The sequence below is a fragment of the Mesorhizobium sp. M0152 genome, from assembly GCF_040322415.1.
Classification (GTDB): Bacteria; Pseudomonadota; Alphaproteobacteria; order Rhizobiales; family Rhizobiaceae; genus Mesorhizobium.
This window is the reverse complement of record NZ_JAMYTH010000014.1, coordinates 1-113,933: the sequence shown is the minus strand read 5'-3', so window position 1 is coordinate 113,933 and position 113,933 is coordinate 1. Positions and strand designations below refer to the sequence as shown.

The following is a 113,933-nucleotide window of genomic DNA, read 5'->3' as shown; positions in this document are numbered from 1 at the left end:
CGAGATCCACGCCTCGGCCAAGGGCATGCTGCTCGAGGACAGCCGCTTCATCCGCGACGCCGCCACCAGCCGCATCAGCGCCGCGTTCGGCGATATCGGCACTGCCGCCTTGCCCGTCATGGCCTATGGCGAGGGCGGGCCGGAAATGGTCGCCGCCGATACCGATCGTTTCGCCGTCTGGGGCCAGGCTTTCGGCTCCTGGGGCAATACCGACAGCGACGGCAACGCCGCCGCCTTCGACCGCTCGACCGGCGGCCTGCTGGCCGGCGCCGACACGCTGGTCGGCGGCTGGCGCGTCGGCCTGATCGGCGGCTACAGCCGCTCGTCCTTCGACGCCGATGATCGCAATTCCTCGGGCAAGAGCGACAACTACCATCTCGGCCTCTATGGCGGCACCAATTGGGGCGCCATCGCCTTCCGCACCGGTGCGGCCTACAGCTGGAACAGCCTCTCGACCAAACGCGCCGTCGCTTTCGGCGGATTCACGGATGGGCTGTCGGCCGACTACGATGCCGGCACCGCGCAGGTCTTCGGCGAACTCGCCTACAAGGCCGATACCGGGCGTTTCAAGTTCGAACCCTTCGCCAATCTCGCCTATGTCAGCGTGCATACCGACGGCTTCAGCGAAACGGGTGGCGCCGCGGCGCTGACGAGTGCCGGCTCGACCACCGACGCCACCTTCACCACGCTCGGCCTGCGTGCTTCCACCGATTTGGGCCTCGGCGAGATCAGGGCGACGGCGCGCGGCATGCTCGGCTGGCGCCATGCCTTCGGCGATGCGACGCCGACCTCCACCTTCGCCTTTGCCGGCGGCGATCTCTTCACCATCGCCGGCGTGCCTGTCGCAAGGGACGCGGCTGTGGTCGAGGCCGGTCTCGACCTGAACATGTCGGCCAATGCCACGCTCGGCTTGTCCTATACCGGCCAGTTCGGCGGCGGCACGGTCGACCAGGGCGCGAAGGTCAATCTCGGCGTGAAGTTCTGACGACGAAACAGCGAACGGTCGGATCGCTCGCGGCCAGGGAGAACGCCGAACCGGCTTCGCGGCATGAGCCTGTCTACCGTCCCTACTCCGGCGACGGCACCGGCGGCTTCGATGTCAGCGCCGCGCCGAAGGCGGCGGTAATCACTGCGGCGATGCCGGCCAGTTGCGGCATGGTCAGGCTTTCGTGCAGGAACAGGAAGCCGGCCAGCGCGCCCAGTCCGGGCTCAAGGCAGGTCAGAGTGCCATAGATGCGGGCCGGCATCCGGGTCAGCGCCACCATCTCCAGAAAGAACGGCAGCGCGCTCGAAAACAGTCCGACGAGGAGCGCGCTGACCAGGATCGACGGCGCGAGCAGCGCGGTTCCGGCTTGCGCCACGCCGAAGGGCAGCACCAGCACGGCGGCGATCGCCATGCCATAGGCCGTGGTGCGGGTGCCAAGCTCCGCGCCCGCCTTCTGGGCGAGCACGATATAGAGCGCCCAGAAGCCGCCCGCCGCCAGCGCCAGCATCACGCCCACCGGGTCGAGCGGCTGGAGAGAGCGGACGAAGGGCGACAACAAGACGATCCCGGCAACCGCAAGCGCGATCCAGGCAAAGTCGCTGGCACGCCGCGAGGTCAGCGTCGCCACCAGCAGCGGCCCGGAAAATTCCAGCGCCACCGCGATGCCGAGCGGGATGGTCGCAAGCGCGGCATAGAACAACAAGTTCAACGCACATAGCGTCACCCCATAGGCGACCAGCCACGGCATGGTGGCGCGCGAGGGCCGCATTTGCCAGGGCCGCAGCACCGCGATCAGCATCAGCGCGCCGACCACTAGCCGCAGCGTTGTCGTCCCTTGCGCGCCGATCAGCGGGAACAGGCCCTTGGCAAAGGTGGCGCCAATCTGGATAGACACCATGGCGCCCATCAAGGCAGCGACGGGCAATGGCGCCGCTTCGCGACTGATAACCGGCGTCGATGTCACTTGGTTTCATCCTCCATGCCGCCCGGCGCGAACGCGCCTGGGAAGAGGAAATAAGGGCAACCTGCCTGCCCGTCGTGAGGCAGCGCCGACGGCTTGATGGGGCACGGCCTGCTTTGCGGTATCGACTATGCCGCTCGTCCCGATAAAGCAGATCGACAGGTTGCGATCCCGGACGCCGCCTCATTCCCTGAAGGCGCGGCTGATCTGGTCCTCCAGCGGCTTGAGGAGATAGGAGATCACCGTCCGGTCGGCGGTCTTGATGAAGGATTCGACCGGCATGCCTGGAACCAGCTTGAGCTCGCCAAGGCGCGCGACTTCGGCGCTCGTCGTCGAGATGCGTACGGTGTAATAGCTGATGCCCGTGCGCTGGTCGGTGGTCGTATCCGGCGAGGTCCGTTCGACGGTGCCGTTGATCTGCGGCGTGGTGCGTTGGTTGAAGGCCGAGAAGCGCAGCGCCGCCGGCTGGCCGACCCAGAGTTGGTCGATATCGCTCGGCGCGATCTTGGCTTCGACCGCCAGGCTGTCGCTGTCGGGCACGATCTGCATGATCGTCTGGCCGGGAGTGATGACGCCGCCCATCGTATGGGCGATGGACTGCTGTACGACACCGTCCTGCGGCGCGCGGATGTCGATGCGCTTGAGCTGGTCCTCGGCGGCGATCTTGCGTTCCGTCAGTTCGCCGACCTTGGCGTCGATCTCGCGCAGATCCTTGTTGACGTCGGTGCTGAGTTCGAGGTCGATCTGGATGATCTGCAAGTTGATTTCGGCGATCTTGCCCTGAGCCTGCGCCAAAGCCGCCGTCAACTGGCCGCGCTCGCCGTCGAGCCGCGCCGACTCCCGCTCCATCGCCGTCAGGCGGTCGATGGAGATCAGCCGTTTCGTCCACAGCGCGCGTATGCTGGCCAGTTCGTCCTCGACGAGCGCGATTTCGTGCGACTTGGCATCCGCCTGCGCCGTGTCGCCGCCGATCTCCTTCTGCAATTGGAGGATGCGCTCCCGCAACTGGCTCTTCTGGCCGGAACGAACCGCCCGCCGGGTGGCGAAGACCTGTTCCTCGCCGGCAATGATCTCGGCGATCGCCGGATCGCCGCGACGATCGAGAATATCCTTGGCGAAAACGATGGCGTCGGCGCCCTGGCGTTCGGCCTCGAGGCGCGCCTGGCGCGCCGACAACTGATCGAGGGCCTTGGTGACGACGGCGAGATTGGCCGCCGGCATGGTGGAATCGAGCCGAACGAGCAGCGCGCCGCGTTCGACACGGTCGCCGTCGCGCACGGCGATCTCGCCGACGATACCGCCGGTCGAATGCTGGACGTCCTTGACGTGGGAATCGACCACGAGAACCCCCGACGAGATGACCGCTCCCGAAATCCGGGTCAGCGAAGCCCAGCCGCCAACGCCGCCGACCAGCAGCGCGACCGCGACGAGGCCCAGGCGCATGTAGCGCTGGATGGATTGATGGGAAGAACCGGACATCGTTCCTCCTTTCACTCGCCCGCCTGCGCGCCAGGCGCCGCCGGCTCTTCGCCGGCGAGCCTGAGCCGGGGCACGGAGGCCACCGCCGGTTGCGGCCGCGGAAACAGCTTGGCCAGGATCTCGTCCTTGGGGCCGAACGCCTGAACGCGGCCCTGGCTCATGGCGAGGATGAAATCGACCGTGCCGAGCGCGCTTGGCCGATGCGCCACCAGCACGACGATGCCGCCGCGCTGCCGCACCGAGAAAATCGCCTGGAACAGCGCCTGCTCGCCTTCGGCGTCGAGGTTGGAATTCGGCTCGTCGAGCACCACCAGGAACGGGTCGCGATAGAGCGCGCGCGCCAGCGCGACGCGCTGGCGCTGGCCGGCGGAGACGGCCTCGCCAAGTTCACCGATCTGGGTTTCGTAGCCGTCGCGGAAGCCGACGATGAGCTCATGCGCGCCGGCCGCCCTGGCCGCTGCAATGATCAAGGCGGGATCGGCGTGGGGCTCGAAACGCGCGATGTTCTCGGCGACCGTGCCTGCGAACAGCTCGACGTCCTGCGGCAGATAGCCGATGAAGCGGCCGCGATCCTCCGGCGACCATTGATCGAGGTCGGCACCGTCGAGCCGGATCCTGCCGGCGGCGGGCTGCCAGGCTCCGACAAGCGTCCTCACCAGCGTCGACTTGCCGGAACCGCTCTGGCCGATAATGCCGACGGCGTGCCCCGCCTCAAGGGCAAAACCGGCGTCTTGGATCAGCAGCCGCTGCGTGCCGGGTGCCGCGACACTGACGGCCTGCATCGACACGTGGCTGCTCGGCGCCGGCATCGCCATCGGCGCGGCGTCCGGCGGCAACGCCGCGAGAATCCGGGTCAGCCGCTGCCAACCTTGCCGCGCCGTCAGGAAACCTTTCCAGTTGGCGATGACCAGGTCGACGGGGGCCAGTGCGCGGCCGCTCAGGATCGATGCGGTGATGATGACGCCGGCGGTCGCCTGCTGTTCGATCACCAGCCAGGCGCCGACACCGAGCATGGCCGACTGCAACAGCATGCGCAGCACTTTGGACACAGCGCCGAAGCCGCCGGCGATGTCGCTGACACTGCGCTGCTCGGCGAGATAGTCGCGGTTGGCGTCCTCCCATCGCCTGGCCATCCTGCCGCCCATACCGAGAGCCGCGATCACTTCCGCGTTGCGGTTGCCGGTCGTGGTCAGGCCGTTGCGGATGATGCCGGTCTGGGTGCCTGACGTAACCGGCTTGCGCGTCAGCCGCTCGGCGAAGACGGTCAAAAGCACCAGCACGATCGCCCCGGCCAGGGCGGTCAGGCCGAGAACCATGTGGAACATGAAGATGATGGCCAGATAAAGCGGCAGCCACGGCAGGTCGAACAACGCGGTCGGACCGGTGCCCGACAGGAAGGTGCGCACGCTATCGAGGTCGCGCACCGGCTGCATGCTGTCGCCATTGCGTCCGATCTTGAGCGGCAGCCTGAGAACGCTGGAATAGACACGGGCGCCGAGCGCCTCGTCGAGGGCGCCGCCGACGCGCACCAGGATGCGGCCGCGAATGAAATCCAGCACGCCCTGCCCGGCATAGAGGATGGCGACGAGCAGGCTGAGGCCAATGAGCGTCGGCATGCTGCGGCTCGGCAGCACGCGATCGTAGATCTCGAGCATGTAGATCGAGCTGGACAGCATCAGCACGTTGAGGACGCCGCTGAACAGGGCGATGGCGAGGAATGCCGAGCGGCAGGACTTGATCGCCGCCGTGAGCTCCGAACCCTGCTGCCGGGCACCGGAGTTGGCGGCCCCGCGCGCCGTCGTCGCGGCGCCGGCACCCCGGCCGGTTTCTTCGGTAGTGCGGCTGCGTGCACGAAACAGCAGAAGGCCGCCGAACCCCGCGAGCGCCAGGCAGAGCAGCCAGACACCCGGCGATGCCGGCAGCACCCCGCCCAGTCCAGGAAAAACGGCGCAGGCAATCAAGACCAGACCCAAGGACCTGGCCCTTGCCTGCTTCGAGCTGAAGATGAAGCCACTTCCCATGCCAGTTCGCGCAGGCAGCGCTGCGGCAAGCACCCGGCTGGAAGGCCGGAAGCCTGCCTCAGGCGATGCCTGTCAGGCCTCCCACTTCATGCAACGTCAGCCAGAATTGATCGAGCGTGTTGAGATGCTCGTCGATGATGTTGGTTCCATCGAACCACGCGACATGGCCGCCTGGTCCGGACGTCACCAGCTGATCCTGGTTGAACCACATCAATGCGTTCTTCAGGCCCTCGCCGTCGGCTTCCTTGCCGTTGCTCCAGTCGGTGATGCCGGAGCTCGGATCGGTGACGTCGACATATTTGATCCAGGCATTCGTGGTCGTCTTGACGGCACTGCCCGCCAGCGCGGTGCCGGCGGCGTTGGTATCGATGAAGCCGTCGTTGTTGGCGTCGACATTGACGCCAAGCCCGGCCCATGCGCCCTGCCCTTTAAGCCACATCACGGCCTCGTCGATCAGGTCGTTGGGCTGCGTTGCGCCATTGTCGATGTTAAGCTGGGTGGCGATTGCCTGCTGCAACATGATCAGGCGCGCATCGCCGCCGGTCGAACTCGATTCGATGGATTTCGCCAACGCGATCGAGATCCATAGATCATGGGCGTCGTCGACCAGCCCATTGTGGTTCGAATCCCCGAGCAACAGATACTTGCTCTCGTCGACACCGGCAGTGGCTGGATTGTCCACGCTCGGGTTGACGTCGAGACCGGACAGCACGCCGCTGGCGACCGTGCTCTTGGTTGGATTGCCTTCGTTGCCGGCGATATTGTCCCAGGCATCCGCATGGCTGCCCCAGAAACCTTGGGTCAGAGCCTTGTTGGAGAAACCCTCATAGTCGCTGCTATCGGTGCTGGTCGGCGTGCGTGGATGTCCGGCCGTGTCGACATAAGGATCGGTGACGGCCGTGGCATTGTTGACGTAGCTGCCGAGCTGCGCGATGCCCGTCGCCTGGTAATGCCAGGTTTCGCCGATGTCGAACACGCCGTCCATGTCGGTGTCGCCGCTGTTGAAGCCGCCGCTGAGGATCGCCAGCGGATGGATGTCGTCGCCGGTGCCCGCGGTGCCGTTGTCGTCGGTCACGACGATATTGTTGAGCGCGACATTGCCGTCGTTATTGACATCATAGGTCCAGGTCACGGGCTGGCCCTGGAAGAGGTTGAGGTCGTGATCGGCGCCGTTGGTCTTCTTGTCGAGCGTGATATGCGGATCGGCGCCGAAATAGCTGGAGCCGTCGTCGTCGGTAACGCTAACCGCCCCGGCCGAACCGGAAACGTGGCCGATATTGGCGTAGTTGCCAGCAATGGCCGTGCCGCTGCCCGTGAACGTCCAGGTCTCGGTGGTGTCGAGCTTGCCGTCATTGTTGACGTCGCCGATATTGTGCTGGTGGTCGACCCCCAGCACGGCGGAGACAAGCACACCCTGGTCGTCGGTTACCAAGATGTTCGACAGGGCGACATTGCCGGTGTTGCTCACCGTATATTGCCAGCTGATCGCCTCGCCGGCGAGCACCGTCAGGTCGTCGCCAATTGCCGAGTCGTCGATCGTGACCTTGTCGATGCCGATTCCAGGAGTATCGGGAACGGAACCAGGCGCCGTCGTGGTGCGCCACTCCTCGAAGCCGCCATTGGAACCGGAGAAGCTGGAAAACAGCGTCACATAGGATCCGGCTGTGGCGCCGGCTGCCGTAAAGACGCTGACCGGGATGAGCACTCGATAGTCGTCCGTTCCCGATCCATGGTTGGCATCGATCAGCAACTGGTCGGCGCTCAGATGAAAGACGGAGGTAAATCCTGCAAAGTCCGCAGTGTAGTCGGCAAGGGTCGCCCCAGCGCCGGAAAGGTAGATGTCCAGCCCGGTTAGACTGATGTCGCCGTTTGCCTGATTGTTGCTTTCGTTGAGGTCCAGCCGAAACTCGATATAGTCGACGCCGCCGATATTGATCGATTGAATATCGCCGTATTGCAGGTCGTTCGTGAAGGACGATTTGTTGTCGAGAATGTTGCCGTTCTCATCGGTATTGAAGCCCTCCTCGATACCCGTCGCCTGCAGCCGTAGGAAGGAATCGTAATTGCCGGTTCCCGACCCAATGGTCGTTGCCTCGAGAATGACGCCATCGCCCAGATCTGCCACTGTCGTTTCCTCCACATTGTTGTCCGGTCAGCGGTCGAGCCGCCGCCGTCTACCCCGGTTGATCACAAGCTTCGAGCTGCGTCCGCGGACGCGACATGCCGACAAGCAAGCGCTTTGGTGAAAAGATGGCGGGGCGATTTTGGAAAAAAACCACGACACGGCGGCGAGGCCTGAACTCGCTTCGCCAATTATTGCCTGATGACAGACCACATGCCGTCGAACTGCCTGTCACGCTCACGCCCCACACCCCAGACTCGCGCGATCGTCACCGATCGCCAGAGCCTTAATAATCCCCTAACCATATTACGCAGGTTGCAAATCGTCCGTCCATATAACCGTGGTTATAGATCGAAGGACAAATTTAACGTCGTAAAAAGATATTATACTATAGTGAAAAATTACCGTTATATCGTAATTTTTGAAATATCTTTTAAGCTTTACTTTGGTGATGAGGATATTTCCATCATTTCCGTGATATCACAGAGCGACAGACTGGCAATGATGCCGCGGCATCGCGCCTGCTTTCAGTCCGGCGCCGATACCTCTGCTGCCGGCAAAGCGCCGGAATTCATTTAGTGTTTGCTAATATTTGTTGGAAGCGCGATGCTGCTGCCGGGATGTGCTCTCGCATGGGGAGGTGCGAGCCGCGTTCGAGGATCGTTGCCGGCCAGGAAGCGATCAGGGCGCAAGGCACTGCTGGGCCATGTCCGCTCCGGGGAGGAGGAAATTTGTTCAAGATCGAGCATAGGCGACCGTCGCCTCGACTGGATGAAAACGGCCCTGATCCGGCATCGCGTTTTGCTGTCCGGCGGCCGCTGCGGTTCAGACCCGGCCGTTCCATGCCTGGCTCGTACCTACCGCCCGGCGGCACTATCGCCTTCCCTGCCATTCAGAGCGATGGCGGCAGGCTTCCGCCCTCCCCGGCAACCGGGCTCCAGGAGAACTGACGATGGTCACCACTGTGTTCATCGTCGACGACCATCCGCTGGTCCTGCATGCCCTTGAGAACCTGATTGCCGGCGCCCCCGGCTATAGCGTCGTCGGATCGGCGCTGGATGGCAGGAGTGCGCTGACGATGATCCGGCAAGAGCCGCCCGATGTCGCGGTGATCGACCTGAACATGCCGGGGTTCAGCGGGCTCGACGTTGCCGTCGAACTCGGCAAGGAGGCGCTGGCCACGCGCTGCGTGCTGTTGACGGCCGGCGCATCGCAAGGTCAGCTCTACGATGCGGTCATGGCTGGCATCGCCGGCATCGTGTTGAAGGAGGCCCCGGTCGGGACGCTGCTGAACTGTATCCGCCTGGTCGCCGGCGGCGGCCACTGGTTGCCCGCTGAAATCGTCGGCGAGGCCCTCGAAGTCGAAGCGTCGCGCCGCATCAAATGGCAGAAGCTCTCGCAGCGGTTGACAAGGCGCGAGATGGAAATTGCCGTACTGGCCGCATCCGACAAGCCAGGCGGACAGATCGCGTTCGAAATCGGCATCTCGAACGGTACGCTGAAAATCCATATGAACAACATCTATCGCAAATTGCAGGTCTCCTCGCGGGCCCAGTTCGCGCAGCTCGCCGCAGGCCAGATCGGACTGAAGGCCCCGCATCGGGCGAGTGACAGCGCTGCCGTGTTCGCGAAACCGCTGGCGGCGCGCAATGCCGATGACGAAGGCCGCGCGGAGCCGCCGGCCCTGCATGACAGGCACGGGCTCGGTGCCAGGGGCTGATAAGCGATAACCCGCTAAAGCACGACGGGACAGCCGCTTCCGTGAGCCGAACACCGTTCAAGGCGCCACTTTCGAGGCCAGCCGTGGACCGGTCTTGACGTCGACGATCTCGGGTCTGGCGCTGTCGACCGCACCGTCCCAGCCGCCGCCGAGCGCCTTGTTCAGGGCGATGTAGTTGGTCGCCAAAAGGACGCGGCTTTGCAGCACCTTATTGCTGGTTGACCGCTGCCGGCGCCTCGCCCGCATCCCGTCCAGGATCCTGCCCGGAACCCTGCTTGATCGCCTTGCCCTTGAAGATGCGGCGCACCGTGACGAACAGCAGCGGCACCAGGAACACGCCGATCACCGTCGCCGCGATCATGCCGCCCATGACGCCGATGCCGACCGAGTTCTGCGCGCCCGACCCGGCGCCGCTGGCGATCGCGAGCGGCGTGACGCCGAGGATGAAGGCCAGCGACGTCATCAGGATCGGCCGCAACCGCTGTCGCGCTGCTTCCAGCGTCGCCTCGACCAGACCCATGCCGGCCGTCTGCCGCTCGATGGCGAATTCGACGATCAGGATGGCGTTCTTGGCGGCGAGGCCGATCGTGGTCAGCAGGCCGACCTTGAAGTAGACGTCGTTGGTCTGGCCGAACAGGCTTGCCGCCAATAGCGCGCCGAAGATGCCGATCGGCACCGAAAGCATGACTGCGAACGGGATCGACCAGCTCTCATAGAGCGCTGCCAGGCACAGGAACACGACCAGCGTCGAGATCGCATAGAGCGATAGCGCCTGATTGCCGGAAAGCCGCTCCTGGTGCGACAGCCCGGTCCATTCGTGGGAATAGCCGGCGGGCAGCTCGGCCATCAGCCTGTCGATCTCGTCCATGGCAGCGCCCGAACTCACGCCCGCGGCCGCCGCCCCCTGGATCTCGACCGCCGCCGAACCATTGTAGCGTTCGAGCCGCGGCGAGCCGAACGTCCAGTGGCTGGACGCGAAGGCCGAGAACGGCACCATGGCGCCGCTGGAGTTGCGCACCTGCCATTTGTCCAGGTCTTCCGGCTGCATGCGAAAATTCGGAGCCGCTTGCAGATAGACCGGCTTCACCCGTCCGCGATCGATGAAATCGTTGACGTAGTCGCTGCCCCAGGCGGTCGATAGCGTGTTGTTGATATCGGCGAGGCTGACGCCGAGCGCGCTGGCTTTTTCCTGGTCGATATCGACGGAGAATTGCGGCTGGTCCTCCTGGCCGTTGGGCCTTGTGTTGGCCAGCACCTTGCTCTGTCCGGCAAGGCCGAGAAGCTGGTTGCGCGCCTGGATCAGCGCGTCATGGCCGGTGCCGTTGACGTCCTGCAGGTAGAAATCGAAGCCGTTGGTGTTGCCGAACCCCTGGATGGCGGGCGGAGCAAGCGCGAACACCTGCGCATCCTTGATCCTGGTGAAGGCGCCCATGGCGCGGCCGGCGATCGCCTGCGCTGCCAAGGCCGGCGATTTGCGCAGGTCGAAATCCTTCAAACGCACGAAGGCGATGCCGACATTCTGACCGGCGCCGCCGAAGCCGAACCCGGAGGCGGTGAAGACCCCCTCGACCGCGTCCTTCTCTTCCTTGAGATAATGGTCGGTCACCTCGGTCAGCACGCGCTCGGTACGGTCCTGCGTCGCGCCGACCGGCAGCTGCACGCTGGTGATCAATATGCCCTGGTCCTCTTCCGGCAGGAACGAACTCGGCAGCCGCGCGAACATCCAGCCCATGGCGATGACGATGGCCAGGAACACGACGAGGAAGCGCTTGCCCCGGTTGATGATGCCATGCGAGCCGTCGCGGTAGGCTGTCGTGCCGCGGTCGAAGACACGGTTGAACCAGCCGAATGGACCCGTCTGCGTCGCATGGTCCTTGGGCCGCCGCAGGATGGTGGCGCAAAGCGCCGGCGTCAGCACCAGCGCGACCAGCACCGACAGCACCATCGCCGAGACGATGGTGACCGAAAACTGCCGGTAGATGATGCCGGTCGAGCCGCCGAAGAAGGCCATCGGCACGAACACCGCCGACAGCACGGTGGCGATGCCGATCAGCGCGCCGGTGATTTCGTTCATCGACTTGCGCGTCGCCTCTTTCGGCGGCAGGTCTTCCTCCTGCATGACGCGCTCGACATTCTCGACGACGACGATGGCGTCGTCGACCAGAAGGCCGATGGCGAGCACCATGGCGAACATGGTCAGCGTGTTGACGGAATAGCCGAACAGCGCCAGCACGCCGAACGTGCCGAGCAGCACCACCGGCACGGCAATCGTCGGGATGATGGTGGCGCGCAGGTTCTGCAGGAAGATGAACATCACCAGGAACACCAGCACGATCGCCTCGGCCAGCGTCTTGACCACCTCCTCGATCGACAGCCGCACGAAGGGCGAGGTGTCGTAGGGATAGACGACCTCGACGCCTTGTGGGAAAGTCGAGCTCAGGCGGTTGATCGTCGTGCGCACCGCTTCGGCCGTGCTGATGGCATTGGCGCCGGTCGCCAGGCTGACGGCGACGCCCGCCGCCGGCTTGCCGTTGTAGTTGGCCTGCGTCGTGTAGCTTTCGGCGCCGAGTTCGACGGTGGCGACGTCGTTGAGGCGAACCAGCGAGCCGTCCGTCTGGCTCTTCAGGATGATGTTGCGGAACTGTTCGGCGGTCTGCAGCCGGCTTTTGGCCGTTACCGTGGCGTTGAGCTGCTGGCCCTTGCGCGCCGGCAGACCGCCGAGCTGGCCGGCCGAAACCTGCGTATTCTGCGCCTCGATCGCGGTCGCGACGTCGTTCGGCATAAGCGCGTATTTGGCGAGCTGGTCCGGGTCGAGCCAGATGCGCATGGCATAGCCCGAACCGAAAAGCTGCGTCGAGCCGACACCCTCGACGCGCTTCAGCGTGTCGTTGATGGTGGCGTCGACATAGTCGGCGAGATCGGTCGAGTTCATCTTGCCGTCGCTGGAGACGAAGCCGATGACCATCAGGAAGCCGGTCGAGGATTTGGAGACGGTGATGCCGTTGCTCTGCACCACCTGTGGCAGCTGCGACTGCACCAATTGCAGCTTGTTCTGCGTCTGCACCTGTGCGGTGTCGGGATCGGCCGCACTGGTGAAGGTCAGCGTGATCGAGGCCGAACCGGTCGAGGTCGAGGTCGCCGTCATATAGTCGAGATTGTCGATGCCGGTCATGCCTTGCTCGATGACCTTGGTCACCGAATTCTCGACCGTCTGCGCATCGGCGCCCGGATAGGTCGCGCTGATGTTGACCGTGGTCGGCGCGATCTGCGGGTATTGCGAGATCGGCAGCGTGGTCAGCGCCAGCAGGCCGCCCAGCATGATCACGATGGCGATCACCCAGGCAAAGATCGGCCGGTTGATGAAGAATGCGGACATCGGCTCAGTTCCCGGTCGAGGCGCCAGGCGCCGGTTGCTGGCCGCCGGCGCCATTGGCGGGAGCGGGTACGGCCGACGTCTGCCCGCGGTCCTTGATCTCGCCCGTCGCCTCGTCGATCGTCACTTCGACCCCGGTCGCATCGCCGCCGGGGCGCACGAGCTGCATGCCTTCGACGATGACGCGGTCGCCGTCGCCGACGCCTGAATCGACCAGCCAGTTGTTGCCGACGCTATTGCGCACGGCGAGCACCCTCGTCTCGACCTTGCCTTGCGCGTTGATGACCATGGCCGTCGGCTCGCCCTTGGTGTTGCGGCTGACGCCGCGCTGCGGTACCAGGAAACTGTTCTGCGCGACGCCCTCCTCGACCAGCGCCCGCACATACATGCCCGGCAGCAGCAGCCGGTCGGGATTGGGGAACTCGGCCCTGAGCGCGAACGTGCCGGTGCTCTGGTCGACATTGGCGCCGGCGAATTCCAGCTTGCCGGTCTGCGCATAGATGCTGCCATTCTCGAGCTTCAGCTTGACGCTGACATTGGGGCCGCTGAACTTCAGCCGCCCTTCCGAGATCGCCTGGCGCAGATTGAGCAGGTTGGTGCTCGACTGCGTGACGTCGACATTGATCGGATCGAGCGAGCGGATGGTGGTCAACACCGTATCCTGGTTGGCGGTGACCAGCGCGCCGGGCGTCAGTGTCGACTTGTCGATGCGGCCGGCGATGGGAGCGGTGATCGAGGTGCGGTCGAGGCTGATGCGCGCGGTTTCCGCGCTGGCCCTGGCCGAGGCGACATCCGCCTGTGCCTGCGCCAGCGTGGCGGCGGCATCGTCATAATCCTGTTTGGAAACAACGTTCTGCTTCAAAAGGCCGGCGTAGCGGTCGAACTTGGCCTGCGCTGTAGGCACCGCCGCTTCCGCCTTCTGCCGGGCCGCGACCGCGCTGTCATAGGCGGCCTTATAGCTTGCCGGGTCGATGAGGTAGAGCGGCTGTCCCGCCGCCACCTCGCTGCCCTCCTTGAACAAGCGCTGCTGGATGATACCGTTCACCTGCGGGCGCACTTCGGCGATCAGCGAGGCGGCCGTGCGCCCCGACAATTCGGCCGTGATCGCGACCGATTGCGGATGCAGCGTTACGACGCCGACTTCCGGTTTGCCGACCCCGCCCATGCCCGCAGGAGGCTGGCCCTGCTCCTGCGAACAGGCCGCCAGAAGAATGATCGTGACGAGCATCGCGCCCCAGGGCGCGAGCCGGCGTGGCTTGGCCGGCAGAAGAGACTGGCAAGACTGGATGGGCATGACTTGAGTGAGCTTTCGGCTGGAGTTTCGGTCGCCGCCTGGCTCCCGGCATCGGATCGTTCCCCCAGGAACCGGCCGGGCAGCGCTGGGTATCGTTCATAAGATGTAGCCGACCGGGACTTGGACAAGGTTGCGTTGAGACAGCGGGCCGTCAGCCCGACATGCTTCGGATGGCCATGAGGATAGGAAGCGTCTTTGTCTGCTTCGCGTCGGCGTGTTGCCGAAGGTTTCCGCAAAAGGGCAATTTGTTTCCGAATGTTTCCGCGCCCGGCCGGAAACATTGCGTTGCAATTTTCCATGCCGCTCGGGCGCGGCTCTCTCTATAGTCGGCGCCAAGCAAGGTCACCCGCAATGCACTCACAACCCCATATCCTCGTCGTCGACGACGACCGCGAGATCAGGACGCTGCTCGGCCGCTATCTCGACGGCCAGGGCTTTCGTGTCTCGGTGGCGGCGGACCGGCGCGAGTGCGAGCAGAGGCTCGCCTCGGGCAACTTCGACCTGGTCGTGCTCGACGTCATGCTGCCGGACGGCTCGGGGCTCGACATCTGCCGCGCCTTGCGTGATCGCAAGCCGCACATTCCCGTCATCCTGCTGACGGCGCTGAAGGAGGATGTCGACCGCATCATCGGTCTGGAACTCGGCGCCGACGACTATCTCGGCAAGCCGTTCAATCCGCGCGAACTCACCGCCCGCATCCGCGCCGTGCTGAGGCGCTCGGCGCCCGAGGAAGCGCCCGCCCCGCCGCGCCCGCGCATCTACCGCTTCGCTGGTCACAGGCTGGAGCCGGACACCCGCAAGGTGATGGACGCGCAAGGCGCTGCGATCGACCTCACCGGCGCCGAGTTCGACCTTTTGCAGGTGTTCCTCGACCGCCCCGGCCGGCTTCTGTCGCGCGATCAGCTGCTCGATCTGACGCAAGGCCGCGAGCGCGACCCGCTCGAACGCTCGGTCGACGTGCTGATGAGCCGGCTGCGCCGCAAGTTCACCGACACCGGCGACGGTCCGCTTTTCAAGACCGTGCGCAATGGCGGCTACCAGTTCACCGCGCGCGTCGAGACGGTGGAGGGCCAGGCGTGAACTCGCTGCGCCGGCGCCTTATCCTCTTGCTGGTTGCCTCGATCGTCGGCGTCGTCGCCCTGGCGACCGCCGCCGTCATCAGCGTGCGCGGCGGCGGGCCGCCGCCGGAACTCACCATGCCCTGGGTCGCCCAGCAGATGGAACTCATGGTGCGGCTGCTGCCCGGCCCGCTTCCGGACGTCCTGCGGGTCGAGATGAGCGACCATCCGGCCGGCGGCAAGGTCGATCGCGAAGAGACGGCAATGCTCGGCGACTTGCTGCGCCGCCGCGGCCTCGACATTGCGGCCGTCGTCAGCGAGAAAGCCGGCGAGCCCCATCTCGCCTCGGTGCGCCTGCCCGACAATCGCTGGGCGATCATGGAGGTTCCCCACATCACCCCGCCGAGACGGGAGTGGCTGGTGCTGGCCGGGTGGATCTCGCTGATCGTGGCCGGCGCCACCGCCGTCTCGGTCTATTTCACCTCGGTATTGATCCGGCCGCTCGAAATGCTGGAGGCCGCCGTCTCCAAGATCGGCTCGGACGGCATGCTGGCGGCGGTTCCGGAAGTGGGATCGGCCGAGGTCAAGGCGACGGCGCATGCGCTGAACCAGCTCTCGTCCCGGCTGAAGACCGCTATGGAGAGCCGCATGCGCCTGGTCGCCGCCGCCGGCCACGACCTGCGCACGCCGATGACGCGCATGCGGCTGCGCGCCGAATTCCTCGATGAGGAGCGCGACAAATGGCTCCACGACCTCGACGAGCTCGACCGCATCGCCGACAGCGCCATAAGGCTGGTGCGCGAAGAGGTGAACCAGGATGCCGTCGAGCCGGTCGATCTGGAGAGGATGGTGCGCGACATCGAAGCCGAGATGGTGTCGCTCGGCCGTGCCGTGTCGGTCGGGCACCTCGACAAGGTTTCGGTGCGGGCCGGCGCGCTCGGCCTGCGCCGGGCGCTGCGCAACCTGATCGTCAACGCCGCCACCCACGGCAAGGCCTGCACCATCGCCCTTGCCGTGGCGAACAGGCGCGCCGTGCTCAGCATCTCCGACACCGGGCCCGGCATTCCGCCCGATCTCATCAACAAGGCGTTCGAGCCCTTCTTCCGCGTCGACCCCGGCCGCCAGCAATCCATCCCGGGCGCCGGCCTCGGCCTCGCCATCGCCAAGGAAATCATCGAGCGCTACGGGGGAACGGTGACGCTGGAGAACCGCCGGGGCGGCGGGCTGGCGCAGACTGTGGTGTTCGAGGCGGTGTGATTGGACGCGGGGGTGGTGAGATTGATACGCCAGCAGGACAGAGCGGGCGCGAAGGATCGCGGCTTCCCTTTCTCCCAGGCAAAGCGGGAGCGGAAGCACATCGCGCGAAGTGAGCTACGGTGTCGCGCGGAGGTTCCTGGGGATGCGCCGCCTGCCGGCTGCACGGGCTTTCTTCGCCACCGCGCCGGTAATCTCGACCACGGTCTCGTGCTGCCTGCCGTTGGTGGCCTTGTGGAGGCGCTCGTAGGGCAGCAACTCCTTGATCCGGGCGTTGAGTGACACGATCTCGGCTCTGAGATCCTCGCATTCCTGCTTCTGGACGTCGAACTGTATCTGTTCCGATGCCTGTTGCAGCGTGAGCTGCGAAAGATTGGCGTTCACTTTCGAAAGGCTCATCCTGTCGTTTTCGCTCTCACTGGTGAGCGCGGACAATCTTTCGTCGGCGACTTTCCTTTCGGTCAGGGCGTCGTTCAGGTTGCTCTTGAGCCTGGCGATTTCGGCGGCAGCGTCGCTGTTCTCGTTCGAGGCCTGCTCCAGTCGCGATTGCAGGTCCTGCATCTCGGAACGCAACCCGCGCATTTCCGCCTGGCTGCGAGCCAGCTCGGCTTCCCTGTCGCCGTCCATCATGCGGGCCTCTTCTGTCAGCTCCGACAGCTTCGCCTGTGCGGTCTCGAGCGACTTCTGGAGCCGCATCTCCTCTTTCTCGCTCTTGCCGAGCGCGGCCAGCAGTTCCGCAAGCCGCGCGGCTTCGCTGGCATGGATCGTCGAGAGCTCGTCGAGCCTATGGCGCGCCTGGGATTCCCGCTTCAGCGCCTTGTCGAGATCGATCGACAGGCTGACATGTTTTTCCCGCAGCATCTTGCTCTCGCGCAGGCGCCTGTTGGCCTCGACCGTCCTGGCGGTCAGCCGCTTGGCGATGTCGCCAAACTCCGCTTCGCGTTTTGCTTGCGCATTGGCTGTCTCCACGAGCTCCAGCCTTACCGCCGCAAGCGCTGAACGAAGCGCCTCCCTGTCCTGAACCAGGCTTGCCTCGCGCTGTTGCAGCACTTCGAAAGCGCCTTCGCGCTCGCGGAGCTTTCTCGTCGCGTCGTGCAGCTTTTCCGACAGCGTTCGTTGGTCCGCGGTCAGGCCGGCATTCGCCAGCTCCAGCTCGTTGGCGCGAAGAATGTCGCTGTGGAGGATGTTGAGGAATTCGCGTGTCAGATGGTGTGACGTCGCGATCTCCGACAACTTGCCGTTGATCTCCTCCAGATAGTCCCTGGCGTCGTGGAAGAGCCCTTCGAAGGCACTTAATGCAGCCAGCCGGGTCTGGGTATGGGACGTCAGTCTTGGAGCGGTTCCGGGACTGTCCGTATCATCCGCACTGTCCGAATCTGCCGCGTTCGCTTCGGGCGGCGCGTCGTAAAGACTTGCCGCCGGATCCGGGACGTCGTCGCCGGCTGGTGGCTCCCGGTCCTCGGCGCTCAGGCTGGAATCCAGCGCGTCGGCCACGTCGATCTGCAGTTCCTGGAATGCTTTGTCTACGTCCTCGGCACGCTTGATCAGGGCCTTGAAGTTCATGCCCGAACTCCTTACGCATATCCCAACTGGCACTTAACGAGTTGCTAACATATCCTTACATGCACCGATTGCGCAGGGGAAGCCCCCCTTTTGGGGGACGGCAGTTCGGGACAATGGAGGGGTTTTGGGCCGCGAGCAACCATTGCCGCGGCCTTGGAAAACCTGGATCTCGCCAGGCGGGGCGACGAACCCGTTCCTGGCAATGCTGGCGCAGCCGCAGCCGGTCCGCTTTGCGGATCGACCCTCCCCCAGCAGGGGGGAGATGAAGATCAGGCCGAGATCGCCATTGGCACGGCGCTCTTGTTCGGGATCTGGATGTCGATTTCCAGCGTCGACATGGTCTCGCCGCGGTCCATCGATACCTGCAGGTAATCCTGGTCGATCTGGACGTGCTTGGCGATGACGGCCATGATCTCCTCGCGCAGGATGGAGACGAGGTCGGGCTGGCTGCGGTTGCGGCGCTCGTAGGCGAGCAGCACTTGCAGCCGCTCGCGCGCCACGGGCGCGCTGGAGCGCCGCCGGAAGAGGTCGAACACGTTCATGCCGCCCTCCTTCCCAACAGACGGTCGAGAAAGCCCTTGCGCTCGAAGGGAACGACTACAGGCAAATCCTCGCCTTCCAGCCGCTTGGCGGCGTCCAGATAGGCGCGGGCGGCTGAGTTGAGCGGCTCCGACAGCGTCACCGGCGAACCGAGGTTGGAGGCACGCAGCACATCCTGGCTCTCGGGGATGATGCCGAGCAGCGGCACCGACAGGATTTCCAGCACGTCGTCGATGGAGAGCATTTCGCCGCGCGCCGCGCGCGCCGCGTCGTAGCGCGTGACCAGCACGTGCTTGGCGATCTGCTCGCCCTGCTCGGCGCGCATGGTGCGGGCGTCGAGCAGGCCGATGATGCGATCGGAATCGCGCACCGAGCTCACTTCCGGATTGGTGACGATGACCGCCTCGTCGGCAAAGCGCATGGCGAGCTGCGCGCCGCGCTCGATGCCGGCCGGGCTGTCGCAGAACACGTAGTCGAACACCGAGCGCAGCTTCTCGATGACCTGGCCGACGCCTTCCTCGGTCAGCGCGTCCTTGTCGCGCGTCTGCGAGGCCGGCAGCAGGAACAGCGTCTCCAGCCGCTTGTCGCGGATCAGCGCCTGAGACAGCTTGGCCGTGCCCTGGATGACGTTGACGAGGTCGAATACCACCCGCCGCTCGGCGCCCATGATCAGGTCGAGATTGCGCAGGCCGACGTCGAAATCGACGAGCGCCACCTTCTTGCCGGTCTTGGCCACGGCCGCACCGAGGGCCGCCGTCGAGGTGGTCTTGCCGACGCCCCCCTTGCCCGAGGTGACCACCACTACCTTGCCCATGAAAAATGCCTCCGTTGTTGTTGGTTTGTTGTTGTCCTGGCCGGCCGCCCGGCACTGAAATCCCGGCTGCTCACCGAAGCGGCTCGACGCGCAGCCCGTCGCCTTCGAGATAGGCCTGGACCGGCTTGCCGCGCGAAACGCCTTCCATCTCCTCGGCGGTGACGTACCAGCCGTCGACCGACAGAAGCTCGGCCTCGTTCTTGCGGCAGAAGATGCGCGCGCCGGTGTCGCCGAGCGCCCCCGCCGAAGCGCGCCCGCGCAGCGTGCCATAGACATGGATCGAGCCGGCGGCGACGATCTCCGAACCGGAAGCGACCGAGCCGAGCACGACGACATCGCCATGCGCATGCATGATCGTCTGGCCGGAACGGATCGGCGACTTGATCATCAGCGTCCCCGATTCGTATTGTGCGGCATGCGGCTCGCTTTCACCCGCCTTGCTTGCGCCAGCCTTGCCTTTGCCATCGCTGCCAGCATCCGCGCTCGCTTCCATGCCGTGGTCTGGCGCCCTGCCCTCGGCCTTGCCATCTGATCTGCCGGAATCCTCCTCCCGCGCCACCCCAGCCCCCTTGCGGCCGGGCAACAGCCCATCCGTCGTCGCCTCCTTGGCGCCGACGAGCAGCGGCGGCAGTTCGGCGCCGAGCGAAGCGCCTTCGAGTTCGATGGCATAGATGCGGATGCCGCGCGTCCCAAGCTCCGCCACCAGCGCAGCGATCTCGCTCGCCCCGGGTTTCAAAGCGTTGAGATCGAGCAGCACCGGGCGCCCGCTGAAATAACCCGGCGAGTTGCCGATCCAATGGTCCAACCCCTCCAGCCAAGCCGCCAAAGGCACTTCCGGGGTCAACGTGAAAGCGACGAAGGAACGGGCGCGAAAGCGAATGGATTTGGCCTCGAGGGGGGCGGCAAAGGTCACGGCTGGCGAATCCTTACTGAGAGGTAAACGCTAGCGAGGAAATGGTTAACGAATGGTTAATGAGGGAGATAACTACTTGGCAGCCCGCATGAAACAGGAGGGTCGGCTAACGCGGGCTGGGGATGCCAACTGGCGACACATTGTGCGTTTTGATAGGGGGCCGGAAGCCGAAGGTCTGGATTCGGGATGACTGGCCCAGAGAGCCGCCTGCGTATCCAACCTGCTTACCTGGGCGGCAGCAACTGCCATGAGCCACTTGTCAGCTTGACTGCGGGCGCATCACTTGTCGGCCTCCGATCTTTCACTCGGTGGGTAACGGCAGCAGATCAAGCCGCGGCACAAATTCCTCCAGCGAGTCGTCGAGCACCGGGGGTTCTTCCTCGGCCTCCTGCTTGGGCTCGACCATCAGGAGACCGATGACGACCAGTGCGAGAGAGGCCCAGGTCAGAGCTGGTATCGCCTCTCCAAGCAACAGCATACTCCAGCATATGCCGGCTGCTGTCCCTGCGTAGGCGTTCTGGCTGGCGAAGACAGCACCAGTGCTGGAGATCAGCAGAATGAAGAGCAGCATCGCCAAATTGCCTGCGGCAGCCATCAGCAAGACGATGACGCCAAGCCGACCGGCCAATAGATCAAACGGTATGAAGTCCTGATAAAAAGCGGCAAGTGGGATCAGCATCAGAACCGAGACAACGAGCGTGATGCCGAACAGGGCAACGTTATCGATGTTGGCGGGCTTGGACTCTGAGAGATAGATATCCTCGGCCGCATAAGTGACCGGGACTACAAGAGCAATGACAAGCCACACCCAACTGGTGGCCATTTCTCCGGGCTCTCCGTAGAGGAGAATGATGAAGATGCCGACGAGACCCAATCCAAGCCCTAAAAAGCGCTTCAAATTCGGAGCTTCGGTCCGCATCAGAGCGGCGAACAAGAAGACAGCAAATCCCTCGAGCACGATGACAATGGAGACGATAGAAGCTGGGAGCTTGCTTGCCACCCAATAGACCAGGACCTGGTTGATCACCGAGCTAATGAACGCAAAACCAAGGATGAACTTCCAATCCGCTCGCGTGAGATCCTTGAGGCTCGGCATTGTCTGTCGCTTCACACTAATCCCGATGCAGAATACAGCTCCGATGATATCAATGAAGATTGCCAATCCGACCGGATGAGCCTCAACGAGCGAAGCCATCTTAGAAAGTGGCACGACGATTCCCCATAACCCACCACATGCCAGCAGCAGTAGAGCGCCGCGAAACGTGCGAATATTCTGCCGCATCCTTCGCTCTCGCTCGTAGACCTTCTGGGCCATTGTTGCGAACACGGTGGCGAGCTTGCCGAGACCATCTGTACGGTTTGCCAAATCGCGGATGCCAAGCTTCGAAGGATTGAACCGCCCGGTCTCCAAGGTGGCGGCCGCCCTGGTCAGCTTGGCCACCTGCCGCAGATATTCCGTCTCAACGTCGCGGAGTCTTTTTTTCTCGATACAGGTGGCAACACGTGCCTTGAGTAGAGCGAGTTCAAAGTCCTTTGGCAGAAAGTCTTCCGCGCCAAGCTCGATGGCGCTTATCACGCTGCTCATTTCTTCATCGAGCGCCGAAATGACGATCACCGGCAGATCGCGAGTGGCTCGCGAAGACTTGAGGGCCTTGAGCACCTCGAAACCATCCATTTCGGGCATGACTATATCAAGGAGAACGAGGTCAAATGAATTCTGGGCAACCTGTTCGAGCGCCAGCTTGCCGCTCGCGACGGCTGTTGTTTCATGGCCGAGCGTTTGGATGGCTTTGCTGAGTTTCAGGCGCACAGTGCCTGAGTCATCGACTATGAGGACGCGCGCTCCCTCAGGTATGCGAGCCTCAGTTGCGCGAGCCTCAGGTGGTTGAGTCTCCGATACTATGCTCATTCTGATCCCCCTCTTTTCAAATCGGCAAGGCGCGAGCTGAGATCTTGTTTCGCCGTGTCGCACTCGCCCGCGATGAGTTCCACTTCCGTCGTGGCCCCGCTGGGCAGACCATCGCGGCAGGATTTTTCCATCGCCTCGCAAAGCGCGGAAAGCTGGTTCGCGCCGAAGTCCCGTGCGCTCGATTTCAGTGTATGGGCAGCCCGTCCAAGGCCTGAACGGTCGCCGGATTCTGCAGCGCGGCGCATCTGCTCGACGAGCAACGGGGATTCATTCAGAAAACTCTCAATGAGTTCGGCCAGAGAGTCTTGATCCCCACCTATGAGATCAAGGAGCTTGTCCAGAGCTTCCTGTGCAACAGCCATGACCAGACCTTTGTCGTCAGTTGTGCTTGGGCGCGCGTTTCAGCGAGGCGACCAACTCCTCCACTCGCAGCGGCTTGCTTAGGTAATCATCCATTCCAGCTTCCAGGTACCGCTCGCGGTCCCCGGCTATTGCATTGGCGGTAAGCGCCACGATGAAAGGCTGCAGCGAATCCCCGGAGCCTGATGAGCGGATCAACCTTGTGGCTTCGAGGCCGTCCATGTCCGGCATCTCGATATCCATCAGGATGACATCGTGTTGTCCCTTGGCGAATGACGAAATCGCCGTCTCTCCATCCACCGCCAAATCTACCTTGTAGCCAAGCCGTTCAAGCACCTTGGAGCCAATCTTCCGATTGGTGATGTTGTCATCAACCAGCAGGATCCGAAGCGGCAATTTTGTCGCCATTTCGCTATCGAGGAATGGCCCCTTGGGTTGATCAGGCTTGGTCGAACGCGTCGAAGCCTCGGCAAAGACCGACATGAAAGCATTGAGGAGTGGCGAGGGCTTGATCGGCTTAGGAAGCATGGCCGCAAATTTGATACTCTCAATATCCGCCCTGTTTCTCTCATCAAGGGGCACGAGGGAACTCAGCAATATCAGTGGAAGGTCACCGCTTTGACCAAGCCCACGTAATCGTTTGGCCAGTTCTATGCCGTCCATCTCGGGCATGTTCATGTCGAGCACGAGGGCGTCATAATTTTCGCCGCTCGAAATCCTCCTCAATGCGTCGAGGGGCGATTCAGTTGTGTGTGGTACCATTGCCCAGGATTGGGCCTGCAGAGACAAGATGCGCCGGTTGGTTGCGTTGTCGTCAACGATCAGCAACCGCTTACCCGCAAGTTCAACTTTGACCACAGACATTTGCGCTTGCCTGGGAGCGGGCGCAACGGCAGCGCGGATCGTGAAGAAGAATGTCGTACCCGACCCTTCAACACTTTCCACCCATACCTCCCCACCCATCAGTTCTGCCAGGCGTTTGCTAATCGCCAACCCTAGTCCGGTTCCGCCATAGCGCCGCGTCGTCGAGGCATCGACCTGGCTGAAGGACTTGAACAAGCGATCCAATCGGTCCTCGGGAATACCGATACCGGTATCGCGTACTGCAAACTGCAGGGTGCACAAGCCCTTTTCGCCTCCGCGGTGGGCTATCCCCGCGCCCTCAGCTGCGGGCAGAACTTTTGTCACCGATAGTACAATTTCACCCCGTTCGGTGAATTTCACAGCATTGTTGAGGAAATTGAGCAAAATCTGCCGCAGTCTGGTGCTGTCTGCGACAATCCCGTCAGGCGTACCGGGCTCCACCAGGTACGCTAGGTCGAGCCCCTTCTCCGCGGTCTTGGAGGCTACCAGGTCAATTGCGCTCTCAAGGCATTCCCGCAGTTCGAAGGGCCTTGGATCGAGCTCCAGCTTGCCGGCCTCAACTTTGGAGAAATCGAGTATGTCATTGATAATCGTTAGCAGTGCTTCGCCGCTGTGGCTGATGGTCTCGCTAATCTCCCGTTGTTCAGCGTCAAGGTTTGTACCAAGCAGCAAGTTGCTCATTCCGATCACGCCGTTCATTGGCGTGCGGATTTCGTGGCTCATCGTCGCCAGAAAAGAACTCTTCGCCTCATTTGCCGCCTCGGCCGCCTCCTTTGCCTGTTGCAGCGCAAGGGACAGCAGTTTGAGTTCGGTGAATAGCTGCGCGTTATGAAGGGCAGCGCCGGCGTTGGCTGCAATGGTAGAAAGCAAGCGGAGCGAGTCATCGGTAAAAATGCCCTCCCGCGTAGTACTCTGAACGCTGATAACTCCAAGCGTTCCTTGCGCCGTTTTGATCGGAACGCCGAGGTAGGACAAGGCATCCTTGCCGACGGGGGTCGCCCCGATCTGAGCGCCGCGTTCTGCCACATCCTGGTTGATGAGCAGCGGCTCGCCAGTCTCTATGATCTTGCTTGTCAGCCCTTCGCCAAGGGTGAGCGTGGTGAAGGCCTCGCCAAACTGATAGGGAAAATGGATTAGGTTGGTTTCCGGGTCAAGCAGAGCGACGTAGACAATATCGGCGTCGAAGATTTCCTGCATCTGGTTGCCGATCAACTGGATCGTGCTTTCGAGTTCCGACTCGGCGATGAGCGCTTGGCTGACCGTGCTGATGGCGCTCAGCTCGGCGGCGCGGGCTTCTGTCACCTTAAGGAGACGCTGAGTCTCGTCGAACAGGCGGGCATTGGCAATGGCAACGCCCATGTTGGAGGCGACCGTCTGCAGCAGGCGAACGTGGTTTTCGTCGAAGGCATTCTTCTGGTAGCTCTGTACACTGACGACACCCAGTGTTCTTTCACCGGAGTTGATCGGCACGCCTATGTAAGATGCGGTTCTATCCACTTCGTTGGGAAAATAAGCGCCAAGCTCTATTCCTTCCTCCTGAGTGCAAAAGACCAATGGCTTACCTGTTGCGATGATTTTCGACGACACTCCTATGCCTATTGGAAATGGCTCGATGACTCGGTACTTCCTAAAGTAGGCATAAGGGACATGGACCAGGCCGGACTCACTATCGTGTAACAGAATTTCACTGACCTCTGTGCCGAAGGCCTCTCGCACTTTGTCGCCCACGAGGCGAATAACCGTGTCCAGATTCAGCGACTTCGTCATCGCCTCGCCGACGCTGTTGAGAATGGCCAGTTCCTTTGCGCGGTCCTCTGTCACCTTCAGCAGTCGCTGGGTTTCGTCGAAAAGGTGGGCGTTGGCTATGGCGACGCCCATGCCCGATGAGAGTCCCTGCAACAGACGCACATGATCTTCATTGAAGACATTCTTCTCGTAGCTCTGTACGCTGACAACGCCCAGAATTTTGTCTCCGGCGATGATCGGCACAGCCAGGTAGGATTCGGTCCTGTCCTCCTCCGTAGGCATGAGAGCGCCCAACTCGATGTGTTGCTCGTTCGAGCCCAAAACCAGGGGTTTGCCAGACAGTATCACCTTGGAGGTCAGTCCTTCGCCCATCGCAAATGGTTCAGGGTCCTGATAATCCTTGTAGAACGCATAGGGCACGGAGATCAGATCAGATGATTCATCGCGCAACAGAATCTCAGTAACGTCTGTGCCAAATATTTCGCGCACCTTGTCACCGACGATGCGGGTCACTGTCTTGACATTCAGCGTTTTCGCCATCGCCTCGCCGACGCTATTGAGGATGGCCAGTTCCTTTGCGCGGTCCTCAGTCACTTTCAGCAGTCGCTGGGTTTCGTCGAAAAGGCGGGCGTTGGCGATTGCAACGCCCACGCTGGAGGAGAGCCCTTGCAGCAGACGCACATGATCTTCGCTGAATGCATTCTTCTGGTAACTCTGCACGCTCACGACGCCCAGAGTTCTGTCTCCGGCGATGATCGGCACCCCTATGTAGGATTCAGCTCGCTCATCTTCGGTGAGCGCAATGACACCCAACCCAAGGGCCTGCTCGAAAGTTCCGATGATCAACGGCTTTCCCGATAAGATGACCTTGGAGGTAAGGCCTCCACCCATGGTAAAAGGCTCCACCTCTACATAGTCCCGATAGAATGAATATGGGACAGTGATCTTGTCGGATATCCCATCACGCAACAGGATTTCAGTGATGTCCGCCCCGAACATTTCGCGCACTTTATCGCCGACGATGCGGGTCACTGTCTTGACATTCAGCGTCTTCGCCATCGCCTCGCCGACGCTGTTGAGTATGGCCAGTTCCTTTGTGCGTTCCTCCGCATGCATGAGCAGATGCTTGTTTTCAGCAGAAAGATGGTCAAGTTCAATTGACGCAGTCGCTTTGGCGATTTCCAGCTCGGCAATGTACCGGTTGGCGGATTCGAGTCGGCTAGTAAGGTCGATTTCCACTGAGTTCTGCATGTCGGTCTTTCCCCCGAAGGAACATTCCGCCAAAGGTTGAGCGGCATCCTTCCCCAACTGCCATCGTACATTAGCAAGCACTGTTACATGCCGAGCGCTTGATTGACAGTACCTGGCTCGCGTCTTTGCGCAGCCACTAGCCTGCGATGTCTGCTTCTGCCGCAAGTCGCGCCCTCACGGTCTTCACGAGCAATGTGCGCTTTCGCAGGCGGCCAAGCCTGCCGTAATGACCGAGATGGGCGCAAAGCTCCCATCCGAGAATGATGCAGAGAATGAGCCCTCCAAATGGATTTGCTGTTGTCTCTAGGTGGCGGCGATGCCGTGTCGTGTATCGCTATCGCTAACGCCAAGTACGGCAGGTTAGCCCATCACCGCCCCTTGAAATACTGCACCTCCCGCTCATGCTTCTCCGCCGCTTCGCGCGTGTCAAACGTGCCCAGGTTTCGCCGTTTGCCCGTCTTTTCGTCCTTCTTGCGCGAATAAAGGCGGTATTTTCCGTCCTTGAGTTTTCAGATCATTTTGCTTGTCCCTCATCGGGAGTTCGCCGCCTTTTGGTCGCGAGGTGGCGCGCGGCTTGCTCGATCGCGGCGCGGTCGTTGCCCAGTCGGTCGAGCAGTTCCTGCGCCTCGTCGCCCGATATGCCGGTGCGCACCGCCAGTTCCTCGACCGTCAGCACGTCGGAGCTGGCGATCTCGCGGGGCAGCGCATCGCCGGCCGTCAGCGGCAACGCCGCCTCGCGGTCGATCTCGGCCTCGGCCTGGTGCCAGTGCCGCTCGGGATCGCCGTGAATGCCGCCTTCGCGTTCCCAGATCTGGTATGCGCGCTCACGAATCTTGTCTTCCCTGTCGTTGTCCATCTTCATTCCTCCCTTGCGTCAGGAATGAACGCGCCGCCGATCCGAACGATCCAAACATTCTGCGTGATCGCTCGCCGGCCGCTGGAAAGAGCGCACGAGGCGCCATGCAAAGCCGGCCGTCTACTGGCGCTGGCGCCTACTGGCACTGGCGCCTGGGTCCGCCGGAATATGGCTGGTAGCTGTTGTCTTCCGGCCGGTAGGAGCGATAGCGGCTGAAGCAATAGTCGATGTGGTCGGCGGAAGCGCCGTCGTCTGTTGCGACATAGCTGCCCAAGCCCGGTGCGTTGTCCTCGACGTAGCTGGCGGCGGGCGGCTGCGCGACGCGGTCGGCGGCCTCGAAATAGGGCGAGATGCAGGGGCGCTGCTGCCCGCTGTAGGAAAGATAGCTGTTGTCGTCCGGGCGATAGGAGCGGTAGCGGTCGGCGCACCACCGGACATGGGAAGCCGGCAGCTCGGCCTGTTCGGCCGCTGAGGCCACCGAGCCGGTCACCGTGGGGTCAGGCGCCGCCGGCTGCGCCTTGGGGGCGATATCGGATGGCGCGGGCTGCTCGGCCGGCACCCGCTGCAGCTTCTGTGCCGCCTTGTCCACCGGCCGCGCTTTCTTGGTCCACAGTTCCGCCACGCTGACGGTTGGCCTTGCCTGGTGGGCGGGCTTGGCGGCAAGCAGCCAGGCCGCGAAGACCAGGCCGCTGCCGAAGACCGCAAGGGTCAGCACGAAGCCGCAGACCAGTCCCAAAATCGCTTTCACGCCACGCTCCTTGAGCCCTTGCTTATAGAATGCGGAGTATCAAGGCTGGTTCCGGGCAAGCGAGGGGCAAACGCGGCAAACTGACGGCAAAGCCGAGACCGCGAGGCGGAACGGCGCACTCCCGACGTTTCGGCGCCAAAGAAGAGGTAATACGCGCCGCGGCTCCCCCGAAAGGCCGGCAAACGGAGAGGCGAGAAGAGAGCCCAGACACATTCCAGAAACAAAATTCAACAGTTGGGAAAAACTGGCGAAAAGATGGGATGGCATAACCATCCCCGCGGCGGCGGGAAAAAACGGCCGCGGTACAGGCGAACGGGGTGGTGCCGGCAATGCAACGAGGTTCGAACGGTTGGATCGGCGCCCTGCTCGGCATGTCGCTCGCCGCCAGCAGCGCCGGATCGGTGCCCCTGCCCCGCGCCCATGCTCCCGAACAGGTGAACACGGAGCGGCCGATTTTGTAAAACCGGCGCCGCGCAAAGCCAGTCATCGCCGTCGGAACCCGGGTTCTTCCCTTTTGGAAGCGCCAGTCATTCCGCCTTCATCAACAACGGTCAAATCGTAGCGGCGGCGACAAGTGCCTGCCGGCGAGGCGGCATGATCGAAATGTGCCTGGCGCGGCCAGGATGAGAAAGTTTTGGACATGGATCACGGTGTCGATATCGCCGAACTGGACAGGGAAGTCGCAAGATCGGGCGGAGAGCCCGAGCGGGGCGGCCTGGACGGCGTCGATGCACTTGTAAAGATCGCGCCGAGGGCCGTTGCGCGCACCCAGATACTGACGGGGGCCGATTTCGCCGGGGAAGGTCAACCCGGCGAGCGCCTCGACATGGTCTTCGGGCAGCTCGCGCAGACATTTGCGTCCGCACCCGCGGTGATCTGCGAAGGACGCGTCTGGACCTATCGCGAACTGGACCGGCGGGCCAACCAGTTCGCCCGCCTGCTGGTCGAGCGCGGCGTGCGGCCTGGCGGCAGGGTGGCGCTGCTTCTGGACCGTTCCGCCGACACCTATGTCGCGCTGCTCGCGGTGATGAAGGCAGGAGCGGCCTTCGTGCCGCTCGCCACCGCGTTCCCCGCGGAGCGGATGACGCTCATCATCGAAGACGCCAATGTGGAGCTGGTCGTCACGCTCGCCGCCTATGCGTCCCGCGCCGAGGAACTGCCCGTTCCCCATGTGCTGATCGACACGGCCGCCGCCGAAATCTCGGCGCAGCCCGAGGCGCCGCTGCGCGAAAACGGGGGGCAGCCCGACGACACCTGCTACATCCTCTACACCTCTGGCACCACCGGCCGGCCGAAAGGCGTGGCTATCAGCCATCGGAGCTTTGTCAACTTCATACGCGTCGCCGCCGCGTCCTACGGATACCGGCCGGGCGATCGCGTCTATCAGGGCATGACCATCGCCTTCGACTTTTCCGCCGAGGAGATATGGGTGCCGTTCGCCGCCGGTGCGACCGTCGTGCCGGCGCCTGGCCCGCTGACCCTGGTTGGCGAGGAACTCGCCGATTTCCTGCGGCACAATGAAGTGACCTGCATGGCCTGCAGCCCGACCCTGCTGTCCTCAATCGAAAGCGACGTGCCGAGCCTGCGCATGCTGCTGGTGGGCGGCGAAGCCTGCCCGCACAATCTGGTGGTGCGCTGGTCGCGGCCGGGGCGGCGGATCCTCAATACCTATGGCCCTACCGAGGCGACCGTCACGGCCACCATGGGCATGCTCACGCCCGATATGCCGGTGACCATCGGCGCGCCGCTGCCCACCTATTCGATCGTCATTCTCGACCCTTCGGTCCCAGCGCTGGCCGAACCCGGCGAATTGGGCGAAATCGGCATCGCCGGCATCGGCTTGGCGGTGGGTTATCTCAACAGGCCCGACCTGACCGAACAGAAATTCATCGCCGATTTCCTCGACCTGCCGAACAATCCGTCGCGGCGCATTTACCGGACGGGCGACCTTGGCCTGATCAACGACGACGGCGAGATCGAGTATCGCGGGCGCATAGACACCCAGGTGAAGATCCGCGGATACCGCATCGAACTCGGCGAGATCGAGGCGGTGCTGATGGACCAGCCCGCGATCGCGCAGGCCGCCGTCACCACCTGGGAGATCGAGCCCGGCCGCGTGGAACTGGTCGCCTATTACGCGCCCAGGACCGGGCTGCCGCCGATCTCGCGCGCCGATCTCGCCCGCGAGCTGAAGCGCCGCCTGCCGGACTACATGGTGCCGTCCTACCTCGAGGAATTGCCGGCGATCCCGATGACGGTCTCCAACAAGGCCGACCTTCGCCGCCTTCCCAAGCCGACAAGCGTCCGGGTTTCGGCCGAGGGCACGATGGTGCGGCCCGGCAATGACGACGAGCGTTTCCTGGCGGACGCGCTGGCCACGGTGCTGAAATTCGACGCGGTGTCGGTCGAGGACAATTTCTTCGACGATCTCGGCGCCAATTCGCTGCTGATGGCCCATTTCTGCGCGCGCGTGCGCACCAGGAAGGAATGGGCGACCGCGTCGATGCGCGACATCTATCTCTACCCGACCGTGGCGCTTCTGGCCAAGCACCTGAGCGCTCCGGAAGAGATGACGACGGCCACCAACAAGCCTGTCCTCACCCGCCAGGCTTCGAACCTTGCCTACTGGACCTGCGGCGCCGCACAGCTCCTGTTCTACGGACTCTACAGCTATGGCTCGTTGTGGGCGATCAACGACGGCCTAAACTGGATGTATGAAGCGCTCGACGACCCGCTTCAGCTCTATCTGCGCTGCGTGGTGCTTTCGGCGGGCGTCTTCTTCGGCATGTCGGGCTTTGCCGTCCTTGCAAAATGGGTGCTGGTCGGCCGCTGGAAGGCCGAAGCGTTTCCCATCTGGGGCCTGCGTTACTATCGCTTCTGGGTCGTGAAAACCTTGATCCGCACCGCGCCGGTCGTGCTGTTCCGCGGCAGCCCGCTCTACAGTGTCTACCTGCAGCTTCTCGGCACCAGGATCGGGAAGAACGCCGTCATCGAATCCCGTTCCGTGCCGGTTTGCACCGATCTCATTTCGATCGGCGCCAACACGATCCTGCGCAAGGAATCGATGATCCTCGGCTACCGCGCCCAGTCCGGCTATATCCATACCGGGTCGCTGACCATCGGCCGCGATGCCTTCGTCGGCGTCGGCTGCACGCTTGATATCGACACCAGCATCGGCGACGGCGGCCAGCTCGGCCATTCGTCCTCGCTGCAGCGCGGGCAAAGCATCCCGGATGGCGAACACTGGCATGGATCGCCGGCCGTGCCGACCACGGCGGATTATTGCAAGGTGCGCAATGTAAACCCTTCCAATGTCCGGCGCTTCCTGTTCGAAGCCGTCCAGTTGGTGGGGTTGTTTGCCATCGTCACGCCGCTGCCGCTGCTGTTCCACAGCTATTGGGAAAATGTCGGCGACGACTATCAGGAGACGATCGGCGTTGTCGCGATCGGCACCACGGTCACCCTTTTCGGATATATCGCGGCGGCCTTCCTCGCCGCGACGGTGGTGCCGCGCTTGATTAGCCTGGTGCTGAAGCCAGGCCGCACCTATACGCTCTACGGCTTCCGCTACTGGCTGCAGACCGTCGCCGAATTCTCCAGCAATTCGCGGGTGCTCGGCCTGCTGTTCGGCGACAGCTCGGCCATCGTCCATTACATCAGGGCCATCGGCTGGAACCTCAACACGGTGGTGCAGACCGGCTCGAACTTCGGCAGCAACCAGCAGCACGAAAACCCGCTTCTGTGCGAGATCGGCACCGAAACCATGGTGTCGGACGGGCTGTTCATGATCAACATGCACAAATCCGCCACCGCGTTCCAGCTCGAGCGCACGAGGATCGGCGAGCGCAATTATCTCGGCAACAACATCTACTATCCGCCGGACGGGCGCACCGGCGACAACTGCCTGCTCGGCACCAAGGTGATGATCCCCATCGATGGCCCGCTGCGCGAGAATGTCGGGCTCCTCGGTTCGCCTGCTTTCGAGATCCCCCGCATGGTCAACCGCGACAAGGAGCTTATCGCCGGCGTCGGCGAGAACGACCGGCGCCAGCGCATCCCGCTCAAGAACCGCCACAATATGGTGACGGTGCTGCTGTTCGTGGCGACGCAATGGGCCATGCTGTTCGTCACGCTGGCTATCTGGGACCGGGCGCTGAACTACTATACCGAATGGGCGGAGGTAGCCCTCTTCGTCGCCGTGCTCCTGACCTCGGCAATCACCATTCCGTTCTACATACTGGTCGAGCGGGCAAGCCTTGGCTTCGGCAGGCTGAAGCCGCAGATGACGACGATCTACGACGTCGCGTTCTGGCGCCACGAACGCCACTGGAAGCTCGCGGATTCGCCCATCGTGCGCCTGTTCAGCGGTACGCCGTTCCGGCCGATGATCCTGCGCCTGCTGGGCGTCAAGGTGGGCAAGAGGGTCTATGACGGCGGCAGCAACCTGACCGAGCGTTCGCTGGTGGAGATTGGCGACGACGTCACCCTCAACGAGGGCTGCGTCATCCAGGCCCATTCGCTGGAAGAAGGCGCGTTCAAATCCGATTTCATCCGCATCGGCAAGGGCTGCACGCTCGGGCCTTCCGCTTTTGTCCATTACGGCGTCGTGATGGGCGAAGGCTCGGTGGCCGATGCCGATGCCTTCGTGATGAAAGGCGAGGAGCTGGAGCCCTACTCCATATGGCGGGGCAACCCGGCCAAGCTCCATCGCTTCGTCACTCCGGTCGCGGACGCCGGCTCCGGGACTGCGGCTTGAAGACCGCAGAAATCCGCCTCGTTGCCGTGACCGAGGCCAACCGGGCTTTGGTCGAGGCTCTGAAGCTTGCTCCAGGACAAATGGATTTCGTCGCCAGCAATGCGGACTCGCTCGCGGAAGCCGAAACCGACGAGGACGCCCGGCCGCGCGTTGTGATGGCCGGGGATCGGGTTGTCGGGTTCCTGATGTACGACGCATCGGAAGACGTGGCGCTGATCTACCGCTTCATGATCGACCGCGCCCACCAGGGCAAAGGCTACGGCAGGGCCGCGCTGCGCGAAGTGCTGGGTGAGATCGGAAATCTCGGCCATATCACGCAGGTTTCGATCGGTTACGAACCGGAGAATGAAGCGGCACGCCAGCTCTATGGTGCCGCCGGTTTCGTCGAACAGGGGCTGGACGAAGACGGGGAAATGATCGCTGTCCTGCCGGTGGGCGATCGTTGACGCCGCCAGGCTCCTCCACCGCGACATCGTGCGACGAAACAGCCCTGCTGCGGGCCATGGCCGCGATCGCGCCGAACGGTGTCCGCATCGGCTGCCGCTCGATCCGCGAGGGCGATGAAGCCCATCTGCTGCCTGGGGAAGCGCGTTCCATCCGCGCGCGTCAGCCGGCCATGCGGCGCGCCAGCGGTGCCGCGCGCTGGATCGCGCACGGGCTGCTGGCGGATATGGGCGTCAGCGATTTCGCCATCCTGCGCGCGCCGTCCGGCGCGCCGGTCTGGCCCGAGGGAATGACCGGTTCGCTGGCTCACGACAACGAGATGGCCGTGGCTGCGGTTGCGCCTCTTTCCAGCATCGGCTCGCTGGGGATCGACGTCGAGCCCGCCCAGCCCTTGCCCGACGACATATTAGCGCTCGTCGCAACCCCCGCGGACCGGGCGGAGGCGGCAGACCGGCATCTCGCCGGCCGCATCCTCTTCTCAGCCAAGGAAGCCGTCTACAAGGCTGTATTTCAGCTTGATCGCCAGGTCCTCGGCTATGAGGACATCACCGTGGACCTCGGCGCAGGCCGCGCAATGACTAGCGCGGGCCGCACGGCGCGCCTTGCATACTGCGTTGCTCCACATGTGGTCGTTTTGGCCTTTGTCGATGAAGGTGCGGATTAGGCTGGCGGCTCCATTATCCAGTAACAGCATCCTGACGTCACGACCGCCGACTGTCCTCCCCGACGATCTCCGCATAGGTCCGGACCTCGCCGTCCTGCCCGCGAATCCGCCATGCTTCGCCGTCGTGTCCCTCGACGTAACAAGGCCCGAGCGGCACCTTGCCGCCGCCTTCCGGCAGGTCGATGACATAGGTGGGATTGCAGATGCCCGACAGAAGCCGGCGCAGCGCACCGGCAAGCGCCCGGCCCTCGGCAATGGTGGTGCGCCGGTGCGCCATACCGCGCGCGAGGTCGCCATGATGCAGGTAATAGGGCTTGACGCCGAGCCGGTACATCAGCTCGCGGCAGAGCTCCTCGAGCACTTCGACGCTGTCGTTGACGCCCTTGAGCAGGACGCTCTGGTTGAGCAGCACGAAGCCCGCATGCCGCATGATGCGGCAGGCCGCTTCCGCTGCGTCGGTGATCTCGCGCGGATGGTTGAAATGCGTGACGACGGTGACCATCAGCCGGCCTTGCAGCGCCGCGACCAGCCCTGGCGTGATGCGCGAAGGCAATGCCACCGGCACGCGCGTGTGGATGCGTAGCAGCCGCACATGGGGGATCGCCTCGATGCCGGCGCGGATTTCCGCCAGCGCCTTGTCCGACAGCGAGAGCGGATCGCCGCCGGTCAGGATCACCTCGCGGATCTCGGGATGATCGGCGATATAGGCGAGCGCCAGCTTCAGCGCCTCGCGCGTATAGCCACGGCCGATCGAGGTCAGCGATTCCTTACGGAAGCAGAACCGGCAATAGACTGCGCATTGGTAGGTCGGGAACAACAGCACCCGGTCGGCATGGCGATGCGTCAGCCGAGGCACCGGGCTGAATTCATGATCGGCGATCGGATCGTCGAGCTCACCTTCCTGCTCGACCAGTTCATCCGTCGACGGGATGACCTGCGCCCGGATCGGATCGGCGGGGTCGTTCCAGTCGATCAGGTCGAGATAGGCTTTGGGAATGCGAACCTTGTGGTTCGCCGCCGCTCGTTGCGCGGCTTCACGCTCGGCCGGCGACAGCGGCAGCGAGGCGAGATCGCGGACCTGGCGGACGCCGGCGCGGACATCGTCCTGCCAGGTGGTATCATGGCTGCGCTCGATAGCGTCATAGAGGTTGGCGTCTGTAGTCATCAGGGTCTCGATGGTAGTTTCTGACGGAGCTATCAGCCGGATGGCCAGCGGGGTCAACCGTCCGCTTGCCGCGGACCCCTAGCATTCCGTCCCGCCGGGGTAGGACAAAATGCCAGCCGGCGGCGAAAACGGGTGATCGTCGATATCGAGTTCATGTCCTGCGAGCCCCATAGGTATTTGCGCAAAAAGGCCTTACCCTGCGCAGCCTGGGACTTCGGGGAAACGAAATGGATCTCAGCACAGGCCATGGCTACCTGCTCATCGGCGGCCTCATCCTGGTCGGAGCCGGGCTGCTGATCCTGTCGCTGATCGTCAATCTGCGCGTCGCCCGCAGTGTGCGCGACGACGTGCGCCATCGCGAAAAGCTCTTGGAATACTACCGCAACATCTTTTCGCAGCTGGGCGTGATCCTGATCGGCATCGGCGTGTCGCTGTTCATCTTCTTTTTCCAGCAGAACTATCAAGACCAGCGCAGGCGCGAGACGGAACTCCAGCAGGTCATGGCCAAGCTGGCTGCGCGCATCGCCCGCGGCACTCATGTTGTCGGGTCGCTTGGCGAATTCGACGCGCTCCTGGATAAGGGCGGGGCCTATGTCAGCCCCGAACTTGGCGGAACCAACGCCGCGATCAGCGCGCAGGGAACGGAGCTCGGCAAGCAGGTCGGCGAGATCCTGCTGGTCGAGCGCGACTCCGACGTCCGGGACTTCGACGTCCTCAACCTGTCGCGCGATCTGGAGTCGTCGTTCGTCGTCAACGAGCTCGATCCAACGCTGTGGTTCGACGTCGTGCGAGACGAGAGCGAGATCAAATATGCCACCACCCAACTCGCCCTCGACTACAAGGACCTGCACGATGCGATCGGCGACGAGCTGGTCGAGGTTGCGATCGCCAATCCTGAAACCGAGCGCAAGATCAAGCACGAGGTGCTCGACATCTTCTACGATGCCGACCTCCTGCGCCAGCGCAGCAGGCGATTTCTCGGCCGTGCGTGCTGGCTCTTCAGCCACGGGCGCAGCTTTGTCGGTCTTGCGGCGGTCGATGAGATCGAAGCCGATGCGAGGTCGCATCAGGAATGGATCGACCGCTCGAAATCCTTGCTGACGCAGGCGAAGTCGGGCAGCGGCGATTGCTTCAACCTGCTCCAGTACCGCCCGGCATCCTGAGCGCGAGCCGGCGGCGCCGTTCGATTTGAAAATCAATCACCCACGCGTTGCAGCGTGCCGAGATGATTGTCGTCGAGAAAACCTATGGTCATGGCCGCCGCCTTACCGTCAGGGCCAACGACGAAACTTACCCCCGAAGGCCTGTCCGGCGTCTCGGCATCGGGGAAGGTCACGAAAAGATCGCCGTCGAAATGAGTCAACGAATAGGACCGGGCGCCTGCCGGGCCCACCTTGAGCACAAGGTCGTCTCCCGCTTTCAACACGACCGCGTCGCCAATGAAGTCGTTGGCGTAGCGGCCGGCATAGGCACTGGCCGGGCCGGCCGGCCTCGCTGGAGACGGCGATACGGCATAGGTGGCCTTGGCTGCCGCGACCGCCGGGCCGAAGAGGCCTGCATAGGTATCATCCCACGCCTTGATCCAGTCCTTCTCCACCTTGCCGTCGAAGACGAGGTCGGAGAAGCTGTCGGACAATCCCTCCGGCAGGCCTGTAGGAAAGGCGTTGGCGACGATGACGATGCCCAGCTTCTCCTTTGGGAAGACTGTCACCAGTGTGCGCGCGCCGACGCTGAAGGCTCCGGCATGGCCCCAGCTCAGGCCGTGCCTGCCGAATTCGACATTCCACCCGAGGCCGTAGAACGATGCGCCGCCGGACACGGGATTGTTGCCGCGCGCCATCAGCGGAACGTGCGTCTGGCCCAGCGCATCGGCAGCAATCAGCGTCTTGCCGGCATAGGCGCCGTTGCCCAGGATAAGGCGCACCCATTGCGAGAGGTCACGTGCAGTGGAGCTAACGCCGCCGGCGGGCGCCTGCGCATCTGGATCGCGCTCAATCTTGGCGGCCCAGGCGCCATCGACCCTGACGTGGAGCGCGGCGCGGTTGGCGTGCTTGACGAAGTCCGAATGGCGGGAACTGGTCGAGGCCATGCCAAGCGGACGGTAGAGCTTCTCTTCGGCGACCTCCTCCCAGGGCTTGCCCGTCGGCGTCGCGGCCGCCACGGCACCCTCGGTTAATCCGAAATTACTGTAGGAGTATCCGGCGCGAAAGCTCGACGATGGCGGCACGAAGCGCAGGCGATGCAGGATCTGAGCGCGGTCGTAGCCAATGTCCTCGAGATCGTCTCCGGCGGTGCCCGGAAGCCCGCTGCGATGCGAAAACAGGTCGCGGACGGTGAGTTGGCCTGCCGGATAAGGATCGGCCAGCCGGAAGGCCGGATCGAGGTCGCGATCTTCGAATCCCAGGAGACGATTCCGTCGCTGACCAGAGCCGCCACGACGGTGGCGGAGACCGGTTTGGAAAGGGACGCGATCTGGAACACCGTGTCGGCGTCGACGGCTCCGGGCTTGCCGACCTGGCGATGCCCGAAACCTTTAAGGAAGATCACCTCGTCATCGTGCACCACGCCGATGGCGAGCCCGGGTACGGCACCATCGTCAACGGCGGCCTCGGCGAGCGCTTGGAGCTCCGACAGGGCAGCAGAGATCCGCTCGGCCGTGATGGTGTCGGCTGGCGCCGCATGCGGCCAAAGCACCATGGCGGCGATGAAGGCCCAAATCCTCCAATGCCAAATCGTCCAATGCCAAGCTCTCGAATAGCAGAGATTCCGATCTGGCCGCACGCGCCAACCTCCCCCAGGCATTCACCTGGCCATCATACAGGTCCGTCCGGGTGAGGCCAGCCTTCTCCGCGATCCGCCATCCGGCAGCCAGCATTGCCGACTGGGCCACGGATCGGTGGCGACGATTTCACGTACCCGCGAAATCCGGCGCGGCTTGCCGAAAGAGGGCCGAGCCGCGCCCGGAGACGAGGCGCCGAGCATTCCCCCTGTGGCAGCAGAGATTGGCAGCTTCAGCTCCGCCGCTCTCGGCCCGGCGCATCACGCCATCGCCACAAAGGCACTTTCAATCGTCTCGAAATTCAAATCCGGATAAAATGTCCCGGCTTCCGGGGTGGCCGTCTCCAGCGCGGTCTCGCCGCGGATCCAGAACGCCCGGAGCAAGCCGAGACCCGGGACCGCCGCGATCATCGCGTCCAGTTCGGCGGCGCTCTGGTGCATGATGCGCGGCGAGCGTCCGCTCACCTGGCGCCACAGGTCGATCATCGCGCCTTGGGTGATCCTGTTCTGGGCGATCCGGATTTCGCGGCGGACGGCACCGGGATCGTCCAGCGCGCGCATGGTCACAGCGGCGATATCCTTTTCGCTGACGAACGTAGCCGGCACATTGCCGTCGCCGTAGAGCGTCACCTCGTCAGGCGGCAGCACCGGCGAGCCGAAGCGCGTCAAGTCGCCCAGCGTCGCCACCCAGGTCGAAAAGAAGCCATTGGTGTAGATCACCGTATAGGGAAGATCGGCCGCCTTGACCGCGTCGAAGACGGCTCTCTTGATGTCGAGCGGCGCGATCGAGCCCGGTGCGGCGGCGGCAAAATCGAGGCCGAAGCCGGCGGAAGGCACAAAGCGGGAGACACCCGCGTCCTTGACCGCGCGCACCAGGGTCATCTCGCTGGCCGAGTCCACATGCACCGAGCTGATCACGCGGTCGACCTGGCCCACGGCACGCACAAGGCTGTCGTAGTCGTCCAGATCGCCGACATGCACCGTGGCGCCGAGCTCTCTCAGCGGACCCACCCGCTCTTCATTGCCTGCCGTCGCGGGCCGAACCAGGACATGCAGTCGATCGCCATGGCGCGCGCTGGCCTTCGCCATCTCGCTGCCCAGAAGTCCCGTCGCGCCGATGATCAGGGTGCTGGTCATATCGCCCTCCCGCCGCGCAGGATGGAACCGTCCCAGTCGCGTTCCAGGCCGATGTCTTGCAAACGGCGGTCGGAAAAGCGTGAAAGGCGGCTTAGTATGCGGCGGCGCTCGAACGCTGCCGAAGTTCGAATGGCAAGGCCGCTTACTGCGGCGCTGACGGTTGCAAGGGTGGGGGTCATTGTTCGTCTCCTGCGGCTAGGCGCAAGCGTGCCGACGCCGCCCCAACGGGACGAGCATGACGGTTGCTCACACTGTTTCTGGTCGTTCAGCGCATCGGTGAAAGAGAAACCACGATGTAAGTGCGCCGATGCAGCCAAATATCAGGCATTCCGGACTGGACGACAAACGACTCTTTGTGCAGGATTTGTGAGCAACACTCACAGGTAGTGACAATGCCGCGCAAATTGCCGCCCCTCACCGCTTTGCCCGCCTTCGACGCAGCCGCCAGGTATCTGAGTTTTTCCAAGGCGGCGAACGAGCTCAACGTCACCCATGGCGCGATCAGTCGGGCCATCCGCAACATCGAGGACAGGCTGGGCGTCCGGCTTTTCGATCGCGGGACGAGATCCGTGCGCCTGACCAGCGTGGGTGTGGCTTACGCGACGCAGGTCGGCAAGGCGCTGGACCAGATCGCCGCCGCCACGATCGCGGCTGCGCCCGACCGCTCGACGGGGATCCTGAATGTCAGCACATCCGACGGTTTCGCCGGCCGCTGGCTGGTGCCGAGGCTGCACCGCTTCCATCGCGCCAACACGGACATCGACGTGCGGCTCTCCACCTCCGGCGTGCTTGCCGACTTCGTCAGCGACGGCATCGACATCGCCATCCGCTACGGCAAGGGTGGCTATACCGGCGTGACGGCGGAATTTCTCGCCGACGAAGAGGTCTTCCCCGTCTGCAGCCCGGAACTTCTGCAGGGTGAACATCCGCTGCGCCGGCCCGAGGACCTGCGGCATCACAAGCTGATCCATGACGCCTTTCGCATCGACTGGGCGGCCTGGCTGGAGCACGCCGGCGTTAGCGATGTCGACCCCAAACGCGGTGTGCGCTTCGATTCCGCCACATTCGCGGTCGAGGCGGCGGTGCATGGCGAAGGCGTGCTGCTGGGCCGAAGCGCGCTTGTGTCGGCCGATCTCGCGGCAGGCAGGCTGGTTCGTCCCTTCGACGCCGCGCTGAAATCCGCCGCGCGCTACTACGTCGTCTATCCCGAAGGCGCACTGCGCCAGCGAAAGATCAGGGCGTTCCGCGACTGGCTGTTCGCCGAAGTGGCGGCCGACTGGATTGGCGAGAAGAAGGCCGATTGATGGGCGACGCAGACCCCCACCCCGCTGCTTCGCAGCGACCCTCCCCACAAGGGGGAGGGTGAGAAAGCAAAGCTCGGCCCATGCACTACTCTTTCGCGCGATAGGCTTCCGGCACGACAAACACTTCGTCGGCCCGGCCATAGCCGCCGTCGGCGACTTCCTCCACCAGCACCATCGTATAGGGCCGGACGGCTTCGCCGAAAAAATCGACGAACATCGCGGTCGTTCGATGGATGAGGTCTTCCTTTTGCGCCTTGGAGAGGGCCGCTTGCGGCATCTTGATGTTGGCGAATGGCATGATCGTTTCCTTGTTTCTTGCGGGTTTCTACATCTGGGATGAAACAGCCCGGCAGGGCCGATCCGTCATGGGTTGGCTGCCGCCTGCTCAGACCGCGCCGCCATTGGCGCGGATGACTTGGCCGTTGACCCAGCCACTGTCCGGCCCGGCCAGGAATGAGACCAGTCCGGCAATGTCGTCGGGCCGGCCGAGCCGGCCGAGCGGGATCAGTCTGCCGATCGCTTCGATCTGCGCCTCGTTCTTGCCGTTCAGGAACAGGGCGGTCTCGACCGGTCCGGGCGCCACCGCGTTGACGGTGACGCGGCGCGCGCCGAGTTCTTTGGCCAGGATATGGGTCATCGCCTCGACGCCCGCCTTGGTGGCGGCGTAGACGCCGTAACCCGGCTGATAGAAGCCGACGACGCTGCTGGAAAAATTGATGATGCGCCCGCCGTCGCGAAGCCGGCGCGCGCCTTCCCGCATGCCGCGAAACACGCCGCCGAGATTGACCGCGATTTGCATATCGAACGAAGCGTCATCGGTCTCGGCGATCGGCGACGTCTTGATGATCCCGGCATTGTTGACGAGGATGTCGATGCCGCCGAATGCCTTCTCGCCGGCATCGAAAAGCGCCGCGATGCCGGCCGGATAGGCGATATCGGCCTGAACGGCGATCGCCTTGCCGCCGTCGGCTTCGATCGAACGCACAAGCTCTTCAGCCTCCGCGCGTCCCCGTGCATAGTTGACGACGACGGCCACGCCGTCGCGGGCGAGCCGCTGTGCGATGGCCGCGCCGATGCCCTTGGAAGAGCCGGTCACGATCGCCGCTTTGGTTTGATCTGTCATGGACGTGTCTCCGCTTGGTTGGTGACGCGGATATAGGCGGAGCCGTGTTCCGGATAATCATTCGCCCATTGACATCACTATTCGGGAACTGCGAACAAATGCCATGGATCGGCTGGACACGATGCGGCTCTTCGTCCGCGTTCTGGAGCGGCGCAGCTTCACCGCTGCCGCAGCCGATCTCGGCCTGCCGCGTTCGACCGCAACGGAAGCGATCCGGCGGCTCGAAGCGCATCTCGGCGCGCGCCTGCTGGAGCGAACGACGCGGCAGGTGAACGCCACGCAGGACGGCGAAGCCTACTATCGGCGCTGCCTGTCGATTCTTGCCGAGATCGAGGATGCCGAGGCCGTTTTCCGCCATGCCGAACCGTTCGGCCTACTGCGCATCGACGCCAGCACGCTGCTCACCCGCACATTCCTGTTGCCTCGTCTGCCCGAGTTCCTCGCCCGCTATCCCCGCGTCGATCTGCAGATCGGCCAAAGCGACCGGCTGGTCGATCTCGTGCGCGAAGGTGTCGACTGCGTGATACGCGTCGGCGACCCGCCCGACAGCGGCATGATCATGCGCCGCTTGGCGATGATCCGCGAGATCACCTGCGCCAGTCCGGCCTATCTCGAACGGCACGGCACGCCCGCCTCCCCCGATGCGCTCGACGGCCATCAGGCGGTGGGGTTCGTCTCCTCGCGAACCGGCGAGGTGCTTGCTTTCGAATTTACGGTGGGCGGAAAAATTCTTGAGGTCCGGTTGCCAGCCCGCGTCGCCGCCAACAATTCCGACACCGCCGCCGACCTGGCGCGGCTTGGCCTCGGCCTCATCCAGGCGCCGCGCTATCGCTTCGAGAAGGACCTGGCCGATGGAACGCTCATCGAGGTGCTGGCCGACTATCCGCCTTCGCCGACGCTGCTGTCGGCGCTCTACCCGCAGAACAGGCAGCTCTCGCCGCGCCTTCGCGTCTTCCTCGACTGGGCATCGCGGATCTTCGCCGAAGCGAACCTGTAGGAGGAGGCAAATTGCACGGCACGTTGCCCGGCCGTCGCCGTACCCGTTGCAGATCGATCTCCACGAGGTTATGTAGGTCATGTCGGAAAAGGCAGACTTGGTTTGGTAAGCCCAAGTCCTTTCGGTAACGAAAGCTCTGGTCTTTGGCTTCGTGCACAAGATCCCCACGACGAACATCGGACGCTTCTCAAGCGTCCAATCGTTCGTCCGTGTGGTGTTCAAGCTCGAGGAACGCTCCGGTCGAACATCGACCAAGGAGTATTCCATGCACGAACGACAGTTCCCCTTTTACGACGTTGTAATCTCCGGTGCCGGTCCCGTCGGCCTGTTGCTCGCCTGTGAGCTGCGCCTCGCGGGCCTCTCGGTCCTGGTGCTGGAGCAGGCCGAGGACCCGCGCTCTCCCCTGAAGCGACTTCCATTCGGCATGCGTGGCCTTTCGGTGCCCACCGTCGAGGCCCTCTACCGTCGCGGATTGCTGGACGACGTCACGGCGCCGCAACGCGCAAACGACCACTCGGGCAGCAGTGCTTCGGCTACCGCGCATTGGATGCAGCAGCCGCGTCGCCCGGGCGGCCATTTCGCCGGCATCCAGTTTTATCACGACAGCATCGACACCTCGAAATGGCAGTATCGCCTGCCGAGCCCGGCCGGCGGCAGCATGGCGATCGAGATGGAGGATCTCGAATCGGCCTTGGTCAATCGCGCAAGCGCGATGGGTGTCGAGATCAGGCGCGGTCTCGGCGTCGAGGACTTCGACCAGTCGAACGAGGACGTGGCCATTCGCGCTGCTGGTGAGGCTTTTCGTGGACGCTGGCTCGTCGGATGCGACGGCGGCCGCAGCACGGTTCGCAAGGCCGGCGGCTTCGAGTTCGTCGGCACCGATCCCGAATTCACCGGCTATTCCGTTGAAGTCGAGATGGCCGATCCAGATGGGCTGCGCCTGGGCCGCCACTACACGCCGGCGGGCATGTATACGTATTCGCGGCCCGGGACGATCGCAATGGTCGAGTTCGACGGAGGCGCTTTCCACAGAACCCAGCCGATCACGCTTGAGCATGTGCAGGCGGTGTTGCGCCGCGTCTCCGGTGCCGAGATCACCGTGGCGGCCCTCCAGTCTGCCACGACCTGGACGGATCGCGCCTACCAGGCGACCGCATACCGCAGGGGCCGGGTGCTGCTCGCCGGCGACGCCGCGCACATCCATTCTCCCTTGGGTGGCCAGGGCCTCAATCTCGGGCTTGGCGACGCGATGAACCTAGGCTGGAAGCTTGCTGCCACCATCCGCGGCCGCGCGCCGGCCGGTCTGCTCGACAGCTACTGGAGCGAACGGCATCCGGTGGGAGCGCAGGTCCTTGACTGGTCACGTGCCCAGGTAGCGCTCATGCGGCCGAGCCGGAGTTCGCGCGCGCTCGAAGCCATCATCCGCGATCTCATCGACACGCGCGACGGCGCGACATATTTCGCCGAGCGCGTGTGGGGCGTTTCTCTCCATTACGATCCCGGCGGCAGCCACGAGCTGGTGGGCCGCAGCGCGCCCGATTTCGAGTTGGCCGACGGGACGAGGCTCGGCGAACGCCTCAAGAAGGGGCACGGCCTGCTTCTTGATTTCGACTCTCGCTCTCCCCTTCAGGCGCTTGCAAGCCGCTGGAGGGAGCGGATCACCTATGTCGCGGGCGACGCCAAGGATCGGTTGGGCCTGAGCGCCGTGCTCGTGCGCCCCGATGGCTTCGTCGCCTGGGCCGCCGACGCTGCCCCTGACCCCGAAGAAGCTGCTCAGGCTGCGTGGCGATGGTTTGGCGAACCCGAATAGCGGGAGCAGCCATGCAGGCACCTCCGCTTCGTCTCGGAGGCGGATCGTGGCTAGGGATATTTCGTCTGATTTGCACCCGCAGGGTTTAGATCGCCTTGTAACTCCTTCGGCAGCGGCAGGCTTGAGCACCGCAAGTGCACCTCGCGGGAAAACAATTTTCGTTGCTTCTGCTCATGCTCCTTGACGGCTGCCACGAGCCCTAATGAGTACGGGCCAAGCAAGACGCCGAAACCCCACCCTGGATGCTCTTTTTCGCGAGCGTCGTAGTCTGAAGCAGCCATGCGAGCTTGCTGGCATTCCGGCGACGCCCACTTCTGGTCTTGCTGCGAAAGCGACGACTCGTAGTCGACCGGAGACGTCACGCATCCAGCCAATGTCCCGGCTGATACGACCAACATTGCAATTCTCATCCCGACGCCTTTCCCAACCGTCCCCTAACTCCGTAGCCCCGGCGCTTCCTGCCCCGTGCGCTCGACATACTCCGTATAGCCGCCGCCATAGGTGTGGATGCCTTCCGGCGTCAGCTCCAGCACGCGGTTCGAGAGCGCCGCCAAAAAGTGCCGGTCGTGCGAGACGAACAGCATTGTGCCTTCATATTGCGACAGCGCCGCGATCAGCATCTCCTTGGTGGCGATGTCCAGATGGTTGGTCGGCTCGTCCAGCACCAGCAAATTAGGCGGATCGAACAGCATCAGCGCCATTACCAGCCGCGCCTTCTCGCCGCCTGACAGCACCCGGCACTTCTTCTCGATCTCGTCGCCGGAAAAGCCGAAGCAGCCGGCAAGCGCCCGCAACGGCGCCTGGCCGGCCTGCGGGAAATTGTCCTCCAGCGTCTGGAACACGGTGCGCTCGCCCTCCAGGAGTTCCATGGCGTGCTGGGCGAAATAGCCCATCTTGACGCTCGGCCCCCGCGCTACAGTGCCATTGTCGGGCTCGGAAGCGCCCGCCACCAGCTTCAGCAGCGTCGACTTGCCGGCACCGTTAACGCCCATGATGCACCAGCGCTCGCGGCGACGGACCTGGAAGTCCAGCCCCTCATAGATGGTGCGGCTGCCATAGCCCTTGTGGACGTTCTTCAGCGTCACGACATCCTCGCCGCAGCGCGGTGCGGGCTGGAACTCGAAATTGACGATCTGGCGGCGCTTGGGCGGTTCGACGCGGTCAATCTTGTCGAGCTTCTTCACCCGGCTCTGTACTTGTGCCGCATGCGAAGCGCGCGCCTTGAAGCGCTCGATGAAGGCGATTTCCTTGGCCAGCATCGCCTGCTGGCGTTCGAACTGCGCCTGCTGCTGCTTGTCGGCGATCGCGCGCTGCTGCTGGTAGAATTCGTAATTGCCGGAATAACCGGTCAGCGAACCGGCGTCGATTTCGACCACCTTGTTGACGATGCGGTTCATGAACTCGCGGTCGTGCGAGGTCATCAGCAGAGCGCCGTCATAGCCCTTCAGGAACTGCTCCAGCCAGATCAGGCTTTCGAGATCCAGATGGTTGCTCGGCTCGTCGAGCAGCATGACATCGGGGCGCATGAGAAGAATGCGGGCCAACGCCACGCGCATCTTCCAGCCGCCCGACAGCTTTCCGACATCGCCGTCCATCATTTCCTGGCTGAAGCCCAGACCGTCCAGCACTTCCCGCGCCCGGCCGTCGAGCGCGTAGCCGTCAAGCTCCTCGAAACGGTGCTGCGCCTCGCCGTATTTCTCGATGATCTCGTCCATCCGGTCGGCCTGCTCGGGATCGGCCATGGCAGCCTCGAGTTCCGCCATTTCGGCCGCCACGTCGCTCACCGGCCCGGCGCCGTTCATCACCTCGGCGACGGCGCTGTGGCCCGACATGTCGCCGACATCCTGGCTGAAATAGCCGATGGTGACGCCGCGATCGACCTGCACTTGGCCCTCGTCGGGCTGCTCCTGCCCGGTTATCATGCGAAACAGCGTCGTCTTGCCGGCGCCGTTGGGCCCGACCAGGCCGACCTTCTCGCCTTTCTGCAGCGCCGCCGACGCTTCGATGAAGACAAGCTGGCGGCCATTCTGCTTGCTGATGCTTTCAAGTCTGATCATGCGGTTTCCGGGTAATTGGAACTTGGGAGAATTTCCCCGGGCCATACGCGATGGCAGGCGCCAGAGGAAGAGGCGCAAGCGCCGCATGCGGCCGATCTTCCCCCTTGTGGAGGAGATGGCCGGCAGGGCAGAGGGGGCGTTCAAGCGCCGGCGCACCCAGCGACATCTCCGCTCGCACCGCGGGAAGCCGGCAGGCGCCACCTACTTCTTGCCCTGCGGATGGATCGTCTCGCCGCGCTTCAGCATGGCGACGAAGGTCTCGATCTTCTTCCTGCGGCCGGCCTCGGTCTTCATGTTGTGGGTGCGGAAGGCGAGCGCGAACCGGTTTTGCGCGCTAAGCTTGCCCAGCATCTCCTTCGCCGCCGGCTCAGTGTCGATCGCCGCCTGCAAATCGTCGGGGATTTTCATGACCTTGCCGCTGCCGTAGGCGCGCTCCCAGCGCCCGTCGGCCTTGGCCGCCTCGACCTGTTTCAGCCCATGCTCGGTCATGCGGCCCTCTTCGATCAGCCGCGCGACATTGTCGATGTTGATCTGGCTCCAGATGCTCTTCCTGCCGCGCGGCGTGTAGCGCTGCAGAAAGCTCCTGTCGTCCAGGCCCTTGCGCACCCCATCGATCCAGCCGAAGCACAGCACCACGTCGATGGCTTCCTTCGGCGTGATCGACATCAGTCCCGAGCCCACCTTGTGCACCTTGATCCAGACCTCGGTTTCCGTGCAGTGGTGCTTGTCGAGCCAGGAGTAGAAGCTGGCCGCGTCGGGGAATTCCCGAATCTTGTCGGGATCGACCTTGACCGGCGCCATCAGTCGGCCTGTCCGTCGAGTGCGGTCGTCGCTCGTGCCATCGTCGTCTTGCCTCCAGCATCATGGCCGTCGTCATCGGCCAGCCATCTTGGCATGATTTTCCGTCAATTTCCGCCAGCAGCGGAAATGCCCTCTGCCACAGAACTTGGCCCGGAGCGCTTAGCCGAGCTGAAAGCCCTGTTTTGGTGTGGGACAGTCCACTGGTACCGGCCACCAATCGGCATTGCCGATGGTGTCATCGGTTTCTTCCGTTTCCCTTTGCCGCGCCAAACCGCCAATCCCCTGCCCTTGTCCGAACAAACGAAGGCAGAGCGGGTATGAACATTTCAAACCAGAAAATCCTGATCGTCGGCGGCGGTTCCGGCATGGGCTTCACCCTGGCGCGGCGTTGCGTCGAGGCTGGCGCCAAGGTTGTCATCGCCGGGCGCAGCGAGGGCCGGCTACGGCAGGCGCGCGAGGCGTTGGGCAATCCGGCCGGCCTGGAGTTGGCCACTATCGACATCGCGCGGGAGGACGAGGTCGCGGCATTTTTTGCGCGGATCGGCGGGCTCGATCACATCGTCAGCACCGCGGCCGACATTGAAGGCGCCTATCGGCTGTTGCCGGAACTTGACCTCAAGGCAGCGCAACGGGTGGTGGAGAGCAAGCTCTACGGCCCGCTGCTGCTTGCAAAGCATGGCGCGCCCCGGCTTGGCGTCACCGGTTCGATAAGCCTCGTCTCCGGCATCGCCGCCTACAGGCCGGCCGCGCGCGGCTCCGTCGTCGCCGCTGTCAACGCGGCGATCGAGGGGCTGGTGCGGGCGCTGGCGGTGGAACTGGCGCCGCTCCGCGTCAACGCAGTGTCCCCCGGCTGGGTCGACACGGATATCTGGACGCAGGTCGCCGGCAACAGGAAGGACGAGACGCTTGGCGCGATGGCCGAGCGACTGCCGGTCGGGCGGATCGGTCAACCCGACGACATCGCCGACGCCATTTTCTTCCTGATCGGCAACGGTTTTACCACGGGAACGACGCTGCATGTCGAAGGCGGCCATCGCCTGGTTTAGGGGTCAGGACTCATTGTTTCAGAGGAAGAGCTGACTCCTGACGTGGACCACCTACAGGCCGGTGAGCAATTTCTTCAGCAGAGCGTTAAGAGCTTCCTGCTCCGCCGGCGTCAGCACGGAGATCAATTGCTCTTCTAGCGCCGCCATTGGACCGATCAAATCGTCTATCGCGCGCTTGCCGCCGGTCGTTAGCGCAATTTGCTTACCGCGCCGGTCGTTAGGATGGGGGCGTCGTTCAACCAGCCCTGCGCGCTCCAGGCGGTCCAGGCGACTCGTCATGCCGGCCGAGGAGATCATTGCCGATTCGTAAAGCTGAGTAGGAGAAAGCACATAGGGTTCACCGGCGCGCCTGAGCGGCGTGAGCACATCAAACTCACCTACATTCAGGCCTGCTTCTTTGAGCAGCGGGTTCATGTGATCGCGGATCACACGCGCTGCGGCATCAAGCAGACGACCGACCGTCTCAACGGGCAACAGTGGAAGATCGGGGCGCTCGCGGGCCCATTCCTTAGCTGCGGCCTCGGCACGATCCATGCAGATATTCCTCGACAAAATGTATCTTGCTATTAAGATATACGGCAGCTACTAACATTGCAGGAAGACAGTAGCGCAGCGCATATCCCTATATCCCTGGAGAAGGAAAAATAGATGTCCAAAATGATTTTCGTGAACCTGCCTGTTCGGAACCTGTCGGCGTCTACCAGGTTCTACGTGGCGCTAGGTGGCACCGTGAACCCGCAGTTTTCGGGCGAGAAATCCACCTCGCTCATGTTCTCGGACACGATCGGGGTGATGCTGCTGACCCATGACCACTACCGCGAATTCACGACGCGCCCCATCGGCGACGCGCGGCGCGACAGCCAGGCAATGATCGCTCTCACTGTCGACGACCGCGATGCCGTCGATGCAACACTGACGAGCGCGGTTGCGGCGGGCGGTCGCGCCGATCCCAACCCGGCACAGGACCTTGGCTTCATGTACAACCGCCACATTGAAGACCCGGATGGCTATGTTTGGGAAATCGTATGGATGAACCCAATGGCGAACGCCTGAACATAGAAGGCTACCCAATGAGCGCGACTAGTTAGAACAAGGCGTTGGATCGGGTCGCCGGTTCAAATCCTGAACCGGTTCGAGGGTCTCGCGAAGCCGGCGCCAGCGTGTCGCGCGCGGCGGAGAGCAATTGCCGGAGCGCCGGCAGCTGGACGCGCCGCCGCCGCCAGATCATCGCCAGCGGCGCCGTCTGCGACCGGCCGGGCCACGGCAACTCGATGAGTTCGCCACGTTCGAGCGCATCGCTGACGGCAAGGCGTGGAACGAGGCCGAGCCCGGCGCCGGCTGCGACCAGCCGGGCAATGGTGCCGATGCTGCCGACTTCGGCCGCAAGCCTGGGCGCCGCAATACCCGCTTCGGCAAAAGCGGTGTCAAACATGTGCCGGTAGATACATCCAGGCTCCGTCGCCACGAAGCGCAGCGCGGCAAGGGCTGCGAGGTCGCATGGCACGGTGCCCTGCCCCGGAGCCGCGACCAGCAGCAGCGGTTCGTCCAAGATCGTGCGCCTGGCCAGGCGTTCATCGGCGGCGCTTTTCGCGCCATCGCGATGTTCGAAGCAGAAGGCGACGTCTATATCGGCGTCTTCCAGCAGCCGCAGCAGCGTACCGCTGTCGGCCACCTTCATGTGTACGGCGATGTCGGGATGGCCGGCCTGGAACCCCGGCAGCCAAGGCGCCAGCCGGGCCGAGGCGATGGTTTCCAGAGCGCCGATGGTCAGCGTTCCGCTCGTCTGCCCGGCAGCCAGCAGCACCGCCGCGCGCGCCTCGCCATCGAGCCGCAATAACTCTTCGGCGATCGGCTTTAGTGCCATCCCCGCCGGGGTCAGCTCCAGCCCGGTCCTCAAGCGCATGAACAGGGCAGCACCGAGTTCGGCCTCGAGCGACTGGATCTGGTCGCTGACACTCGACTGGACAAGATGCACCGCCTCGGCGGCGCGCGTGATATTGCGGCTTCGCGCCACCGCGAGAAAGGTCTTGAGCAATCTGGGATGCATCCGCTGGCTGACCCGCTTATTGCAGCTGCGGCTTCTTGAGAAAACTGCCGCGGTCCGCCGACTTGACGCGCAGCCAGGTCTCGCGGCCGTCGCGCACCACGCGCATCGGGATTTCGGCGCCGGCCGAGCCGCTGTCCCACAGCTTGCGATAGAAGTCGGCGAGCCCGTCGACCGCGCCGTCGCGGACCTCGGAGATGACGTCGCCTTCGCGCAAGCCTGCCTTTGCCGCCGGACCGCCTTCGGTCACGCTCATCACCACCACCTTGCCATCGCTTTCGGCCGACAGGGCGCCGAGCCACGGACGCGGCGGCTTGGCCACCTGGCCGCGTGTCAGCAGGTCGTCGAGAATGGGCGGCAACAGATCGATCGGCACCACCATATTGATGTCGGCAACCTCGCCGGCGCGGCTCATCTGCAGGCGCAGCGAGCCGATGCCGAGCAACGCGCCATCGGCGCCGAACAGCGGCGCACCGCCCCAGGACGGGTGCGCGGGCGCGATGAAGATCGCTTCCTCGAGCAGATATTCCCAATAACCGGCGAATTCCTGCTTGGTGACGATCCGCGCCTGCACCGATTGGCCGATGCCGTCGGCAAGCACGACCGCGTCGCCGATCTTGGCCTTGCCGGCGTCGCCGAGCGCCACGGCCGGCAAGCCGAGCGGCGCCAGCGCCTGGACCAGGCCGAAGCCCGATTCCTGGTCATAGGCCAGCGCGTGCGCGGGGATGATGCGGCCGTCATGGCTGGTCAACCAGACCTCCTCAGCCTCGGTGATGAGATAGCCGATGGTCAAGACCAGCCCGTCGTCGCGGATGACGACACCGCTGCCTTCCCTGAGCGTGCCAAGCGCACCGGCGGTGAAGGCATCGTCGGGAACAGTGGCGCGCACGGCAACGACCGAACGTGGATTGGGATTGATCGCCATGCTTTCGTCCTGGGTGGGCTTGGGTGACATCTCTATAGGTATGCCACGAAGGGGCAGGCGCAAGGGTCGAGAACAAGTCCAATTGCCAATATCAGCCCAGCCCCCATTCCACCGTCACCACACGGCGAGAAATGCCAGGCAGGGCAAGCAGCCGCGCTTGCATTGATAATAGTTCAACGTAAGTTGAACTTTCTCCGTTGCAGCCCTAGCTGTAGCCGGAACCGCCTCAACCCCCGCCCAGAAGACGAGACCTTGAGATGACCCAATACACCCCGCCGAAAGTATGGACCTGGAACAAGGCGAATGGCGGCACCTTCGCCAGCATAAACCGGCCGATCGCCGGGCCGACGCATGACAAGGAATTGCCGGTCGGCAAGCACCCGCTGCAGCTCTATTCGCTGGCGACGCCGAACGGCGTCAAGGTGACCGTGATGCTGGAAGAGCTTCTGGCTCGTGGCCACCAGGACGCCGAATACGATGCCTGGCTGATCAGGATCAACGATGGCGACCAGTTCGGCAGCGGCTTCGTCGAGGTCAATCCCAACTCCAAGATTCCGGCCCTGATGGACCGCAGCGGCAAGACGCCCGTGCGTATCTTCGAATCCGGCTCGATCCTCGTCTACCTCGCCGAAAAATTCGGCGAATTCTTGCCGGCCGAACAGCCGGCGCGCGCGGAAGTCCTGTCCTGGCTGTTCTGGCAGATGGGCTCGGCGCCGTATCTGGGCGGCGGCTTCGGCCATTTCTACGCCTATGCGCCGGAAAAAATCGAATACGCCATCGACCGTTTCGCCATGGAGACCAAGCGCCAGCTGGACGTGCTCGACCGCAGGCTGGCCGAAACCGAATATCTCGGCGGCGCCGACTACAGCATCGCCGATATGGCTGTCTGGCCCTGGTATGGCGGCCTGGCGCTCGGCCGCATGTACAATGATTCCGCCACGTTCCTGTCGGTGCACGAATACGAACACGTGCAGCGCTGGGCGCAGGCGATCGACGCACGCCCGGCGGTCAAGCATGGCCGCATGGTCAACCGCGCCTTCGGCGAACCGGCCATGCAACTGCACGAGCGCCACGACGCCAGCGATTTCGACACGAAAACGCAGGACCGACTGGCGGCCGAATAACCGGCAGGCGCCAGAGCCCTCAGAATATGCGAAAGCCCGTCACGGCCACCAGGTCGTGACGGGCTTTTTCCAGACGCGGCCCGACATTGCGGTCCGCTGCCCGCCCGGATCAGTGCAGGACCTCGACAATCTGGCGGGTGTCGGGGTCGACCAGAACCGTCTGGTGGTTGATCACCGCGACGCGGTATCTGACGTCTGGCACCTCGCGCAATTCGACCGTGTCCGGTACAGAGGAGCCGAGCTTGAGTTCGACGCCCAGAAGGTTGACCGACGCCAGCGGCTCCCTTTCGACGTATTGGCGAACGACCGTCTCCTGTTCCGGCTGGACCACGACGACGTCTTCCGCCAGAGCCGCGCCAATGCCGCCCATAAGGACGACCACAGCCGCCGCACCCGAAAGATAATGTTTCACAACAACCTCCATTGTGGTTATCGACAATCCGCCCTCCATGGAAAACTCCATCGCCCGTCCGAGGTTCCACCGCAAATTTTGGAAAAATAAATCGTGAAATCAACCGATCGGTTTCTTTTTGTTATTCTGAATTTTGAAATGCCGTGACGTATATGCTCGGAAATCGCCGATATTTGGCGCGAGGCGTGGAGCTTAATCTAATCTCGGCGTAACGCTTATTTTCCAGTCTATCGCTGGATAATGGTCACAGGACACCACCGCCTCACAAAGGCGCTCGACCCCATTGCTTTAGGCAAAACTAACGTACGGCGCGCAACCTCGTTCCAGTTGCTCGCCAGGAGCCGCGAGAAGCCGCCGGGCCGTTTGCCGGATCTGGATTGGCCCCACCTCGCGGTCCGTAAATTCCGTCATGCCTGCCGCCGCTGGCCATCATGTTTTTGCCCGCTCCAGCAACCCGATGGCGCGCCCCGTCATATATGTTAATTGGCTAAAATAGCGGAACGTCCAAGGGACATTGCCGGAACCGAACGGGGCCCCTCGGACCTTTGCGCACGACACACAAGACCTTGGTCCAACAGGGGGAATGGACAAGGTCCTCTGCTGCGACCGCCGTTGACATCAAGCCTCATAGGGCTCGGTCCGTTTCGTTTCCTGCTCTTGCCCGGAACAACAAAGCGGATAGCTCGCAATCAATCGCCGCTAGCCTATCTCCACCCAGACCGGCGCATGGTCGCTGGCGCCGTCCTCACCACGCACGTCGCGGTCGATGCCGGCGGCGGTCAGGCGCCGCGCCAGCGCCTTCGACAGCAATATGTGGTCGAGCCGCAAGCCGGCATCGCGCGGCCAACGGTTCCGGCGGTAGTCCCAGAATGTGTAGAGCGTTTCCGTCGGATGTTTCTTGCGCAGCGCATCCGTCCAGCCCTGCTCGATCAGCCGGGCGAAGGAAGCCCGGCTTTCCGGCTGCACAAGCGCGTTGTCGTCATAGGACCGGGTGACATAGATGTCACGCGGCTCGGGCACGATGTTGTAGTCGCCGGCCAGCACCACTGGCAGGCCGGTGTCGAGCAGCTGCTCGGCATGCGCTTCCAGCCGCTCGTGCCAGGCCAGCTTGTAGGCGAATTTCGGCCCGGGCTGCGGATTGCCGTTCGGCGCATAGAGGCAAGCGATGACGATGCCGTTCACCGCTGCCTCGATATAGCGGCTCTGCTTGTCGGCCTCGTCGCCGGGCAGGACATCGCGGGTCGGCACCGGTTCCGAACCGCGCGCCAGGATGGCTACTCCGTTCCAGGTCGGCTCGCCCTTCCACACCGCGCCGTAGCCGGCTGCCGCCAGCGCCGAGCGCGGAAACTGCGTATCGCGCGCCTTCAGCTCCTGCAGGCAGACGACATCCGGTTTTGCCTCGGCCAGCCACGCCAGCAGGTTGTCCAGCCGGCTGTTGATGTTGTTGATGTTGAAGGAAGCGATCTTCATTGAGGAATATGAAGCAGGAAGGCGAAGCCCATCGCAAGTGGGGTTGAATGCGATGCCGGGCCAAAGGCCAATGTCGGCGCTGCCCCTCATCTGCCTGCCGGCATCTTCTCCCCGTATAGCGACGGGGAGAAGGGAGCTGGCCGCATCGCCGTGCCATTTCTGCACCTTTGGCGATTGGCGAAACCGGCGACGAGAGCGTCCTTCGCCCCGTTTACGGGGAGAAGATGGCGGCAGCCAGATGAGGGGCAGCGCCGACAGCCGAAAAGAATGCCGGGCGCACGCGCCCTAAACCCTCTCCACCCAAGCCTTCACCGTCTCCGCCAGCGTCTTCAGGTGATCGGCCGTCGAAAATCCCGAAATGCTCTTGCGCGGCTTGAGGTCGTGGTCGCCATCCTCCAACCAAATGATCTCGATCGCATCGGACAGCCCGTAACCCGCCACCTCATCCCTGGTGCCGAACTCGTCGCGCGTGCCTTGGAAGATCAGCGTTGGCGTTTTGAGACCCGCCAGATGCTTTGTCCGCAACTGCTCGGGCTTGCCGGGCGGATGGAAGGGATAGCCGAGGCAGACCAGCCCCGAAATCTCGCCCTTGGCGAACATCTCGTCCGCCACCATGGAAGCAACGCGCCCGCCCATCGACTTGCCGCCGATGATGAGCTTTCCGGTCACGCCCTTCGCCCTGAGGTCGGCGATCGCCTTGATGTATTCCGGGTTCACCGTTTCGGCCCGCGGCGGCGGCTTGCGGTGGCCGTAGCGGCGGGCCGCCATATAGTGGAATTCGAAGCGCGCGACCTGGAAGCCGGCGGCGGCAAGAGCCTTGGCGGTGGTGGTCATCGACGCCGAATCCATCGGCGCCCCCGCGCCATGCGCGAGCAGGATGGTGACGGGGGCGGTGTCGTCGCCGTCGAAGAGGAAGGTGGTCATGGGGCGGCCTTCCTACAAAGGCCGTGTTCAAGCGCGACCATTGCCCTCACCCCGCCGACTTCCGCGCTAGCTGCAAATCGACGAACTGTATCCCCTTGGCCGCGACCCCAGCCCATTCGGATTCCGCATCCAGCTCGAGATAGCGCGCCCACAGTCGCCGCGCCTCGGGCAAATTGCCGGCGTCGAATTCGAGCCTGGCGAGATTGAACACCGGGTCGGCATAGTTGCCGTCGAGGGCGATCGCCCTCTGCAAGTGCCTGCGTGCCGAGGCATCGCGGCCTTGCTCGCTCATCAGCCCGGCGAGGTTGAACCAGGCTTCGACGAAGGCCGGGTCGAGTTTTATGGCACTGATATAATCGTGCGCGGCATCAGCCGCGTGGCCGCCGGCGCGCAGGCAGTTGGCGCGGTTGAAGGCGGCGATGGCATCGCTTGGATCGATGGCGAGGCAGCGCTGGTAGAGCGCGGCGGCCGCGTCATGGTCGCCGCCCTCCTCCGCCGCTTCGGCCTCGGTGAACAATTCTTCCAGCGTTTCGTCGCCTGCTGCACCCGCCGCGCCCAAATCGAAAAGCAACTGCCCGTCCAGCTCGCTCTGGCCGCTTTCGAGATAGATCGCGTCGGGCCGCCCGTGTTGGGAGCCGACATTGAGCGACTTGGCTGTCAGCGAAGCCACAGGCCCGGAGCGGTGGACGGAACGCGCGATCGCGCCCCAGGTGGCGCCGCCGGCCAGCAGGCCCGCATATTTGCGCGCCAGGATCAGGTCGCGGAAGGAATAGGGTTCGCCGTCATGCTCGAAGGCGTCGAACAGCGACAACAGGTCGAGGTCGGCGCCGGATAGCCGCGATTGGTCGATCAGCGATTGCCGTGACAGCGAGGACGCCTCCGGCGTCTTCATCAGTCCGAGCAGGCGCAGAAAACCGTTCTCGCTGATCAGCTTGTGCCCGGCGGCGCGCGCGGCGGACACGCGGCGCTCGATCTCGACATCGCCGTTCTTGGTCAGGCCCGCCTTGGCGAGCCCGGCCTTGACCAGCAAACCGCGCCCGAACACGACATGCGTGGTGCGCCTGGTGACGCCGCGCCGCAATTGGCCGTGCTGGCGCTCGACCTCGCGCGCGGCAAGCCTGAGCGGAAACGCCGCCAGCGCGCCGATGGTGCCGAAGACAGCGCGGGCTTGTGCCGTCATTTCTTGCTCTTGCCGACCGCCTTGAGCAGATTGGCCTTCAGCGGATTTTCAGCCGCACCGCCCGCTGCCGCCTTCTTGGCGGCGGGTTTGGCGGCCTCGTCGGCCTTGCTCTTCGACTTGGCCGGCGGCTTCGACTGCGAAAGGCTCGCCTTCAGCGCATCCATCAGATTGATGACGTTGCCGCGCTCGGGCGCCGCCGCGATGATCGGCTTATGGCCCTTCAGCTTCTCGCGAATCATCCCCATCAGCGCGATCTCGTAGCGGTCCTCGTAGTTCTTCGGATCGAAGGTGGTTTCCTTCTGCTTGATCAGAGCTTCGGCTAATTCAAGCATTTCCGGGTCGGGATTGCCGGCGGGGATGTTGCCGAAATATTCAGCTGTGCTACGCACTTCGTTCGGATTCCTCAACGTGCACACGAACATACCGTTCTCGCGCGCGCCGATCGTCACCACCCGCTCGCGGCTGGACAGGACAAGCCGCGCGATCGCCAGCTTGCCGGACTTGCGCATCGCTTCGCGCAGCACGGCGAAGGTCTCCTCCGCCATGGCGCCATCCGGCGCCAGGTAATAGGGCGCGTCTTGGTAGATGACATCGACCTCGTCCTCGTCGACGAAGGCCTCGATATTCATCGTGTGGTTGGATTCGATACGCACCGCGTCGAGGTCGGCGTCATCGATGATGATGTACTGCTTGTCCTCGTATTCGTACCCCTTGACCAGATCCGCACGCTCGACCAGCCCGAGTTCGGGGTCGACCGGCTTCATGTTGATGCGGTTGTGGGTCTTCTTGTGCAGCTGGTTGAACGAGATGCGTTCGCTGGCGCTGGTGGCGGGATATAACCGCACCGGACAGCTCACCAGACTGAGTTTGAGGTAACCTTTCCAACTTGCCCTGGGCGCCATGATGAACTCCTACGCGGCCATGCACTGAACTATCGCAGCGCTTTCGTCCGAAGGACGAACAAGGCTGCGCAAATCCTACACCGACCCAGCACTTTACAGGCAAATCCCTGACGAAATGTTTTGGGCGCCGGAAGGGCCGCCCAAGGAGAATAATTCAAATTGTTGGAAGCGTCGATGGAGTTGGAATTTAGACGCAAGCGGGACAGCGGCGGTCCTCGTTCTCCGACTACCTCCGCGTTTCCGATACCACCGGCAAATCCCGCGCGAATTCTTCGATCTCCGCCCAGGGATCGCCCGAGGTCGCCAGCAATCCCGGCAGCGAGGAATAGTTCAAATCCTGCGGTACATCGATCAATTCCAGATCCGCCCAGCTCACTGGTGTCGAAGCCGGCAGATTGGTGCGGGCGCGCAAAGAGTATGGCGCTGCGGACGTGTGACCGCGCGCGTTGCGGTGATAATCGATGAAGATACGCCGCTTGCGGTTGTCCTTGCCCATGGTGGTGGTGAAGGTATCGGGCGCCGTCGCCGCCAGATGCGTTGAGATCGCGCTGGTCGCCTGGTGCAGCTTCTTCCAGTTCTGTTTGCGCATCACCGGCACCGTGATGTGGATGCCGTTGCCGCCCGAGGTCTTGGCGAACGGTACCAGCCCCAGCCCCTCCAGCTCGCTTTTGATATGAACCGCGGCCTCGACCACTTCGCGCCACGAAATGCCCTCGCCCGGATCGAGATCGAAGACGATCTGGTCCGGTCTGTCGAGATTGGTGCGATGGGTACCCCAGGTGTGGAACTCGACGACGCCGAACTGCGCCAGCGCCAGAAAACCCTTGGCGCCTTCGACCGAGAGGTAGGATTTGGTCTCGCCCTCGGAATTGGTCGCCTCGAAGGTCACCACCGAGGGCGGCATGCCGGTGAAGGCGTGGCGCTGGAAGAAACAGTCCTTCGGCAGGCCGGTCGGGCAGCGCACCAGCGACACCGGGCGGCCGAGAATGTGCGGCAGCATGAAGTCGCCGACCAGCGCGTAGTAGACGGCGATGTCGAGCTTGGTCGGTCCTGTCTTGCCGAACAGCCGCCGCGTCGGGTTGGTCACCCAGATGGTGGCGAGGTCCGCCTCCGAGATCAGCCGCTTGCGCTGGGGTGAGACCGGCGTCGACAGGCCGACATCGCGCAGGCCGCGAAACACTGCATGGCGCAGCGCATTATCCGCCGTCCGGTTGGCGTAGTGGATATGAGCCGAAAACAGCGGCTTGACCCAATTCATCTCGCGCATGATTTCGCGCGGCACGCCTTCGGGTGCCGTGGCGCCCGATGTGAGCGGCTCCAGCCGGGCCAGCAGTTCGGCGGCGGTCTCGGCGTCGAACCCGGTGCCGACCTTGCCGCGATAATGCAGCTCGCCGTCCTCGAACTCGGCAAGCCCAAGCGCGGCGAGCCCCTCGGCAGCGTCCGACGTGGTGTAGCCGGCAATGATGAAATCGCCGTTTTGCAGCGCCTTGGTCTTGGTCCAGCTTTTGCTGCGGCCGCTCTGGTAGATCGCGGTCGCCCGCTTGGAGACCACGCCTTCCAGGCCGAGTTCCGTCGCTTGCTCGTAAAGCCCCTGCCCCGAGCCTTCGACATGATCGGAAAACTGGATGGCGGAGTTCGCCCCGAGTCCGGCGAGCAACTCGGCAAGCAGCGCCTTGCGCCGGACGAGCGGCGTCCTGGTCAGGTCCCAGCCGTCGAGATGCAAGAGATCGAAGGCATAGAAATGCAGCTTGCTGCCGGCGCCCTCGGCCAGCGCATCCTGGAGGAGCGCGAAACGGGAAATGCCCTTGCCGTCGAGCACGACGATCTCGCCGTCGATGATGGCCTCTCGGCACGGCAGTTTGGCGAAGGCGTGCGGCAGGTCGCCATAGCGCTTCGTCCAATCGATGCCGCCGCGGGTGATCAGCCGCACCTCGCCGTCGGAGAGATGCGCCATGGTGCGGTAGCCGTCGAACTTTATTTCATGCAGCCAAGCCTCGCCCGTCCGGTCGCCCGGGTCCTCGCCACCCGGCGGTTTCGGCACCTGCGTCGCCAGTTGCGGCTCGATACGGCTGAGTGCCGGCGCCTTGACGGCGCCCGGCAGCGTACCGGGCTTCAGCGAACCCGGCTTCGGCGCGGTCCTGGCGACAGGCTTCGCGGCCGCAGCCAGTTCCTCGATTCGCAATCCGGATTTTACGCTTTCCGGCCGCGCTTCGAGGATGTTCAGCGACGTGTCGGCAGCAAGGTCGCGCTCCTTGAACAGCAGCCAGTTCTTCTTTTCCGCGTCCTCGCCGGGCTTCGGCTTCAGCCTGGTCAGCATCCAGCCGCCATTGAGCTTCTCGCCGGCCAGCCGGAATTTGAAGGCGCCGGTGCGCAGGCTCTTCTCGACATCGTCCATCGGCGCCCAGGTGCCGTTATCCCAGACGATCATCGGCCCGCCGCCATATTCACCTTCGGGGATGACCCCCTCGAAGTCGATATATTCGAGCGGATGATCCTCGGTCTCGACCGCCAGCCGCTTATCGGCCGGATTGAGCGAAGGCCCGCGCGGCACCGCCCAGCTCTTCAGGACATCGCCGACCTGCAGGCGCAGATCGTAGTGATCTGCCGTGGCGTGATGCTTGTGGACGACGAAGCGGTTGCCGCCGCCGGCGACCAGCCCGCCGGCGGGCTCCGGCGTCTTGGTGAATTTGCGCTTGGCGCGATAGGTTTTGAGCTTGGAAGGGGCTGGCATGTCAAGGATCGCAGCGCACGGCAGCAAGTAAGAAGCGCCTCGTTCCTCCGCACACGTTGTGGTTGGCCGTGCTCTTCCTGAATCTCAATCGTCGGTCGCGGGCGTCAGCTCGAGGTCGTCCGGCGACAGGCCCTGCTGTAGCTGGGCGAGCCGGAATTCGTCGACCCAATAGGCCTCGCCGTCGACCAGCACGCGGGCCCGGTAGGCGCCGTCCGAAAAACCCTGCGCGGTGATGTAGACCTTGTGGCGGTCGAGCGCCTTGCGCACCGCGGCGCGCTTGGAATTCTGGCCTATGACGGGACTGACCATGACGCTGCCCTCTGTCGCCCTGACACGCAACGCGGCCGTTCCCGCAGCCTGGCGACTGGGCTCAAGGATGACGGAGACGCGCTGTCCTGTCAATTTTCGCATCGCAAGCCACCCCTCACGACTTCAACCGCCGCAGGCGGCGCATGAAGCCTTGGCCGGCCTTGAGCAGCCGCGGCCTGGAGCGCACGAAAAGCTCGGTCCGGCCGCGTAGCGAAATACAGGCGTTGGCGCCCCTGCCCCGCAGCGTCATCGCCTCGCACAGCTCGGCCAGCACCGAACTCGCGGCTCCGATATGTTCCTTGTAGCCCTGGCTGCCGACCGACAGGTCGAAATAGTCGAACCCATGCCCGCGCCCCCATATCATCAGCTTGCCGAACGTCGTCAGGCCCGGTGAAGCGTTGTTGACCGCATTCTGGTCGATCCCGAGCAGGAGGCCATGAAGCGTGCCTTTCCTGACCAGCACGTAAATGACCGCGAGCCAGGCTTCGCCGACGCGCAGCCCGAACAGCCGCACCGACCCGTCGGACAGGCCCTGGAGCGCCGCGCCGCGATAGAAACCGACGACCGGCGCCCGCGTCAGCAGGTCGAAACGCCCAAGGTCCCGAAAGCGCTTCAGCCTGAGTTCGAGCAGCGTGTCGAAAAGTTCCTCCATCAGCGCCGACGTATCGGCCTCGACCAGATCGAGGCGGCCAATCTGCTGGAAACTGCGGCAGTGCCTGTGGAAGGCCTTGGCGAAGGACGGCTTGCAGATCCGCTTGATAAGCGTCTCGGGTTCGCCGTGCATGGCCAGACCGGAGGTGATCTGGTTGGAATTGCGCGCCGCCGAGAGCAAGGCAAGCGGATTGTCGATGCCGCATATCTGGCGTGGAATGCCGGTGATGTGGATGCGGTCGGCCGGCGGCAGCGCGGTGCGCACAGCCGCCCACGCAGCCTCAGCACTTTGCCTGGACCAATCGTGCCTGTCCGCCAGCAGCGGCGCCGAGTAATCGCAGACGCCGCAGCTCAGCCATTCGATGACCGTGTGGCCGAAAGCCCGGCGCCGCATCAGCGGCAGCAGCATGACGGGCTCGTCCGTGGCGGCGTCCCTCACCTCGACGACGAGCAGTTCGGCACCTTGGGGCATCAGCCGCTTTGCGATTCCCTCGACCCATTCATAGGCCTGGTGCGCGGTGCACACGCCTTCCGTCTGGCAGCGAAGCCAGAATGGCCTGGCGCTTTCAAGGCTTGTGTGCAATCGCGCCGTGTAAGCGCCGCTCGCGGCGACGCCGACAGAATGGGAGACCTGACCGCCGGGCAAACCGGTCACCGTGGCAACCCGTAACGCCTGGCCCGCGACATCCCGCACCTATCGTTTCGCCGCTGCGAACGGAACCGCCCGCCGCCACGAGCCCAACCAGCTGTCGCGCTGCTCGTCCGGGTGCTCGACGTTCCATATGCGGTGATGCGCGAAATACCACGAGGCCACGAGCACGAAGATCTCGGAGACCGCGGACCCCAGCAGCGACCACGGCGGAGACGCGATTGCCAGCAGGATCGCGATCAGCGCCAGCCCAACGACCGCGCCACCCATCGTGATGAACGCGACGGTCCGGAAATCGCCGAGGATCTCAAGGACGATGCGGGGCATGACATAAAGCATGACCGGGATAAAATTCGCCATCACGAAAAGCCCGATGAACCCGACCGAGGCATCCTGGAGAGCCTGGGATTTTATCATCGGCAAGACGAACAGGATGGCGCATCCATAGACGAGGCCGCCGAGCCCCATGACCAGCGACCAGATCTTCGCCTGCGCCCAGACACGGCTTGTTTCGTTGTTGCGCATCAGCTTCGCCAGTTCCGGCTGCGTCATGTTGAAGAGAGCAAGGGTGATGATGCGCAACGGGGCAAACAGCACGAGGACCGCCGCCAGCGGTGCGTAAGCAGCGGGTCCGGCAATGCCCGCGACCAGCAGGGCCAGGCATTGGCCCTGGATGTTGGTTGTGGTCGCGCTGAACGCCGACCAGCGCAGCTGCGGCCAGAGCCTGGTGTAGCGGCGGCGTGTCGGCAGGCGGAAGCTGATGCGAAGCGTGCGGCGCGCCAGCCGGGCCAGAACGGCAATGCCGAATAGATTGGCGGCGGCCAGTGCATAGAACACGGTCTGCAGCGCATCCTGGGTCAACCAGATCGCCAGCCCGGTCAGGACAGTGCCGACGATTGTAAAAGCGGCGTCGCTGATGGACACGACTACCTGCTGACGGCGAGCGAAGAATGCCGTGCGCATATGGCTGCGCAGCGACCATGCGCCGACGAAGCCGGCAGCGGCGATGCCGCTCGGATCGCCCAGCAGATGCATCAGGATCGCCGTGCCGACGGCCATCAGCAGCGCCACCACCAGCGCCGCCGACCCGAAGGCCACGTCATGGGCATCGACGCCGGCGCTGTTGGTGCTCTTGCCCATCCATATCGAGGCGGGCACGGCGGTGAGCGACCGGATGTAGGACAGGCCGACGCCGCCCATCACCATGCCGATTGCAAAGAGACCGTAGCCTTGTGCCGACAGCAGGTGCAGCAGCGCGATGTTGAGGGCAAAGTGAAAACCGCTCTGCATCGCCTCCCCGCCGATCATCAGCACGAGGCGCCGCATCAGATGGACCGGGAATTTCACGGCCGGGTCTCCGCCTGACGGGCGGTTGCCCGCCTGCCGGGCCTCGCCATGGTCGCTTTCAGCTTGTCGGCGGCGATCGCGGCGATCGCCGCCGCCGCAACCGGCTCGCTGAAGATCGCTTCGTAGCGCGTGCGCCCGGCGGCGGCAAAACCGCGCCAGCTGTCCGGCCGCAGCATGATCTCGCGCAATTTTTCGCTAAGGGCGGCGGGGTCGCCGGGCGGAACTTGCCACCCGGTCTCGCCGTCGCTCACCACCTCGACCAGCCCGCCGATCGCCGACACCAGCGGCGGGCGGCCATAGGCCATCGCCTCGATGGCGACGCGGCCAAGCGATTCTGGACGCCGCGACGGCACGGCGACGATGTCGGCCCAGCGGTAATGCGCCGAGGGATCCGGCACGAAGGGCAACACGCTGACTTGCGCGGCGAGGCCCATGCTCTCGACCAGTTCGGCCAGGGCGCGCTCGCGCTCGGGGCTTTCGAAGGCGCCGCCGACCAGCCGCACCTCGACCCTCGAGCGCAACTCCGCCGGCATCGCGGCGATCGCCTCCAGCAGCACCTCCTGGCCCTTGATCCTGTTGACGCGGCCAAGCAGCAGCACCCGCAGCGGACGCTTGCCGTCATACGTCATCGGTTCGGCCGCCGCCGGACCGGCAACGCCGTTATAGACGACATGGGAGCGCGCGGATTTGGGATCGCCGAACGCGGCACGCGTAGCGCGCGAGTTGAAGATGAGATCCGCATGGCTCCAGCGCATCAGGCCGACCAGCACCCTGCGCATCGCGCCCTCGGGAATTTCGTGGATGTGCAGCACGGCTTTATGCGGGAGAAGGCGCGCGGCCAGCGCGTAGTCGGCGACGATCGAGGTGTTGACATAGACGAGGTCGCGGTCGCGCAGGCGTCGCCATGCCCGCCACACCGCCACCGGCAGCCGCGCCATCTCGACGGTTGCGAGGCGCAGAATGGCCTGGCGGCGCAACACCCACAGCGGTTCGAAGACGATGCGGCTCGCATGCGGTTCGAGGATCTGCACGATCGGCCCGCCACGCGGCAAGACCACTTCGATGTCGGCGGACGGAAACGCGGCGCGCAATGCGGCGACGCTTTCCGCGAAGCTCCGATCGGAGCCATAGAGTTCGTAGCCCTGATGCACGCAAGCAATCCGCATCTTCACATGCATCTTTCTGCCAGGGCGGTTTGGCGATCCCGCTGCCTGACGGTATCAGCGATCGGTGGCATCAAGTCGCCCTGGACTTCATTAGTTTGCCGGTACGGTCATGAGATGGAAGTTGGAACCCGGGTCAACATCAATGCTGCACGCTATCCGCCAGTTCCGGCGCAAAGAAGCCATGAGCAAGGATCATGCCGGGCCTGATTTCTTCGTCTACCGGTCGCCAGACCCGGTCAATGCCTCTTTTCGATACACCTACGCTGGGATAGTTGACCGATGGTGAAACAGACCCGGCGTTTGGAAGAAATATTTTACATCCCGGTGCAATGGTGGCGGGGATCGAGCCTGACGTGCACGCAACGTTGCGGTTTTGAGATGAAGCAACCTCGCATTGCAGTCGAGCGGACCTGAAAGCGTCAACGGCCATGAAACCGGAAAGGCCTTCCATCCTGATCCTGGGAACGCGCGGCATCCCCGCGGCCCATGGCGGCTTCGAGACTTTTGCCGAGAAGCTGGCGCTTTTCCTCGTCGGGCGCGGCTGGAAAGTCGGCGTCTACTGCCAGGAGGAGGTCGCGCGGGTCGATCAGAGGGTGCGCAGCGACACCTGGCGCGGCATCGACCTCATTCACGTCCAGGTGGCCTCGAAAGGCCCGCGCGCGACACTGGAATTCGACTGGCAATGCGTGCGCGACGCCGCCCGGCGGCCGGGCCTCTGTCTCGTGCTTGGCTACAATGGCGCAGTGTTCCTGATCTGGCTCAGGTTGATGCGGCGCAAGGTCATTACCAATATGGACGGCATCGAGTGGCGCCGCCCGAAATGGGGCCTGGCGGCGCGCACATGGTTCTGGCTCAACGAATGGATCGGCGCCTGGGCCTCGCATCGCCTGGTCGCGGATCATCCCGTCATCGCGGATCATCTGGCGACGCGCCGGCCGCGCAGCGCCATCGCCACCATCGCCTATGGCGCCGATCCGGTGACGTCGGCGCCGGAAGGGCCGGTGCGGGCGCTCGGGTTGGAGCCCGGAAAATACCTGATCTCGATCGCCCGCATCGAGCCCGACAACAACATCCTGCCGATCGTCGAGGCCTTCTGCAGCCGCGAGCGCGACATGAAGCTGGTGGTGCTGGGCACGCTTTCCGATGAAATCCCCTACCACGTCGCCGTCCGCAAGGCAGCGAACGGATCGGTGGTGCTGCCGGGCGCTATTTACGATCAGGCGACCGTCAAAGCACTCCGGTATCATGCCCGGGCGTATCTGCATGGCCACACGGTCGGCGGCACCAATCCCTCGCTGGTCGAGGCGCTGGCCGCCGGCAACATGGTGATCGCGCACGACAATCCCTATAACAGGTGGACCGCGGGCGCCGCCGCCATCTATTTTTCCGACAGGCAGAGTTGCGCGGCGCGGATGCGGCAGGCGCTGGATGATGACGCGCTGGTCGAAGCCTGCGGCGATGCGGCCAGGACGCGGGCTCGCGAAGCCTTCCGTTGGGAAGACGTCCTGCTTGCCTACGAAAAGGAAGCCTATCGGCTTCTCGGTGTCACCGCCGCCGAGCCGGCAGCGATCGACCACCCGTCGCCCGGTTCCGTATGACCGGCTGGTCCCGACGGCGGCTTCTCAAGGCAGCGCTGTCGACAGCCGCGGTGCCCACCGCGACAATGCTTGGCTCCCTTCCGGCCGTATCGCCCGCCTTTTCCGCTAATGGCGGATGGCGCTTCCACCGCGGTGTCAATGCCTGGCCTTGGTTCTCGCTGACGCGCGAATTCCCGGCACCGCGCACTGATTATGATTGGCCGCCATTCCAGTCCGATCGGCCGGTGCCGACATTGGAGGACCTCCGTCGGCTACGCTCCACTGGGCTCGATTTCATCCGGCTGCCAGTCGATCCCGGGCCTTTCCTTGCCGCCGATGCCGCCACGCGCGGCCAATTGCTGGACATGCTCGACGCTGCCGTCGCGGCAGCCCTCGACGCGGATCTAGCCATCATCGTCAACGTGCAGGCCAATGCAGCAACCCATTACTGGAATCCCGACCGCATGATCTCCAGCACCGCCGCACCGGCCTTCGACCTCTATTGCGGACTGGTCGGCGAACTCGCAGGCAGGCTGGAGCGATTTACATCAGGCATGGTGGCACTGGAGCCGGTTAACGAGCCATCGCAGGCCTGCGGTTCAGAAGTCTGGTCGCAGGTCCAGGCAGCGCTTCTGACCGCGGCCAGGAGATCGAACGCAACCTTGCCGCTGGTCGTGACCGGCGGCTGCGGCTCGATGGTGAGCGGACTCGCCGCGCTCGATCCGGCGCCGCTTTCGCGCTTCGCGCCGATCCTATTCACCTTCCACTTCTACGAGCCTTATTTGTTCAGCCATCAAGGTGCCCCCTGGATGCACGAACCCGTCTATCGCTCGCTCAACAATGTGCCATGGCCGGCTTCCGCCGGTTCCCTCGATGCGACGCTGGCGTCCGTCAGGGCACGTATGGCTGAGGACACCGAAATCTCCAAAGCGACCAAGAAAGCCGCCTACGCGGAAACCGAGCGCGTGCTGAAGGTCTATTTCGACGCCCAGCCCGACCGCTGGTTCGTCGACAAATACATTCGCCAGGTTCGCGACTGGGGGGATGCGCATGGCATCGCGCCGGAACGCATTATGTTGGGCGAGTTCGGTGCGCTGCGCACCGACGCCCGCTACGTCGCCGCGCCCAATCCGGACCGCGCCCGCTACATCGCCGACGTCAGGCAGAGCGCCGAGGCCTCCGGCTTTCCCTGGGCGTTCTGGAATCTGTTCGACGGCATGGGCATGATGGACGACACCACGCATGCGCTGGACCCCGCGATCGTCGACGCGCTTGGGCTGGAGATGCCGGAATAGACGCCTTCGGCCGGCGGTCCCTCTGGATCAGTGCTATGCGCGCGCCACTTGCATCCGTTGCCGCGACACTGCCCGCGCCGGCCGGTACAGCACCAGTGCCAGCACCACGAATTTGGTCAGCAGCGTCGTCTTGGAGGCGAGGCTTTCGGAGGTGTTGAGCAGGATCAGCCAGCCCAGCATGGGCAGCCAGATGCCGGGATGGCAGCGGCGTGCCACCTCGTGCATGAATAGTGCGAAGCCGAACAGCATCAGCAGGGTAAAGAAGGCGCCCTGATAGAGCACCATGCGGATGATCGGGTTCTCGATGCCTTGTTCCAGGCCGTTGATGCGGCGCAGGGTTTCGATCAGATCGATATCGGGCCCCACGATCAGGTCGGGCAATCCCAGATTCTTGAAGAGTTCGAACATTTCGACGCGGGCATTGGCGCTGCCGCTGTCGGACACGAAGCGTTCCAGCAGCGCGTCGAAGAAGCCGTAGGAAAAGAGAGCGGCGACCGCCACCGGCAGCAGCGTGGCGAGCAAGACCGCAAGGGCCGCACCCAGCACGCTGACGCGTCCATGCCGCAGATAGGCCACGCCGCTGAAAAGCAGATAGACGCCGCCGAGCACGAGCGTCGTCACCATGGCCGAGCGTCCGCCGAAGGACACCAGTGCCGCGGTTTGCAGGCCGATCAGCCCAAGCCGCAGCGGCATCGACAGCGACCGTGAGCCGGAGAGCAGCGCCAGCACATAGACCGCAGTGATCGTGGCATTGGCCAGCGGATGGCCCTGAAGGGCGGTGGAGCGCAGGTCGGTGAAAACCTCGCCGTCGAGCCGGTAGGGAAACACCAGCGTCTTGGTCGCGAACTCGAACAGCGCCAGCAGCGCATTCGCCGACATCACCGCGTGAACGACCGTCTGCAGCCGCGCGAAGGTCCGTTCGTCGTCCTCGGCCAGCATCAGCACCAGCAGCGCCGCCGCCACGAACGTATCGACCATGCCCGCCATGCCTGGGCGTTGCCTGACGACGACCACCACCAGGAGCACGATCGAGATGGCCGCCATCAGCGCGCTGGCAGGCCGCCGGTCGGCGACCGCCACCATATAGCCGACGGGATTGCCGAACGTGCATGAGCGCCAGGCAAACACCAGCACCAGGAGATAGGTCGACGGATGGATCTTGGTGGCCGGACTGCCGAGCAGGCCGTCGTAATTGTAGCCCACCAGCCACAGCATGCCGCCGGAAACAGCGAACAGCACCGCCACCATGATGACCAGCCCGAAGCGGGTCACCCAATCGACGGAACCGCCGGCGCGGGATGCGGCGGCTTGACCCGGCGCGGCCCAGCCGGCTGCCGGATTGACGGGCCGGACGGCGGCCATGTCAGGCCGCCTCGTCGACCAGCAAGGCGCCGGTCGGCAACCGCCCCATGACCGAGATGGCCTGCGAGGTGGCCGCGACATCACGCATCGGCGTCGAGTTCAACGTGGCGACCAGCACGATCTCGTCCGCCATGGCGACCAACGGCGAGGCGTTGAGATTGTCGACCAGCGCGCCGCCGTCAACGATGACGAGGTCGAAATTGCGGCTCGCCTGGGCCAGCATATGCTGCGCGAAATAGACGCCCTGCGCCTCCGGGAAGACCGCCTTTGGCCGGCCGCTGCCCAGAAGCGCGACATTGCTGCCGGCCGTGTAGTGGCTGAGCGCCTCGAATGTGTATTCGCCGCGCAGCACGTCGAGCAGGCCGGGCTGCGGCTCCTTCTGGCCGCTGCCGGCATTGGTGTCGACGAACAGGACGCGGCTGCCTCTGGCGGCTGCGGCATTGGCAAGTAGCCTTGCCACCTTGCCGCGCTGTACCGCGTCGTCGGGCGGCGACGTCACCAGGATCGACGGCACCAACGGCCAGTTCGGCGGACGCCGGCTGGAGGAGGATATGCGCCTGAGCGCCAGCCCGGCGACGGCATCCATCTTCTGGGTGGTAGGAACGGCCGCGCGGGCGAAAGGCCACCAGCGCCGGCGGCTGCCCGCTTGCGCCGGCAGCACGCCCAGCACCGGCGCGTCGATCGCCGACTGCATCTGCGTGCTGGAAAGCACCGTCGGGGACAAATATTCGGCGATCAGCGCCAGCCCGGTGCCGAGCCCCAGCCCGCCGAAAATCGCGCCGAACAGGAGCAGCGACAGTGGCGGCCAGCTTTTCTTCAAGGCGGGCATGGCATTGGAGATGACACGGGCATTGGTGCTGTCGACATTGATCTGCTCGCGCGTCTCCTGAGCCCTTTGCAGATAGGTGGCGTAGACGGAGCGGACCGCCTCGAGATCACGTTGCAATTCGCGCAGTCGTACCGAGGCCTGGTCTGTGTCGAGCGACTTGCTCTTCATGCCCGCGACCTTGGCCTCCAGTGCCTGCTGGTTGGCCAGGGCCCGTTCGTAGTCGGTCTCGGCGGCGGTGGCGATGCGGCCGAGTTCACGCGCGATGAGCTGGCGCGTGTCACGCAGTTGCTGCTGCGCGGCGATCATCGAGGGGTGGCGCGGCCCCATTTCCGTGCCGAGTTGCGAGACGTGGTCGACAAGCGTCGCCTCCTGCGCCCGCAGGCTCGATATCACCGACGAGCGCATCGCTTCCGAGGTCGCGTCCGGCGCGCCGCCCGACCTGCGCAGCTGGTCGACCTGTGCCTTCAGCGCCGCGGTACGGCTCTGCGCCGCGGACAATTGCGTGTTGATCTCGGTGAGTTCCTGGTCGCTGACCAGATTGCCCGCAGTCATCACCATGTTGTTGGCGGACTTGTAGGCTTCGACGGCGTTTTCGGCCTGCTGGACGCGCTTGCGCTGTTCGTCCAGCCGCGCGGTGATCGACTTCGAGGCGTCGGTAGCGGCTTGCGCGCGCGCGCTCGCCTGGTCGGCCAGATAGGCTTGCGCGATCGCATTGGCCAGCATCGCCGCCTTGGCGGCGCTCTTGGCGGTGATGATCACGTCGATGACCAGCACCTTGTCGGCCCGCTTTACCGCCAGGCGCCCGCGCAACGCATCGAGCGTCTTGGCGGTCTTGTCGGTTTCGCTCGATCCTGAGCCCAGCATTCCGCCGAGCAGACGCCCCAGCAGGCCCTGCCCGTTGAATTCCGGATCCTCGGTCAGGTTGGTCGAAGCGATGGCCCTGAGCAGCACGCCCGTGGACTGGACGACGCTGACTTGGCTCTCCACCTGGGTGATGCCGCCGTCAGGCGGGACGCGGCTCGGATTGACGTCGTTGCTGACGACCTGCAGGTCCTGCGGATCGATGATGATTTCCGCCACCGAGCTGTAGAGTGCCGGCGTAAGCAGCCCATAGAGCAGCGCCGCAAGCGCCAGCACCCCGGTGGTGGCGAAGATCAGGAAACGACGGCGCACCAGTATACGCTTCAGGTCGCCCAGCTCGACTGTCGAGGGCGCATAGGACGCCGTCGGCACCACTTCCGGGGCGTATTGCGCCACCTCCGGAGCGTGTTGTTGCGGCAACGAGAGCAGGGATGATTGCAAAGGCCGCTCCGACAACACTGCCCGCAAGATGAAAATCGCAGTTTTGACCTAGCTATTCTTCAACTGTTAAAACACTGTTAATTATGTTGAGAGCTCTTTCCATTTTTGGCACGGAGTTTGCCTGGAAATGCGCCTGGGCGATGGCGGCGCGCCCGCGCGTTTTGCGGTAGCCGGGCAATTGCATGCTCGTAGGCAGGAAGGCTGAATCATGTCGCACGTCGAGTGGGTTATCCCTTCCACTTCCATCACAACCTCATGCCGCCAAATCGCGGCGGCCCGGCGGTGGGCGCCGGCGCGGCGGCACATGCAACGATGGACAAGGACGGCGCCCGAAACGGGCGAAAACGAACGATGACTGGCCTGTCGTCCCTCAAGGCCTGGGCTCGCGGCATCAAGCGGGACGTGGTGGCACTCTGGATAGCGGCACGTGACCCGCGCGTCCCTTGGTATGCCAAAGCCGCCGCGGGCATGGTCGCCGCCTATGCCCTTAGTCCGATCGACCTGATACCGGACTTCATCCCGGTACTCGGATATCTCGACGACATCGTCATCGTGCCGCTTGGCATCCTGCTTGCCGTGAAGCTCATTCCCGCACCGCTGATGGAGGAGTTTCGGCAAGAAGCGATCCGCCGCGAAGGCAAGCCGACGAGCCGCTGGGGCATGGCGGCGATAGCCGCAATCTGGCTGGCCGCCGCCGTTTGGCTGGTATGGCTGTTCTGGCCCGTTCGGACGATGTGACCCTGTGAGCACATTATCAAGCATCTGCCAGCTAGAACCGCGGCGAGCAGGAGGCACTGACGCCCATGAGGCAACAGTTTGAGGACGCCGGGGACCAACCGACAGGGACCGCAACATGCAGCTGAACCTGCGCCTGGACGGCGAGTGCCTGCGCGCTTTTCACCTTGTGCTGCTGCAACGCCTTGCCGAGCTTGCGCATGTCGAGATCTCGGTCGACGCCCGGCCGGCGCAAGGCGGCATCCCGCGTGGCGCCGAGGCGCTGTTCCAGCTTGAAAGGGCCATACATGGCCTGCCCGCCAAAGGGCTGGCCGAGCGCGTGCCGCTTTCGGCTCTCGCCCCCTACCGCACGCAGCCGCCTGCCTCAGCCGATCTGGTGCTCGACCTCTGCGGCGACGTGCAACGGGAAGGAGCGCGCGTCTGGCGCATCGCCTATGGCGGCGCCGCCGGCGAAGCGGCCCTGCTGGCGCTGGTCCTAGACGGCCAGACGCCGCTTGCCCGCATCGAGGAGAATGGGTCCGTTATCGCCGAGGGACGGTTGGGAACCGAATATGGCGGCGTAGCCGTCGCTTCGTTCCAGGACATGCTGGCGCGCACGGCGAGCCTGATCGTGGCGGCGGTGGCGGGTACCGCGCCCGCCGCCTTGCCCGCTTTGCCGGAACCGGCGCAAGCCAACGTCCAGCCGCCGATGCCCTCGACCGCCAGCCTTGGCGTCAGGGGAGCCAAGGCGCTCGCGCGGCGCATCGTCCAGAAGATTTATCATCTCTGCTACAATGCCCCGCACTGGCAGGTCGGCTGGCGCGAAACCAAGGGCCGCGATCTGTTCGAGCTGCGCGCGCATCCGGCCGAGGGCTGGAAGCTGCTGCCGGACGACGGCAGCCGCTTCTACGCCGATCCGTTCCCGATCCTGTACCAAGGCCAGGTGACGCTGTTCGTCGAGGATTATATCCACCGGCTCGGCAGGGCCATCATCTCGGCCGTGCCGTTCGGTCCGGCCGGGCCGCTCGGGCGCCCGGAGCCGGTGCTGGACCTGCCCTACCATCTCTCCTACCCCTTCGTCTTCGAGCGAGACGGCGAAGTCTGGATGGTGCCGGAAAGCTGCGCCAACGGGACGGTGGATCTCTACCGCGCCACCGCGTTCCCCGGCGGGTGGGTCAAGGAAGCCACGCTTCTTTCCGATATCGTCGCCAGCGACGCCACCTTGGTCGAGCATGGCGGCCGCTGGTGGATGTTCGCCACCGTGCGTGACGGTGGCGGCGCCTTTTCCGACGCGCTGCATCTGTGGTCGGCGCCGGATTTTCGCGGCCCCTGGACGCCGCATCCCAAGAATCCCGTGCTGGTCGACATCGCCTCGGCGCGGCCGGCGGGGCGCGTGGTGAAACGCGGCGACGCATTGCTGCGCCCCGTGCAGGACTGCCGCAGGAGCTATGGCGCGGCGCTCGGCATCGCACGCATTGCCCACCTTGATTTGAACGGCATGGAGCAGGTCGTCGAAAGCATTTTGACGCCGGGCACGCTATGGGGCGGCCGCAAGCTGCATACGCTCAACGAGGCCGGCGGCCTCGAATTCATCGACGGCTCGGCGATCGCACCGCGCTGGAAACAAAAGCGGCCTCTCCACGCGTAAGTCGATTTTCGCGGTTAAAAATCGCTCGATACGGGGTACATTGCTCCGATTCCGCGATGAGATCGCGCCGGGAGGAATCCGCCATGTCAAACAGCGTCTTGCCGCTGGTCATCAGCGCGCCGCAACCACGCACGCTCGACCTCATCTTCACGCCGCCCCAGCTGGCGCGCTTCAGGGCGAAGTATCGCATCGTCGAGACGACGCCCGAGGGCGTCGCCGAACTGCCGGCCGATGTGCTGGCGCAGGCCCGCTACATCGTCGGCCAGCCGCCGATCACGCCGGAAACGCTGGAGACGATGAAAGCGCTGCGCTGCGTCTTCAACGTCGAGACCAATTTGCTCAACAACATGCCGTACGAAACGCTGTTTTCGCGTGGCATCCATGTCGTCACCACCGGGCTGGTGTTCGCCGAGCCGGTGGCCGAGCTCGGTCTTGCCATGGCGCTCAACCTCGCCCGCGACATCGTCGATGCCGACCTCGCCTTCCGAAGGGGTGAGGAACTGTGGGGCGGCGACGGCAACCAGACGGCGCGGCTGCTTTCGGGTGCCGATGTCGGTATCGTCGGCTTCGGGGATCTCGGCCGCGCGCTGAACCGGCTGCTGACGGGCTTCCGTACCCGCACCAGGGTCTTCGATCCATGGCTGCCGCCGTCGATCCTCGTCGACAACGGCGTCGAGCCGGCCTCGCTGGACGAAGTGCTGTCGGCCAGCGACTTCGTCTTCGTCGTTGCCTCGGTGACCAGCGAGAACCAGGGGTTTCTCGGTGCCGATGCCTTCGCCAAAATGCGCAAGGGCGCCGCCTTCATCCTGCTCAGCCGCGCCGGCGTCGTCGATTTCCCCGCCCTGATGGCGGCGGTGAAGAGCGGCCACATCGTCGCCGCCAGCGACGTCTTCCCGGAAGAGCCGCTGGCGCAGGACCACCCGGTTCGCGTCTTGCCCGGCTTCCTGCGCTCCGCCCACCGCGCCGGCGCACTCGACATCGCCTTCAAACGCATGGGCGACATAGTGCTGGAGGATATGGACCTGGTCGACCGGGGCCTGCCACCGCTCCGCTCCAAGCGCGCCGAACGCGAGACCGTCGCGCGCATGCGTTCGAAGCCGGTAGACAAGAACTGACGGGACCGGCGGCGGTCGGCCCGCTGCCACGGCGCGGCCGACCCGGCGTGGCCCAGGCTTTGCGTCATAATGGAACGATCGCGCCGCGGCGAAGTTTTACAAGCGGTCGGGCGACGGCAAACCCGGCTTACTCCAGGGAGGCCCGTCACGGCTCGCGTCGGTGGCGGGCCTTGCTGCGTTCCACCCGATCAGCTTGTGGCCAGCCTTACGCACAGGGGTTAGAGTGCGGCCGCAGGCAAAGGAACGCCTCCCCAGGCCAACAATTGGCTTGGGCACAGCAAGGTTCGCGATGCTCAACACGTTCGACTATGGCGGCAAGGAAGCCGATACCGTGCATGCGCTGGAAGAGGACATCATCTTCGGCCGGCTGGCGCCCGGCACACGGCTGGTCGAGGACGTGCTGCTGGCCCGTTTTCCGGTCTCGCGCCACGTCATCCGCCAGGCGCTCTACCAGTTGGAGAAACTCGGCATCGTCACGCGCGAGCGCAACAAGGGCGCCACCGTGCGCCGGCTCTCGTCCGAGGAAGTGCGCCAGATCTACGAGGTGCGCGAAATGTTGCAACGACAGGCGGCGCTGATGATCCGCCTGCCGGCCAGCGACGCGCTGATCGCGGAGTTGACGGAGATCCACCGCATCTACAGCGGCCATGTCGACAGCGGCTATCTGCGCGGCATCCACGAGGCCAATGACCGCTTCCACCTCACCATGTTCTCGGCTTGCGGCAATGCCCATCTGGTGTCCTCGATCGAACACTACATGCGCCTTAGCCTGCCGGTACGGGCCAATTCGCTCGCTGACAGGGAAAAGCTCGACGTCTCGCGGCAGCATCACTGGATGATGATCGAGGCGTTGAAGCGCAGCGACAACTGGGTGCTGGCGCAGCTTTGCGTCGACCATCTGCAGCCGAGCAAGGCGTTTTATCTCCAGGAGATCGGGACGACACTCACGGCCGGCGAGACCGGCTGAGCGAACTCGGCACAAAAACCGGCGGCCCGCGCCCATGCAGGCTTCACAAGCAAACGAAGAAACCCGTAGAAAGTTTCTGGTCTCCAACCGATTATTTTCTGCCGCCTCCACATGACCGGCATGGTGAGGCGGAACTTCCCCCGTCTTGATCCCGTTCAAATGGCTGATCGTTTCTTCGACGGTCATAAACGATAGGGAAGGATACCGTCATGAATATCAAGATGACCTGTTTAGCCGCCATGGCACTTTCCATGGCTGCCGGGTCGGCACTCGCCGCCGCGACGTCGACCTCGGGAACATCGGCTCTCGACGACCCGGCCAAGATGCAGCCCTTCTACACCGACTCCAGCATGAAGACGCTGCGCGGCAGTGACGAATTCACGAAGGCGTGGAAGGCGCTCACTCCGGAAGACCAGAAGATGATGATGACGGCTTGCGTGGACGAGGCCAAGAACGCCAACGCCGCGAACAGCCACCCGGAATTCTGCAGCAACGTGAAGGCGAATGGCGGCAGCAAGTAACGCGCCCTCGCCCGGACCAGGAGACAGCCCCGTTCGCGGGGCTGTTGTTTTGACGGCTCTTGCGTGTCGCGCGGTTGGATATGCCCTGCCTGGCGCTCCCTTATCAGCCGGCCTAGCATCCAACTCGGCCCAGTCGACCAATTTCCCGTCGCCTTTTTCCAGCCATGTTGCACTGCGAAAATTTTATTGCATTGCGATATCGGCCGGCTCGGCCGACACTGGCGGCGGGCTGGCTTGCACGAAGGAGTTGTCGTGTCAGCATCATTCCGGCCGGACATACAAGGGTTGCGCGCGCTGGCGGTCGGCGGCGTTGTCGCCTATCATTTCGGCCTCACCGCTCTGCCCGGCGGCTTTGCCGGCGTCGACATCTTCTTCGTCATCTCGGGCTGGCTGATCACCACCCACCTCATGCGCGAGATAGGCGACACCGGCCGGCTCGACCTCTGGCGCTTCTATGCCCGGCGCGCCCGGCGCCTTTTGCCTGCCGCGCTTTTCGTCATTCTGGCCACGCTGGCCGCCGGCTACTTCATCTTGGCGCCGCAGGAGCAGGCGCTCTATTCCCGCGGCGCCATGTATGCCAGCGCCTACGCCATCAATCTGTGGCTGCTGCGCTGGTCGTTCGACTATTTCGCCGCCGACGCCGCCAGCAATCCGTTCATCCATTTCTGGTCGCTTTCTGTCGAGGAGCAGTTCTATCTCGCCTGGCCGGCGTTGCTTCTGCTCGCCGCCTGGCTGCGCCCGGGCCGGCACATGGCCGTGGCGGTGATCGGCGTGGCCGGGCTCGCCTCCTTCGCCACCTGCTTGTGGCTGACCAGCCTCTCGCCGGCCTGGGCCTTCTACTTCTCGCCGTTGCGCGCCTGGGAGTTCGCCGCCGGCGGCCTGGCGACGCTGGTGCCGGCGGCCTTCCCGGGCCAGCGTCCATGGCTGCGCGCGGCGCAGGGCTGGCTCGGCCTGGCGCTGATCGCGGCGGCCTATCTCTGGCTCAGCGAAGACCTGCCCTTCCCCGGCTGGTATGCGCTGCTGCCGGTTGCTGGCACGGTGCTGGTGCTGCTCGGCGGCGCGGGCGAGCAGACCGATGGCCAAGCAGACGAACACACCGGCGGGCCGGCCCGCTGGCAGGCTTTTGGCCCCGGCGCGATGCTCTCGTTGCCGCCCTTGCAATGGGTCGGCGCGCTTTCCTATTCGCTCTATCTCTGGCACTGGCCGGTCATCGTTTATGCCGGGATGCTGGTGCCGGACCTCAGCGTCCCGCAGCGCCTTGGCTGCGCCGCTCTGGCGCTGGCGTTGTCGGTGCTGACCTATCACCTCGTCGAGAACCCGGCGCGGCGCGGCGCATGGCTGACGGCGGGCGCCAGGGCGCTGGCCCCCGCGCTGGCGCTGACAGGCGCGGGCGTGGCCGTCGCCTATGCCAATGCGCATCTCGCCACGCGCAACATCGATCCCGAGCAGCGCGGCATCGAGGAGGCGGCCGAACAACCCTCCATCGCCCGCGCCACCGACAAGAACTGCCTGCTTGATTTCCACACGGTGAAGCCCAAGCCCTGCGTGTTCGGCCCGGCGGATGCCGCCCACACCGTCGTGCTGTTCGGCGATTCGCACGCCGACCACTGGTCGACGCCGCTGGTCGAAGCCGCCCGGCGCAACGACGCCAAGGTGGTCACCTATCTCAAATCCTCGTGCCGCGCCTCGCGGCTCTCCACCTTCAACACGGTGCTGAAGCGCGACTACACCGAATGCGACGCCTGGCGCGAGCAGGCGATATCGGACATCATCGCCCGCAAGCCGCGCCTTGTGGTGATATCGGAATTCTCGATCGGCAACCTGACCCGCGACTTGCCCGCCGCCAGCCGCAGGGCCGAGACCGCGCGCTGGCAGGCCGGCCTGCGCTCGACCTTGCAGGCCTTCAGCCGGGCCGGGGTCGAGACGGCTGTCATCCGCGACACGCCGATCAACGACAGCTTCGCCGATTCCTGCGTTGCCCGCGCGCTGTGGTGGCGCGAGGCGCCCTCGCTCTGCGACACGCCAAGGGCGCAGGCCGCCAACGACGGCGCGGCCGCCGCCGAGCGCGCCGTGGTGACCAGCGTGCCTGATACCCGCTATGTCGACCTCACCGACCGCTTCTGCGGTCCCACCGCCTGCCACGTCTTCATCGGCGGCAAACTGGCCTTCCGCGACCGCCACCATCTGGCGACGGCGTTCGCCGAAACGCTTGAGGGACCGCTGGAAAAGGCGCTGTTTTAGGGGTCTAGCCGTTCACGGGGAGAAGATGATTGGAGCGATAGAGGGCTCCCTGCCGCGTCCACGGGACGTCGCACGCGGCAGCCCGGCTGCGCCGCAATACCCAGCGCGGCATATCGGGACCAGGTTTCGCAGCGTAGACGGCATCGATATTTAGCTCGGCCCAGCGGGCACGATCTCGTCGATTTGCCGTTGCGATATCGAATCCGCGGAACGTAGCCGCCTCTCGGGGGTTATATTAGCCTAACCTTGAAGAGGAGGTAGCCATGAAAAAGCTCCTGCTTGCCTCGGTGATAGCCATTGCTTCGGCGGCGGCCGTGACCGCCCCCGCGGATGCCCGCAGTGGTATCACCATCGGCATCGGCGGCTATGCTGACGACTATTACGGCAACGACTATTACAATGGTTATGGCGACTATGGCGATGATTACGTCTATCGCCCGCATTACCGGTACAACATCTATGACAACGGCTACAGGCCGCGCTATTACCACCGGTACCACCGTTGCCACATCGAAGTGATCAGGCACTGGCGCCATCACCACAGAATCGTTGAGGAAATCCGCGTCTGCCGATGACGTGATTCTGTAAAACGGACCCGGCCGGTATCGCCGGCCGGCCCGCTGCCCGCCTCACCTCGGTCGCTTCCCCAGCATCATCCCATAATGCACGGCCAGAAGATCCAGCCCGACCTTCAACAGCTTCGTGACGACATCCCTGTCCTCTCCCGTCTCCTTGGCCAGGCTTTTGATCGACCCGTCCGCGCAGCAGACTTTCTGGACCACGGCGGCCACCTCCCAGTGTCCGAGCGCCTTGGTGGCGGCGGCGTGCGCGCGGCCGGCGTCGAGTACGTTGTCGGCGACACCGCCGCCCAAGCGGCCATCGTCGACGCGCTCGCTCCAGCGCATCGGCTTGGCGCTCGCCTGCTGGCTGGACTGGAAATCCAGGCGGTAGCGCAGGCCGGCCTCGCGCTGCTGGCGCGACAGCGAGGTGATGCCGAGAAGCGCGTCGATCGCGCGCAACCGCACTATGCCGCCGGTGGACGTGTGGCCGTCATTCGACACCTCGTAGACGCGCCGTGCCTCCAGCGTACCGGAGACCAGGCGCTTGCGGCCGAATTCGTCGTCCTTCAGCGCGAAATCATGGCCGACTTCCCTGCGGATACGCACCTGCTCGGCCTCGCCTTTCGGCAGTTTCGGCGCCTGAGGCCTGGCGGCTTTGCTTTTGCTGGGCAAGGGATGGCTCCTCTGTTGAGTGTTTTGGATTGAGAAGGGGGCGCTGTTCCGCCGACCCATCGAGATCGTCACAGCGTCACCAGCTTCGCCGCCCCCCTCCGATGGAACCAGCGGCGGGTTCCGGCGTTGTGTCGCGTCCATGACAAGAGGAGGTTGCCGTGACGGCCTTCTTGCCGGTGACCCTGCGTTTTTGCGACAACAGGACCATGCTGGTCGGCTCGGTGGCCGAGGCGGCGACCGCCCTTGCCCAGCAATGGCCCGACAAGACCGCGCCCGCCTATCTCGGCGCTGCACGGCTGGTCCGGCTCGCGGTCGACGGCAGCTGCTGCCCGCGCATCGCCTTCGAAGCCTTCACCAAGGCGGCAAGGCAACAAGGCATATTGATTGCCAAGCCGAGAAGCCGCGCGCATGATTGGCTCGACGCCGCCGCCGGGCCGTGACCCGGATGCGGTGCAACCGGCTGGCCACCTTGCGCGTTTCTGAATCCCTGGTCTCGAGCCGCGTGCAATGCCGCAATCGAGGTGAACGCCATGGGTACCATGAAAACAGGAGTGCCTCTGAAAGTGCGTCTGGACGGCCATGTCGAAGAGATCGCCAGCGTCAGCGATGCGGCCGATTTCCTGCAGCGCTGGCCGGTCGAACGGCGCGGTCACGTCTACCGCAGCGCACTCAACGCCTGCAGCGCTGCCATCGCGGCGCAGATTTCGGAATCCGACGCCATAAAGGTCTTCACCGGCTTCGCCCGGGTATGCGGCATCCTGGTTGCCGAGGGCGGCCCGGCGATGATGCTCGAGACGAGAACGGTGCAAAGCCGCATGCCCAAACAAGGCCGGCAAGTGCCGAAATAGCGATCGGGTGATTTCGTCTCGGGGATGGTTCATCGCTTATCCCTGTTGTCTCATTCAGCTTTGCCTGCCATGCCGGCGCCCCCTCATCCGCCCTCCGGCACCTTCTCCCGTGGGGATAAGGGAGGCTCACCCCGGCTGCGGAAACGGGCGTTGTGGTAGGCGCAGTAGCTTTTCGGGGCGCTGGTGCGCATGCCGCAGCACAGCATCTCGGCGCCCGGCCGCCCGCCCGGGACGTCGTTTTCCGGGTCTTCTTGCAGTACCAGGTCGAGCGGCGCGCGGCAGCGGTCGAACAGGCAGTCGATGAAGCGCATCGCCACGCCATGCGGCTGGCGGCCGAGAGGCCGACGTCGCGACGCGGGCACCTCCAAGCGATAGGGTTCGCCGTCGGCGATGACCACGCCTTCCACATACAGGCGCGGCGGCAGCCGGACCGACAGCGGCTCGCGCCTCGGCCGGGCACCACCCTGCAACGCGCCGAACGCTGCCGCGACCTTGGGGGCGGAATGCCCGTCCTGCAACCGGCGGGCGATCTCCTCCAATTCGGCGTCGGTGTGGTTTGTCATCTCTTAGCCTCCATCCAAGTTCCGCTTTCGGCCGCGCACCGTCAGGTAAGCGCCAGCCCGGCCCACCGGGCCGTGTTTCCGGGTTCATGTGGTTTTCGCGAGCCGGCCGGAGCCGGGTCAGCTGCGCCGGGCTGATCGCCGGGCGACGAGGCGCAAAAACCGCGCCTCGGCCGGTTTCCTGTCGGAGGCGCAAACCGCCCTGCCCGCCATCAAGTCGGACAGGAGGAGGATTCTGCCCGCCGGCGCACCGCCGGCCGGTTGGACCCGAATCCGCAGGCCAGCGCCATGCCTGGCCAATAGAGGGCCGGAGCCGAAGGGAGCGGCGGCTCCGGCCGTTCCGGTCGCCGCTGACGGGCGGGCCGGACCCGGGCCCGATGCTTGAAAGCACCGGGCCTCGGGCTTCACCCCGGCCGGGGAGGAGGACGGCCGGGACGAAAGGGGACGGTCAAGGCGGGTTAAGGCCGCCAAGGGCATCGAGGCGATCAAGCGTGCCTCGGGCGGGGCCGGCGCCACGGCGCCGTCAAAGCTGGATAGGATCTGCATGCCCGTATATAAGCATAACTTTAAAATTTATGCAAGCTATTCTTTCATGGACGAGGCCAGCTTTCATCGCTCACATGGCGCCATGGCCAAAACGGAACTGTCGATGAAGATCGGGGCGGCGATCCGCCAGGCGCGCAAGCAGCGCGGCCTGGTCATGCGCCACATTGCCGAGCACAACGACACCGATGTCGCCGCCGTCGGCAATTGGGAAACCGGCCGCAATCTGCCCAAGACCGAGAACCTGCTGAAGACCGCCGCCTTCCTGCGCATCGACCCGGTCGCGCTCGGCAGGGGCGAGGTCGTGTTCCTCGACAATGCCGGCCCTGTGGCCGATGCCGAGATCGTCACCGACGCCGGCCCGCTGCCCGCCGGGCCGGCGGACATTCCGGTGCTGGGCGCCGCGGTCGGCGGCGACGACGGCGACTTCACCCTGAACGGCGAGCCGGCCGCCTATGTCCAGCGACCGCCCGGCATCCGCAACCTCACCAAGGTGTTCGCGCTGCATGTGCTCAGCGATTCCATGGTGCCGCGCTACGAACCGGGCGACATGATCTACTGCGGCGGCCGCGATGCGGTGCCCGGCGACCATGTGGTGATCGAGATGTTCCCGGAACAGAACGAGCGCAACGGCAAGGCCTTCATCAAGAAACTGGTCAAGCGCACCGCCGCCGAGCTGGTCGTCGAACAGTACAATCCGCCGAAAACGCTGACCTTCAACCGCTACGCCATAAATCACGTCTGGCGCGTCATCCCGCTCAAGGAATTGCTGGGGTATTAGGGCGGCGGGGCGCCTCTGCATTCTCCCCCTGTTCGCGGGAGAAGACAGGACCGGCGCCAGCCCGCCCCTCCAAAATTCACGCCCGCCTCGTTCCCTCCAGCGGCACCTCGCGGTCGCTCAGTATCCGGGCTTCGCTGCGCACGCGCTGGCGTTCGTCGATGAACGCCGCCCGGATCTGGACAGTCGCGCCCGGCAGCCCGTCGGCGCGGCAGGCCGAGCAGACGATGCGCCCCGACAGCGCCGCCAGCGGCGTGTTGCCCGTCACTCCGAACCGCTTCAGCTGATCGGGCCGCCACCATCTGTTACGGCCGCAATCGGCGCACTCGACCGATATCGACGCGACCTGCGCGATCACCGGTTCCTTGCCTGGCAGTGCCATTGCCCCTCCGCATTCTTGTTCCTGCTTTGTTCCCATATTCCTGCGTTTTGACGCGGGAGTCGAGTCGCAGTTTTCAAACTTCCGCAAAAGTTTCCCTTTTGCTACTATTTGAGTTATGCTTATATGCACTCGCAAATGTGAGCCGAGCGCGGTCCCGCCGCGTCGAACCCGGGAGCAAAGATGGACACCGCCGATTTTGCCCGTGCCTGTGGTTATACCGGCGACAGCCCTGCTTTGCTCCTGGCTTTCGAGGCGATCCGCCACAGCGGCATCGCCCACGCCCGCCAGGATCATTTCCGGCGCAAGGCTGTCATCGACGAATTGAAGCATTCGGAAGCGATGTTCCTGGTTGCGATCGGGCCCGCGCTATCGACCGAAGAAGCCATCGAGGACACCGCCCGCTTCATCGCCTGCTGGCGCAATATGCCGCGCTGGCGCCAGGAGCGGCGGCTGCCCGATCTCGTCAGGGCCAAGCAGCAGCGGCTCCAGGCGCGTTTCTTCCGCCGTTACGGCCACCTTCTGTGGGCACTCGAGGCAGCGTGAGACGGGCAAGCCTGGACCAGCCGGTCGAGGGTTCCAATCGCCGCTTTTTCTTCCTAGATTGCGCGCGGGGTGGCTGATTGTTCGACGTGCATATCTGAAGAATGTTCGAGACTGCCCGCTCAAGAGTTCAGACCTGGATAACGGCCGGCGCGGGAAGCATCGCCGCGCTGTTCGTCGCCGGCCTGATGGGCGCCTTCGGCGCCCTGCCCGCGCACGCTCCGCCGCAATTGCCGCTTGACGTAGCCGTCGATGCCGGGCGCTGGAGGATCAAGCCAATCCGCGCCTATGTCAGCCACGCCGACGTTCATGGCGTGCCGCTGAAACCGGGCCAGAAGGCGTTGGTGCTGGAGGCCGACCTGACCAACCGCACCGCTCAATCCGACAAGGCCTACTTCAATGTCTTCAGGCCGGAAGGGCTCGCTGTGCCCGAAGGCCCGCCGATGATAGCGCTGACCCGGGATTCGACGCTGGCGCCGGAACTGCATCCCGGTATGACCGAGCGCATGGCCTACGTCTGGCCGCTTGCCGGCGACGCGAAAATTCCCGCAGCCATCGGCTTCGTCGTCACCGCCGAGATATTCAAGCCGCGCGATAACCTTTATGGCGCACCCGGCTGGTTCAATCCCTATCGGCTTGGCACCGTCACCTTGCCGGTCGCCGACGTGGGAACCGGCTCATGAGAACCCGGGCGATAGGCAATCTCCTGATCCTCACCGCCACCGTGGCGCTGAGCTACGGCATGCAGGTGTCGAAGCCGCATTATGCCGACTTGACCGCGCCGATCCCGGTCGGCGGCACCATGCACGACACGGTGCGGGCGCGCAGCTTCGGTGTCCGTTTGGACAAGGTCGTCTTTGCCCGCGCGCTGAAGACCAGTCAGTTCGGTCGGACGAAGCTGTTGACGACAAGCGGCCTGTGGGCGGTGGTGACGACCAGCCTCACCGCCACCAGCGCCTCCGCCACGGTCGCGGACGGCACCTGGCAAGGCCCGGCCGGATTGCGCTACCGGCAGACCGAACGGCTCGGTTATCGCCAGGACATGCCGCCGCATGCCGTCGATCCGGGCCTGGAAAGACGCGGCCTGTTCGTGTTCGAGGTGCCTGCGGACCAGATCGGTGGTGCCACGCTGCTGGTCGCCGCGCGGCAGTTCGCCCCGCTGGACGCCCAGGCGCGTATCAGTCTCGATGCGCGCCTGGGCGATGACGGCCAGCCGGCGGAAGTGCTGCCGCAATATGACCTCGACGCCCCGCCGGGCAAGACATGACCGCGATTGCGACCGATGGGAACCCAGCCGCCGACCGGCAGGCAGAGAAAAAGTGGCGCCGGCGCAGCCTGGCCGCCCTCGCCGTCCTGCTGCCGCTAACGCTGGCCGAGACCAGCTATGACAGCGTGCGCGAATGGCTGCACGGCGAAGACCTCGTTGCGCGCGATGTCGACTTTGGCCGCTCCGCGCCGTTCGGCGGCAGCGACTGGCGGCTGGCGGATCTGCGCGGCGGCAAGGCCGGCCGCCTGCCCGACCGCGCCTTCGCCGTCATCGCCACCTTCTCCGTGACCATCGGCGACCCCGATCTGCAAAGGCTGTGGCTGGGCTGCAAGCTGATGTTGACCGACGCCACGGGGCGCCGCTGGCTGCCGGATTTCATCTCCGGCGTCAGCCTGCCGGATGGCGTGATGAACTGCACCTCGGCAATTTTCTCCGGCGCAAGGAAGGGCGACGTCATCACCATCGGCGACACTTTCATCGTGCCCGAGGATGCCATCAAGACCATCCGCCCGGCCGTCGGGCTAGGAAGCGAGCGGCCGTGGTACCTGCGGTTTCAGCGGCCGCCGAAGTAGCGACGGCGCCGGCAGCCCGGAGTTACGGCACGGCGATCAACAGAACGTAAGCGACAAAGACGACGAGGTGAGTAAGTCCGGTGAGAACCGTCGTGCGTCCGGTACTGAAACTCACGACACTCACGGCAAGGGCCAGAACCAGCAAAATCACGTCGCTCGGGCCGAGACCGAGGTTGAGGGATTCTCCGGTGATGAGGCTGGCCACCGCCACCGCCGGGATCGTCAGTCCGATGGTCGCGCACGCCGAGCCCAAAGCGACGTTCAATGCTCGCTGGAGCTCATTCCCCCACGATGCCTTGATGGCGGAGATCGCCTCGGGGAGCAGCACGACGAACGCAATCATCGCCCCGACGATCGCATCCGATTGCGGGATCTGCAGATAGGCAAGGCCATCTTCGACGCCAGCCGCGACCCGCTCCGTCAGCAATACGATCCCGACCAGTCCCAAAAGCAGGAAGACGAAATGCGTCGCCACGCCGTGAACTTGCGGAGAATGGCTTTCCGGGACGCTTTCGCGGACCTGCACCTCCAGGAAGTCCTCTTTCTGGCTGTAGCTCTGGGCGAAAACGAAACTGCCGTAGAGCAACAGCGACAACAGCGCGACGAAAGCCAGTTGCGTGGGAGAAAATGTCCCGGGGCTGGTGGCAAGGGTGTAGTTCGGGAGCACCATCGTCAGCACCGTGATCGCGGTCAACACCGAGAGAAAGGAACTTGTCCCCTGCCTTCGGATGTCTTGGTGGCGGTGCCGCCACCCGCCGAGTGTCAGGCACAGGCCCACGATGCCAGTGCAGACGATCATCACAGTGGAGAACACGGACTCTCGCGCCAAAGTCGGATTGTTGGCGCCATGTCGCATCATCGAGACGATGATCGACACTTCGATCGTCGTTACGGCCAAGGTAAGGACCAGGGTGCCGTACGGCTCTCCGACACGCCGGGCTATCGCTTCCGCATGTCGCAACGCGGCGAAGACGGTTGCCAGGGTAAGAACGATCGATATGCCGGCAACGATCACCACGACCGCCGTCCGGTAATTTTCGACCGGCTCTATGTTTGATTGCAGTATCAACGCCAGCGCGCAGCAGACCACAGGCAGGCCGAAGGTCATTGCCTCACTTCGACGGCGGAAGAAGTAAGCCATGGAATTCTCTTCGATCTCGTGAATGCAAACAGGCGGTCTGTTTTAGCAGACGTCGGGAATGATGCCACTTTCGCCTCATCGCATGTACATTGGCAAGGCGCGACGACGACCCCCTACGATCTCTTGCCGCTCGCTACCGGGAACGATCGACCGCCTCACCCGTCCGCGCGTCCTTCGAAAGCGAAAACGCCGTCTCCAGCACGGCGGCGAGAAAGCAGACCCGCAGCGGCTCGATCAGGATGCCGGTGGAGGAATCCTGGAACGGGCTGCCGAACAGCAGCGTCACCCCGTGCGAGATGACCTGCCAGACGTCCAGCTCGTGCGGGCCGATTAGCCGCGTCGTACCCAGCCACAGCCAGGCCGCACCCCAGTCGAGCAGGCGGTAGCCGACGACGAGCGTGCACAGCAACACCAGGCTGGAGCTAACCGTCAGCCGCACGCCGTTGGCGATCGGCAGATAGCGCGAGCGGTAGCCCTCGACGAAATGCTCGACGAATCGCGCAGGAATTTCGGCAGGCCGGCATAGCGCTTGCCGACGCGTTCCAGCCGGCCGTGCACGCGCATCAGGGCGGCGTCGTCGCGCACGTCGTAGCCGTAGATCAGCGCAGCCATGACCAGCCAGATCAGCGGCAAAAGCATGTAGAAGAACAGGTTGACGATTGTCGAGGGCGCGACCGAAGTGATCTCGACCGGCACCATGGGCGCGGCCATCGCGGCCGGCACCGGGCTCGCCAGCTCATCGGCCGACGCCTGCAGAACCGACCAGAAATTGCGGCTCATCAGCCATTGCAGGGCGCTGTCCTTCCAGCGGCTGATCACGTAGAGACCGACGAAGATCCAGTTGGTCTCGCAGATCACCACCACGATCTGCCAGAACCAGGCGGCTCCCGTTTTCGTCTGCATGAACTTGGCCAACCGGCGGATCAGCCAGGATACCGTCACCGAGATCAGCAGCCAGCGCGAATCCAGGACGTCCAGCACATTGCCGCTCTGGCCGAAAGCGGCCTGGTCGAGCGAGGCGCGCGAATATTGCCGCACGATGTCGCCCAGAAACCCCCATGCCGCGTAATAAGCGAAGAAGGGCAACAGTGCGATGGTGATCATCCGCACCAGCCGCGAGCCGCGCCGGTCGGCGGTTCCCTCCCCTTCGGCGACAGCGGCCTTTTCCGCGCCACGCTGCGCGGCCAGCACATGGGGCAGGCCGGGGCGCAGCAGATGGAACATCGCCACCGTCACCACCAGTTGCGCCAATGCCACCAGCGTCAGCATCGCCAGCCCGGCGAAATGATTGGCGAGCGCTACCTTGGCGGCCAGCCGCAGGAGGATGTCGCCGGCCAGAACGCCGGCTAGCACCAGCGTCACGAGTTGCGGCCAAAACCGCAGCAGCAGCGAAAAGCTCAAGGTGATCGGTCTGATGATATCGGCGACCATGAGGTTCTCTCACGACGCCACCCGCCCAAAGCTTTGTAGCAAGGCACGATGGTTTTGCAAGAAAATGGGGCGGGTTCTCCTGCCAAGGCAGAGCGAGGCGCCCCCCTCTGTCCTGCCGGACATCTCCCCCTCCAGGGGGGAGATTGGCAGCTTTGTCTTCACCGCTTCTTCTTCAACGTTGAAAATTGGCGAAGGCAGTCATGACATCCAATTTCCCCCTTGAGGGGGGAGATGTCCGGCAGGACAGAGGGGGCGACGAGCGCTGACCGTCCCCTTTGGCCCTCACCGTCGCACCCGCGACTTCAGCCACCGGTCGAACGCCACCGCCAGGATCAGGATCAGGCCGATGACGATGCTTTGCGTGTAGGAGGAGACGTTGTTGAACTGCAGCCCGTTCTGCAGCACGCCGATCAACGCCGCGCCCACCACCGTGCCGCCGACAGAGCCGATGCCGCCGAACAGCGAGGTGCCGCCGATGACGACGGCCGAGATGACTGTCAGCTCATAACCGATGCCTGCGACCGCTTCCGAGGAGTTGAGCCTGGCCGACAGCACGAAGGCGGCGAGCCCGGCGAAGAAGCCGACGATGACATAGACCGAGATGAGGATGCGGTCGACGCGCAGGCCCGACAGCCGGGCCGCCTCGGCATTGCCGCCGACGGCATAGACGGCGCGGCCGTAGCGGGTGTAGCGCAGCACGATGTGGCACAGGATGGCGGCCACCGCGAAGATGATCGCCGGCACCGGCACCGGCCCGATCAGCCCGGTGCCGAACCAGCGCATCGAGGCGTCGAAGCCCGAGATCGGGCCGCCATTGGAGATGGTCAGCGTCAGCCCGCGAAACACCGTCAGCCCGCCTAGCGTGACGACGAAGGGCGGCACTTTCAGCCGGGTAATGGCAAGCCCCTGCACGCCGCCGGCCGCCGCTCCCACCACGACGGCGGCCAGGAGAGCCGCGAACCAGCCATAGCCCTGTGTTCCCGACGTCGACAGCGACAGCGTGTTGGCGGTGCCGCCCTTGGCGACGACGGCGGCGACCATGCCGCAGAAGGCGAGCAGCGAGCCGACCGAAAGGTCGATGCCGGCTGTGAGGATGACGAAGGTCATGCCGAGCGCGATCAGGCCGGTGATCGAGATCTGCCGCGTGATGTTGAACAAATTGATCGGGTCGATGAAGCTCGGCTTCAGCACGGTGAAGACGACGACCAGCGCCGCCAGGAACAGCAGCGGTCCGAAACTCATCAACAACCGCGCGACCGTGGCGCTGCCGCGCTGATTCCGTTCTTCGGCGATGCTCATCGTGCCTGCCCCTTCGCATCCTGCCTGTCGAGCGCCATCAGTTCCATCAATCTTTCCTCGTTTGCCTTGACGCCCGGCATCTGCCCGGTGATGCGCCCCCTGCGCATGGTCACGATCCGGTCCGACACCGCCAGCACCTCGGGCAGTTCGGACGAGATCATCATCACCGCGATGCCGCGCGCCGCCAATTGCACCAGGATCTGGTGCACTTCCGTCTTGGCGCCGACATCGACGCCGCGCGTCGGCTCGTCGACGATCAGCACCTTCGGATCGCGTGCCAGCCAGCGCGCCAGGATCACCTTCTGCTGATTGCCGCCCGACAGGCCCTCGATCGCCTGCTCGGCCGAGGCCATGCGGATCGACAGCATTTTCCGAAAACCCGACAGCGCATCGCGCTCGCGCCGCTCGGCCATGAAACCGAAGCCGTTGCTGAACGTGCCCAGCGATGCGACGGAGAAATTCGGCAGGATCCCCAATGCCGCAAAGATCGCCTGGTGCTTGCGGTCCTCGGGCACCAGCCCGATGCCGAGCGCGATGGCGTCGGCGGGTGAGCCCGGCGCAATTGCCTTGCCGTCGAGCGTGATGGTGCCCGCCGCGATGCGATCGGCGCCGAAAATGGCACGCGCCAGCTCCGTGCGGCCGGAGCCGACGAGGCCGGCGACGCCGAGGATTTCGCCCGCCTTGAGGTCGATGTCGACGCCGTCGAGCACGATCGCGTGCGGCGCCTCGGGGTCGCGCACGGTACGCAGGCCGCGCACCGACAGCACGACATCGCCGGCGACCGCGCGCTGCGCCGGCCGCGCATAGAGCTCGGACGCGGCGCGGCCGACCATCTTCTCGATGATTTTCGGCAACTGGATCGGTCGTCCGTCGTCGCGCTCGAGGTGTCCGGCCAGCCTGCCGTCGCGCAGCACCGTCATGCGGTCGCAAATGGCGGAGGCCTCCTCCAGCCGGTGGGTCACGAACATGATGGCGACCTTGTCCCTGCGCAGCCGGTCCATGATCGACAGCAGCCGCTGCACCTCGGTCTCGGTCAGCGCCGAGGTCGGCTCGTCCATGATGATCAGACGGCTTTCCAGCGACAACGCCCGGGCAATCTCCACCAGTTGCTGTTCGGCCACGGACAGCGCCGAGACCGGCGTCATCGGGTCGATGGAGAGGCCGACGCGGGCGACGATCGCGCGGGAGGCTTCCTCCATCCTGCGCCAGCTGACCAGCCCGAGCGGCCCGGTCGGCGCGCGGCCGATGAAAATGTTCTCCGCCACCGTCAGGGTCGGGATCAGGCTGAGCTCTTGGTAGATGGTGACGATGCCGAGCCGCTTGGCATCCTGCGGGCTCGCCGGCTGGTAGTCGGCGCCGTCGAAGGTGATGTGCCCGCCGGATGGCGGCATGACGCCGGAGAGTATCTTGAGCAGCGTCGATTTGCCGGCGCCGTTTTCGCCGAGCAGGCCGAGGATCTCGCCGGGGCGGATGTCGAGCGAGACATCGCTGAGCGCCGTAACGCCCGCGAAATGCTTGGTCAGGCCCTCGACGGAAAGCAGGACGGGTGTGGCTTCAGCTGGCAAGAGTTGCTCCCTGGGTGCGGTTCATGCTGGCCTCGTCAGCGCGTGAACGCCCCCCTCTGGCCTGCCGGCCATCTCCCCCTCAAGGGGGGAGATCGGCAGTGTTGATGGCGCACGCTTCCTGCAACGTCGGAGATTGGCGAAAGCTGAGAACCAGGCAATCTCCCCCCTGGAGGGGGAGATGTCCGGCAGGACAGAGGGGGGCGCTGCCCCGCCGGCCTTTCCAATCAGCCTACTTCGTCTCGTTCAGCCTCTCGGCCTTGTCGAGATTGTCCTTGCCGATGACGATCGGCGTCAACAGCACCAGCTTCTCCTTCGGCTCGGTCTTGTCCTTGGCGTAGGCGACCGCGATCTGCACGGCGGTGCGCGACTGCTGGCCGGGGAACTGTTCGACCGTGCCGGCGAGCTTGCCGTCGCGGACCGCGACCAGCGCTTCCGGCAGCGCGTCGAAGCCGTAGATCTTGACGTCGGCGAAGTTGCGCGCGGCACAAGCCTCCATGGCGCCCAGCGCCATGTCGTCATTGGCGCAGATGATGGCGTCCGGCTTGCCGTTGGCGGCAAGGCCGGCCTCGGTCACGGACAGCGCCTCGGCGCGGGCGAAGTTGGCGGTCTGCTCGAAGACGATCTGATACTTGTCCTTCAGCGGATCGAGCACGTTGTGCACACCCTTGTTGCGGTCGATCGCCGGCCCGGCGCCCGGCTGGCCCTGCAGATGGAACAGCTTGGCGCCGTTGGGAAACGCCGCCAACACGGCGCTGGCTTCCGCCTCGCCGCCCTTGACGTTGTCGGCGCCGACATGGGCCAGGATGCCTTCGACGCCGTCGACGCGGCGGTCGATCGTCACCACGGGAACGCCGGCCTTGACTGCTTCCTCGATCGCCGGTGCCAGCGCGTTGACGTCGAGCGGCGAGATGACGATGGCATTGACCTTCTGCACCAGGGCCGCCTCGATGTCGGCGGTCTGCTTGGTGGCCGAGTTCTGGCCGTCGCTTTCGGTCAGGTTGACGCCCTGGGTCTGCGCCTCGGCCTTGATCTCGTTCAGCATATGCACGAAGAACGGAAAGCCGAGACTGGGCACCGAGCCAAGGATGGTGAGCTTGTCCTGGGCAAACGCCGAGGGCGCGGCAACCATCATGGCGCCGAAGGCGGCGGACGACAGCAGGAATTCACGTCTGTTCATGGGTTCCTCCTCCACAAGAACGCACGACCCCGGAAACCGGGGATCGGTTTCAGGAAGAACCATGCGTCGGTTCAAAGTGTTGGAGCATCCTCCTTGCGCCAGACAGCGCATGCCGCTCCAGCCGGTCGCCGCTGTAAAAGATCCTCCCATCGGCGCCGGCGCTGGGATGCTAACCCAGGGTCAACCATTTGTGCAACATCGATATAACAGCTGGGCCAATGATCGGAATTGTCGGAATTTGGCCGGGCGAGGTGCCCGGCTTCCATTCTCCAGCCGCGGCACGACTTCGAACCGCGCCTGAGCCCATACTGGAGACACCGTATGAAGCCGCACGTCACCTGTCGCTGAAGGGCGGCGAGGCCAGAAGTGATGTCCATCATCTGGCGTTCGAAGCTGGCAATCTTCTCGGCTTGGGGTGACGAATTGGCCGTCACCCCTCATCGAGGCTGGATCGTGCCTGCATCAATCGGCGTATCGCATCGCCTCAAGATCGGCGATCAGCGTCGGACCGGTCGGGTGCCAGCCCAGCCGCGCCTGGGTCAGCGCGCTGGAGGCCGGCAGATCCATCGGGGCGAATATCGCCATCCAGCCGAAATGCTCCGCCGCCTTGTCCGGCGCGATCGAGACGACCGGCAATTTCAGACCCCGGCCAAGCGCCTCGGCGATGGCACGCACTTCGACCCCCTCCTCGCCGACCGCGTGGTAGCGCGCGCCCGGCTGACGCTTTTCCACCGCAAGCCGGTAGAGCCGCGCCGCGTCCAGGAGATGGCCCGCCGAATAGCGGTTGCGGCCCTCGCCGACATAGGCCGAGACGCCTTTCTGGCGCGCGATTTCGACGAGCAGCGTGATGAGCCCCTGCTTGACCGGATTGTGGACCTGCGGCAGGCGCACCACCGAGACGTTGACGCCGGCCTCCAGCAAGGCATTGCCGGCCAGTTCCGAGGCGATGCGCGGATTGGGATGGCTGGCGTTGAAGACGTCCTCGCTCGCAAGCTCGCCGTGTCCGGGGCTGCCCACGCCGACGCCGGAAGTGATCACCAGCGGCCGGTCGGATCCGGCGAGTGCCGCACCGAGCGCGGTGATGACGCGCTTGTCCTTTTCGCAGTTCTCGGCAAAGCGGGAAAAATCGTGGTCGAAGGCGGTGTGGATCACGGCGTCCGCCTTCGCCGCGCCGTCGCGCAAGCCCTCGGGATCCTCTAGCGTTCCCCGATGCACTTCGGCGCCGGCCGCGGCCAGCGCCTCTGCGCCCGCGTCGGAGCGGGTAACGCCGACCACCTGATGGCCGGCCTGGATGAGTTCGGGAACGATCGCCGAGCCTATGAAACCGGTCGCGCCGGTGAGAAAGATACGCATGCAAAATCTCCTGCGGTTGCATGCGTAATATCGACGGTCTATTATTCCATTAAAGTAGTGATCTTATCCTATTATAATTGCCAACAGGATATGATGGCTAACAGGATGCCCACAAACTCAGCCGGCACGCTCGCTGCCTTCCTGAAAGACCGTCGCACACGGCTCGATCCGGCCTCGTTCGGCTTCTCCGGCCGCCGGCGCACGCCGGGGCTGCGCCGCGAAGAGGTCGCCCAGCGCGCCAACATCAGTCCGACATGGTACACATGGCTGGAACAGGGCCGTGGCGGTGCGCCTTCTGCCGACGTGCTGAACCGCATCGCCAAGGGGCTGATGCTGACCGAGGCCGAGCGCGAGCATCTTTTCATGCTGGGGCTCGGACGCCCGCCCGAGGTCCGCTACATCGGCGTGGAAGGCGTCAGCCCCCGGCTGCAGCGCCTCATCGACACGCTCGATGCAAGCCCGGCTATTGTCAGGACCGCCACCTGGGACGTCGTTGCCTGGAACGGCGCCGCGCAGGTCGTGCTGACCGATTACAGCGCCTTGCCGGCCGGCCAGCGCAACATCCTGCGCTTCATGTTCCGCAGCCCGGCCATCCGCGAAAAGCAGCACGACTGGGAAAGTCTGGCCCGCTTTGTGGTGGGCGCGTTCCGGGCCGATGCGGCACGCGCCGGCGCGGTGTCCGAGGTACGCGAACTCGTCGACGAGCTGTGCAGCGTCAGCCCCGAATTCGCCGCCCTGTGGCGCGAAAACGACGTGCTCAGCCATGGCGACGGCACAAAGCGCCTCAAGCACCCGGTACTCGGCGATATCGAACTGGAGTATTCAGGGTTCGCCGTCGACGGCCGCCCGGATCTGAGCCTGACCGTCTACAATCCGGTCGACAGCGCGGTCGCCGACCGCATTCGCGACCTGGCGAGGCGTTTCGATGGGCGAAAGCCGGCCCCCCAGCGATGAAACCGCTCTCGCAAGCCGCTTTCAGGATCTGCAAGGTCGGCCCCCAGTAGAGATTGGCATGCGGGCGGATCGACGGTTCGGCGAAATCGCTGAGCCCCAATCACCGCCAAGGCGGGGGCGAGGCCATCGCCGCGCCCGGCGCCGCGGCATCGGCCGAGCCGCTTCTTCGAGGCTTGCGCCCGCCGATCAGCGCGATGGCGCCGAAGATTGCGATGCCGAACAGCCCGACCACGACATTGAGCCACAAGGCCGGCAGGACGCCGACGCCGGCGATCATCAAGGTCAGGCCGAACGGGGCGAAGGCGGAACTGAACTGGCGCGCCGCCGTGATCCAGCCGACATAGGATCCATAGCGTGCATGGCCGAACAATTCGAGCGGCAGCGTGCCGCCGACGATGCTCATCAGGCCGGAGCCGAAACCGAAGAGCACGGCGAACAGCATGGCACCGGCAACCGACGGCGTCGTGAGCAGCAGCACCGCAAGGCCACCGGCCAGCGCGGCGGTCGCGCCGAGCGCCAGCCACGTCTGCGACAGACCGCGGCCGAACAGCATGTTGATCAGGCGGCTCGCCACCTGCGAAGGGCCAAACAGGCTCGCGACCAGCACGGAAGCCCCACCCAGGCCGACCATGGCGAGCAAAGGCACCATCTGCACAAGGATCGCCGACAGCACGAAACCCTCGATGGCAAAGCCTGCCAGCACCAGCATGAACAGGGGCGACCACTGCCGGCTAGCGGTGGGGATCGAAACGCCGGCAGTGGCCGGGACGATCCTGTCCAGCGCCTTGCCGGAACGGCCGGGGAGCCGGGCCAGCCACCAATGGATCGGCAGGCAGACCAAGGCATTGAGCGCGGCGAATATTACGAGCACCTCGCGCCAGCCGAGATGGTGGTGCAGCAGCGTCGTCAGGGGCCAGAACAGGGTCGAGGCGAAGCCGGCGATCAAGGTCAGATGGGTGATGCCGCGACGCGCCCCGCCGAGTTGCACGATGGCGACGAAGGCCGTGCTGTAGAGCACGAAGCAGGAGGCGAGTTCCATCGCCAGCACGCCCACGGCAAAGCCGATGCGCCCGGGCGCCAGCGCGCAGAGAAGCAACGCGCCCGCCGCCGCCAGCGATCCAGGCACCATCAGGCGCCCGGCCCCGAACCTGTCGGCCAGATTGCCAGCAAATGGCGCCACAACGGCGCTTGCCAGCAGCGACACCGAAAGCACGGCGAACACCCATTGCTGCGACCAGGCGAGTTCCGCCGCGACCGCCGGCGCCAGTATGCTGTAGCTGTAGTACAGCGTGCCATAGCCGATGATCTGGGTGACGCCGAGCGCCCAGATGGCGGCGGCGGGGATTTTATCGTCGCTCACTCGGCGGCTTCCATCTCGCTGGCGCATCCACAACCGCAACTTTTTTTGCCTGCTGCCTTGGCCTCGACGTCAGCCACGCAACAGGCATCGACTTCCGCCGGCGCCGGCCCGCCGCAACAGCCCGTCGAAGCGGCGCCAGCCGGCACCGTGCAGACGCCGGTCTCGGGCAGCACCAATTGGACAGTGTCGGCCGCCTGCATGTCGCCGGCAATCGCCGCCGCGACGGAACGGACCTGTTCGTAGCCGGTCAGCAGCAGGAAGGTCGGCGCACGGCCATAGCTCTTTATGCCGACCGTGTAGAAACCGGGCTCCGGGTGGCTGAGTTCGCGGTGGCCGTGCGGAGGCACGTCGCCGCAGGAATGCTCGTTGGGATCGATGAGCGGCCCAAGCGCCTTGACGCTTTCCAGCCACGGATCGAGATCGAGCCTGAGCTCCCTGGTCAGCGAAAGATCGGGCCGCTGTCCGGTCGCGGCGACGATACGGTCGAACGGGCCGAGTTCCAGGACACCATCCTGGGTCCGGCCCTCGACCATCAGCCGGCCGTGCTGCTCGCGGATGGCGGTGGTGGCGAAGCCTGTGACCAGCCCGACCCGGCCGCTTTCGGCTAGGTCGCGGATATCGGCGCCCAGTTCGCCGCGTGCCGGCAATTGGTCGGCGTCCCCGCCGCCATAGAGACGCGCGAGATCGGTTCCGCGTGTTGCCCAGGTGAAAGCCGTGCCGGGCTCGACAGCAGCCAATCGGGCGAGATCGAGCAAGGCGTTTGCGGCCGAATGCCCCGAACCAACGACCAAGGTGGTGCGGCCGGCATAAAGCGCACGGTCGCGGCCGCGAATATCGGGAATGCCATAGGCTATCCGATCGGCGAATTCCGCCTCGCCCTCAGCTTTCACACCGCCGGCACCGAGCGGGTTGGGCGTCAGCCATGTGCCCGAGGCGTCGATGACGGCACTGGCACTGTCGCGCCTGATGCCATTGGCGGTTTCGACCACCAGCATGAATGGCCGCGCCGCGCGCCCCCTGCTCCGCATCTTGTCGGCGCCCCAGCGCGATATGGCGACGACACGGGCGTTGGTTTCGATCGAAGGCGAGATTTCCGGAAGCCTGGCGAGCGGTTCGAGATAGACTGCCACTAGGTCATCCGCAGTCGGGAATGCCTCGGCCTCCGGCATCTGCCAGCCATGGCTTTCGAGCAGCTTTCCAGCAGTCTGGTCGACGCAGTAACGCCACGGCGTGAACACCCGGACATGGCCCCAGTCCCGAAGGCTGGCCGCAACGCCGTCGCCGGCTTCGTAGAGCTTCACCGGCAGGCCTCGCGCCAGCAGATGGACGGCCGCCGCCAAGCCAACCGGACCGCCGCCGATGACCGCTATCGGTAGATCGTCTCGCATGATCATACTTTCTATCCTTCTGGTATTATCGAAATAACGGACAAAAAATTATGCCGCGGCGATGTCCGCTGAGGGGTTGCAAGCCGCATCAGCGCAGCACTCGTCCGCCAAAAAGCCGAGCAGATCGTTCATGACCGGATAGTTGGCGCGACAGATCAGCGTCGTCGCCTGCCGCTCCTGGCTGACAAGCCCGGTCAGGATCAGACGGTGCAGATGATGCGAGAGCGTCGAAGCGGCGATGCCCAGGCTCTCCTGCAAGGTGCCGACCGGCCTGCCCGCCTCGCCGGCCCTGACCAGAATGCGATAGAGGTTCAGCCGCGTCGGATTGCCGAGCGCTTCGAGCTGTTTGGCTGCTTGTTCGAGTTTCATGGAAATAGCATAGGCCGATGGATAACGCCGTCAAGCCATATTTCGACAAATATCGAAATAACGCTCAAACGACCCGCTTGCCAGTGGCATCGATGACAACCTCGCCGTCCTCCTTGATGAACGGGCCAATGTCCGGGTTGGGGAGGATGTCGAGCACCTTTTCGGACGGTCGGGCCAGGACGACGCCGAGCGGCGTCACTACGATCGGTCGGTTGATCAGGATCGGATGCGCCAGCATGAAGTCGAGGATCTCGTCGTCGCTCCACTTGGGATCGCCAAGGCCGAGCTCCGCGTAAGGCGTGCCCTTCTCGCGCAGCAGGTCGCGCGGCCTCATCTCCATCGCCGCGATCAATTCGATCAGTCTGTCGCGCGACGGCGGTGTCTTCAGATATTCGATCACCTCCGGCTCTTCGCCGGACTGTCGGATGATCGCCAGCGTGTTGCGCGAAGTGCCGCAAGCCGGGTTGTGATAGATGGTAATTGTCATTGCGATGCCCTCCCTTGGGTGACGGCTTTGGGTTCCGCGAGCAGCCAGCCGGCGAACGTCAGGGCGAGCAGCGCGCCCACCAGCTCCGCACCTATGAAGGCCGGAACATCGAATGGCCGGATTCCGGCAAACGTATTCGAGAAGGCGCGGGCGATGGCGACGGCCGGATTGGCGAACGAGGTCGAAGCGGTGAACCAGTAGGCGGCGGTGATGTAGAGGCCGACCAGCCAGGGGACGGCGTCGCCACGGAAACGCAAGCCGGCAAGGATGACGAAGACCAGGCCGAAGGTTGCGACCAGCTCGGCGATCCACTGCCCCTGCCCGCTTCGCACCGTTGCCGAGATCTCCACCAATGGCAGCTCGAACATGGCATGCGCGACCAGCGTGCCGACGATGCCGCCAACAATCTGCGCGGCGATGTAGCCCAGCGCCGCAAGCCATCCGATTTCGCGCCGCAGCCCGAAAACGAATGTCACGGCCGGGTTGAAATGGCCGCCGGAAACCGGCCCCAGCGTGGTGATCAACACTACCAGGATGGCGCCCGTTGGAATGGTATTGCCGAGCAGCGAAAGCGCGACGTCTGCGGTCAGCCGATCCGCCATGATGCCCGAGCCGATCACGGTGGCAACCAGCATGGCCGTGCCGAGCGCTTCGGCCGCGAGGCGGCGTGGAAGATCGAAGGCGACGCCGCCCGGGCGACCGGCGTTCTCGCTGGCGGCGTCACCTAGCATTTGCATGTAACCGCCTGGATGATCGGCTGGCATAGCTCCGGCGCGCCGTCGCAGCAATCCTCCATCAGATAGGCCAGAAGATCGCGAAATCCGCTCATGTCAGCCGCATAGCGAATGCTGCGCCCTTCGCGTTCGGAATGGACCAGGCCGGCGAGGCCGAGGATTTTTAAATGGACCGACATGGTGTTTTGCACCGCGCCCAGTCGCGTGGCGATCTCGCCGGCCGGTAGACCTTCGGCCCCGGCCCGGATCAACAACCGGAACACCTCCAGCCTTGTCTCCTGACCGAGTGAAGAGAGCGCAAGCAGTGCCGCTGCCTTGTCCATGAATCGATTTATCCAGATTTATGGATTCATAGCTATCCGCAGAACATGACAGCTCCGTGACAGACCAGGCAACAGCCCGATTTCCGCGCCCACCCACCCTCACCACCGCATCCCACCGACGAAATCGATGAACGCCCGCAGCGGCGCGGGGATGAGGCGGCGGCCGGGATAGTAGAGGAATGGGCCTGAAAATTCCTGCCACCACGGCTTCAGCACCGGCTCCAGCCTGCCATCGTCGAAATAGGGGCTTAGCCAGTCCTCGAACAGCGAGACGATGCCGCCGCCGGCGACCGCCACCTCCAGAGCAAGGGCCATTGCAGTGCCGGTGCTGACCAGCAGCGGGCCGGTCGGGTCGACGCTCACCACCTCGCCGTCGCGTTCGAATTCCCAGGCCGGCGTCACCCCGCTGGCGAAGCGGCCGCGCAGGCAGGCATGGCCGAGCAGGTCGCGCGGATGAGCGGGCCGGCCGCGCCGGTCGAGATAGGCCGGCGCGGCGGCGGCGGCGTAACGCTGCCGGCGCGGGCCGATGGGCACGGCGATCATGTCCTGCTCCAGCCGCTCGTCATAGCGGATGCCGGCATCGCAGCCGCTCGCCAGTATGTCGACGAAACTGTCCTCGGCGGTCACTTCCAGCCTGATATCGGGATAGGCGGCGAGGAAAGGCGGCAAGAGGCGCGGCAGCACCAGTTTCGCCGCGACGACAGGCACGTTGAGCCGCAGTGTGCCGGCCGGGCGGCCGCGAAAGCCGTCGACGACGTCAAGCGCGGCCTCGACTTCGCCCAGCGCCGGGCCGAGCCGCTCGAGCAGGCGCGCGCCGGCTTCCGTCGGCGCCACACTGCGCGTGGTGCGGTTGAGGAGGCGCACGCCGAGCCCGGTCTCCAGCCGCCGCACCGTCTCGCTGAGCGAGGAGGCGCTGACGCCGCTGATCCGCGCCGCCTCGCGAAAACCGCCGGCGCGCGCCACCGCCATGAATGCCTGGAGGTCGCCGAGGTCCGCTGCCATTGTTCGCCTTTCCGCACAGGCTGTATCGATTGCACCACATTATCGTTCAGGCTCGGATTGTCTATATCTGGCCGATCCAAAGGAGATGAGACCCATGACCGACATCGACAAAGCCGGCACCTTCAAGCTCGGCGACCGCACCGTGAAGCGCCTCGGCTACGGCGCCATGCAACTGGCCGGACCGGGCGTGTTCGGCCCGCCCAAGGACCGCGACGGCGCGCTTGCCGTGCTGCGCGAGGCGTTGGCGAGCGGCGTCGACCACATCGACACCAGCGATTTCTATGGCCCGCACGTCACCAACCAGATCATCCGCGAGGCGCTGCACCCCTACCCCGCCAGCCTCACCATCGTCACCAAGATCGGCGCCCGGCGCGATGCCGAGGGCGCATGGCTTCCGGCCAAGGCGCCGGAAGAGCTCCGGCAGGCCGTGCACGACAATTTGCGCAATCTCGGCCTCGACGCGCTCGACGTGGTGAATTTCCGCCGCTTCGATGGCCTGCATGAACCGGCCGAAGGCTCGATCGCCGGAGAAGTCTCGGTTTTGGCCGAGCTGCGGCAGCAGGGCCTGATCAGGCATATCGGGCTGAGCAACGTCACCCTTGCCCAGGTCGAAGAGGCGCGCCGCATCGTGCCGATCGTCTGCGTGCAGAACCTCTACAACATCGCGCACCGCAACGACGACGCGCTGATCGACGCGCTCGGCGCGGCCGGTATCGCCTATGTGCCGTTCTTCCCGCTCGGCGGCTTCACGCCCTTGCAGTCGAACGCGCTGGCCGGTGTCGCCCAAAAACTCGGTGCCACGCCCATGCAGGTGGCGCTCGCCTGGCTCCTGCGCCGCGCACCAAACATCCTGCTCATCCCCGGCACCTCCTCGGTCGGCCATCTCCGGCAGAACCTGGCAGTGGCGGAACTGGCCTTGCCGGACGACGCCCTCGCCGTACTGAACGGCATCGCAAGCGAGGCCGCCGCGGCCTGAGGTGCGCCTGCCGCGACCTGGGTGTTGAAGCAGGGAACGGTGGCGTTCTACGGCGCCCCCCTCTGTCCTGCCGGACATCTCCCCCACGGGTGGGGAGATTGGCAGCTTGATCGCCGGCTCTCTTCTTGCAAGGCCGGAAATTGGCGAAACCCGTGGTTAAGGCCGATCTCCCCCCAAGTGGGGGAGATGTCCGGCAGGACAGAGGGGGGGCGCCGTAGAGCGCGGCGGCGGGTACTGAAACTCACCTCCGCCGGCTTGCGAAGCCGGCGCCGCTCGTGTCATCAGTCGGCTCCGATGACACCACGACGGCCACTAAACACCGGCAAATCCCCTGGCGTCAGCCTGAACCGCGCCCTGTCCAAACTTGGCCTGTGCTCGCGTACCCAGGCCGAACTGCTGATCGCGGAAGGCCGCGTGCGCGTCGGCGGCAAGGTCGCGCGCGATGCCTCCCTGCGTGTCGACATGAAGCGCGATCGCATCGTCGTCGACGGCGAGCAAGTCGTTGCCGAGCGCAAGGTCTACCTGATGCTCAACAAGCCGCGCGGGCTGGTCACCACCCGCGACGATCCGCAACAGCGCGACACCGTCTATGCCTGCCTCGAAGGGCTCGACCTGCCCTTCGTCGCGCCGGTCGGCCGCCTCGACAAGGCCAGCGAAGGCCTGCTGCTGATGACCAACGACACAAGCTTTGCCAACCGCCTGCTGGATCCGGCGTCGCATCTGCCCAAGACCTATCATGTGCAGGTCGGCACGGTGCCGGACACGGCGCTGCTGGCGGCACTGCGCGCCGGCGTGACCGTCGACAGCGAGACGCTGACCACCAACTCGATCGCCCTGTTGCGCAGCGGCGGCCGCACCGCCTGGCTGGAGATCGTGCTCGACGAAGGCCGCAACCGCCACATCCGCCGCCTGCTCGCCGCCCACGGCATCGAGGTCAAGCGACTGATCCGCATCGCCATCGGCCGCCTGCAACTCGGCGACCTCGCCAAGGGCACGGCGCGGCACCTGGCGCCCGAGGAGCTGGCGCTGCTGGACGGGTGAGTGATCTCTATGGCGCCCAGAACTCGACGATGGGTGCCGACTTCTTCAGCGCCGCCTCCGACGAGCGGCCTGCGGCGCGTCACTTCGCTCTTCCTTCGCCCAAGACGGCGACGGAGCGGATAAGCACCCTTAAAATAAATTCTCGGCCCACCGATGATTTCCCCTCGTCCGCGCTGTCCTGATCAACAGGTACCGGAATCGTCCGGGCCGGGAAAAGCGAGGTGATCCATGGGATCGTTGCAAGGTCAGAATGTCGTCGTGGTCGGAGGCAGCCGGGGTGTCGGCCGTTCGATCGTCGAAGTCGCCCTCGGCGAGGGCGCGACGGTACTCGCCGTCGCCCGCGGCACGGCCGCTTTGAAGGAGCTCTCCTGGGAGAGGCCAGGCGTCAGGACGCTTGCCGCCGACGCCACGCAGGACACCGCGCCCGATGCGGTATTCGCCGCGCTCGAGCCGGACGTGCTGGTGATCTGCGCCGGTGCGCTGGCTCCATCCGCGCCGGTGCAGGACCAGAACTGGGAAGCCTTCTCGGCGAACTGGGAGGTGGACGTCAAGGCGTCGTTCCTGTTCTGCAAGGCCGCGCTCCAGGGCCGGCTGAAGCCGGGCAGCCGCGTCGTGCTGATCTCCAGCGGCGCGGCGATCAGCGGCGGGCCGCCCAATTCCGGCGGCTATTCCGGCGCCAAGCGCATGCAGATGTTTCTTGCCGCGCACAGCCAGAAGGAGGCGGACCGGCTGGGCCTCGGCCTGCGCTTCATGGCGCTGGCGCCGATGCGCATCATGGCCGGCACAGGTGTAGGCCAAGACGGCATCGCCGGCGTTTCGGCTTATCTCGGCATCAGCCCGGCGGATTTCCTCGCCGGCATGACCGACGTGCAGACGCCGGCCGACGTTGGACGCGCTGTGGTCGCGCTCGCCGGCGGGGGATTGCAAGGCGTCTCCTTCACGGTCAGCGGCAGCGGCCTTGCGGCGGCGGCATGAGGCGCGCAGGATGCCAGCAAAACTCAGCGCGGCAGGCTCGGCATGACAGACGCTCCCGGCTCGCTTGAGCCAATGGGCCAGCAAGACCAGCCGATCCTCGATCGGCTGGCCTTCGAGCGGCTGACGATGGCGCATCGCCGCGAGATCAAGCTGCACTGCTACCGCATCATGGGCTCGCTGCACGAGGCCGACGATCTCGTCCAGGAGACGTTCTTGAAAGCTTGGCGCGCAAGGTCGCAATTCGACGGGCGCGGCTCGCCGCGCGGCTGGCTCTACACGATCGCCACCAACAGCTGTCTCAACGCCATCAAGACGCGGTCGTCGGCGCATCGCATTCTCGAAGCGCCCGGTCGGCCGCCGACCGAGGGGCGCGCCGCTGCCGGACCCGCCGCCGAGCTCGCCTGGCTGGAGCCCTACCCGGACGCCGAACTGCCGGACCTCGTCGACGACGAGCCCGGCCCGGACGTGCGCTACGAAACCTGCGAGGCGGTGCAACTCGCCTTCGTCGCCGCGATCCAGCTTCTGCCGCCAAGGCAGCGCGCCGCCCTTTTGCTGTGCGACGTGCTGGGCTGGTCGGCAGTGGAAACCGCGCACCTGCTGGGCGGCTCGACCGCCTCGATCAACAGCGTCCTGCAACGCGCCCGCGCGACGCTGGCGCTGCGTCATCCCGCGGGGCGCCCTTTGCAGCGCGCGCGGCCTACCGACGACGAAGAGAGCCTGCTGCTGCAACGCTACATGCAGGCCTGGCAGGCGGCCGATCTCGATGGCTTCGTCGAACTGCTGCGCGAGGACGCCATTTATCACATGCCGCCATGGCGCGACTGGTACCAGGGCCGGGAGGCGATCCACGGTTTCTTCAAGACCGTCTGGGGCAATTTCGCCGCCTACGAGGCGGTGGCGACAAGGGCCAACGGCCAGCCCGCCGTCGCGCTCTACGCACGCCGCCACCAGGAGCCCGAATGGAGCGCGCAATCGCTGCATGTCATCGAGCCGGCCCGCGGCGGCATCGCCTCGCTTACGGTCTATGTCGGCCCGCTCGGCACAGACCTGTTCGCTGCCTTCGGCCTGCCGAATGTGCTCCCGTGACTGCTCGCTACCTCTGGTTCCACTTGCGTACCACCGGTTCGCTCAGATCGTGCTCGTAGCCGAGCACGCTGATGCTGGCCGTGTCGAGCACGAACAGTGCGCCGCCTTGCGGCGGCAGACCGAGCCAGCGGGCGGTCAGCACGCGCAGGAAATGCGCGCTGGAAAAGATCAGCATGTCGGCATCGGCCTTGCGCAAGCGATCGATGATCTTGTCTGCGCGGGCGCCGACATCGGCCGCCATCTCGCCTTGCGGGCAGCCGTCGTGAAAAACGTTCCAGCCCGGCCGCTCGGCCAGGATCTGCTTCGTCGTCCACCCCTCATAGGCGCCGTAGTCCCATTCCTGCAGATCGTCCATCTTGACGCTTTGCGCGCCAAAGCCGGCTAGCACGCTGGTCCCGTAGGCGCGCTGCGACGGGCTCGACCACACGGCCGAGAACGGCAGGCCTTTCAGCCGCGCCGCGAGGCTCCGCGCCGCCGCCTCGCCGGCCGCCGTCAACGCCATGTCGGTGCGCCCGGTATGCTGCCCCGAAAGGCTCCACGCCGTCTCGCCATGCCGGACAAGGTGGATCTGCGGGTACGCGCTGCTCATGGGATGCCTTTCGAGGTTGGCGATACTGTAGAAGGAATTCTAATCCACCAGGCGTTTGCGCTGCCCCTCATCCGCCTGCCGGCACCTTCTCCCCGTATAGTGACGGGGAGAAGAGAGGATGGCCGCAGCGCCGGAGATTGGGCGAAATCCCCGATACAGCCCCTTTCTCCCCGTCACTATACGGGGAGAAATGCCCGGTCCACCCTCCGCAGCTGCAGCGCAGCTGCTGCGGAGGACGGGCAGGGCAATGAGGGGCGGCGTAAACGCAGAAAATTCGCGCCTCCACCTGGCCCCGATCCGCATCGAACTGCCCTGTGAGAAGCTCGATGGCGCGACTATATCAAGTCAGCCCAAATCGGGCTCCCGCCCTTCTGCAACAGGTCACGATCATCATGTACAAACATCTGCTCATCGCCACCGACGGCTCGGAACTGGCCGACAAGGGCGTTGCTCACGGCCTGGCGCTGGCCGCCGCCCTTGGCGCCACCGTCACCTTCGTTACCGTCTCGGAGCCCTACCCGATCTTCGCCTGGGGCGGCGCCATGGCCGGCTATACCGCAGGCGACGAGTTGGTCGCCTACCAGGAAGAGGCGCGCCGGTATGGCCAGGAAGTGCTCGATAAATGCAGGACGTCGGCCGAGGGGCTGGGCGTGCGCGCTAAGGGTCTGCACATTGAAAACAAGGCGCCCGCCGAAGCGATCCTGGAACTATCGCAGACGCAAGGCTGCGACCTCATCGTCATGGCCTCGCATGGCCGCCGCGGGCTGGGCAGGCTGCTTCTGGGCAGCCAGACCGCCGAGGTGCTGTCCTACACCGAGATCCCGGTTCTGGTGGTGCGGTAGGCCTGGCGCCCAAAATCGCGCGGCAAACCGGAAATCGAGCGGTTCCATGGACCGCCGACCGCTCCGACGGCATGCGCCGGCGAGGACGTCTGTAAAGCTCGCCGGCGGTGGCCTGCGAATATCGTGCCGGTTTTCTGCCGCCGGACGCATGGAGCAATTGGCTGCCGGAACCTGCCTCGACGAAACTCGTTGCTAAACCATCGAGATTGACAAGAGGATCCCTGCAATGGCGCAACATCTGTCTCGTGACGAAGAGCAGCGCGGAACCAGAAACGTGCTCCTATGGGGCGTCGTGATCGCCGCTTTGCTGTTTGTTGCCCTGCTGGCCATATTCGTCCTCCAGCCGCTTGGGGCGGGATCCTAGGCCGCCCCGCATGCGCTGGGACCGCGGCAGCACCGCCTGGCGACGGCAACCCGCTGGTTCGCCAGGGCCCGCCATGAGATCGGCTACAGCGCGGCCTCGAGCGAAAGGTAAAGCCCAAGCGCCAACAGCCCGATGAAGAACGCTTTGCGAAATGTCTCGACGCTCATGCGCTGGCGCAGTGCCTGGCCCACGAACATGCCGGCCAGCGCCGGCGCAAGCGCGGCGACCGACCCCGCCGGCGGCGCCGGGGCGCCGGTCCGGAACAGCCCGACCGCAAGAGCCGCCGTCGACACGGTGAAGGACAGGCCGAGCGCCTGGATCAGGTCCTCCCTGTCCAATTTCAGCGATTGCAGATAGGGCACGGCCGGAACGACGAAGACACCGGTGGCACCGGTGACCAGCCCGGTGGCTACCCCGACCAGCGGCGACAACCAGGCCTCGTGGCACGCCGGCGTCGCGAAGCCCGCTTTGACGAGGCCGAGCACGGCATAGAAAATCAGTGCCGCGCCCAGCGCTTCGACGACCTGACGCCGCAAGCGAAATTGCTGGCCGCCGCGCTGGTTTGAAACCGTCGCGGGGCCTCCGGCGGCTGCCGAAACGTCCCGCTTCTCCCACCCTCAGGTGACCGCCAGCACTTTGCCTGTGTCATGCTGGCGCACGAAATCCACGCGGGCGCCGTCCCAATGGTAGCTGTAGTGCCGGCCCTGGACGGGAATGGTGATCACATCAGGCCAGAAGATGCCGATGCAGCCTCCGCCCGACATGCGCACGCTGTTCCACACCACCCCGTCGCTGCCGGCCGCCCGCAGCGCCCGCCCTTCCGCCTGCGAAGCGGTGTAGTCGTCCGGATCGAGCACGCCGGGCACGGTATTCACGTCGTCGAGGTCACGGTCGACGCTGCCGATCAGCACGCGGAAATCCGCCGTCCAGCCCGGATCCTCGCTGGTGGCGCGCATGAATTTCTGGTGGTGGTGGATGGTTTCGGCCAGCGCCACCTCCTCGCGGTCGCCGGCATAGTAGATGCCGTAGCTGCCGTCCGAGAAGCGGCCGGGCCGCAGCGTCGAGCAATGCACGAAGGGCGCCATGACGAAGCTGGCACCGGGGCCCGAAACCCGCCTTGCCGCCGGCACCTTGCCGAGGTCGCCGATCTCGAGCCTGATGCGCGGATTGGTCTTCTCCTCGACGGCGGCGAGCGCCTCCCAGTCGCGCGGGTCGGCAATGTCCTCGAAAAGGTCGATCGGCGGATGGATGGAGCGGATGATGCGGAAGGTCTGGTGCCAGTGGACGCGGCGCCGGACCGCGAGTCCACTCACCATGCGCCACGCTCCGCATCCAGCCATTCGCGCATCGCCGAGAGGTCGGCGATTTCACCGCGCAGCATCAGCTCGAGGGCCGACTGGCCGCCGAAAGTGGCATTGGGCTTGCGTATCCAGGCATAGCCGCGCGCCGGATCCGTGAAGAGATAGCGCAGGCCCTTGTGGATGCCCATCAGATGCGCCATGCGGGTGCGCAGGTCGCGGTCGATCCTGCCGATGCCGCCTTCCTTCCAGCGCGCCCAGGTCCGCGCCGACATGCCGCCGAGCAGGATGCAGGCCTCCAGATCGGTGAGGTTCCAGGCCTTGAACAGGTTGACCGTGGTGCGCGCCAAAGCTCCGGCCTCGTCATCCGATATGGCGGCGCCAACGGCGGCCGGAGTGGTGACTATGGAATGAAGCTGCATTTTTCGAGGTCTCGCTACTGGCATAAATGTAGCATGTATTCGCCAATTGGCAAGAAGGCACGCCATGGACGGCCTGCTCGACCGTGCCGTACGGCAAAACGTCCGCGCGCGACGCGCATGTCGTGGGTGATGCTTCCCGGCCGCCGATGTCAGCCCGCCAGCCTCTTGCTCATATAGACCGTCATTCCGTTCATGAATGGCTCTTCCCGGTCAACGGCATAGCCTTGCCTCCTGTAGAGCGACACATTGGTCTCGAAGGCGCCATTGGTCAGCAGCCGAAGCTCGCGCCGGCCCGCCTTGATGGCCTTGTGCTCGGCCTGCTCCAGCAGCAGCCGGCCGATGCCCCTGCCCTGCGCGTCCGGCGCGACGCAGACATTCTCGATCCAGAGGTGATCGTCCGCCAACATGGTTTCGATCATCCCGACAATGCGGCCATCCTCGATGGCGAGGTCGAACGGATGCTCGGCAACGGCCTTGTCGTAGTCGGCGCGCATCGGCATCGGCTCGCGGCCGATCACCGGCACCCATTTGGCATAGGCGGCGCGCACGACATCCCCGATGGCTGCGGCATCAGCCGCCTCGGCCCGCCGAAACCCTATGGATGAATTCATGACAACGCTCCAGATATGAAAAACCCGCCGCGATAGCGCGGGCGGGGTTGGAAACGAGCGAACCGGATCTATCCTGCCGGTCTTTGTCGTCGCGCAATCAGCTTGCCGCTCGGCATTGTGCAGAAGCGGCGTCGCTTGGTGTTGGCGCAGGGAAAGACGAACATGGCGCCAGGCTGGTGCAGGAAGCAAACCTTCGCTATCAGCCGAGCCCCTGTTCAGGCCTGGTATTGCTCGTCGCTGACGTGCTCCATCCAGTCGACCGCCTTGCCGTCGAGCGCTTCCTGGATGGCTATGTGGGTCATGGCGGTGGCCGGTGCCGCGCCGTGCCAGTGCTTCTCGCCCGGCTCGAAGCGAACCACGTCGCCGGGCCGGATTTCCTCGACCGGGCCGCCCTCGCGCTGCACGCGGCCGCAGCCGGCGGTGACGATCAGGATCTGGCCGAGCGGATGAGTGTGCCACGCCGTGCGCGCGCCGGGCTCGAAAGTAACGGCGTTGCCGGCCGCGCGCGCTGGTGCGATGGCTTGAAACAGCGGGTCGATGCGCACCATGCCGGTGAACCAGTCGCCCGGGCCCTTGCCCGAGGCTTGAGAGCCGCATCGCTTGATCTCCATGATTTCGTTCCTTCTCGACGCCGGGCAGGAAGCGGCGGCCGGCTTGCGGGGCCGTCGACTTCGGTCCGCCCGATTTGTGATGCCATCTATCTAGCGCCTGCGATCGATTGCGAACAGGTGCGAAGCAACGACCGCGGCATGTTCCAGCCAGGCGTCACGCCATGCCCAGGGCGGGGCTGTCGTTCGGCCCTTGCGCTGCTGGCGGCGGGACGCGGTCCGTCTGGATTGCATCCGGGGCTGGCCTATCTTCCCTGCTTGAACGTCATCCTTTCCAGATGGAAGCACCGGAGCAATTGCCGTGACCGACACCGAACTTGCCGACACCTATCGTGGCTACATCGCTTGCCTCAACAATCAGGACTGGCCGGAACTCCCTCGCTTCGTCCATGACGAGGTGCACTACAATGGCGACCGGGTGGGAATACCGGGCTACCGCAAGATGCTGGAGCGGGATTTCTCCGATATCCCGCACCTCTATTTCGACATCCAGCTGCTGATTTCCGATACGCCTTTCATAGCCAGCCGCCTCCAGTTCATCTGCACGCCAAAAGGAGATTTCCTTGGCCTGCCCGTCAATGGCAGGAAAGTCACCTTCAGCGAAAACGTCTTCTATGAGTTTCTAGACGGCAAGATCCGGCATGTCTGGTCGGTGATCGACAAGGCGGCTATCGAAGCGCAGCTCTGACCGCGCCGAGGCGAGCGGGTCGCAATCGCACCCGACTTGACGCGTCTCGCCGTCGGACGCGTGCGCCGCCCGATGGCCCCCAATCGTTCGTAAAAATCGATCATTCTAACGAAAATAATTCGTTGGAAAGATCGTTTCAGGAATGACATTCCTCCGGCCTTGCCGCCTGGAGCATTGCATTGTCTTCTCTCACCAGTATCCCGAACGATATTCCTAAAAACATGATCTCCGCCGATCTGGCCGAGGGGCGAAAGCGCCTCGATTCGTTGTGGAACGGCACCATTCCCGGCATCGTGCTTGTGGTGATGGTCACCGGCGTCGCCTTTTCGGCCCGCAATATCTCCGGTTTCGCGCTGTTCAGCCCGATGATAACAGCCGTCGTCGTCGGCATGATCTATTCAAACGTGCTCGGCACACCCGCCCATGCCAAAGCGGGAATCGCCTTTTCGCAGCGCCGTCTGCTGCGCTTCGCCATCGTGCTGCTCGGTTTTCAGTTGACGCTGGGCCAGGTGGTCTCGATCGGCGCGAGCGGCGTCGGCATTGTCGCGCTGACGCTTGGCGCCACCTTCGTATTCACCATCCTGCTCGGCCGGCTGATCGGCGTCGACGCAAGCCTGGCGCAGTTGATCGCCGCCGGCACCTCGATCTGCGGCGCCTCGGCCATCGTCGCCACCAACATCGTCACCGACGCGCGCGACGAGGACGTCACCTATGCCGTCGCCTCGATCACCTTGTTCGGCACCATCGCCATGCTCGGCTTCCCGCTGCTGGCACCTGGCCTCGGCCTCGACCAGCACGCTTTCGGCCTTTGGGCGGGCGCCTCGATCCACGAGGTGGCGCAAGTCATCGGTGCCGGCTTCCAGAATGGCACCCAGTCCGGCGAGATCGCCACCATCGCCAAGCTGACCCGCGTCGCCATGCTGGCGCCGATGATCGTCGCGCTGGGCCTGATGGCGCGCCGCAAGCGCAGCGACCAAACGGCAGCGCGGCCGCCCATGCCATGGTTCGTCGCCGCCTTCGTCGCCGTCGCGGCGCTGAACAGCCTTGTCGCGGTGCCAGCCGAAGTGAAGTCGGCGATGGCGCTCGCCACCACCGTCATGCTCACCATGGGGCTCGCCGCCATGGGCCTGCAGGCCGATATTTCGCAGCTGCGCTCGCGCGGCCTGCGCCCGCTGGCGCTCGCCTTCTCGGCCTTCCTGTTCATCGGGAGCTTCAGCCTCATGCTGGTGAAGCTCGCCTGAGCATCGGCGCGGCGCGATCCACGAGTTGGGTTGGACAGCCCCTCTGTCTTGCCGGACGTCAAGCTTCTCCGCCCAGAATGACGAAGGGCGCGGCTCGCCGCGAGACAATTGTCGTGCGCATGTGGCAGCGGGGATCGATCGCACCTATATGTCGGGCTTCATCCGGGACGGGAAAACTGGCGGTTGCGCCATAGGCACGCCGCCCGACAATCTGGGAACACCTTGTCCCCAGGCTGCCTCGGCCTTTCCTCGTTCCGGCAGCAACAAGAGCCCCATGCAATGACGATGAAATCATCCCTGGCCGATCATGCGCGGCCCGTCGCGGAACAGCCCTTGAACCACGCCGGCGTCGACAGGGCGTCGATTGGCAGACTCGTTCGCGAATTCTATGCCCGGCTTCGCAAGAACGAGCGCCTCGGACCGATCTTCGCGCGCGAGATCACCGGCGACTGGGCGCCTCATCTTGAGAAGATGACCGATTTCTGGTGCTCGGTCATCCTCAAGACCGGCGACTATCAAGGACGTCCGGTGCCGGCCCATGTGAAACTCGCGGATGTGACCGAGGCCGATTTCGACATCTGGCTGGCGATGTTCAGACAGACAGCGACCGAACTCTTTGCCCCGGAAACAGCGGCGGTGTTCGTCGATCGGGCCGAACGGATAGCGGCCAGTCTGAAGCTGGCGATGTTCTTCCGCCTGGACCGCGTCTAGATAGCCCCCAACAAACCGATCAATCCTCGAAGGAACTCGCAGCGACATAGATCGCCGCCAGCGTCTCGATGCCGGCCTGGTCGGCCTTGTCGAAGCGGCCGGGCAACGGGCTGTCGAGATCGAGAACGCCGAAAACACCCTCATCGTCTTCCAGCAGAACGACCAGTTCCGAACGCGAATCTGCATCGCAGGCGATGTGGCCGGGGAAATCGTGCACGTCCTTGATCAGCATCGAGGTGCCGAGTTCGACCGCCGTGCCGCACACGCCCTTGCCGACGGCGATCCGCACGCAGGCCGGCTTGCCCTGGAATGGCCCGAGCACCAGTTGCTCGTCGGACGCCAGGAAATAGAAACCCGCCCAGTTGAGATCGGGCACCATCTGGAAGATCAGCGCGGCGGTATTGGCGGCGTTGGCGATCGAGTCGCCCTCGCCCTCGAGCAGCGCCTTCAGCTGGCTGGCGAGATCGTGGTAAAAGGTGGCCTTGTCCGACGTGTCGATGGCCTTGGCCGCAAACATGGCTTGTCTCCAAATTAAAGGATTAGAGGACGCGAGCGCTTCGACAAACTGCCAAATTCGCGCAAGCTCTGCACCAAACGGCTACGGCGACAGTCTAGCGTGAATTCCGGCCGCTCCGAAAGCCGCAAGATCAGGATTGCACGGTCGAGGCGGAGTTGTCTGTGCTCTCAATCGCGAGCCAGCCTACAGCGGCCGCAGAAATCGAGCAGCCTGACCTGATCTGCCCGGCCTGAACGGCCGGGCCTTGGGAGCCTGGTCCGATGGCTCGGACCCGAAGAATTTCAGGCAGCGTTAGTAGCCGCCCATGCCACCGCCGCCACCGCCGGCCGGCGCCGCATCCTTGGCCGGGATGTCGGAAATCATCGCTTCGGCGGTGATCAAAAGCGCGGCGATCGAACCGGCATCCTGCAGAGCGGTGCGCACTACTTTCGCCGGATCGACGATGCCCGCCTTGATCATGTCGACATAGCTCTCGTTCTGGGCGTCGAAGCCCTGATTGTGATCCTTGCTTTCGGAAAGCTTGCCGACGACGATCGAACCTTCGACGCCGGAATTCTCGGCGATCTGGCGGAGCGGCGCTTCGAGCGCACGAAGCACGATCGAGATTCCCGCCGTGACATCGGCATTGGCGCCGGTCAGCCCGTTTAGCGCCGATCTTGCGCGCAGCAACGCGACGCCGCCGCCGGGAACGATGCCTTCTTCGACGGCCGCGCGCGTCGCATTCAACGCGTCGTCGATGCGGTCCTTCTTTTCCTTCACTTCCGACTCGGTTGCCCCGCCGACGCGAATGACGGCAACGCCGCCGGCAAGCTTTGCCAGCCGCTCCTGCAGCTTTTCCTTGTCGTAGTCGGAGGTGGTCTCCTCGATCTGGCTCTTGATCTGGGCGACGCGTGCCTGGATGATGTCCTTGTTGCCGGCGCCGTCGACGATCGTGGTTGTGTCTTTCTCGATCAGCACGCGTTTGGCGCGGCCAAGCATTTCGATGGTGACGTTTTCGAGCTTGATGCCGAGATCTTCCGAGATCATCTGGCCTGATGTGAGCACCGCGATGTCTTCCAGCATCGCCTTGCGGCGATCGCCGAAGCCCGGCGCCTTGACGGCCGCGACCTTGAGGCCGCCGCGCAATTTGTTGACGACCAGCGTCGCCAGAGCTTCGCCCTCGACGTCTTCGGCGATGATCAGCAGTGGCTTGCCGCTCTGCACCACAGCTTCGAGGATCGGCAGCATCGCCTGCAGATTGCCGAGCTTTTTCTCGTGGATCAGGATATAGGGGTCCTCGAGCTCGGCGCGCATCTTGTCGGCATTGGTGACGAAATAGGGGCTGAGATAGCCGCGATCGAACTGCATGCCCTCCACGACGTCGAGTTCGGTGTCGGCGGTCTTGGCTTCCTCGACGGTGATGACGCCGTCATTGCCGACCTTGTCCATCGCCTTGGCGATCATCTCGCCAACGCTGGCATCGCCATTGGCGGCGATGGTGCCGACCTGCGCGATCTCTGCCGACGAGTTGACTTTCGTGGCCCGCGTCTGGATTTCGTTGACCACGGCGCTAACCGCCTGGTCGATGCCGCGCTTCAAATCCATCGGATTCATGCCGGCGGCGACCAGCTTGGCGCCTTCGCGCAGGATCGAGGCGGCCAGCACAGTGGCGGTGGTAGTGCCGTCACCGGCAAGGTCGTTTGTCTTCGACGCCACTTCGCGGACCATCTGCGCGCCCATGTTCTCGAACTTGTCGGCAAGCTCGATTTCCTTGGCCACCGTGACGCCGTCCTTGGTGATGCGCGGCGCGCCATAAGCCTTGTCGAGGATGACGTTGCGGCCCTTGGGGCCCAGCGTCACCTTGACGGCATTGTTGAGGATCTCGACGCCGCGCAGCATGCGATCGCGTGCATCGGTGGAGAATTTGATTTCCTTGGCAGACATGATTTTCACCCAGTTCGGATTTGGAGTGGACCAGTCGTCGCGCAGAACGCGCGGCGCCGCCATCTTTCAGTCTTGCAGCGTCCTTTGCGCGTTCCGGAGGACACGCGGCGCTCCGATCAGGCAGCCTTCTCGGCGGCCACGGCCTTCTCGATGCCCGTCCCGCTCTTTTCGACGACGCCCATTATATCGGCTTCCTTCATGATCAGAAGGTCCTCGCCGTCGATCTTGACCTCGGTGCCCGACCATTTGCCGAACAGGACGGTGTCGCCGGCCTTGACGTCGAGTGCGATCAGCGCGCCGTTTTCGTCGCGTGCGCCCGGGCCGACGGCAATCACTTCACCGTCCTGCGGCTTTTCCTTGGCGGTATCGGGAATAATGATGCCGCCCGTGGATTTGGTATCACCTTCGGCGCGCCGGATGACGACGCGATCGTGCAGTGGTCGAAATTTCATGAGAACTTCTTTCTGGGGCCGACTTAGGCGGCCGCGTCACTCCTATAGGCGCTTTGGCACTCGATAGATAGGAGTGCCAAAATTATTCGCGAGCGAATTGAATAATTGAAAGGTATTATTTCAACATCCGGTTTCGTGCTATCGCAAGGGGTCAAATATTTCAAAACATTGAATTTTGCCGATCGAATGCCTATTTATAAGATCAGTTCGTTTTCACCGTTTTAGCCGCAAGGGAGATTTCGTCGATGGCCGAAGGCAATCAGACTATCATGGAAAAAGCTGAAGCCCGTTTTGTGGACAAGCAGAAGAAGACAGCGGAGCGCAACAAGGCAACCGCCGAATACATATCCGAGGCGAAGGCCAGGGAGATCAAGACGGCAAGGCTGAGGGAGTTGCGGCTGGCCAAGGAAGAGGCCGATCGCGTGGCTGAAGCGTTGAATCCGACGCCTAAGAAGAAGCGGGCGGTCAAGATGGCTGCCGCGAAGGAGGTCAAGACATGACCCTCACCTTCCCCAATCGCAGCCGCAGCTATGACGAAGCGGGCAGGCGCATCCGCTTCGTCGGCCATGACGGCATGTTCCAGATCTCATTCTCGGTCGCCGCCGACGCCATGGCGAAGATGCAGCCGGGCACGACCGCCGATGAAGCTGGCTACCTCGCGACGTTCGACACCGAGAGCAACTCCATCCACGACGTCGCCGCCAGGGCCTACGGCCGCACCCGCAAGAGCGTGTATGTGCTAACGGCCGCCGATTTCAGCTGATCAGCCGAGGTGCATCACCTCGACCACCGTCCGTATCTTTCTACTTCGGCGCTCTTCCCAAAGATCGCCGATCCTTCTCGAATTGCATCGCGGATCTGGGTCCGAGGGCCCAAACCATCAGGGCAACGAGTCCAGGTTAACGGGCTTGGAGTGCGGCCATGAGGTAGTCGGTGTCCCAGGTCGCGAGTTTACGCTTGCCCTTG

Annotated in this window: 106 protein-coding genes and 3 pseudogenes (1 of these 109 running past the window's edge); 42 read left to right on the top strand and 67 right to left on the bottom strand. The window is 64.5% G+C overall.

What is annotated here, in order from left to right; all coding sequences use genetic code 11:
* Positions 1-985 carry the 3' portion of an autotransporter outer membrane beta-barrel domain-containing protein gene (locus NKJ26_RS16490; RefSeq protein WP_352696206.1) on the top strand. The gene continues 3,122 nt to the left of window position 1, outside the view, so only the last 985 of its 4,107 coding nucleotides appear in the window; its start codon lies off the left edge, out of view; its stop codon occupies positions 983-985.
* Between the two features lie 82 nt (positions 986-1,067).
* On the opposite strand, the gene NKJ26_RS16485 is transcribed toward NKJ26_RS16490, so the two are convergent.
* From NKJ26_RS16485 to NKJ26_RS16470, 4 genes are all read right to left on the bottom strand, one after another.
* A complete protein-coding gene (locus NKJ26_RS16485) occupies positions 1,068-1,949 on the bottom strand; it encodes an EamA family transporter (protein ID WP_352601546.1) in 882 nt (293 codons plus the stop codon).
* 180 nt (positions 1,950-2,129) lie between these two features.
* Positions 2,130-3,425 carry an HlyD family type I secretion periplasmic adaptor subunit gene (locus NKJ26_RS16480; protein ID WP_352696205.1) on the bottom strand — a complete coding sequence of 432 codons (1,296 nt, stop codon included), beginning with the start codon at positions 3,423-3,425 and terminating at the stop codon, positions 2,130-2,132.
* An 11-nt stretch (positions 3,426-3,436) separates the two neighbouring features.
* Positions 3,437-5,164 carry a type I secretion system permease/ATPase gene (locus NKJ26_RS16475; protein WP_352696224.1) on the bottom strand — a complete coding sequence of 576 codons (1,728 nt, stop codon included), beginning with the start codon at positions 5,162-5,164 and terminating at the stop codon, positions 3,437-3,439.
* Between the two features lie 340 nt (positions 5,165-5,504).
* Positions 5,505-7,571, bottom strand: a complete 2,067-nt coding sequence (locus tag NKJ26_RS16470) for a CLIPPER-2 domain-containing protein (RefSeq protein ID WP_352696204.1) — start codon at positions 7,569-7,571, stop codon at positions 5,505-5,507.
* A 949-nt stretch (positions 7,572-8,520) separates the two neighbouring features.
* Between NKJ26_RS16470 and NKJ26_RS16465 the strand changes: the two genes are divergently transcribed.
* Entirely contained in the window at positions 8,521-9,288 is a 768-nt protein-coding gene (locus NKJ26_RS16465; protein ID WP_352696203.1) for a response regulator, read from the top strand.
* Between the two features lie 57 nt (positions 9,289-9,345).
* Here NKJ26_RS16465 and NKJ26_RS16460 read toward each other — a convergent pair.
* From NKJ26_RS16460 to NKJ26_RS16450, 3 genes and pseudogenes are all read right to left on the bottom strand, one after another.
* Positions 9,346-9,495 (bottom strand): annotated as a pseudogene (locus tag NKJ26_RS16460) (hypothetical protein); the annotation flags it as partial.
* Between the two features lies 1 nt (position 9,496).
* Positions 9,497-12,664: an efflux RND transporter permease subunit gene (locus tag NKJ26_RS16455; RefSeq protein WP_352696201.1), complete on the bottom strand. Its 3,168-nt coding sequence runs from the start codon at positions 12,662-12,664 to the stop codon at positions 9,497-9,499.
* Between the two features lie 4 nt (positions 12,665-12,668).
* Entirely contained in the window at positions 12,669-13,955 is a 1,287-nt protein-coding gene (locus NKJ26_RS16450; RefSeq protein ID WP_352696200.1) for an efflux RND transporter periplasmic adaptor subunit, read from the bottom strand.
* Between the two features lie 351 nt (positions 13,956-14,306).
* Between NKJ26_RS16450 and NKJ26_RS16445 the strand changes: the two genes are divergently transcribed.
* Both NKJ26_RS16445 and NKJ26_RS16440 read left to right on the top strand, forming a co-directional pair.
* On the top strand, positions 14,307-15,035 hold the full coding sequence (locus tag NKJ26_RS16445) for a response regulator (protein WP_352696199.1): 729 nt from the start codon (positions 14,307-14,309) through the stop codon (positions 15,033-15,035).
* Positions 15,032-16,270, top strand: coding sequence for an ATP-binding protein (locus tag NKJ26_RS16440; RefSeq protein WP_352601566.1), 1,239 nt, complete (start codon positions 15,032-15,034; stop codon positions 16,268-16,270). The genes NKJ26_RS16445 and NKJ26_RS16440 overlap by 4 nt, the downstream gene beginning before the upstream one ends.
* Before the next feature lie 114 nt (positions 16,271-16,384).
* Here the strand turns inward: NKJ26_RS16440 and NKJ26_RS16435 are convergent, their stop codons facing one another.
* The 9 genes from NKJ26_RS16435 to NKJ26_RS16395 form a co-directional block, all read right to left on the bottom strand.
* Complete coding sequence (locus tag NKJ26_RS16435; RefSeq protein ID WP_352696198.1) at positions 16,385-17,830, bottom strand: coiled-coil domain-containing protein; 1,446 nt, start codon at positions 17,828-17,830, stop codon at positions 16,385-16,387.
* Between the two features lie 269 nt (positions 17,831-18,099).
* The gene (gene minE, locus NKJ26_RS16430) at positions 18,100-18,372 is read right to left on the bottom strand and encodes a cell division topological specificity factor MinE (protein WP_352696197.1); all 273 of its coding nucleotides are present in this window, start codon (positions 18,370-18,372) and stop codon (positions 18,100-18,102) included.
* Positions 18,369-19,184: a septum site-determining protein MinD gene (gene minD, locus NKJ26_RS16425; protein ID WP_352601572.1), complete on the bottom strand. Its 816-nt coding sequence runs from the start codon at positions 19,182-19,184 to the stop codon at positions 18,369-18,371. The genes minE and minD overlap by 4 nt, the downstream gene beginning before the upstream one ends.
* Positions 19,185-19,254: 70 nt before the next feature.
* On the bottom strand, positions 19,255-20,097 hold the full coding sequence (gene minC, locus NKJ26_RS16420; RefSeq protein WP_352696196.1) for a septum site-determining protein MinC: 843 nt from the start codon (positions 20,095-20,097) through the stop codon (positions 19,255-19,257).
* Positions 20,098-20,398: 301 nt separating this feature from the next.
* On the bottom strand, positions 20,399-22,006 hold the full coding sequence (locus NKJ26_RS16415) for a response regulator (RefSeq protein ID WP_352601577.1): 1,608 nt from the start codon (positions 22,004-22,006) through the stop codon (positions 20,399-20,401).
* Entirely contained in the window at positions 22,003-22,368 is a 366-nt protein-coding gene (locus NKJ26_RS16410; RefSeq protein ID WP_352601579.1) for an Hpt domain-containing protein, read from the bottom strand. The genes NKJ26_RS16415 and NKJ26_RS16410 overlap by 4 nt, the downstream gene beginning before the upstream one ends.
* 16 nt (positions 22,369-22,384) lie before the next feature.
* The gene (locus tag NKJ26_RS16405; protein WP_352696195.1) at positions 22,385-26,227 is read right to left on the bottom strand and encodes a GAF domain-containing protein; all 3,843 of its coding nucleotides are present in this window, start codon (positions 26,225-26,227) and stop codon (positions 22,385-22,387) included.
* A gap of 514 nt (positions 26,228-26,741) precedes the next feature.
* Positions 26,742-27,083, bottom strand: coding sequence for a DUF2934 domain-containing protein (locus NKJ26_RS16400; protein WP_352696194.1), 342 nt, complete (start codon positions 27,081-27,083; stop codon positions 26,742-26,744).
* A gap of 136 nt (positions 27,084-27,219) precedes the next feature.
* A complete protein-coding gene (locus NKJ26_RS16395) occupies positions 27,220-27,831 on the bottom strand; it encodes a BA14K family protein (RefSeq protein ID WP_352696193.1) in 612 nt (203 codons plus the stop codon).
* A 640-nt stretch (positions 27,832-28,471) separates the two neighbouring features.
* On the opposite strand from NKJ26_RS16395, the gene NKJ26_RS16390 reads away from it, so the two are divergent.
* The 3 genes from NKJ26_RS16390 (at position 28,472) to NKJ26_RS16380 (ending at position 33,695) form a co-directional block, all read left to right on the top strand.
* Positions 28,472-32,587 (top strand): Pls/PosA family non-ribosomal peptide synthetase, encoded by a 4,116-nt coding sequence (locus tag NKJ26_RS16390; RefSeq protein ID WP_352696192.1) that lies wholly within the window; start codon positions 28,472-28,474, stop codon positions 32,585-32,587.
* Between the two features lie 80 nt (positions 32,588-32,667).
* Complete coding sequence (locus tag NKJ26_RS16385; protein ID WP_352696191.1) at positions 32,668-33,033, top strand: GNAT family N-acetyltransferase; 366 nt, start codon at positions 32,668-32,670, stop codon at positions 33,031-33,033.
* Between the two features lie 56 nt (positions 33,034-33,089).
* Positions 33,090-33,695: a 4'-phosphopantetheinyl transferase family protein gene (locus NKJ26_RS16380; protein ID WP_352696190.1), complete on the top strand. Its 606-nt coding sequence runs from the start codon at positions 33,090-33,092 to the stop codon at positions 33,693-33,695.
* A 37-nt stretch (positions 33,696-33,732) separates the two neighbouring features.
* Here NKJ26_RS16380 and NKJ26_RS16375 read toward each other — a convergent pair whose 3' ends face one another.
* The gene (locus NKJ26_RS16375) at positions 33,733-34,860 is read right to left on the bottom strand and encodes a KamA family radical SAM protein (protein ID WP_352696189.1); all 1,128 of its coding nucleotides are present in this window, start codon (positions 34,858-34,860) and stop codon (positions 33,733-33,735) included.
* Between the two features lie 227 nt (positions 34,861-35,087).
* Here NKJ26_RS16375 and NKJ26_RS16370 point away from each other — a divergent pair, with 227 nt between their 5' ends.
* Positions 35,088-36,023, top strand: a complete 936-nt coding sequence (locus NKJ26_RS16370) for a hypothetical protein (protein WP_352696188.1) — start codon at positions 35,088-35,090, stop codon at positions 36,021-36,023.
* Between the two features lie 32 nt (positions 36,024-36,055).
* Here the strand turns inward: NKJ26_RS16370 and NKJ26_RS16365 are convergent.
* The 3 genes and pseudogenes from NKJ26_RS16365 to NKJ26_RS16355 form a co-directional block, all read right to left on the bottom strand.
* Positions 36,056-37,557 (bottom strand): annotated as a pseudogene (locus NKJ26_RS16365) (serine hydrolase).
* Between the two features lie 342 nt (positions 37,558-37,899).
* Positions 37,900-38,775: an NmrA family NAD(P)-binding protein gene (locus NKJ26_RS16360; RefSeq protein ID WP_352696187.1), complete on the bottom strand. Its 876-nt coding sequence runs from the start codon at positions 38,773-38,775 to the stop codon at positions 37,900-37,902.
* Positions 38,772-38,954: a DUF1127 domain-containing protein gene (locus NKJ26_RS16355; RefSeq protein ID WP_352601597.1), complete on the bottom strand. Its 183-nt coding sequence runs from the start codon at positions 38,952-38,954 to the stop codon at positions 38,772-38,774. Before NKJ26_RS16355 ends, NKJ26_RS16360 begins: the two co-directional genes overlap by 4 nt.
* A 213-nt stretch (positions 38,955-39,167) precedes the next feature.
* Between NKJ26_RS16355 and gcvA the strand changes: the two genes are divergently transcribed.
* Positions 39,168-40,079 carry a transcriptional regulator GcvA gene (gcvA, locus tag NKJ26_RS16350; protein ID WP_352696186.1) on the top strand — a complete coding sequence of 304 codons (912 nt, stop codon included), beginning with the start codon at positions 39,168-39,170 and terminating at the stop codon, positions 40,077-40,079.
* 85 nt (positions 40,080-40,164) lie between these two features.
* Here gcvA and NKJ26_RS16345 read toward each other — a convergent pair whose 3' ends face one another.
* Positions 40,165-40,377 (bottom strand): tautomerase family protein, encoded by a 213-nt coding sequence (locus NKJ26_RS16345; RefSeq protein WP_352696185.1) that lies wholly within the window; start codon positions 40,375-40,377, stop codon positions 40,165-40,167.
* Positions 40,378-40,464: 87 nt separating this feature from the next.
* Positions 40,465-41,202, bottom strand: coding sequence for an SDR family oxidoreductase (locus NKJ26_RS16340; RefSeq protein ID WP_352696184.1), 738 nt, complete (start codon positions 41,200-41,202; stop codon positions 40,465-40,467).
* 103 nt (positions 41,203-41,305) lie between these two features.
* Between NKJ26_RS16340 and NKJ26_RS16335 the strand changes: the two genes are divergently transcribed.
* Complete coding sequence (locus tag NKJ26_RS16335; RefSeq protein ID WP_352696183.1) at positions 41,306-42,199, top strand: LysR family transcriptional regulator; 894 nt, start codon at positions 41,306-41,308, stop codon at positions 42,197-42,199.
* 265 nt (positions 42,200-42,464) lie between these two features.
* Complete coding sequence (locus tag NKJ26_RS16330) at positions 42,465-44,009, top strand: FAD-dependent monooxygenase (RefSeq protein WP_352696182.1); 1,545 nt, start codon at positions 42,465-42,467, stop codon at positions 44,007-44,009.
* Between the two features lie 50 nt (positions 44,010-44,059).
* Here NKJ26_RS16330 and NKJ26_RS16325 read toward each other — a convergent pair whose 3' ends face one another.
* The 3 genes from NKJ26_RS16325 to NKJ26_RS16315 form a co-directional block, all read right to left on the bottom strand.
* Complete coding sequence (locus tag NKJ26_RS16325; protein ID WP_352696181.1) at positions 44,060-44,419, bottom strand: hypothetical protein; 360 nt, start codon at positions 44,417-44,419, stop codon at positions 44,060-44,062.
* A gap of 24 nt (positions 44,420-44,443) precedes the next feature.
* Positions 44,444-46,066 carry an ABC-F family ATP-binding cassette domain-containing protein gene (locus NKJ26_RS16320; protein WP_352601610.1) on the bottom strand — a complete coding sequence of 541 codons (1,623 nt, stop codon included), beginning with the start codon at positions 46,064-46,066 and terminating at the stop codon, positions 44,444-44,446.
* Positions 46,067-46,267: 201 nt separating this feature from the next.
* Entirely contained in the window at positions 46,268-46,867 is a 600-nt protein-coding gene (locus NKJ26_RS16315; protein WP_352696180.1) for a YdeI/OmpD-associated family protein, read from the bottom strand.
* A 317-nt stretch (positions 46,868-47,184) separates the two neighbouring features.
* Between NKJ26_RS16315 and NKJ26_RS16310 the strand changes: the two genes are divergently transcribed.
* Complete coding sequence (locus NKJ26_RS16310) at positions 47,185-47,913, top strand: SDR family oxidoreductase (RefSeq protein WP_352696179.1); 729 nt, start codon at positions 47,185-47,187, stop codon at positions 47,911-47,913.
* 51 nt (positions 47,914-47,964) lie between these two features.
* On the opposite strand, the gene NKJ26_RS16305 is transcribed toward NKJ26_RS16310, so the two are convergent.
* Positions 47,965-48,447 carry a MarR family winged helix-turn-helix transcriptional regulator gene (locus NKJ26_RS16305; protein WP_352601616.1) on the bottom strand — a complete coding sequence of 161 codons (483 nt, stop codon included), beginning with the start codon at positions 48,445-48,447 and terminating at the stop codon, positions 47,965-47,967.
* 114 nt (positions 48,448-48,561) lie between these two features.
* On the opposite strand from NKJ26_RS16305, the gene NKJ26_RS16300 reads away from it, so the two are divergent.
* Entirely contained in the window at positions 48,562-48,966 is a 405-nt protein-coding gene (locus NKJ26_RS16300) for a VOC family protein (protein WP_352601618.1), read from the top strand.
* A gap of 31 nt (positions 48,967-48,997) precedes the next feature.
* On the opposite strand, the gene NKJ26_RS16295 is transcribed toward NKJ26_RS16300, so the two are convergent.
* Both NKJ26_RS16295 and NKJ26_RS16290 read right to left on the bottom strand, forming a co-directional pair.
* Entirely contained in the window at positions 48,998-49,960 is a 963-nt protein-coding gene (locus NKJ26_RS16295) for a LysR family transcriptional regulator (RefSeq protein WP_352696178.1), read from the bottom strand.
* A 16-nt stretch (positions 49,961-49,976) separates the two neighbouring features.
* Positions 49,977-50,882, bottom strand: a complete 906-nt coding sequence (locus tag NKJ26_RS16290; RefSeq protein ID WP_352696177.1) for a S1C family serine protease — start codon at positions 50,880-50,882, stop codon at positions 49,977-49,979.
* 257 nt (positions 50,883-51,139) lie between these two features.
* On the opposite strand from NKJ26_RS16290, the gene yghU reads away from it, so the two are divergent.
* Positions 51,140-52,006, top strand: a complete 867-nt coding sequence (gene yghU / locus NKJ26_RS16285) for a glutathione-dependent disulfide-bond oxidoreductase (protein ID WP_352696176.1) — start codon at positions 51,140-51,142, stop codon at positions 52,004-52,006.
* A gap of 109 nt (positions 52,007-52,115) precedes the next feature.
* On the opposite strand, the gene NKJ26_RS16280 is transcribed toward yghU, so the two are convergent.
* From NKJ26_RS16280 to NKJ26_RS16235, 10 genes are all read right to left on the bottom strand, one after another.
* On the bottom strand, positions 52,116-52,418 hold the full coding sequence (locus NKJ26_RS16280) for a DUF1236 domain-containing protein (protein ID WP_352601624.1): 303 nt from the start codon (positions 52,416-52,418) through the stop codon (positions 52,116-52,118).
* Positions 52,419-53,117: 699 nt separating this feature from the next.
* Entirely contained in the window at positions 53,118-53,888 is a 771-nt protein-coding gene (locus NKJ26_RS16275) for an exodeoxyribonuclease III (protein ID WP_352696175.1), read from the bottom strand.
* A gap of 285 nt (positions 53,889-54,173) precedes the next feature.
* Positions 54,174-54,812, bottom strand: coding sequence for an alpha/beta hydrolase family protein (locus tag NKJ26_RS16270; RefSeq protein ID WP_352696174.1), 639 nt, complete (start codon positions 54,810-54,812; stop codon positions 54,174-54,176).
* Between the two features lie 46 nt (positions 54,813-54,858).
* A complete protein-coding gene (locus NKJ26_RS16265) occupies positions 54,859-55,992 on the bottom strand; it encodes a tetratricopeptide repeat protein (protein ID WP_352696173.1) in 1,134 nt (377 codons plus the stop codon).
* Positions 55,989-56,894: a non-homologous end joining protein Ku gene (gene ku / locus NKJ26_RS16260; protein ID WP_352696172.1), complete on the bottom strand. Its 906-nt coding sequence runs from the start codon at positions 56,892-56,894 to the stop codon at positions 55,989-55,991. Before ku ends, NKJ26_RS16265 begins: the two co-directional genes overlap by 4 nt.
* A gap of 226 nt (positions 56,895-57,120) precedes the next feature.
* The gene (gene ligD, locus NKJ26_RS16255) at positions 57,121-59,625 is read right to left on the bottom strand and encodes a DNA ligase D (RefSeq protein WP_352696171.1); all 2,505 of its coding nucleotides are present in this window, start codon (positions 59,623-59,625) and stop codon (positions 57,121-57,123) included.
* A gap of 84 nt (positions 59,626-59,709) precedes the next feature.
* The gene (locus NKJ26_RS16250) at positions 59,710-60,036 is read right to left on the bottom strand and encodes a hypothetical protein (RefSeq protein WP_352601636.1); all 327 of its coding nucleotides are present in this window, start codon (positions 60,034-60,036) and stop codon (positions 59,710-59,712) included.
* A 13-nt stretch (positions 60,037-60,049) separates the two neighbouring features.
* Positions 60,050-61,279, bottom strand: a complete 1,230-nt coding sequence (locus NKJ26_RS16245; RefSeq protein ID WP_352696170.1) for a GNAT family N-acetyltransferase — start codon at positions 61,277-61,279, stop codon at positions 60,050-60,052.
* The gene (locus NKJ26_RS16240) at positions 61,280-62,581 is read right to left on the bottom strand and encodes a polysaccharide biosynthesis protein (RefSeq protein WP_352696169.1); all 1,302 of its coding nucleotides are present in this window, start codon (positions 62,579-62,581) and stop codon (positions 61,280-61,282) included.
* Positions 62,578-63,747 carry a glycosyltransferase family 4 protein gene (locus NKJ26_RS16235; protein WP_352696223.1) on the bottom strand — a complete coding sequence of 390 codons (1,170 nt, stop codon included), beginning with the start codon at positions 63,745-63,747 and terminating at the stop codon, positions 62,578-62,580. The genes NKJ26_RS16240 and NKJ26_RS16235 overlap by 4 nt, the downstream gene beginning before the upstream one ends.
* Positions 63,748-64,175: 428 nt before the next feature.
* Here NKJ26_RS16235 and NKJ26_RS16230 point away from each other — a divergent pair, with 428 nt between their 5' ends.
* Both NKJ26_RS16230 and NKJ26_RS16225 read left to right on the top strand, forming a co-directional pair.
* Positions 64,176-65,345 (top strand): DUF1972 domain-containing protein, encoded by a 1,170-nt coding sequence (locus tag NKJ26_RS16230; protein WP_352696168.1) that lies wholly within the window; start codon positions 64,176-64,178, stop codon positions 65,343-65,345.
* Positions 65,342-66,619: a glycoside hydrolase family 5 protein gene (locus tag NKJ26_RS16225; protein WP_352696167.1), complete on the top strand. Its 1,278-nt coding sequence runs from the start codon at positions 65,342-65,344 to the stop codon at positions 66,617-66,619. The genes NKJ26_RS16230 and NKJ26_RS16225 overlap by 4 nt, the downstream gene beginning before the upstream one ends.
* Positions 66,620-66,652: 33 nt before the next feature.
* Here NKJ26_RS16225 and NKJ26_RS16220 read toward each other — a convergent pair whose 3' ends face one another.
* Both NKJ26_RS16220 and NKJ26_RS16215 read right to left on the bottom strand, forming a co-directional pair.
* The gene (locus NKJ26_RS16220; protein WP_352696166.1) at positions 66,653-67,981 is read right to left on the bottom strand and encodes a VpsF family polysaccharide biosynthesis protein; all 1,329 of its coding nucleotides are present in this window, start codon (positions 67,979-67,981) and stop codon (positions 66,653-66,655) included.
* A 1-nt stretch (position 67,982) separates the two neighbouring features.
* Positions 67,983-70,112 (bottom strand): GumC family protein, encoded by a 2,130-nt coding sequence (locus NKJ26_RS16215; protein WP_352696165.1) that lies wholly within the window; start codon positions 70,110-70,112, stop codon positions 67,983-67,985.
* Positions 70,113-70,463: 351 nt separating this feature from the next.
* Between NKJ26_RS16215 and NKJ26_RS16210 the strand changes: the two genes are divergently transcribed.
* From NKJ26_RS16210 to NKJ26_RS16180, 7 genes are all read left to right on the top strand, one after another.
* On the top strand, positions 70,464-70,850 hold the full coding sequence (locus tag NKJ26_RS16210) for a YkvA family protein (RefSeq protein WP_352696164.1): 387 nt from the start codon (positions 70,464-70,466) through the stop codon (positions 70,848-70,850).
* Positions 70,851-70,965: 115 nt separating this feature from the next.
* Complete coding sequence (locus tag NKJ26_RS16205) at positions 70,966-72,474, top strand: glucosamine inositolphosphorylceramide transferase family protein (RefSeq protein ID WP_352696163.1); 1,509 nt, start codon at positions 70,966-70,968, stop codon at positions 72,472-72,474.
* A gap of 83 nt (positions 72,475-72,557) precedes the next feature.
* On the top strand, positions 72,558-73,589 hold the full coding sequence (locus NKJ26_RS16200; RefSeq protein ID WP_352696162.1) for a hydroxyacid dehydrogenase: 1,032 nt from the start codon (positions 72,558-72,560) through the stop codon (positions 73,587-73,589).
* Positions 73,590-73,878: 289 nt separating this feature from the next.
* Positions 73,879-74,556: a GntR family transcriptional regulator gene (locus NKJ26_RS16195; protein ID WP_352696161.1), complete on the top strand. Its 678-nt coding sequence runs from the start codon at positions 73,879-73,881 to the stop codon at positions 74,554-74,556.
* Positions 74,557-74,765: 209 nt separating this feature from the next.
* Complete coding sequence (locus NKJ26_RS16190) at positions 74,766-75,077, top strand: hypothetical protein (protein WP_352696160.1); 312 nt, start codon at positions 74,766-74,768, stop codon at positions 75,075-75,077.
* Between the two features lie 252 nt (positions 75,078-75,329).
* Positions 75,330-77,318, top strand: a complete 1,989-nt coding sequence (locus tag NKJ26_RS16185) for an acyltransferase family protein (protein WP_352601659.1) — start codon at positions 75,330-75,332, stop codon at positions 77,316-77,318.
* Positions 77,319-77,581: 263 nt separating this feature from the next.
* Complete coding sequence (locus tag NKJ26_RS16180; protein WP_352601661.1) at positions 77,582-77,893, top strand: hypothetical protein; 312 nt, start codon at positions 77,582-77,584, stop codon at positions 77,891-77,893.
* A gap of 54 nt (positions 77,894-77,947) precedes the next feature.
* Here the strand turns inward: NKJ26_RS16180 and NKJ26_RS16175 are convergent, their stop codons facing one another.
* Complete coding sequence (locus NKJ26_RS16175; RefSeq protein ID WP_352696159.1) at positions 77,948-78,550, bottom strand: DUF6456 domain-containing protein; 603 nt, start codon at positions 78,548-78,550, stop codon at positions 77,948-77,950.
* Between the two features lie 158 nt (positions 78,551-78,708).
* On the opposite strand from NKJ26_RS16175, the gene NKJ26_RS16170 reads away from it, so the two are divergent.
* Entirely contained in the window at positions 78,709-78,990 is a 282-nt protein-coding gene (locus tag NKJ26_RS16170) for a DUF982 domain-containing protein (protein WP_352601665.1), read from the top strand.
* Positions 78,991-79,080: 90 nt separating this feature from the next.
* A complete protein-coding gene (locus NKJ26_RS16165) occupies positions 79,081-79,398 on the top strand; it encodes a DUF982 domain-containing protein (protein WP_352601667.1) in 318 nt (105 codons plus the stop codon).
* Positions 79,399-79,481: 83 nt separating this feature from the next.
* Here the strand turns inward: NKJ26_RS16165 and NKJ26_RS16160 are convergent, their stop codons facing one another.
* On the bottom strand, positions 79,482-79,961 hold the full coding sequence (locus NKJ26_RS16160) for a hypothetical protein (RefSeq protein WP_352601669.1): 480 nt from the start codon (positions 79,959-79,961) through the stop codon (positions 79,482-79,484).
* 625 nt (positions 79,962-80,586) lie between these two features.
* Here NKJ26_RS16160 and NKJ26_RS16155 point away from each other — a divergent pair.
* The gene (locus NKJ26_RS16155; protein ID WP_352601782.1) at positions 80,587-81,282 is read left to right on the top strand and encodes an XRE family transcriptional regulator; all 696 of its coding nucleotides are present in this window, start codon (positions 80,587-80,589) and stop codon (positions 81,280-81,282) included.
* Between the two features lie 76 nt (positions 81,283-81,358).
* Here the strand turns inward: NKJ26_RS16155 and NKJ26_RS16150 are convergent, their stop codons facing one another.
* On the bottom strand, positions 81,359-81,661 hold the full coding sequence (locus NKJ26_RS16150; protein WP_352601671.1) for a hypothetical protein: 303 nt from the start codon (positions 81,659-81,661) through the stop codon (positions 81,359-81,361).
* A gap of 180 nt (positions 81,662-81,841) precedes the next feature.
* On the opposite strand from NKJ26_RS16150, the gene NKJ26_RS16145 reads away from it, so the two are divergent.
* The 4 genes from NKJ26_RS16145 to NKJ26_RS16130 all read left to right on the top strand — a co-directional run bounded on the left by NKJ26_RS16145 (position 81,842) and on the right by NKJ26_RS16130 (position 84,040).
* Positions 81,842-82,204: a hypothetical protein gene (locus NKJ26_RS16145; RefSeq protein WP_352696158.1), complete on the top strand. Its 363-nt coding sequence runs from the start codon at positions 81,842-81,844 to the stop codon at positions 82,202-82,204.
* Positions 82,205-82,305: 101 nt separating this feature from the next.
* Complete coding sequence (locus NKJ26_RS16140; protein ID WP_352696157.1) at positions 82,306-82,884, top strand: hypothetical protein; 579 nt, start codon at positions 82,306-82,308, stop codon at positions 82,882-82,884.
* Positions 82,881-83,468, top strand: a complete 588-nt coding sequence (locus NKJ26_RS16135; RefSeq protein ID WP_352696156.1) for a hypothetical protein — start codon at positions 82,881-82,883, stop codon at positions 83,466-83,468. Before NKJ26_RS16140 ends, NKJ26_RS16135 begins: the two co-directional genes overlap by 4 nt.
* A complete protein-coding gene (locus NKJ26_RS16130; RefSeq protein ID WP_352696155.1) occupies positions 83,465-84,040 on the top strand; it encodes a hypothetical protein in 576 nt (191 codons plus the stop codon). Before NKJ26_RS16135 ends, NKJ26_RS16130 begins: the two co-directional genes overlap by 4 nt.
* Before the next feature lie 22 nt (positions 84,041-84,062).
* Here the strand turns inward: NKJ26_RS16130 and NKJ26_RS16125 are convergent, their stop codons facing one another.
* The 8 genes and pseudogenes from NKJ26_RS16125 to NKJ26_RS16095 form a co-directional block, all read right to left on the bottom strand.
* Positions 84,063-85,181: a calcium:cation antiporter gene (locus tag NKJ26_RS16125; protein ID WP_352696154.1), complete on the bottom strand. Its 1,119-nt coding sequence runs from the start codon at positions 85,179-85,181 to the stop codon at positions 84,063-84,065.
* A gap of 133 nt (positions 85,182-85,314) precedes the next feature.
* Positions 85,315-85,593 (bottom strand): hypothetical protein, encoded by a 279-nt coding sequence (locus tag NKJ26_RS16120; protein ID WP_352696153.1) that lies wholly within the window; start codon positions 85,591-85,593, stop codon positions 85,315-85,317.
* Between the two features lie 17 nt (positions 85,594-85,610).
* Positions 85,611-86,612 carry a hypothetical protein gene (locus tag NKJ26_RS16115; RefSeq protein WP_352696152.1) on the bottom strand — a complete coding sequence of 334 codons (1,002 nt, stop codon included), beginning with the start codon at positions 86,610-86,612 and terminating at the stop codon, positions 85,611-85,613.
* A 282-nt stretch (positions 86,613-86,894) separates the two neighbouring features.
* Positions 86,895-87,911, bottom strand: coding sequence for an ABC transporter permease (locus tag NKJ26_RS16110; RefSeq protein ID WP_352601685.1), 1,017 nt, complete (start codon positions 87,909-87,911; stop codon positions 86,895-86,897).
* On the bottom strand, positions 87,908-88,990 hold the full coding sequence (locus NKJ26_RS16105) for a sugar ABC transporter ATP-binding protein (RefSeq protein WP_502903116.1): 1,083 nt from the start codon (positions 88,988-88,990) through the stop codon (positions 87,908-87,910). The genes NKJ26_RS16110 and NKJ26_RS16105 overlap by 4 nt, the downstream gene beginning before the upstream one ends.
* Positions 88,964-89,392, bottom strand: a pseudogene (locus tag NKJ26_RS33565) (ATP-binding cassette domain-containing protein); the annotation flags it as partial. The pseudogene NKJ26_RS33565 and the gene NKJ26_RS16105, both read right to left, overlap by 27 nt.
* 313 nt (positions 89,393-89,705) lie before the next feature.
* Positions 89,706-90,653, bottom strand: a complete 948-nt coding sequence (locus NKJ26_RS16100) for a substrate-binding domain-containing protein (protein WP_352696151.1) — start codon at positions 90,651-90,653, stop codon at positions 89,706-89,708.
* A 462-nt stretch (positions 90,654-91,115) separates the two neighbouring features.
* Positions 91,116-92,006: an SDR family oxidoreductase gene (locus NKJ26_RS16095; RefSeq protein WP_352696150.1), complete on the bottom strand. Its 891-nt coding sequence runs from the start codon at positions 92,004-92,006 to the stop codon at positions 91,116-91,118.
* A gap of 105 nt (positions 92,007-92,111) precedes the next feature.
* Between NKJ26_RS16095 and NKJ26_RS16090 the strand changes: the two genes are divergently transcribed.
* Positions 92,112-92,960, top strand: a complete 849-nt coding sequence (locus NKJ26_RS16090; RefSeq protein WP_352696149.1) for a helix-turn-helix transcriptional regulator — start codon at positions 92,112-92,114, stop codon at positions 92,958-92,960.
* Between the two features lie 100 nt (positions 92,961-93,060).
* On the opposite strand, the gene arsK is transcribed toward NKJ26_RS16090, so the two are convergent.
* The 7 genes from arsK to NKJ26_RS16055 form a co-directional block, all read right to left on the bottom strand.
* Positions 93,061-94,320, bottom strand: coding sequence for an arsenite efflux MFS transporter ArsK (gene arsK, locus NKJ26_RS16085; protein WP_352696148.1), 1,260 nt, complete (start codon positions 94,318-94,320; stop codon positions 93,061-93,063).
* On the bottom strand, positions 94,317-95,714 hold the full coding sequence (locus tag NKJ26_RS16080) for an FAD-dependent oxidoreductase (protein WP_352696147.1): 1,398 nt from the start codon (positions 95,712-95,714) through the stop codon (positions 94,317-94,319). Before NKJ26_RS16080 ends, arsK begins: the two co-directional genes overlap by 4 nt.
* A gap of 42 nt (positions 95,715-95,756) precedes the next feature.
* Positions 95,757-96,077 carry an ArsR/SmtB family transcription factor gene (locus NKJ26_RS16075; RefSeq protein ID WP_352696146.1) on the bottom strand — a complete coding sequence of 107 codons (321 nt, stop codon included), beginning with the start codon at positions 96,075-96,077 and terminating at the stop codon, positions 95,757-95,759.
* A 64-nt stretch (positions 96,078-96,141) separates the two neighbouring features.
* On the bottom strand, positions 96,142-96,564 hold the full coding sequence (gene arsC, locus NKJ26_RS16070; RefSeq protein WP_352601699.1) for an arsenate reductase (glutaredoxin): 423 nt from the start codon (positions 96,562-96,564) through the stop codon (positions 96,142-96,144).
* Positions 96,561-97,301, bottom strand: a complete 741-nt coding sequence (locus tag NKJ26_RS16065; protein WP_352696145.1) for an aquaporin — start codon at positions 97,299-97,301, stop codon at positions 96,561-96,563. The genes arsC and NKJ26_RS16065 overlap by 4 nt, the downstream gene beginning before the upstream one ends.
* Positions 97,289-97,621 (bottom strand): ArsR/SmtB family transcription factor, encoded by a 333-nt coding sequence (locus tag NKJ26_RS16060; protein WP_352601703.1) that lies wholly within the window; start codon positions 97,619-97,621, stop codon positions 97,289-97,291. Before NKJ26_RS16060 ends, NKJ26_RS16065 begins: the two co-directional genes overlap by 13 nt.
* A 99-nt stretch (positions 97,622-97,720) precedes the next feature.
* Positions 97,721-98,623 (bottom strand): LysR family transcriptional regulator, encoded by a 903-nt coding sequence (locus NKJ26_RS16055; protein WP_352696144.1) that lies wholly within the window; start codon positions 98,621-98,623, stop codon positions 97,721-97,723.
* A gap of 94 nt (positions 98,624-98,717) precedes the next feature.
* On the opposite strand from NKJ26_RS16055, the gene NKJ26_RS16050 reads away from it, so the two are divergent.
* From NKJ26_RS16050 to NKJ26_RS16035, 4 genes are all read left to right on the top strand, one after another.
* Positions 98,718-99,599 (top strand): aldo/keto reductase family oxidoreductase, encoded by an 882-nt coding sequence (locus NKJ26_RS16050; RefSeq protein WP_352696143.1) that lies wholly within the window; start codon positions 98,718-98,720, stop codon positions 99,597-99,599.
* Between the two features lie 294 nt (positions 99,600-99,893).
* Positions 99,894-100,640, top strand: coding sequence for a pseudouridine synthase (locus NKJ26_RS16045; RefSeq protein ID WP_352696142.1), 747 nt, complete (start codon positions 99,894-99,896; stop codon positions 100,638-100,640).
* Between the two features lie 228 nt (positions 100,641-100,868).
* Complete coding sequence (locus NKJ26_RS16040) at positions 100,869-101,615, top strand: SDR family NAD(P)-dependent oxidoreductase (RefSeq protein WP_352696141.1); 747 nt, start codon at positions 100,869-100,871, stop codon at positions 101,613-101,615.
* Between the two features lie 42 nt (positions 101,616-101,657).
* A complete protein-coding gene (locus NKJ26_RS16035) occupies positions 101,658-102,701 on the top strand; it encodes an RNA polymerase subunit sigma-70 (protein ID WP_352696140.1) in 1,044 nt (347 codons plus the stop codon).
* A gap of 7 nt (positions 102,702-102,708) precedes the next feature.
* Here NKJ26_RS16035 and NKJ26_RS16030 read toward each other — a convergent pair whose 3' ends face one another.
* Complete coding sequence (locus tag NKJ26_RS16030; RefSeq protein ID WP_352696139.1) at positions 102,709-103,290, bottom strand: histidine phosphatase family protein; 582 nt, start codon at positions 103,288-103,290, stop codon at positions 102,709-102,711.
* A gap of 392 nt (positions 103,291-103,682) precedes the next feature.
* Between NKJ26_RS16030 and NKJ26_RS16025 the strand changes: the two genes are divergently transcribed.
* Positions 103,683-104,132, top strand: a complete 450-nt coding sequence (locus NKJ26_RS16025; protein ID WP_352696138.1) for a universal stress protein — start codon at positions 103,683-103,685, stop codon at positions 104,130-104,132.
* 226 nt (positions 104,133-104,358) lie between these two features.
* Entirely contained in the window at positions 104,359-104,496 is a 138-nt protein-coding gene (locus NKJ26_RS16020; RefSeq protein WP_352696137.1) for a hypothetical protein, read from the top strand.
* A gap of 83 nt (positions 104,497-104,579) precedes the next feature.
* On the opposite strand, the gene NKJ26_RS16015 is transcribed toward NKJ26_RS16020, so the two are convergent.
* The 5 genes from NKJ26_RS16015 to NKJ26_RS15995 all read right to left on the bottom strand — a co-directional run bounded on the left by NKJ26_RS16015 (position 104,580) and on the right by NKJ26_RS15995 (position 107,438).
* Positions 104,580-105,032, bottom strand: a complete 453-nt coding sequence (locus NKJ26_RS16015; protein WP_502903115.1) for a sulfite exporter TauE/SafE family protein — start codon at positions 105,030-105,032, stop codon at positions 104,580-104,582.
* 81 nt (positions 105,033-105,113) lie between these two features.
* The gene (locus NKJ26_RS16010) at positions 105,114-105,812 is read right to left on the bottom strand and encodes an RES family NAD+ phosphorylase (RefSeq protein WP_352696136.1); all 699 of its coding nucleotides are present in this window, start codon (positions 105,810-105,812) and stop codon (positions 105,114-105,116) included.
* Positions 105,806-106,216: an antitoxin Xre/MbcA/ParS toxin-binding domain-containing protein gene (locus NKJ26_RS16005; protein ID WP_352696135.1), complete on the bottom strand. Its 411-nt coding sequence runs from the start codon at positions 106,214-106,216 to the stop codon at positions 105,806-105,808. Before NKJ26_RS16005 ends, NKJ26_RS16010 begins: the two co-directional genes overlap by 7 nt.
* A gap of 149 nt (positions 106,217-106,365) precedes the next feature.
* A complete protein-coding gene (locus NKJ26_RS16000; RefSeq protein ID WP_352696134.1) occupies positions 106,366-106,827 on the bottom strand; it encodes a GNAT family N-acetyltransferase in 462 nt (153 codons plus the stop codon).
* A 215-nt stretch (positions 106,828-107,042) separates the two neighbouring features.
* Positions 107,043-107,438 carry a (R)-mandelonitrile lyase gene (locus NKJ26_RS15995; RefSeq protein WP_352696133.1) on the bottom strand — a complete coding sequence of 132 codons (396 nt, stop codon included), beginning with the start codon at positions 107,436-107,438 and terminating at the stop codon, positions 107,043-107,045.
* 298 nt (positions 107,439-107,736) lie between these two features.
* Between NKJ26_RS15995 and NKJ26_RS15990 the strand changes: the two genes are divergently transcribed.
* The 3 genes from NKJ26_RS15990 (at position 107,737) to NKJ26_RS15980 (ending at position 110,075) form a co-directional block, all read left to right on the top strand.
* Positions 107,737-108,123, top strand: a complete 387-nt coding sequence (locus tag NKJ26_RS15990; RefSeq protein ID WP_352696132.1) for an ester cyclase — start codon at positions 107,737-107,739, stop codon at positions 108,121-108,123.
* 179 nt (positions 108,124-108,302) lie between these two features.
* Positions 108,303-109,364, top strand: coding sequence for a YeiH family protein (locus NKJ26_RS15985; RefSeq protein WP_352696131.1), 1,062 nt, complete (start codon positions 108,303-108,305; stop codon positions 109,362-109,364).
* Between the two features lie 279 nt (positions 109,365-109,643).
* Positions 109,644-110,075: a group III truncated hemoglobin gene (locus NKJ26_RS15980; protein WP_352601736.1), complete on the top strand. Its 432-nt coding sequence runs from the start codon at positions 109,644-109,646 to the stop codon at positions 110,073-110,075.
* A 19-nt stretch (positions 110,076-110,094) separates the two neighbouring features.
* Here NKJ26_RS15980 and msrC read toward each other — a convergent pair whose 3' ends face one another.
* The 3 genes from msrC to NKJ26_RS15965 form a co-directional block, all read right to left on the bottom strand.
* Positions 110,095-110,592 carry a free L-methionine (R)-S-oxide reductase MsrC gene (gene msrC / locus NKJ26_RS15975; RefSeq protein WP_352696130.1) on the bottom strand — a complete coding sequence of 166 codons (498 nt, stop codon included), beginning with the start codon at positions 110,590-110,592 and terminating at the stop codon, positions 110,095-110,097.
* 291 nt (positions 110,593-110,883) lie between these two features.
* On the bottom strand, positions 110,884-112,515 hold the full coding sequence (groL, locus tag NKJ26_RS15970; RefSeq protein WP_352601740.1) for a chaperonin GroEL: 1,632 nt from the start codon (positions 112,513-112,515) through the stop codon (positions 110,884-110,886).
* A gap of 116 nt (positions 112,516-112,631) precedes the next feature.
* The gene (locus NKJ26_RS15965; protein ID WP_352601742.1) at positions 112,632-112,967 is read right to left on the bottom strand and encodes a co-chaperone GroES; all 336 of its coding nucleotides are present in this window, start codon (positions 112,965-112,967) and stop codon (positions 112,632-112,634) included.
* Between the two features lie 245 nt (positions 112,968-113,212).
* Here NKJ26_RS15965 and NKJ26_RS15960 point away from each other — a divergent pair, with 245 nt between their 5' ends.
* Both NKJ26_RS15960 and NKJ26_RS15955 read left to right on the top strand, forming a co-directional pair.
* Entirely contained in the window at positions 113,213-113,467 is a 255-nt protein-coding gene (locus tag NKJ26_RS15960; RefSeq protein WP_352601744.1) for a hypothetical protein, read from the top strand.
* On the top strand, positions 113,464-113,730 hold the full coding sequence (locus NKJ26_RS15955) for a DUF1488 family protein (protein WP_352601746.1): 267 nt from the start codon (positions 113,464-113,466) through the stop codon (positions 113,728-113,730). The genes NKJ26_RS15960 and NKJ26_RS15955 overlap by 4 nt, the downstream gene beginning before the upstream one ends.
* Positions 113,731-113,933 lie beyond the last annotated feature (203 nt).

Coding starts and splice junctions, on each gene's coding strand:
- NKJ26_RS16340 (WP_352696184.1), bottom strand. CDS start 41,202: ATGACAGATCAAACCAAAGCGGCGATCGTGACCGGCTCTTCCAAGGGC.
- NKJ26_RS16465 (WP_352696203.1), top strand. CDS start 8,521: ATGGTCACCACTGTGTTCATCGTCGACGACCATCCGCTGGTCCTGCAT.
- NKJ26_RS16065 (WP_352696145.1), bottom strand. CDS start 97,301: ATGCAAATGCTAGGTGACGCCGCCAGCGAGAACGCCGGTCGCCCGGGC.
- NKJ26_RS16010 (WP_352696136.1), bottom strand. CDS start 105,812: ATGGTGAGTGGACTCGCGGTCCGGCGCCGCGTCCACTGGCACCAGACC.
- NKJ26_RS16195 (WP_352696161.1), top strand. CDS start 73,879: ATGCTCAACACGTTCGACTATGGCGGCAAGGAAGCCGATACCGTGCAT.
- NKJ26_RS16455 (WP_352696201.1), bottom strand. CDS start 12,664: ATGTCCGCATTCTTCATCAACCGGCCGATCTTTGCCTGGGTGATCGCC.
- NKJ26_RS16075 (WP_352696146.1), bottom strand. CDS start 96,077: ATGAAACTCGAACAAGCAGCCAAACAGCTCGAAGCGCTCGGCAATCCG.
- NKJ26_RS16045 (WP_352696142.1), top strand. CDS start 99,894: ATGACACCACGACGGCCACTAAACACCGGCAAATCCCCTGGCGTCAGC.
- NKJ26_RS16375 (WP_352696189.1), bottom strand. CDS start 34,860: ATGACTACAGACGCCAACCTCTATGACGCTATCGAGCGCAGCCATGAT.
- NKJ26_RS16380 (WP_352696190.1), top strand. CDS start 33,090: ATGGCCGCGATCGCGCCGAACGGTGTCCGCATCGGCTGCCGCTCGATC.
- NKJ26_RS16325 (WP_352696181.1), bottom strand. CDS start 44,419: ATGAGAATTGCAATGTTGGTCGTATCAGCCGGGACATTGGCTGGATGC.
- NKJ26_RS16050 (WP_352696143.1), top strand. CDS start 98,718: ATGACCGACATCGACAAAGCCGGCACCTTCAAGCTCGGCGACCGCACC.
- NKJ26_RS16005 (WP_352696135.1), bottom strand. CDS start 106,216: ATGCAGCTTCATTCCATAGTCACCACTCCGGCCGCCGTTGGCGCCGCC.
- NKJ26_RS16220 (WP_352696166.1), bottom strand. CDS start 67,981: ATGGCCGCCGTCCGGCCCGTCAATCCGGCAGCCGGCTGGGCCGCGCCG.
- groL (WP_352601740.1), bottom strand. CDS start 112,515: ATGTCTGCCAAGGAAATCAAATTCTCCACCGATGCACGCGATCGCATG.
- NKJ26_RS16210 (WP_352696164.1), top strand. CDS start 70,464: ATGACTGGCCTGTCGTCCCTCAAGGCCTGGGCTCGCGGCATCAAGCGG.
- NKJ26_RS16135 (WP_352696156.1), top strand. CDS start 82,881: ATGAGAACCCGGGCGATAGGCAATCTCCTGATCCTCACCGCCACCGTG.
- NKJ26_RS16055 (WP_352696144.1), bottom strand. CDS start 98,623: ATGGCAGCGGACCTCGGCGACCTCCAGGCATTCATGGCGGTGGCGCGC.
- NKJ26_RS15980 (WP_352601736.1), top strand. CDS start 109,644: ATGACGATGAAATCATCCCTGGCCGATCATGCGCGGCCCGTCGCGGAA.
- NKJ26_RS16230 (WP_352696168.1), top strand. CDS start 64,176: ATGAAACCGGAAAGGCCTTCCATCCTGATCCTGGGAACGCGCGGCATC.
- NKJ26_RS16205 (WP_352696163.1), top strand. CDS start 70,966: ATGCAGCTGAACCTGCGCCTGGACGGCGAGTGCCTGCGCGCTTTTCAC.
- NKJ26_RS16095 (WP_352696150.1), bottom strand. CDS start 92,006: ATGCGTATCTTTCTCACCGGCGCGACCGGTTTCATAGGCTCGGCGATC.
- NKJ26_RS16200 (WP_352696162.1), top strand. CDS start 72,558: ATGTCAAACAGCGTCTTGCCGCTGGTCATCAGCGCGCCGCAACCACGC.
- NKJ26_RS16145 (WP_352696158.1), top strand. CDS start 81,842: ATGGACACCGCCGATTTTGCCCGTGCCTGTGGTTATACCGGCGACAGC.
- NKJ26_RS16040 (WP_352696141.1), top strand. CDS start 100,869: ATGGGATCGTTGCAAGGTCAGAATGTCGTCGTGGTCGGAGGCAGCCGG.
- NKJ26_RS16265 (WP_352696173.1), bottom strand. CDS start 55,992: ATGACGGCACAAGCCCGCGCTGTCTTCGGCACCATCGGCGCGCTGGCG.
- NKJ26_RS15995 (WP_352696133.1), bottom strand. CDS start 107,438: ATGGAGATCAAGCGATGCGGCTCTCAAGCCTCGGGCAAGGGCCCGGGC.
- NKJ26_RS16335 (WP_352696183.1), top strand. CDS start 41,306: ATGGATCGGCTGGACACGATGCGGCTCTTCGTCCGCGTTCTGGAGCGG.
- NKJ26_RS16290 (WP_352696177.1), bottom strand. CDS start 50,882: ATGGCGATCAATCCCAATCCACGTTCGGTCGTTGCCGTGCGCGCCACT.
- NKJ26_RS16155 (WP_352601782.1), top strand. CDS start 80,587: ATGGCCAAAACGGAACTGTCGATGAAGATCGGGGCGGCGATCCGCCAG.
- NKJ26_RS16250 (WP_352601636.1), bottom strand. CDS start 60,036: ATGCGAAAATTGACAGGACAGCGCGTCTCCGTCATCCTTGAGCCCAGT.
- NKJ26_RS16100 (WP_352696151.1), bottom strand. CDS start 90,653: ATGAACAGACGTGAATTCCTGCTGTCGTCCGCCGCCTTCGGCGCCATG.
- NKJ26_RS16370 (WP_352696188.1), top strand. CDS start 35,088: ATGGATCTCAGCACAGGCCATGGCTACCTGCTCATCGGCGGCCTCATC.
- NKJ26_RS16480 (WP_352696205.1), bottom strand. CDS start 3,425: ATGTCCGGTTCTTCCCATCAATCCATCCAGCGCTACATGCGCCTGGGC.
- NKJ26_RS16020 (WP_352696137.1), top strand. CDS start 104,359: ATGGCGCAACATCTGTCTCGTGACGAAGAGCAGCGCGGAACCAGAAAC.
- gcvA (WP_352696186.1), top strand. CDS start 39,168: ATGCCGCGCAAATTGCCGCCCCTCACCGCTTTGCCCGCCTTCGACGCA.
- NKJ26_RS16400 (WP_352696194.1), bottom strand. CDS start 27,083: ATGGACAACGACAGGGAAGACAAGATTCGTGAGCGCGCATACCAGATC.
- yghU (WP_352696176.1), top strand. CDS start 51,140: ATGACCCAATACACCCCGCCGAAAGTATGGACCTGGAACAAGGCGAAT.
- NKJ26_RS16025 (WP_352696138.1), top strand. CDS start 103,683: ATGTACAAACATCTGCTCATCGCCACCGACGGCTCGGAACTGGCCGAC.
- NKJ26_RS16310 (WP_352696179.1), top strand. CDS start 47,185: ATGAACATTTCAAACCAGAAAATCCTGATCGTCGGCGGCGGTTCCGGC.
- NKJ26_RS16450 (WP_352696200.1), bottom strand. CDS start 13,955: ATGCCCATCCAGTCTTGCCAGTCTCTTCTGCCGGCCAAGCCACGCCGG.
- NKJ26_RS16035 (WP_352696140.1), top strand. CDS start 101,658: ATGACAGACGCTCCCGGCTCGCTTGAGCCAATGGGCCAGCAAGACCAG.
- NKJ26_RS16385 (WP_352696191.1), top strand. CDS start 32,668: ATGGATTTCGTCGCCAGCAATGCGGACTCGCTCGCGGAAGCCGAAACC.
- NKJ26_RS15955 (WP_352601746.1), top strand. CDS start 113,464: ATGACCCTCACCTTCCCCAATCGCAGCCGCAGCTATGACGAAGCGGGC.
- NKJ26_RS16275 (WP_352696175.1), bottom strand. CDS start 53,888: ATGAAGATCGCTTCCTTCAACATCAACAACATCAACAGCCGGCTGGAC.
- NKJ26_RS16410 (WP_352601579.1), bottom strand. CDS start 22,368: ATGGCTGTTGCACAGGAAGCTCTGGACAAGCTCCTTGATCTCATAGGT.
- minE (WP_352696197.1), bottom strand. CDS start 18,372: ATGAACGTGTTCGACCTCTTCCGGCGGCGCTCCAGCGCGCCCGTGGCG.
- NKJ26_RS16225 (WP_352696167.1), top strand. CDS start 65,342: ATGACCGGCTGGTCCCGACGGCGGCTTCTCAAGGCAGCGCTGTCGACA.
- NKJ26_RS16300 (WP_352601618.1), top strand. CDS start 48,562: ATGTCCAAAATGATTTTCGTGAACCTGCCTGTTCGGAACCTGTCGGCG.
- minD (WP_352601572.1), bottom strand. CDS start 19,184: ATGGGCAAGGTAGTGGTGGTCACCTCGGGCAAGGGGGGCGTCGGCAAG.
- NKJ26_RS16415 (WP_352601577.1), bottom strand. CDS start 22,006: ATGAGCATAGTATCGGAGACTCAACCACCTGAGGCTCGCGCAACTGAG.
- NKJ26_RS16180 (WP_352601661.1), top strand. CDS start 77,582: ATGAAAAAGCTCCTGCTTGCCTCGGTGATAGCCATTGCTTCGGCGGCG.
- NKJ26_RS16160 (WP_352601669.1), bottom strand. CDS start 79,961: ATGACAAACCACACCGACGCCGAATTGGAGGAGATCGCCCGCCGGTTG.
- NKJ26_RS15965 (WP_352601742.1), bottom strand. CDS start 112,967: ATGAAATTTCGACCACTGCACGATCGCGTCGTCATCCGGCGCGCCGAA.
- NKJ26_RS16150 (WP_352601671.1), bottom strand. CDS start 81,661: ATGGCACTGCCAGGCAAGGAACCGGTGATCGCGCAGGTCGCGTCGATA.
- NKJ26_RS16000 (WP_352696134.1), bottom strand. CDS start 106,827: ATGAATTCATCCATAGGGTTTCGGCGGGCCGAGGCGGCTGATGCCGCA.
- NKJ26_RS16165 (WP_352601667.1), top strand. CDS start 79,081: ATGGGTACCATGAAAACAGGAGTGCCTCTGAAAGTGCGTCTGGACGGC.
- NKJ26_RS16315 (WP_352696180.1), bottom strand. CDS start 46,867: ATGGCGCCGGTCAAGGTCGATCCCGACAAGATTCGGGAATTCCCCGAC.
- NKJ26_RS16445 (WP_352696199.1), top strand. CDS start 14,307: ATGCACTCACAACCCCATATCCTCGTCGTCGACGACGACCGCGAGATC.
- NKJ26_RS16130 (WP_352696155.1), top strand. CDS start 83,465: ATGACCGCGATTGCGACCGATGGGAACCCAGCCGCCGACCGGCAGGCA.
- NKJ26_RS16345 (WP_352696185.1), bottom strand. CDS start 40,377: ATGCCATTCGCCAACATCAAGATGCCGCAAGCGGCCCTCTCCAAGGCG.
- msrC (WP_352696130.1), bottom strand. CDS start 110,592: ATGTTTGCGGCCAAGGCCATCGACACGTCGGACAAGGCCACCTTTTAC.
- NKJ26_RS16115 (WP_352696152.1), bottom strand. CDS start 86,612: ATGGTCGCCGATATCATCAGACCGATCACCTTGAGCTTTTCGCTGCTG.
- NKJ26_RS16355 (WP_352601597.1), bottom strand. CDS start 38,954: ATGACCCCCACCCTTGCAACCGTCAGCGCCGCAGTAAGCGGCCTTGCC.
- NKJ26_RS16270 (WP_352696174.1), bottom strand. CDS start 54,812: ATGACCACCTTCCTCTTCGACGGCGACGACACCGCCCCCGTCACCATC.
- arsC (WP_352601699.1), bottom strand. CDS start 96,564: ATGACAATTACCATCTATCACAACCCGGCTTGCGGCACTTCGCGCAAC.
- NKJ26_RS16235 (WP_352696223.1), bottom strand. CDS start 63,747: ATGCGGATTGCTTGCGTGCATCAGGGCTACGAACTCTATGGCTCCGAT.
- NKJ26_RS16360 (WP_352696187.1), bottom strand. CDS start 38,775: ATGACCAGCACCCTGATCATCGGCGCGACGGGACTTCTGGGCAGCGAG.
- NKJ26_RS16125 (WP_352696154.1), bottom strand. CDS start 85,181: ATGGCTTACTTCTTCCGCCGTCGAAGTGAGGCAATGACCTTCGGCCTG.
- NKJ26_RS16320 (WP_352601610.1), bottom strand. CDS start 46,066: ATGATCAGACTTGAAAGCATCAGCAAGCAGAATGGCCGCCAGCTTGTC.
- ligD (WP_352696171.1), bottom strand. CDS start 59,625: ATGCCAGCCCCTTCCAAGCTCAAAACCTATCGCGCCAAGCGCAAATTC.
- NKJ26_RS16030 (WP_352696139.1), bottom strand. CDS start 103,290: ATGAGCAGCGCGTACCCGCAGATCCACCTTGTCCGGCATGGCGAGACG.
- NKJ26_RS16435 (WP_352696198.1), bottom strand. CDS start 17,830: ATGAACTTCAAGGCCCTGATCAAGCGTGCCGAGGACGTAGACAAAGCA.
- NKJ26_RS16305 (WP_352601616.1), bottom strand. CDS start 48,447: ATGGATCGTGCCGAGGCCGCAGCTAAGGAATGGGCCCGCGAGCGCCCC.
- ku (WP_352696172.1), bottom strand. CDS start 56,894: ATGGCGCCCAGGGCAAGTTGGAAAGGTTACCTCAAACTCAGTCTGGTG.
- NKJ26_RS16140 (WP_352696157.1), top strand. CDS start 82,306: ATGTTCGAGACTGCCCGCTCAAGAGTTCAGACCTGGATAACGGCCGGC.
- NKJ26_RS16060 (WP_352601703.1), bottom strand. CDS start 97,621: ATGGACAAGGCAGCGGCACTGCTTGCGCTCTCTTCACTCGGTCAGGAG.
- NKJ26_RS16405 (WP_352696195.1), bottom strand. CDS start 26,227: ATGCAGAACTCAGTGGAAATCGACCTTACTAGCCGACTCGAATCCGCC.
- NKJ26_RS16090 (WP_352696149.1), top strand. CDS start 92,112: ATGCCCACAAACTCAGCCGGCACGCTCGCTGCCTTCCTGAAAGACCGT.
- NKJ26_RS16080 (WP_352696147.1), bottom strand. CDS start 95,714: ATGATCATGCGAGACGATCTACCGATAGCGGTCATCGGCGGCGGTCCG.
- NKJ26_RS15960 (WP_352601744.1), top strand. CDS start 113,213: ATGGCCGAAGGCAATCAGACTATCATGGAAAAAGCTGAAGCCCGTTTT.
- NKJ26_RS16390 (WP_352696192.1), top strand. CDS start 28,472: ATGGATCACGGTGTCGATATCGCCGAACTGGACAGGGAAGTCGCAAGA.
- NKJ26_RS16110 (WP_352601685.1), bottom strand. CDS start 87,911: ATGAGCATCGCCGAAGAACGGAATCAGCGCGGCAGCGCCACGGTCGCG.
- NKJ26_RS16295 (WP_352696178.1), bottom strand. CDS start 49,960: ATGCATCCCAGATTGCTCAAGACCTTTCTCGCGGTGGCGCGAAGCCGC.
- NKJ26_RS16190 (WP_352696160.1), top strand. CDS start 74,766: ATGAATATCAAGATGACCTGTTTAGCCGCCATGGCACTTTCCATGGCT.
- NKJ26_RS16330 (WP_352696182.1), top strand. CDS start 42,465: ATGCACGAACGACAGTTCCCCTTTTACGACGTTGTAATCTCCGGTGCC.